The sequence below is a fragment of the Allosphingosinicella vermicomposti genome, assembly GCF_003012815.1.
In the GTDB taxonomy this organism is placed as follows: domain Bacteria; phylum Pseudomonadota; class Alphaproteobacteria; order Sphingomonadales; family Sphingomonadaceae; genus Allosphingosinicella; species Allosphingosinicella vermicomposti.
Map to the genome: position 1 here is coordinate 388,144 of NZ_PXYJ01000003.1, position 106,228 is coordinate 494,371.

Here is a 106,228-nt window from a genome sequence, read left to right on the forward strand (position 1 = left end):
CCTTATCGAGGAGGATGCTTATTGCGACGCCATCACTCAGGTGAAGGCGCACATTGCGGCGGGCAATATCTATCAGGCGAATTTCACGTTCCAGACTGAAGTCGATGTCTCCGGCGATCCCCTCGCCCTTTACGCTGCCATCCGCGAGCGGGCGAAGGCGGGCCATGGCGGTATCGTGCGGACGGAGGACCATTGGCTCCTCTCTTTCTCGCCCGAACTCTTCTTCACGCTGGAGAAGGGCCGGATCACGACCCGCCCGATGAAAGGCACGGCGCCCCGTCATCCCGAGCCTGCGGCCGATGCTGAAGCCGCCCGGCTGCTTGCTGCCGACGAAAAGCAGCGGGCCGAAAATCTGATGATCGTCGACCTTCTCCGCAACGACCTCTCCCGCATCGCGCGGACGGGGAGCGTCACGGTGCCGCATCTCTTCACCGTCGAAACCTATCCGACCGTCCACCAGATGACCTCGACGGTGACTGCGGAAGCGGAGGAGGGGATCGGCGCGGTCGATATTATCGAAGCGATCTTCCCCTGCGGATCGATCACCGGCGCACCGAAAATTCGCGCCATGGAAATTATCGATCAGGTCGAGGCGCGCGCGCGCGGAGTCTATACCGGCTCGATCGGCTGGGTGGAGCCGGGGGGCGATGCCGCCTTCAACGTCGCGATCCGCACCTTGAGCCTCGCGGACGGGAGCGGCATTGCTTCGCTGGGGCTTGGATCGGGGATCGTGACGGACAGCCGCGCAGATGATGAGTGGCGCGAGTGTCTGTCGAAGGGGAGGTTCGTGCAAATATGACCGATTTCGATCTCATTGAGACGATCCTCTTCGATCCGGAAGAAGGCGTCGTCGATACCGAACGGCATTTGAACCGCATGAAGGTGAGCGCCGATGCTCTGGGCTTCAATTTCGACCGCCATGGCGCCCGCAACGAGCTTCAGGCCGCGACCTTTCGCCTGCGTCAGCCGCACCGCCTGCGCCTGATGCTAAGCCGGTCCGGCGCCATGGCGATCGAAGGAGGACCACGCCCCCAAAGCCCAGCCGAGGCACATGTGGCGATCGTACCCTTGCCGGTGGCGAGCGCCGACATTCGCCTTCGCCACAAGACGAGCGACCGCGCCTTTTACGACGATGCCCGGGCGGCAAGCGGGGCGTTCGAAATCCTGTTCGTGGATGCAGACGGCTTCCTCACCGAGGGCAGCTTCACAACCCTGTTCGTTGAGCGCGGCGGCACATTGCTGACACCGCCTTTGTCGCGTGGGCTGTTACCGGGAGTTTTGCGCCAGCGGCTGATCGACGAAGGCCGCGCCTTTGAAGCTGACCTGCGGGTGGAAGACCTTCAGGCAGGCTTCCTGATCGGCAATGCATTGCGGGGACTGATTCCTGCGCGACTGGCTTAATCCCGTCATTGCGAGCGAAGCGAAGCAATCCAGCGGCGCCGAACCTGACCACCAGCATGGATTGCCGCGTCGCGTGCGCTCCTCGCAATGACGACGTCAGGCCGCGACCGGAAAGCGCAGCAGCCGGTCCGATACCGGCACCAAAGCCTCGGCCCGCCCCCCAATCGCCCGAATGATTTCGGGATGGGTGACATCAAGCCCGCCGGTGAGCGATCCGAAAGCGGGCAGGATGATCTTGCTGCCCGTGGCGATGAAGCAGCGGCGGGACACTTTCCGTCCGCGCACATTCAGGCGCAATTTGGGATGGAAGTGGCCGGATAGTTCCGGCCGGGTCTCCCCGGGCTGGGCTTCGTGCCGGAGCAGGAGGCCGTCGACCCCCGCTTCCTCGACGATCGTGCCGCCGCAATGATCGGCAAAGCCCGGATCGTGATTGCCGGTGATCCACGTCCAGCGCGTTCTGGCGGTCAGCGCCGTCAGCATGTTCCGCGCGCGGGGGGGAAGCCGGTCGCAGCCGAATTTGTCGTGAAAACTATCGCCCAGGCACCAAATTTCCGCCGCGCCGGTCGCCTCCTGAAGCACCGTCAGGTCGCTCAATGTCGCGATTGAATCGTACGGGGGAAGCATCTGGCCCAGCCGGGCGAACCAGCTCGCTTTTTCAAGATGCAGGTCCGCGACGAGCAGTGCGCGCCGGTGGGGCCAGTAAAGCGCGCCTTGCGGCAACGCCATCAATTCATGACCCGCGAACGAAAAGGGAACCATTTGGGCCCGCTACCGCTCCGGCGGCGTGGGCGCAAGTGTCATTGCGGCAGGATGATCGCGCTTTGGGCAAGGGGAACAGGTACTTGTGCTTGAAGGTCGTCGGGCATCGTGACCCAGAAGAGCAAAGCGCCCACCGCGAAACCCTGCGCCATCAGCGCGAAAGGATTGCTGAGCTTTTTCTTCAACGCACGCTTCGTCACGACCATCACCCCGCCGCGGGAAAGCGGCGCCTTCTTCAAATGAGGTTGAGGCGGTGCCCCTAACCCCTTGTCACACACATTTCATCTGAAATTGTTGCGCTGCGGCAATTATTCAAGCGCACCTGAACCGAAACTGAGCGATCAGGCGTTGTCGTCGTCCGTTTTTTCCGCGGGCAGGACGCGTTTCAGCAGCTGAATGGCGGTGAGGAGCAGGACGGCAAACCCGCCGCCGATCAGCACCACGCCATATTGGCCGCAACCGCAGGCGATACCGACCGCCGCCGCGATCCAGATATTGGCGGCCGTGGTCATGTTGCGCACGGTGCCGCCCCGCACGAAAATGATCCCCGCAGCGATGAAGCCGATCGCCTGGCTCAGCCCCTGGATCGAGCGGAGCGGATCGGGCGCGATCTCCGCCGATCGCAAATCCTGATAGAGGAGGAGCGAGGACACCATGATCATCGCGGAGCTCAGGGCGACCAGAGCATGGGTGCGGATTCCGGCCTCGTGACCCCGGATTTCGCGGTCGATGCCCAGGATCAGGCCGAGCAGGGACGCAAGGCCAAGCCGCATTAACAGTTCAGGCGGCGAGGATAGATCGAGCGGATCGGCCGACAGCATCGGCAAAGATTACAAAGCCCGGCGGGCGGCGTCCAGCACCGCCCGCCGGGCATGAGATGAGGGGGTCAGGCGGCTTCGCTATCCGCTTCGATCAGCGTCTGTTCGCCGCTTTTAATCTCGATCTTGCGCGGCTTCATCGCCTCCGGGATCTCGCGGACGAGTTCGATGACGAGCAGGCCGTCGGCAAGGTCGGCACGCTCAACGCGGACGAAATCGGCAAGCTCGAAGCGGCGCTCGAACGCGCGCGTCGCGATGCCCATGTGCAGGAAATTGGCTTCCTTGCGGGTTTCGCTCTTGCGGCCGGTGACGGTCAGCAAGTTCTGCCGTGCGGTGACGTCGATCTCGCCAGCCTTGAAGCCGGCGACGGCGAGGGTGATGCGATAGCTGTCGTCGCTCAATTTCTCGATGTCGAAGGGGGGATAATTGTCCACCTGTTCCGCGCGGCCCGCGGTTTCGAGGAAGTCGAACAGCCGGTCGAAACCGACGGTCGAGCGGCGGAAGGGGGTGAGGTCGAATTGGTTACGCATGTCATGTCCTCCATTGAGCAACATTGATCGCGGTTCCGGGAGCGGACACCGCTATTCCGGACGCCCGAAGCGCGCCCGGCGGATGCGATCTAGGGAGGCCATCAAGCCATTCAAGGCCTGCCAACGAGGCGTCAATCCAGCCGCATCGCCTCGGCGGCGAGGCTTTCGGCTTCGATGAGCAGGGCATCGTCGGCGGTGCCGGTGGCGACCCGCTCCCGCCCGATGATGACAAGGACGGGGACCGCCATCGGCGACACGCGCTCCAATGCCACATGCAGCATCGTATCGGCCGCCCTGTCGAGCAATCGCGCGAGACGGCCGACATCGGTCATGCGCTGGCGGGCATCTTCCCAGGCGGCACGAAGGAGCAGATGATCGGGCTCGTAGCGGCGCAATACGTCGTAGATCAGATCGGTCGAGAAGGTGACCTGCTTACCGGATTTTTTCCTGCCGGGATGATGGCGCTCCACGAGGCCCCCGATCACGGCCACTTCGCGGAAGGCGCGCTTCAACAGGTTCGACCCCTGCACCCATTCGACGAATTCATGTTCGAGTATGTCGGATGACAGAAGCGCGGCGGGATCGGTGATCGGCTCGAGGCCGTAGCAGGCCAGCGCATAATCGTTGGAGACGAAGCCCAGCGGCTTCAGCCCCATCGTCTCCATCCGCCGCGTAATCAGCATGCCGAGCGACTGGTGCGCATTCCAGCCTTCAAAGCTGTAGATCACCATATAGTGCCGCCCCTCATGAGGGAACGTCTCGACGAGCAACTGATCGGGCGCCGGAAGGGTGGAGCGGCGCTCCTGCACCCGCAGCCAATACTGAACATCGTCCGGAAAGCGCGGCCATTGATCACGCTCGAACAGGAAATGGCGGACGCGGTCGGCAAGGTTGGTCGTCATCGCCATCCGCGCGCCGACATAGGTCGGGATGCGCGCGGATTTGGATGTGGCGCGCACGAAAAGATCGGTGCCGTCAATCTTCTCCACTTCCAGCACGAGGCCGGAGAAATAAAAGGTATCGCCGGTAGACAGGGTTGATGCGAAATAATCCTCGACAGTGCCAAGCTTCCGCCCGTTGCGAAACTTCACGTCGAGCAAAGGCGCATCGACGATGATCCCGGCATTCATGCGGTGCTGTTGGATGAAGCGCGGATGGGACACGCGCCACAGCCCGTCCGGTCCCTTCGTCAACCGCTTGAACTTATCGTAGGCCCGCAGCGCATAACCGCCGCTCTCGATATAGGCGAGTACCTGTGCAAACAGCTGAGCCGACAGCCCGGCATAGGGCGCGGCGGAGCGAACCTCCGCCAGCATCTCTTCCTCGACGAACGGCGCGGCGCAGGCGAGGCCCATGATATGCTGGGCGAGCACATCGAGCGCGCCGGGGCGGAAGAGCTCGGGATCAAGTTCGCCAGTGTCGATGGCGTCGAGGGCGGCGCGCGCCTCCAGATATTCAAACCGGTTGCCGGGTACGATCAAGGCTTCCGAGGGCTCGTCCATCCGGTGGTTGGACCGCCCGATGCGCTGCGTGAGACGCGACGAGCCCTTGGGCGCGCCCATCTGGATGACGAGATCGACATCGCCCCAATCGACGCCGAGATCGAGGCTGGCGGTACAGACGAGCGCGCGCAGCCTTCCGTCCGCGACGGCATTTTCCACCTTCCGCCGCGCTTCGACGGACAGCGAGCCGTGGTGGATGCCGATCGGCAAATTCCGCTCGTTCACCGTCCAAAGATCCTGAAAGATGAGTTCGGCAAGGCTGCGCGTGTTGCAGAAGATGAGGCTCGTCTTGTGCGCCTCGACCTCCTTCATCACCTGCGCCGTCGCCCAGCGTCCGCTATGGCCGGACCAGGGAATGCGCTCGTCCGCCGGCAGCATGATCTGGATGTCGGCCTTCGCGCCGGGATCGCCGCGCACTACGTCCACCGTCTCGATATCGGCATCGGGGGCAAGCCAGCCCTGATAGGCTTCGGGATCGGCAACGGTCGCGGAGAGGGCAACGCGGCGGAGGCCGGGCGATAATTTCTGCAACCGCGCCATGGCGAGGGAAAGGAGATCGCCGCGCTTGCCCGCCGCAAAAGCGTGGACTTCATCGACAACGATCGTGCTGAGATTGGCGAACAGAATCGCGCTGCCCTCATGGCTCAAGAGCAGCGACAGGGATTCTGGCGTGGTGAGAAGGATGTGGGGAGGCCTCACCCGCTGGCGCGCCTTGCGGTCCGATGGCGTGTCGCCGGTCCGCGCCTCCACGGTGATGGGGAGGCCCATTTCTTCGATCGGCGCCAGCAGATTACGGCGAATGTCGATCGCCAGTGCCTTTAGCGGCGAAACGTAAAGGGTGTGGAGCCCTTCAAACCCGTTTCCCCCGTTCCGTTCGGGCTGAGCTTGTCGAAGCCCTGCCTTCCCCTTTTTCTCAGCGCTGGAAGGTGAGGACAGCCCTTCGACAGGCTCAGGGCGAACGGAGGGGGTGAAGGCCTCTGTCAGTTCGACGAGAGTCGGCAGGAAGCCCGCTAGGGTTTTACCCGCACCAGTGGGCGCGACCAGCAAGGCGTTGCGTCCGGCCCGTGCCGCCGCCAGCATTTCGAGCTGATGCCGGCGGGGCGCCCAGCCTTTTTCCGCGAACCAATCCGCGATGACAGGGGGCAGGGCCGTCCCGGCCTTGCCTGTCACCATGGCGTTTTAAAGCTTCTCATCGTCCAGTTTGGCATCTTCCGCCTTGTATAGATCCCGGGTCGCCTGCTCCGTGCGGTCGACGTCGCGACGGCTTGCCTTGCGGTTGCGCAGCATGGCCCACAATATGACCAGTGCCAACAGGATCGGGCCGATGATCGTGATAAGGCTCCAGCTAAAACCGCCTGAATCCATCTTGCGTCTCCTTGTTTCACGCGGGCGGCGTGGAGCCTTCCGCGTCTTTTGCCATTATAGCTCCCGATGGCCCGCCTCGGTTCCTGGATAGAGCCTTTTCCCGAAGGCATTTACGTGAAGCCCGCCGACGCCTGGGTGGACCCCTCCCAGCCCAAGCGCCAGGCGCTCGTCACGCACGGCCACGCCGATCACGCGCGGGGCGGGCATGGGCAGGTGTGGGCAACGCCCGAAACGCTCGCCATCATGGAATGCCGCTACGGGCCGCAGCGTGGCGTACCGGTCGGCTATGGCGAGGTAATCCGGATGGGCGATGTGGAGGTGAGCTTCGTGCCCGCGGGCCATGTTCTCGGCTCCTCGCAGATCATCCTCGATCATGCAGGGGAGCGCGTCGTCGTTTCCGGCGATTACAAGCGTCGCCCCGATCCCACCTGCGCGCCGTTCGAGCCGGTGCCGTGCGATATCTTCATTACCGAGGCGACGTTCGGCCTCCCCGTCTTCCGCCACCCCGATACGGGCAGCGAGATGGATAGGCTGCTGGAGCGGCTCCACGCCAATCCGGATCGCTGCGTGCTTGTCGGCGCTTATGCGCTCGGCAAGGCGCAACGCGTGATCATGGAGCTAAGGCGGCGCGGACACCATTACCCAATCTATATTCACGGCGCCCTCCAGCGTCTCTGCGATCTCTATCAGGAGTTTGGCGTCGAGCTTGGCGATCTCCGCCCCGCAACTGGCGTGCCGAAAGATGAACTGAAAGGCCGCATCATCCTCTCCCCGCCCGGCGCCCTCAACGACCGCTGGTCGCGGCGCCTGCCCGATCCGATCACCGCCATGGCATCGGGCTGGATGCGTGTCCGCCAGCGCGCGCGGCAGCGAAATGTCGAGCTCCCCCTCATCATCTCCGACCATGCAGACTGGGACGAACTCACCGCAACCCTACGCGAAATCGCGCCGAAGGAAGTGTGGGTCACGCACGGCCGCGAGGAAGCCTTGATGCATTGGTGCGCGATGCACCAGATCAAGGCGCGGGAACTGAATTTGGTGGGATATGAAGATGAGGATGATTAGCCCCCCGCCCGTCATGCAGAACTTGTTTCAGGATCCATCGACGCGCACTGCGGATGTCACCGGCATGGACCCTGAAACAAGTTCAGGGTGACGATTGGGCGTTTAAATCAATGCCCCGCCTGCGGCCCACGCTTCAGCCCTGACAGGGCAAGCTGCTCGTCAATCTGCGCCATCAGACGATCGAGGCCGGCCTGGTCCTTCGCTTCTGCGCGGGCGACCAACACGTCTTGGGTGTTCGACGCGCGGAGGAGCCACCAGCCGTCGGCTGTGTTCACCCGCGCGCCATCGGTCTCATTCACTTCCGCGCCTGAGGCGGCGAGACGGTCGAGGACCTCCTGAACGACCGGGAATTTGCGGCTTTCGTCGACCTGGAAGCGCAGTTCCGGCGTGTTGACCATGGCGGGCATTTCCGAGCGGAGCTGGGTCAGTGACTTGCCGATCCGGCTCACCGCCCGGATCAGGCGGACGGCAGCGTAGAGGGCGTCGTCATAGCCATAATATTCGTGCGCGAAAAAGATGTGGCCGCTCATCTCGCCCGCCAGCGGCGCGCCGGTTTCCTTCATCTTGGATTTGATGAGGCTGTGGCCGGTCTTCCACATCAGGGGATGGCCGCCAAGCTCCGCGACGCGGTCGTAAAGCGCCTGGCTCGCTTTCACATCGGCGATGATCGTACAGCCGGGAATGTCGGCGATCACCGGTTCGGCGAGAATGGAGAGAAGCTGATCGCCCCACACCACCCGGCCCTGCCCGTCGACCGCGCCGATCCGGTCGCCGTCGCCGTCGAAGGCGAGACCGAAATCGAGGCCCTTTTCCGCGACCAGCGCCTTGAGGTCCGCAAGGTTCTTTTCCTCGGTCGGATCGGGATGGTGATTGGGAAAGCGGCTGTCCACATCGGTGTAAAGCAAGTGATGCTCGCCCGGCAGCTTGGCGGTCAGCCGTTCGACCACCGGCCCCGCGGCGCCATTGCCTGCGTCCCAGCCGATGCGGAACGCCTTGCCGTCAAAGCCTTCAAGCAGCCTGTCGACATATTGATCCATGATGTCGTGATCGGCGACATCGCCCGGCGTTTCGGCCGCGTCCCAGTCGGCATCCTCGGCCATCTTGCCCAGGTTTTGAATGTCGGCGCCGAAGAAGGGCTTTCCGAACAGGACCATCTTGAAACCGTTATAATTGGCCGGATTGTGGCTGCCGGTGATCATGATGCCGCCATCCACCTCAAGCACGCTTTCGGCATAATAGAGCATCGGCGTCGGACCGAGGCCGACGCGGACGACGGACACGCCGCCTTCAGTCAAACCCTTCACTAAGGCAGCTTCCAGCACAGGCGAGCTCTCGCGGCCGTCATAGCCGGTCGCGACCCGTGTGCCGCCGCCACGCCGGACGAGCGTGGCGAAGCCGCGCCCGATCGCATAGGCATCAGCCTCTCCCAAAGTCTCCCCAACGATGCCGCGAATGTCATATTCGCGCAGCGAGGTCGGGTGGAAACGATGGCTCATGAAAGATCCCCTGTCGGTAAATAGAAGATGAGGCTCAAGACGCGCGAGGCGTCTGCTTGTTCAATTCGGCGACGAGCGTATCGCGGGCGAGGTTGAGGCGTGCAATCTCCGCCTCGTCCTCCCCGACTTCGGCGAGGCGGGCGGCGTAAGCATTGCGGATATCGGCAAGGCTCGCCTGCTCGCCGACCTGAAGGATCGTCCGTGCGAGCGGCACGGCCATGGCAGCCCCTTCGAGCTGACGGCGGCGATGTGCCGCCCACAGGATCGCGCCGCCCATCAGCAGCGCGCCGATCAGGATCTTGCCCGTGGTCATGAGCCGCAGGCCAAGGAGGAAGAGGACGCCCGCAATCGCATCTTCATAAGTGATGCCCTTGAGGCGCCCGGTCCACCAGGCCCAGCCGCCAATGCCGAGGATCAAGAGGATGAGGACGGGCGGCAAAATCAGCCTGCGGCGCGCGCCGGAGCGGGCGCGTCGTCCGCTTCCGGCAGGCCGAAACCCGCGATCATTTCGCGTAGCTCCTGTCGGGCGGCGATGTGACCGATGCCGACTTCGCCGATCTGGGCGAGATCGAGCAAGGTAATGCCCTTCGGAAACAATTCGCGGTAGATGACGCGCTCGCCAAGACCCGGAATGACGCGGAAGCCGACGCGGCGGGAGAGTTCGTCCAGCGCCTTGCCGACGCGGCGCATATTCTTCGCTTCGATATGCTGCATACGATTGCGGAGCACGACCCAGTCGACGCTGTTCCCGGTGACCTTCGCCCGTTGCGTGCGGCTGTTCCAGACGAGCTCGGCATAGAAAGACGGGCGCTTCACCTTGTAGGTTTCGCCATCGACTTCGCCGATCAGGTCGAGATCGACGAAGCTGTCGTTGATCGGCGTGACGAGCGTGTCCGCTTTCAGCATAGCGGCGCGGGCATAAGGATCGTCGCGGCCCGGCGTGTCGATGACGATCACGTCCGCATCCTGCGCCAGCCGCGCGAGCTCGCCGTCAAGATCGTCGCTCTTTGCCGGATCGAAGGTTTCATGACGCGGCATGGGAAGCGCGATGCCGGTCCGCGCGATCGTCTGTGCGCGATTGTCGAGATAGCGGCCCAGCGTGCGCTGCCGCGTGTCGAGATCGAGCGCCGCCACGCGCCGCCCGGATGCCGCCAGCGCCACGGCGCTGTGCACGGCGGTCGTCGACTTGCCCGTGCCGCCCTTTTCATTGGCGAAAACGATATAATGCGGCGCTGCGCCCATGGTCTTTTACACTCGTCCTCTTGATCTTACCCCCGTGCGCCCGCAAGACGCGCGCCGGGCGTTTCGTCCCGTCTACCGGAGGGCAGGAATCGGTGCAAATCATCCGTGATCTGGACAGTCTTCGCGCCGCGATAGCCGCCCTTCGCGCGGACCGCGGAAAAATCGCCTTTGTGCCGACCATGGGCGCGCTCCACGCGGGGCACATGGCGCTGATCTGCGAGGCGAGCGCGCGGGCTTCGCACGTCGTCGCGTCGGTCTTCGTCAATCCGACGCAGTTCGGACCCAATGAGGATTTCGGCCGCTATCCGCGCAAGGAAGCCGAGGATTCCGCGATGCTGGAGGCCCATGGCGCGAGCCTTCTGTGGTTGCCGCCGGTAGAGGTCATGTACCCTGAAGGTCATGCCACCACGATCAGCGTCAGCGGCATCAGCGAAGGTCTGTGCGGTGCATCGCGCCCCGGCCATTTCGACGGCGTTGCCACCGTCGTCGCCAAGCTCTTCAACCAGGTCGGCCCCGACGTCGCTTTGTTCGGCGAGAAGGATTATCAGCAGCTTGCCGTTATCCGCCGCATGGCCGCCGATCTCGATTTCGCGGTGGAAGTGGCGAGCGTGCCGACCCAGCGCGACGCGGACGGCCTCGCTTTGTCCTCCCGCAACGCATATTTGTCGCCCGAAGAACGGATCGCCGCCCGCGCGTTGCCCCGTGCGCTCGGCGATGCGGCCCAAGCCATCCAGGCGGGCGGCGATATTGGCGCGGCTTTACAAGCGGCGCAGGCAGCGCTCGATGCGGCAGGCTTCGCATCCATCGATTATGTCGAACTGCGGGATGCCGACACCTTGGCACCCGTCACCAGCCTTTCCCGCCCTGCCCGCATTCTGGCCGCTGCGCGGATCGGTACTACCCGCCTTATCGACAATCTGCCGGTCCTCCCTGCCGCCTGACTGCCGTTAACCATTTCTTTGCACGATTTGGGCGAACCTCCTCTCAACAAGAAGAGAGACGGGGTGAGACATGGGCAACAGGATGGGAACGGGTGCGACAATGATCGAAGCATGGCTGAAGGCCGCCGCGACCGGGGATTCGGAAGCGTTGTTCGACCTCGGCCTCGCTTATGCAAATGGTGGCGAAGGGCTGATGCCCGACGCGATCGAAGCGCATAAATGGTTCAACCTCGCGGCGTTGAATGGCGTCGAGGATGCGCAGCATTGCCGGGCGGACATTGCCGGCACCATGACCGCACGAGAAATTGCCGAAGCCCAGCGCCAGGCGCGCAGCTGGCTCGTCGACAAGGCGGTGCTTCCTTCAATGATGGCTTGATCCACATTCCGTAAGTTTCGATCTTAGAGGGCGCAAACTGACGGTCATTGGGCTGGTATAACGGGGCATGGCGCCCTAAGTGGCCAGCCATAACCATTTTGGAGACATGACATGGCCGATGCGCAGACACTGACCCTTTCACTCGACAGCGGCGGCGATGTCGTTATCCGTCTTCGCGCCGATCTCGCGCCGGGCCATGTCGAGCGGATCACGAGCCTTGCCAAGGACGGTTTTTACGATGGCGTTGTTTTCCACCGCGTCATTCCTGGCTTCATGGCGCAGGGCGGCGATCCGACCGGCACCGGCACGGGCGGCTCCGATCTCCCCGATCTCAAGGCCGAATTCAGCAAGGAACCGCATGTTCGCGGAACCTGCTCGATGGCGCGCACGCCCAATCCGAACAGCGCCAACAGCCAGTTCTTCATCTGCTTCGACGATGCGCGCTTCCTCGACGGCCAATATACCGTGTGGGGCGAGGTGATCGAGGGCATGGACTATGTCGATGCGCTTCCGAAGGGCGAGCCGCCCGCAAAGCCCGGCAAGATCGTCAAGGCCACGGTCAGCGAATAAACAACTTTGACAGGGGCTTCCGCAAAACCGGAGCCCCTGCAACCCTCGTCATTGCGAGCACAGCGAAGCAATCCACCAGCGCCGGACTTGGCCTCCAAATGGATTGCTTCGTCGCTTACGTCTCTCGCAATGACGACGATATAGTTCGTATCATCCTAGGCTTTTCGACGCCTGCTCGAACACGTCTTTCGACAGGCCTTGCTCCGCCAAGATACGCATCAGCTCGCGCTTCATCTTGTCCGCGCGGCTTGCATCGAAGCGACGCCAGCGGCCGAGCGGCGGGACGAGCCGCGCCGCAGTCTGCGGGTTCAGTCGGTCCACCGCGATGATCATGTCCGCCAGGAAGCGGTAGCCGCTGCCATCGGGCGCATGAAGCGCGCGCTGATTGGCGGCAAAGCTTCCAACCAAGGCTCGAAGGCGGTTCGGGTTGGCGAGCGTGAAATCGGGGTGGCGGGCTAAGGCCTGCACGACTTCACCCGTATCGGACCGCGTCGACAGCGCCTGCACGCCGAACCATTTATCGATAACCAGCGCATTGCCCTGATAGCGTTTGTAGAAGGCGGCGAGCGCGTCGTCCCGCTCGGCCGCATCGCTGTTTACGAGCACGCCGAGCGCACCTTGGCGGTCGGTCATATTATCCGCCTCGCCAAATTGCCGCATAGCGAGCGCCGGAACATCCGCCCCTCCACTTGCCATCAAATAGCCGAGCGCGATCGTGCGCAGCCGTCGCGCGCCCTTGGCTGCCGGGGAATATTCGAAGCGATTGGCGGCATTCCTTGCATAAGCCGCGCGCCACAAGCTTTCGAGCTCGGTGCCAAGGTCGGCGCGCAGGGCTTCGCGTGCGCGGTGGATCGCGTCCGGATCCACCGTCTCCATCTGATCGCCGATAAAGGCTTCGCTCGGCAGAAGTGCCGCCTCGCCGACGAACGCGGGATCGAGCGCGGTGCCCGATAGAGTTTGCCGTACGGCCTCGATCACCGGGCCATGATCCGCTGCGCCAGACCGGATAGCAGCGATGATCGTGTCCAGCATCAGTTGCTGCATCGCTTCATAGCGGGCGAAGGGATTGTCGTCATTGGCCGACAGGAAAGCGAGGTCTTCGCTCGACCGGGCCGCCTCGACGATAACCGGGGCTGAAAAATCGCGGTTGATCGACAATATGGGCCGCTCGCCAATGCCGTCGAAAACGATTTCCTGCGCCTGTTCCTCCAGCACGATCAGGCGGTCGGCATATTTCTCGCCCGTCATTTCTCCGAACAAGGCGATTTTGAGCGGGACCGGCACCGGTTGCTTGTCCGGTTGATCGGGCGTCGGCGGAACGGCTTGTTCTAAAAGCAGATGGGCGCGGCACGATGCCTCGTCATGACGCAGGTCCGCCATGACTCGCGGTGTTCCGGCCTGCGCATACCAGAGACGAAAGCGCGACAGGTCGGCGCCGTTCGCATCCTCCATCGCCTTGACGAAATCCTCGCACGTCGCGGCCTCGCCATCGTGACGCTGGAAATAGAGGTCCGTGCCGGCGCGAAAACCGTCTGCACCTAATATGGTCCGCATCATGCGGATGATTTCGGCGCCCTTGTCGTAGATGGTCGCCGTGTAGAAATTCGATATTTCGATATAGGATTCCGGGCGGATCGGGTGGGCGAGGGGCCCCGCATCCTCCGGAAACTGGATGGCGCGAAGAGCGCGAACATCCTCGATCCGCTTGACCGCCGCACTGCCCTGATCGGCGGAAAATTGCTGGTCGCGGAACACGGTGAAGCCTTCCTTGAGGCTCAGCTGAAACCAATCGCGGCAGGTGACGCGGTTGCCCGACCAATTGTGGAAATATTCGTGCGCGACGACGCCGGCGATCGCATCGTAATCCGCGTCCGTCGCGGTATCGGGATCGGCAAGGATGTAACGCGAATTGAAGATGTTGAGACCCTTATTCTCCATCGCGCCGAAGTTGAAATCGCTGACCGCGACGATGTTGAACACAGCAAGGTCATATTCGCGGCCATAAACCTTTTCGTCCCAGGCCATGGAGGCTTTCAGCGCGGCCATGGCGTGATCGGTCTTGGGCAGATCCTCCGTGCGGACCCAGATGCCGAGATCGACCGTGCGGCCGCTTTGCGTGATGAACGTATCCCGATTGGCTTCAAGGTCGCCCGCTACGAGCGCGAAAAGATAGCAGGGCTTGGGGAAGGGGTCGTTCCACTCCGCCCAATGGCGCCCATGCTCCAGGTCGCCCGAGCCAACCGGATCGCCATTGGCGAGGAGGACCGGGTAAAGTGCCTTGTCCGCGATCATCCGCACCGCATAGCGGCTGAGCACGTCGGGCCTGTCGGGGAAGAAAGTGATGCGGCGAAATCCTTCTGCCTCGCACTGCGTGCAGAGGATGCCACCCGAGGCATAAAGGCCCATGAGCTGGGTATTCGCAGCGGGCGCGATCTCGACAATGGTTTCCACCGTGTCGCCGCTGTTCACGCCTTCGACAGTAAGGATGTTTTCCGAATAGATGTGATCGGCGGGGGCGCCGTTCACCATGACCTCAATCAACGACAGCCCTTCACCGTTGAGGCGCAGCGGCGCCTGTTCCGCGCCATTGCGCTCGACCGAAAGGCGAGCGCGAACGATCGTCCGCTCCGCGCCAAGATCGAATTCGAGGGCGATCGACGGGATCAGCCATTCAGGCGGGCGGTAATCCTCGCGGCGGATCGCGGCGGGCTGGGCGGTGGCTGTGCGGGCATCGAGCATGGGTTGAAAATAGGCTTTATCGCCCACCACCGCTAGTCCTGAGCTTGTCGAAGGACGATCGAATTGAGCACTGCATACGCCCTTGGGCAGGCTCAGGACTAGCGGTGTGTCAGGCTGAAGCTCTTCGCTCTCTCAGCGCGATGAAGAGACCTACGAGCGCCAGCAACCCGCCCCCAAAGGCCAAGGGCGACCAGACATAGCCTTCAAATATCGTCGACAGGCCCATGGCGATGATCGGCACGATCAGGCTGTTATAGGCGGCTTTGGCTGGACCCACCGCCCGGATGATCCCAAAATAAAGCGGAAAGGCGAGGGCGGAGGCGAACAGCCCCAGGTACAGGAGACCGGCAAGGTAGGAGGCGCGATATTCGATCACCGGCGGCCCTTGGGTTATCAAGGCAAGGGCGCCGTCCGCCAGCATTCCATAAAACATGCCCCACGCGATCATGCTTGCCATGGGCCGCATGCGCAGCCGTTCGGACGCCTGCAGAACATTGGAAACAGACGCGGAAAGAACGCCGCAGACGGTGAGTCCGATGCCGAGCCAGATTTCGAACGGGTCAGCGGGGCTCGTCCGCATTTCCTGTACGAACAGGAGCGCGATGCCAGCCACCGCAATCGCCGACCCGATCAGGAAGCCGCGCGTGATACGGTGCTTCAGGAACAGCCAGCCGAGCGTTGTGTTCGGCACCATCAGCAAAGCGAAGACCACCGCGACGAGGCCCGAAGTCACATGATGTTCGGCGGCATAAACAAAATTGAAGTTGAGACAGAATTGCGGAATGCCGAACAGCAAGGCGAGCTTGTGCCCGCCGGCCCCGATGCGAAGCGAAGCCCCACTCAATTTGGCGTAAGCGAACATCGCGGCGGCCGCGATAAGGAAGCGGTAGGTCACCGACCAGATGGCGGGCACGGTCCCGAGCTGGTCGCGGATGACGAGCCAGGTCGATCCCCAGATGAAAGTCAGGACGATGAAGGGGATAAGGACTTTGGGGTCGCGGAAGCTTCCCGCGCCCGGTGTCACAACGCCTCGATCGCGGCAGCCAGCGCCTCGATATCCTCTGGCCGCTGGTCCCAACTCACGACCAGACGGATTTCGCCCGGTGCCCAATTGTAGAAATCGAAACCCTTGGCGCGAAGTCCGGCGGCCTCTTCCTGACTAACCTTGAGGAACAATTCATTTGCCTCAACCGGATGGACTAGCCGGCCTTCCGCCGCCTTGGCAAGCCGCGTCGCGCCCGCATTGGAGGCGCGGGCGTTGCGGAGCCACACATCGTCCTTCAGCATGGCGAGAATTTGCGCCGCCATGTAACGGCCTTTGGACAGAAGGTGGCCCGCGCGCTTGCGGCGATAAAGGGTCGCGCGCGCTTCGGCCTCATGGCCGAAAAAGATCAAAGCTTCCGCAGACATGCCGCCATTTTTGACGAAGCCGAAAGAAAGGACATCGACGCCGCCCTTCCACGTGATCTCGGCAGGCGTGCAGCCCAGCGTCGCCACGGCATTGGCGAAGCGCGCGCCGTCCATGTGGAAGCCGAGTTTCCGATCCTTGGCGATGGCGCCCAGCGCCGCAACCTCGTCCGGCGTATAGGCAAGGCCATATTCGGTGGCATTGGTGATCGATAGCGCCTTGGGCTGAATCCAGTGGACGCCATCGGGCACCCGCTCCAGCATCGCTGCGACCGTATCGGCGGATAATTTTGCGCCTTCGCCTTCGCCAAGGATCAGCTTCGCACCATTGGTGAAGAATTCCGGAGCGCCGCATTCGTCATTCTGGATATGCGCGTCGCGGTGACACAGAATGCCGCCATAGGGTGGACAGAGTGCCGCGAGCGCCAGCGAATTGGCTGCGGTGCCGGTTGAAACCCACAAGGCCTTGGCGTGGGTTTCAAACAGATCGGAAAAGGCCGCGTCGAGTTTCTGGCTCAGCGCGTCGCCGTCATAAGCGGTGTCGTGATGATTGGCGGCGTGAAGCGCGTCCATCACCTCGGGGCAGGCGGCGGCGGCATTGTCTGAGAAAAAGCGCATCGCTGCGAGATAGCCGTAACGGGAACGGCGTCAACTTCGATATGCGGGAAGATGTCCGATGGTGCTGCCGGTGAGGATTGAACTCACGACCTCAGCCTTACCAAGGATGCGCTCTACCACTGAGCTACGGCAGCATCGCCATCGGCGAGGCGGCGCTATGCGGGGGGCGCCCCGATATGTCAAGGCGGCTTGCGGTGAAGGGCGGCATCAGTCTAGCGAGCAGCCGATGAGCAAGGACGATTCCGAAAAGGCCCGGCGCCTGGCCGAAGCGTTGCGGCAGAATTTGCGGCGACGCAAGGCGCAGGCGCGCGGCGTGTCAGATCCAGCCGAGCGCGTTGGAGATGGCAAGGATGATAGCGATAGCGGCGGCGATCGTTAATCCATGCCTTTTGATCATGTCGCCTCGCATTGCTGCCGGAGCCAGTCGAGCACATCGCCCTCAAGGCGGGGTCCGACAATCTCCATCACCTTTGCGTGATAGGCATTCACCCAATCCCGTTCCCAATCCGTTAACAGTTCCACGTCGATGAGCGATGGATCGAGCGGTGCGAAGGTCAGGGTTTCAAAGCCCAGCACCGGCTTTTCCGCGCCCGGCACATCCTTGCGAATCACCAGCACCAGATTTTCGATGCGGATCCCATATTCGCCGGTCTTGTAATAACCAGGCTCGTTCGAGAGCATCATGCCGGCGCGCAGCGGCTCGTCCGATCCCGATTGGCTGCTGCCCGCCTGCGTGATCCGCTGCGGACCCTCGTGGACGGCGAGGTAGGATCCGACGCCGTGGCCGGTGCCGTGGGCGTAATCGAGCCCAGCCTGCCACAGATATTGCCGGGCAAAAGTGTCGAGCTGCACGCCGCGCGTGCCTTCCGGAAAAAGCGCGGCGGCAAGGGCGATATGCCCCTTCAGCACGCGGGTATAGCGGTCGCGCATCTCGTCTGTCGGCGTACCGATGGCGATGGTGCGGGTGACATCGGTGGTGCCGTCCGGATACTGGCCGCCGGAATCGACGAGGTAGAGCGAGTTGAGCTCGATCTTGCGGTTCGTGGCGGCGTCCGCCTTGTAATGGACGATGGCGCCGTTCGGCCCTGCACCCGAAATGGTGTCGAAGCTCAGATCGCGCAGGTCGCCGCCCGCGCGGCGGAACGCCTCGAGCTTGTCGGACGCGGTGAGTTCGTCCAACTCGCCCTTGGGCCCTTCGATCGACAGCCAGTGGAGGAAGCGAACGAGCGCGGCGCCGTCGCGGGCCTGTGCGGCCTTGTGGCCGGAAATCTCCGCCTCATTCTTGATCGCCTTGGGCAATACGGCCGGATCGCGTTCACGGATCACCTTGGCGCCCGCGCCTTCCAGCGCTTCGAAAATGGCGGCGACGGCGCGCTCGGGGTCGGCGACAACGGTCTTGCCGCCGAGCGAGCCGAGATAGCTTTCGAAATCGCCACGTTCGTGAAGGCGCACGCCGTTGCCGAGATGCTGGCGCACATCGTCACCCACTTTTTCACCCGCGACGAAAAGGTCGGCAGTGCCGTCGTCATGGACGAGCGCGAAGGACAGGGCGACCGGCGTGTGGCTGACGTCTTCGCCGCGCACGTTGAAAGTCCAGGCGATCGAATCGAGGGCGGATAGCACGGCGGCATCGGCGCCCTGATCCTTCAGCCAATCCGCCATGTCCTGCCGTTTCGCGGCCGATGATTTACCGGCAAGGTCATTGGAGTGGACGATAAGGCGGGCCTTGGACGGTTTGGGCTGGTCGGCCCACACCGCGTCGATCGGATTGCGCGGCACGGCGACCAGTTCGGCGCCCTTGTCGGCGAGCGCCGCCCGCGCTTTTTCCACCCAGTCGCTGGTGTGGAGCCAAGGATCGTACCCGATGCGCCCGCCGTCCTTGGCATGAACTTTCAGCCAATCCGCGATGCTGGTTTCCGGTACGGACTGGTAGCTCCAATGCTTCCCGTCCACCTGATCGCGCACCTGCAATGTGTAGCGACCGTCCGTGAAGATCGCCGCTTCTTCCGGCAGCACCACCGCCGCGCCCGCCGAGCCCTTGAAGCCAGTCAGCCAGGCAAGACGCTGGGCGTAGCTTCCGACATATTCGCTCATATGTTCGTCGGTCAGCGGCACGACGAAACCGTCGAGGCGATCAGCCTGGAGCTGTGCGCGGAGGGCTTTCAGGCGATCTTCATAACTGGACATGGCGCGATTCCCGATCAAAACTGCGCCGCACAAATAGGCCGGACGGGGGAATTTCGCCACTGGCCATGGATCAGGGGAAATTTCATGCGTTTGGCACTTGCCCTCCTTCTCACCACCGCCTCGCCGGCCATTGCTCAGGACCAGACGAATTTGACCACCAGCACCAATATCGCAGCGCCCAAGGCCGAAAAGCGCCCCTACAGCTACGAACGCCACGGCTTTACGGTCGAGGACCCTTATTTCTGGCTGAAGGACCAGGGCTATCCGAAGGTCGATGACGCGGATGTGCTGAATTATCTGAAGGCCGAAAACGCTTATTTCGAAGCGCATATGAAGCCGCATACGGCGCTGGTCGACACCTTGTTTGAGGAGATGAAGGGCCGGGTGAAGGAGGATGATTCCTCCGTGCCGCAAAAGGATGGCGACTGGCTTTATTGGTGGGCTTATCGGCCCGGCGCGCAATATCGGACCTGGTATCGGAGGCCCGTCGCGGGCGGCGCGGAGCAGGTCGTGCTCGACGAAGCGGCGGAAGCGGCGGGCAAGGAATATTACCGCCTCGGCGCGCTGCAGGTGAGCCCGGACGGCAAGCTCGGCGCGATCCTGGTCGACGACGATGGCTCCGAACGCTTTAAGCTCCGTATCCGCGATCTTTCGACCGGCAAGGATGTTGAAACCGTCACAGACGTCGGCATTGGCAGCCCGGTGTGGACCGCCGACAGCAAGGGGGTCGTCTTCACCGAAGTGAACGACAATTGGCGCAGCTATCGCGCGCGCCTTCACTGGCTCGGAAAGCCTGCGGCGGAGGCGAAGACGCTGTACGAGGAGACAGAGAATAAGGGCTTTTCCGTCGGCATTTCGAAGTCGCAGGACGAGGGCCTTATCTTCATCTCCACCGGCGACAATACGACGAGCGAAGTGCGCTTCGTGCCCGCAAGCGCGCCGGAAGCGCCGTTGACGCTCATCGCGCCGCGCAAGGAGAACCGCCAATATTCCGTCGACGCCGCGCACGGAAAGCTGTGGATCCTGACCAACGACGATCACGTGAATTTCCGCGTGGCCGAAGCGTCGACGATGAAGCCGGCGGAGTGGAAAACTGTGATACCGGGTTCCGACCGCGTCTATATTCGCAGCCTCACTTCATTCCGCGATCACATTGTGCTGACGGAGCGGGTGGATGGGCTCGATCAGGTGCGCCTGCGCCAATATGACGGTAAGGAACATCGCATCCCCTTCCCGGAAGCGAGCTATACGGCCTCGCTGTCGGGCAATCCGGAATATGCGCCGGCCGCCTATCGCCTGAGCTATTCGTCCATGGTGACGCCCGCGACCGTCTTCGATTTCCACCCCAAGACCGGGAAGCTCGAGACGCTGAAGGTCCAGGAAGTGCCGTCGGGCTACGATCCCAGCCAATATGCGACGGAACGCGTGATCGTGACGGCGCGGGATGGTGCGAAGGTGCCGGTGTCGATCGTCTACAAGAAGGGCTTCGAGAAGAATGGCGAGGGGAAGGTCTTCCTCTATTCCTATGGCGCCTATGGCATCGCCATTCCGCCGAGCTTCTCGTCGAACCGGCTGAGCCTGCTCGACCGCGGCTATGCTTATGCCATCGCCCATATCCGCGGCGGCGACGACCTTGGTTATCAATGGTTCCTCGACGGCAAGCTCACCAAGCGGACCAACACGTTCAACGATTTCGTGGATGTGGCGAAGGGCCTCGTCGACCAGAAATTCACCAAGGCGGGCAATATCGCCATCCAGGGCGGATCGGCCGGCGGCGAGCTGATGGGCGTCGTCGCCAATACCGATCCCGAGCTTTGGGGCGCGGTGGTGGCCGACGTGCCGTTCGTCGACGTGCTGAATACGATGCAGGATGAAAGCCTGCCGCTGACGCCGGGCGAATGGCCGGAATGGGGCAACCCGATCACCGACAAAGCGGCGTTCGAATATATCCGTTCCTATTCGCCGTACGATCAGGTGAAGGCGCAAAATTATCCGCCGATGCTGATCACCGGCGGCCTCAACGATCCGCGCGTGACCTATTGGGAACCGGCCAAGTGGACGGCGAAGCTCCGCGAGATGAAGACCGACGACAACACCCTGCTCATGAAGATCAACATGGGCGCGGGCCATGGCGGCAAATCGGGCCGCTGGGACCGGCTGAAGGAAGTGGCCGAAGCCTATGCCTTCGTGCTCACCCAAGTGGACAAGGCCGAGTGACGCCATTTGAAAAGCGGATCACGGCGGCGGATGCCGATATTGACGAGCTTGGGCACGTCAACAACGCCGCCTGGGTCCGCTGGATACAGGATATGGCGACGGCGCATTGGAACGCCGTCGCCGATCCTGCCCATGTCGATGCCTATGTCTGGGTCGTGACCCGGCACGAAATCGACTATCTGCGCAGCGTCGGCCCGGGCGAGACGGTGACGGGCCGAACCTGGGTCGGCGAAGCGCCCAAGGGTGCGCGCTTCGACCGGCATGTCGAATTCGTCGGCGATGATGGAAAGTCCCGGGTGCGGGCCAAGACGACCTGGGCGATCATCGACAAAGCGAGCGGTCGGCCGATCCGCGTGCCGCCGGAAGTGGCGGCGCCTTTCCTGAGATGACGTGATGTAAGATGACGTTATTGATGCTTTCGCACGTTCAACCTGTCAGTTTTGTCAGTTTCCGTGCCTGTTACGGTGAATGCGGCAAACGGGAAAAATTACGACGAGAAAGAGCGTGGGCCATCCCTAACAGAGTCCACGCACTGTAGGAAAATACTCTTCGTCATTGCGAGGAGCGCAGCGACGAAGCAATCCACTCTGCGGCCAGGGCCTGTGCCGCTGGATTGCTTCGCTGCGCTCGCAATGACGAGACTTCAGTGGAAGATCTTGAGGCCCGCTATGCAGGCGACGAGGCCGAAGATGAGGAGGATGCGGATCGGGGTCGCGGGTTCGGCGAAGAAGAAGATGCCGACGAGGACGGTGCCGAGAGCACCGATGCCGCCCCAGACCGCATAGGCCGTTCCCATCGGGATCGAGCGGGACGCGACTTCCAATAGCCCCATACTGAGCGTTACGGACGCAAGGAAGCCGATCGTCCAGGGAATGTTCCGGAACCCGTCGACGAAGCGCAGACAGGTGGTGAAGCCCACTTCGAAAAACCCGCCAAGGATCAGCCACGCCCACGCCATTACAGTCCCGCCTCCATTTCGCCCATCGATACCGGTTTCTGACGAGCCGCGATGAGGCAAGCGGCGACGATCATCGCGGCACCCGCCAGCGTCATCGGCATCACGCTCTCGCCAAAGACAAGGTAGCCGAAAAGCGCCGCCCAGATAAAACCGGTATATTCGACCGGCGCCAGAAATTGCGCCTCTGTCCGCGCATAGGCCCAGGCGAGGAGAAGGAGCGAGGCAAAGGCCAAAACCGCCGCGCCGCCGATGGCTGGCAGGTCTTCCAAAGGTGGCGGTACAGCCAGGAAGGGTGAGGCGAGAAGAAAGCAGCCGGACATGATGGCGCTCATGAAGAAAGCGATTTCGATGGGCCCGGCCGCAAGCGCCTGCTGGCGCATCAGGATTATGTTATAGGCATAAGCTACCGCCGCGATCAGGATCGCGACCGCGCCGAGCATCGCGTCCCTGCCCATCTCCGCCTCGGCTTGGCCCGCGAGGATTACGAGCACACCGCCAAAGCCGAAGAATGAGGCGAATACCGCCTGCCGCGTCACCCTTTCGCCAAGGATGATGGCGGCGAGGAAGAGGGCGATGAGGGGGGCGATGAAGGACAAAGCGATGGCCTGCGCCATCGGCACTCGGGCGAGGCCCCAGAAGAAGAAGCCTGCGGTAATCGTGCCCACCACGCCGCGCTTCAGATGGATGCGCATGACCGACCGGGCCGGCCAAGTCATTCGCCGCCCGAAAAAAACGATCGCGCCGATTACCGCGCCCGCCAAGGTGCGCCACAGCAGAGCGTTATAGGTGCCGATGGATAGGGACAGGCCCTTCATAATCGCGTCCATCGCCGAAAAGCAGGCAATGCCGAGCGTCGCGACCCCGAAGGCGGCCGCCGTCCTGTTCTCGCTCATTCCGCGGCTTCGAGCCCGGCCTTCGCTGCCTCGATTTCGACGGCCTTCGCTTCGACCAACTTGACGATATGGTCGACCATCGCCGCATCCTCGACATGGTGGTCGGTGACGCCGGACAGATAGACCATATGCTTGCCGTTGCCGCCGCCGGTGATGCCGATGTCGGTTTCCCGCGCTTCGCCCGGGCCGTTGACGACGCAGCCGAGGACGGACAGGGACATGGGCGTGCGGATATGGGCAAGCCGCTCCTCGAGCTTCTCAACCGTGCGGATGACGTCGAAGCCCTGCCGCGCGCAGGAGGGGCAGGACACGACGCGGACTCCGCGGTTGCGGATGCCGAGGCTTTTGAGGATTTCAAAGCCCACGCGCACTTCCTCTTCCGGCTCGGCGGAGAGGGAGACGCGGATCGTGTCGCCGATCCCGAACCAGAGAAGCGAGCCGATGCCGATGGCGGACTTGACCGTCCCGCCGACGAAGCCGCCCGCTTCGGTGATGCCGAGGTGGAGGGGGCAGTCGACGGTTTCGGCAAGCTGTTGATAGGCGGCGACCGCGAGGAAGACGTCGGACGCCTTAACCGCGACCTTATATTCGCGGAAATCCTGATCCTCGAGCAGGCGGATATGGTCGAGCGCGCTTTCCACCAAAGCCTCGGGGCAGGGCTCGCCATATTTTTCTAGCAAATCCTTTTCGAGACTTCCGGCATTGACGCCAATGCGGATCGCGCAGCCATTGGCCTTGGCGGCGCGCACGACTTCGGCGACGCGCTGTTCGGACCCGATATTGCCGGGATTGATGCGAAGGCACGCGGCGCCCGCATCGGCGGCTTCAAGCGCGCGCTTATAATGGAAGTGGATGTCCGCGACGATCGGCACATTGGCGGCGCGCACAATTTGGCGAAGGGCTCCGGTCGATTCCTCGTCCGGACAGGAGACGCGGATGATGTCCGCGCCCGCTTCCTCGCAGCGGCGGATCTGGTCGATCGTCGCCTTCGCATCGGCGGTGAGCGTGTTGGTCATCGTCTGCACGGTGACGGGCGCGTCGCCCCCAACCGGAACGTTGCCGACCATGATCTGCCGCGATGGACGCCGCGCGATGTCGCGCCAGGGACGAATGGACATGGGCTCCATATAGAGGGTGGAGATTATAAGGGAAAGGCGCTCAGGCCCCGTTCTTGGACGGGCGGCCTCTTTTCCGCTGCTCGGGCGGGGCGACCTTGATGCCGCGCCGGGCGAGGGCATCGCGCAAAAGCACCTCAATCTCGGCATTCACGCTCCGGAAATCGGCCGCCGCTGCGCGTTCGAGCGCGTCCCAAAGGGACGGCTCGATGCGCAGCGGAAAGGCCTTTTTGGGAGGAGCGGGCATGACGCTTACTGATAGAGCGTGCCGGCGTTGACGACGGGCTGGGTGTCGCGTTCGGAGCAGAGCACGACCATGAGGTTGGACACCATCGCGGCCTTCCGCTCGTCGTCCAGATGCACGACATTCTTCGCCGACAATTGCTCAAGCGCCGTTTCAACCATGCTGACCGCCCCCTGCACCAGCTTTGCCCGCGCCGCGATCACGGCTTCGGCCTGCTGGCGCCGGAGCATCGCCTGGGCGATTTCCTGCGCATAGGCAAGGTGGGTGAGGCGGCATTCGTCGATGGTGATGCCGGCGACGGTGACGCGATCCTGAAGCTCGCCGCGCAATTCCTCGCTCACGACATCGGCATTGCCGCGCAGTGTCGTTTCAAGATGTTCAATGTCGTCATAGGGATAGCGCGCGCCGATCGCGCGGACGGCGCTTTCGATCTGGACGACGACGAACTTCTGATAGTCGTCGACGTCATACAGGGCCTGGGCGGTATCGGTGACGCGCCACACGACGTTGGATGCGATTTCGATCGGATTGCCGCGCAGGTCGTTCACCTTCAGCCGTTCCGAGGTGACGTTTTGGACGCGCGTCGAAATCTTGGTGCGCGTGAGCCAGGGCCAGAGCCAGCGGAGGCCCGTCGTCCGGTCCGTGCCCTTATAGTCACCGAACAGCAGGATCGCCGCCGCCTGATTGGGTTGCAGGAAATAGAAGCCGCACAGCACGAACAGGACGACGAAAGGCCCCACGATCACCGATCCGATCGGCCCTATGCCGGTATAATCATTGGCCAGCGCAACGATGCCTGTCGTCATCACCACCAGCCCGGCGAGCAGGACCAGCAGCATGATGTAGCCGCTATAGGTGCGGGCCGTCCGTTCGCTCGACAGGCGAAGGGTGCGGATATCGGACATGTCTTTTTCGGGGATGTTTGCCATCTCATTCCTCCTTAATAATGATATCATATTTATATCTTTGGATGTCTGCAAGAGGATTTGGGAGGAACCGCTGGCATGAGCGCCGCTTTCTGTTAATTCCTCTCGCACGGGAGGAGCCTGCCCCATGCGAAATCTGTTGATGATCGGAGCCTTGCTGATGTCCACCGCCGCCCAAGCCGCCGACTGGAAGCTCGTCATTCATGGCGGCGCCGGGACGATCGAGCGCGACAGGATCACGCCGGAGCAGGACAGGAATATCCGCGCCGCGCTCGACCGGTCGCTGGCGGCGGGTTCGGACATATTGGCGAAGGGCGGATCGGCGCTTGATGCGGTCGAGGCCGCTGTCCGCGTGCTGGAGGACGATCCCAATTTCAATGCGGGCCACGGCGCGGTCTACACTTATGAGGGCGGGCACGAACTCGATTCCTCGATCATGGACGGGCGTACGCGCGCAGCGGGCGCGGTGGCGGCGGTGACGACGGTCAAGAACCCGATCAGCCTTGCTCGCGCGGTGATGGAGGACGGCACCCATGTCATGCTCGGCGGCAAGGGCGCGGAGGAGTTTTCGCACGAGAAAGGGCTGGAGCAGGTCTCGAACGACTATTTCAACACGCCGGAACGCAAGCGCCAGCTCGATGAGCTGAAGGCTCGGAAGGTCGGCTATTATGATGTGGACCTGAAATACGGCACGGTCGGCGCGGTGGCGCTGGACAGCGCTGGCCATGTCGCGGCGGCGACCTCGACCGGCGGCCTTACGGGCAAACGCTGGGGCCGGATCGGCGATTCCCCGATCATCGGTTCTGGCACCTATGCCGACGACCGCGCCTGCGCGGTGTCCGCGACGGGGGCGGGCGAATATTTCATCCGGGAGGGCGTCGCGCATGAGATTTGCGCGCGGATGCGGTTCAAGGGCGAGAGCGCCAAGGTCGCGGCAGACGCGGTGATGGCCGAGGTGAAGTCGCTTGGCGGCACGGGCGGCGTGATCGTCGTGACGCCGAAGGGCGAGATGGATTATTCCTTCAACACACCGGGAATGTATCGCGGCAAGGCCAGCGCGGCCGGACGGTCGGTGGCGATCTTCGGAGACGAATAAGCTTAGCCCCTCCCCTCGATGGGGAGGGGTTGGGGAGGGGTGATGGTTGGCGTAGAGCGCGGACGTCCCCAGCATCACCCCCACCCAACCCTCCCCCATCGAGGGTGAGGGCTTTAGGGCTAAGGTAAAGGCCCCCCGTCATTGTCCTTTCATCATCCGCCGCTTAAGCGCGCTTCATGTTCCGCAAAATCCTGATTCTCGCCGCCCTTCTCCTCGCTCCGGCGCCCGCCATGGCCTGGTGGGAATATGGACATGAAACTGTTGCGCGCATCGCGTTCTTGAACGTGCGGCCCGAGACGCGGGCGAAGATCACGCAGCTCTTGAAGAAGCAGGGTCTGCTCGAAACGCCGACCTGCCCGGCGCGGACGATCGAGGAAGCGAGCGTGTGGCCGGATTGCGTGAAGCCGCTCGGCGAACGGTTCAGTTATGCCTCCTCCTGGCATTATCAGAATGTCGATGTCTGTAAGCCGTTCGACCAGAAATCGGCGTGCAAGGATGGCAATTGCGTGTCCGCGCAGATCGAGCGCAACGCCAAGCTGCTGGCCGATAAGACCGTGCCGGAGCGGGAGCGGGTGATGGCGCTGGCTTTCCTCGTCCACTTCGTCGGCGACCTTCACATGCCGCTTCATTCCGGCGACCGGGGCGACCTTGGCGGCAATCGGGTCAAGGCGGCTTATGGCCTGATCGAAGGGCGCACCAATTTGCACTCGGTGTGGGACGGCTATCTGCCCGAGCGGGCGGTGACGACGCCGCCCGCCGGTGCGGAAGGGCTGCTGTCCGGGACGACCGCCGAAACGCGCGCCGCCATGGCTGCCGGATCGGTCGAGGATTGGGCGCGGGAGAATTGGGCCGTCGCGCGCGAGCAGGCTTATGGCGTGAAAGGCGAGTCTTGCGATCCGGTATCAGAAGACCGAGTACGGATAGAGGAACCGGATGTTGCGCGCCTCACTCCGGTACTGCGCGATCAGGTGCTGAAAGGCGGCCTGCGCCTAGCCCGAATGCTGGGCGAGGCGCTGGCGTAAAGCCTTTCCGTTCGCCCTGAGTAGCCGCTGAGCTTGTCGAAGCGGCGTATCGAAGGGTCCCGTGGGAAGCGCTTCGATACGAGTCTTCGGCTTCGCTCAGCCTCTACTCAGCACGAACGGCTTTAGGCTTACTGCGGGATGACCGTCACGGCGCGGCGGTTCTGGGCCCAGGCGCTTTCGTCCGAGCCGACCGCGGCCGGGCGTTCCTTGCCCCAGCTGATCGTCGTCATGCGCGAAGCCGGGACGCCGCGAGACACGAGGTAGTTCTTCGCGGCATTGGCACGGCGGTCGCCAAGGCCGAGATTATATTCGCGCGTGCCGCGTTCGTCGGCATGGCCTTCGATCGTCACGGTGACGTTCGGATTGGCGAGGAGCCAAGCGGCCTGGCTGTCGAGAATGGCCTGATCTTCGGCATCGACCGTGTAGCTGTCGAGTTCGAAAAGAACGCGGTCCGACGTGACCTTCTGAAGGAAGTCGGCGCGCGATCCCGGAATGATCGCATTGCCCACATCGCCCCCGCCATTATTGGCGTTGGGATCGACCACCGTGCCGCCCGGTGGCGGGGGCAGATCCTTTGGCTTCTGGGCGCAGGCGCCGGTCAGCGCGATGGCGGCGACAACGGCGATCTTGAGGCCAATCTGCTTCATCATTTTCTCCTTCAACATTACGGGAGCAACGGCCCCCAGGCCGGATCCGATCCGTCGAGCGGCGTCGGGATCTGGCGTTCGTGGCTTCCGGTCAGATCGACCTGCCACACGGTGGATTTTCCGCTGCGGCCCTGGCTCGAGCGGAAAAACTGAATGATGCGGCCGTTGGGCGACCAGGTCGGCGCCTCGTCCTGCCAGCTGTTGGTAAGCAGGCGCTCGCCGCCGCCGGACGGGCTCATCACGCCGATGCGGAAATTGCCCGCCATCTTGGTGAACGCGATGAGGTCGCCGCGCGGGCTCCATTCCGGCGTCGCATAGCGGCCGCCGCCAAAGCTGATGCGGCGCTGGTCGGAGCCATCGGCGTTCATCACATAGAGCTGTTGGCCGCCCGAGCGATCGCTTTCGAAGACGATCTTTGTGCCGTCCGGCGAATAGCTGCCGCCCGTGTCGATGCCCGGCGTGTTGGTGAGCCGCACCGGCTGACCGCCATTGGCCGACACGCGATAGATGTCGGTATTGCCGTTCACCGACATGGAATAGAGGATCCACTTGCCGTCGGGCGAGAAGCGCGGCGCGAAAGTCTGGTTCGTGCTTTCCGTCACCACGCGCTGACGACCGCTGCCAATGTCATAGACATAGATGCGCGGACGCTTGTCGACGTAGCTCAAGTAAACGATCTGCTTGTAATCCGGCGAGAAGCGCGGGGTGAGAACGGTCGACTGGCCGTTGGTGAGGAAGCGGTGATTGGCGCCGTCGCTATCCATGATGGCGAGGCGCTTCACGCGATTATCCTTGGGCCCACTTTCGGCGATATAAGCGATGCGGCTGTCGAAGAACGGGCTTTCGCCGGACAGGCGCGAATAGACGGCGTCGGCGCATTTATGCGCGGCGCGGCGCCAGTCACGCGGCTCCACCACATAACCCTGCCGCGTCAGCTCCTTCTTGGCATAGACGTCGTAGAGGTAGCAGCCGACGGTGAGTGTGCCATTGGCATTGGCTTGGACGAAGCCCTGCACCAGCGCCTGCGAGCCCGTGCCGCCCCAATAGCCGAAATCGGGCGCGGTCACCTGCGGATAGCTGATCGCCGGAAGGCCGGCGGGCCCGCGCGGCGTGAAGATGCCGCTGTTACGCAAATCGCTCGCGACGATCTCCGCCACCTGCCGCCCGAGCGCGCCGGTCTCGCCCGCCTGCGTCGAAACCGAGGCCGGGGTCGGCATGTAGGGGACGGCGATCGGCATGGGGGCGGAAATGCCGCCCTCGACATCGACGACGAGTTCTTCGGACTCAGCGGGCGCCTGCGCTTGGGGCTGCTGGACGGGCGCCGGAACCTGCGCGCCTGCGGCCGCCGCGCCGATCAGGGCCAAAGCGGTGAGAGGAAGCATGGGGGCCGAGATTTTCATAATCATCCTCAAATCAAGAAGGCTTGTACCGCAGGGTGAAATTGCTCCAGCCCCTGGGGACATCGTAAAGTTCGTCCGGAAGGCCACGCAAGGGCGAGCAGCCAACGAAGGCCGCGATGGCGAGTTCTTCCACCCGTTTCTCATAACGCCGGTTCTGGTCGTCCACGCCGCTCGTTCCCGTGCTCACGGGGCGGGCCGCGAGCGAGCCATCCCGATTGAGGCGCAGCTTGATCGTGACCGTAATCCGTTCGGCGCCCGGCCCCGGCGTTCCCTGCCGGTCGGCGCAGGGCTGAACCTGCCTTTTAATAAGCGATCCAATGCTCGACGCCGCTTGCGCGCTCATTACCGCGCCGGTCGCCTTGTTGGATTTGGACTTGGTATCGTCGCCAAGGCCTTTGAGGAAATCGCTGCCGAGGCGCGAGCCCTTCGTCTTCTCCGCCTTGCCCTTGCCGCTATTGGCCTTGGCATTGCTGGTCGCGGCCTTGGGCAGGGCCTTGGGCGGCGCGGGTTTCGTCGCCGTCTTGGACGGGGCGGGTTCTGACTTCGCTTTGGGAAGGGCTTTAGGCTGTACCGTGGGCGTCGGCTCTGGCGGCGCCTCGATCGCCTTGGGCGCCGCTTCCTCGGGCGATCCGGTTTCCGGCGCGATGCTCGCCATCGGCGCTTCGGTCGCAGGATCGGGCGCGGCGGATTGAAGGCCGACCTCATCGACGAAGGAAACGTCCATCGGCGGATTCATCGTCGGCAGCACAACGGCATTGGCAAGGCCGAGGGTCAGCACGGCGAGCAGGGCGCCATGCCCTACCACCGCAATACCAAGCCCGGTTGCCTCCGCGCGATCCATCAGGGGGTTTCGCTCCCCTGCGTGCTGACCAGGGCAACCTTGCGCAGGCCGACCTGGTTGAGTTCGCCCATCACCTGCATGACGCGGCCGTAATCGAGGCTGCTGTCGGCGCGCAGGAAGATGCGCGGGCCACCTTCTTCGGTCGCCGACTGAGCGATGGTGCCGAGGCGGGTGGCGAGCTGGCTGGGGTCAACCTGCTCATCGCCAATGAAGACGCCGCCGGTGGAATCGAGCGTGATCTGAACCGGCTCCTGCTCCTGATCCAATGCGCCCGCCTTGCTTTCGGGAAGGTCGACCGGAACGCCGGTGACGAGCAAAGGCGCCGTCACCATGAAGATGATGAGCAGAACCAGCATGACGTCGACGAGCGGCGTCACGTTGATCTCCGCCATCGCGGTGCGACGGCCCCGACGGCCGGGCCCTGCGATCGGTCCCATGGCCATTAGACCCCCCCTCCGCCACAAATCCGTTCGGGCTGAGCCTGTCGAAGCCCTGCACTTTCTTCCGCTTCGGTGCCCAGAAAGAGCAGCCCTTCGACAGGCTCAGGGCGAACGGTGAGGGTGGAGGGCATGATCACCTTTCCGTCTCCAGCTCACGGGACAAGGTGCCGTGAAAACCGTCGGCGAAACGCAGCAACCGCGCCTCGATCCGGTTGATGCCATGTGTCATGCGATTATAGGCGATGACGGCGGGGATGGCCGCGAACAGGCCGATTGCGGTGGCGAACAAAGCCTCCGCAATGCCCGGTGCCACGACCGCGAGGCTCGTGTTATTCGCGCCCGCAATGTCGGTGAAGCTGCGCATGATCCCCCACACCGTGCCGAACAGGCCGACGAAGGGCGCGACCGATCCGATCGTCGCGAGAATGTTGAGGCGGTCGGCGAGCCGGTCCACTTCCTCGCCCGCCGCGCTGTGCATCGCGCTCATCAGCCGGGCACGCGTGCCGTCCTTGTCGACGCGCGGGCCCTTAGTTGAGCGACGCCATTCGGTGATGCCGGCGGAAAAGACCTTGGCGGCGGGCAAATCCTCAGCCCCCCGCTTTTCGTGAAAGCGGTCGATATCTTCGACGCCCCAGAAATCCTTCTCGAACCGCTCATTGTCGCGATTGATCCGGCGCAGCTTCATCGTGTGGCCGATGATGATCGCCCAGGTCCAGATGCTGGCCAAAGTGAGGCCGATCATCACGGTCTTCACGACGAGGTCCGCCTGCATGAACAACGCAACCGGCGACATATGCGCCGCCATATCAACCGCCACTATTCTTCCCCTCTCAACCGTTCGAATGTTTCAACCCATGCGCGCGGCTGGCGTTTCGGACGGCCCTCCGGACTTAGGAACGCAGCCGTCACATTCGCTTCCGCCAGCAATTCATCGCCGCGCATGACCCTTTGATGAATGACGCAGCTTGCCGCGCGTACCTCCCGCACCTCGCTCAGGATACGCAAATTGTCGTCGAGTTTGGCGGGGCTCCGATATTTGATATGAGCTTCAGCCACCGCATAGACGCCCTCGCCACTATCGAGCGCCGCGCGTTGATCGATGCCGACGCAGCGTAGCATGTCGGATCGCGCACGCTCCATGAAGCGCAGATAATTGGCGTAATAGACGATGCCTGCGGTGTCCGTATCCTCGAAATAGACGCGCAAGGCAAAGTGGTGGGTCTTGCCCACGAAGGCGCCCTGATAGGGCGTCGCCAGATCTTTCTCGTTCATGCCCACCTCCGGCAAACCTCTTACCCATGGGGGGATGCGCTCAAAGACGCTAGCGGTGAACCGTTGCTCTTAAGAGTCGAATAGACCGGATTGACCGCTGCTCGGCGGCGGTGTGATACCGAGATGCGTCCATGCCCGGCCATTGAGGCAGCGCCCCCGCGCGGTGCGCGCGACAAGGCCGAGCTGGATCAGATAGGGTTCGATCACTTCCTCGATCGTGTCGCGCGGTTCGGACAGGCCCGCCGCCAGCGTTTCGACGCCGACCGGGCCGCCTTTGTAAATGTCGGCGATCATGTGCAGGTAGCGCCGATCCATCGCATCGAGGCCAAGCGCGTCCACCTCCATCCGGTTGAGCGACGCGTCGGCAACCTTCGCATCGACGGTCGCAGCGCCGGCCGCCTGTGCGAAATCGCGGACGCGGCGGAGCAGGCGTCCGGCGATGCGCGGCGTGCCGCGCGAACGGCGGGCGACTTCGGTGGCGCCATCTCCCGCAATAGCGAGGCCGAGCAGGCCGGCGGCGCGGCGCACGACCTTTTCCAATTCCTCGACCGTGTAGAAATTGAGCCGCACCGGAATACCGAAGCGGTCGCGAAGCGGCGTGGTGAGCAGCCCCTGCCGCGTCGTCGCGCCCACCAGGGTAAATTTGGGAAGATCGATCCTCACAGAGCGGGCGGACGGCCCCTCGCCGATCATCAGATCGAGCGCGCGATCCTCCATCGCTGGATAAAGCACCTCCTCGACCGCCGGATTGAGCCGGTGAATCTCGTCAATGAAGAGAACGTCGCCATCTTCCAGATTGGTGAGGAGGGCCGCGAGATCGCCGGATTTGGCGATGACCGGCCCGGACGTCGCCCGGAAGCCCACGCCCATCTCCCGCGCGATGATCTGCGCGAGCGTCGTCTTGCCGAGACCCGGCGGACCGAAGAAGAGCACATGGTCGAGCGCATCGCCGCGTGCGCGGGCGGCATCGATGAACACGCGAAGGTTCTCCCGCGCCGCCTGCTGCCCGACAAAATCGTCGAGCGTCTTTGGACGCAGCGCCGCATCCACGTCCTCGGGACGACGCTCGCCGGTGATGATGCGGTCGGGTTCAGTCATGCTCACGCTTCTCGACTTCGCTCGAAGCGAACGGTGGAGAGAGGGAGCTTAGCCTTTCGTGTCGAGCGAAGTCGAGACACGTTCATCGCGCAGATTTCTTGAGAGCCACGCGGACCAGCGCGTCGAAGCTCGCATCGGCCCCAAGCTCCACCTCCGCCTGCGCCACTGCCACCGAGGCATCGGCAGGACGGAAGCCCAGGTTAAGCAAAGCGGAAACGGCATCGGCGGAATGATTTCCGGCGGGCACAATCGACACCGGGCTTCCCCCAGACCCGAGGACCACGCCGCCGGCTTTGTCCTTCAGTTCGTTGACGATGCGTTGGGCAAGCTTGGGCCCCACACCTTGTGCCCGCGCGACCATCGCCTTGTCGCCGCTCGCGATGGCGCGGTGGAGTTCATCGCCAGTGAGCGCCGACAATATGCCGAGCGCGACGCGAGAGCCGACACCCTGCACCGAGGTGAGCAATCGAAACCAGTCCCGTTCCTCGCTCGTCGCGAAGCCGATCAGGCGGATATCGTCCTGCGACACCTGCATTTCGGTGTGGACCGTCACATCGTTGCCGATCGCGCCGAGAGCGGAGATCGTTCGGGAGGAGGCGAGGACGAGATAGCCGACGCCGTTCACGTCGATCACCGCATGATCGGCGGAGAAACTATCCAGCAGGCCACGCAATTTGGCGATCATGCGGCATGTCCCTTAAGCGCCCGGTTGCTGGCGAGGAGGTGCGCGTGGGTGATCGCGACCGCAAGCGCGTCCGCCGCATCCGCGCCAGCGATTTTCGCGCCGGGAAGGAGCATCGATACCATGGCGTGAACCTGTTGCTTGGCAGCGGCGCCCGTGCCGACCACCGCTTTCTTGACCAGCCGCGCGGCATATTCGCCCACCGCGATGCCGTTCTGGGCCGCGCACAGCAAAACGACGCCCCGCGCCTGCCCGAGCTTTAGCGTCGATTGCGGGTTTTCGTTGACGAACACTTCCTCGACCGCGGCGGCGGCGGGGCGATATTGGGCGAGCACGTCACCAAGCTCCCCTGCGAGCTTCACCAGCCGCTCCGGCAGGGCGCGCGATGCATCGGTGCGGATCTGGCCGTTCGCGATATGGCTGAGGCGATTGCCCTCGGCCGCAATCACGCCCCAGCCGGTGCAGCCAAGGCCCGGATCGAGACCGATCAGGATCAGCCCAGTATCTCCATCACCGCGTCGGAGACTTCGTAATTGCCCCAGACGGTCTGGACGTCGTCGTCGTCGTCGAGGGCGTCGATGAGTTTCAGCAGGGTTCCGGCTTCCGCTTCGCCCACCTCGACCGGCGTTTGCGGGCGCCAGGCGAGCTTGGTGCTTTCAGCTTCGCCCAGGGGCTGTTCGAGCGCCTTGGCGACTTCGTGGAGGTTTTCCTGCGCGGTCCAGATTTCGTGGCCTTCCTCGGTCGAGGACACGTCTTCCGCGCCCGCTTCGATCGCGGCTTCGAACACGGCGTCGGCATCGCCCGCCGAGGCTGGGTAGGAGATGAGGCCGAGGCGGTCGAAGCCGTGGCTCACCGAACCGCTAGCGCCCAGATTGCCGCCATTTTTCGAGAAAATGGTGCGGACATTGGTGGCGGTGCGGTTGCGATTGTCGGTCAGCGCTTCAACGATCAGGGACACGCCGCCCGGGCCGAATCCTTCGTAGCGGATTTCCTCATAATTATCGCCATCGCCGGTTGAGGATTTATCGATCGCGCGCTGGATATTGTCCTTCGGCATCGACTGGGCCTTGGCCGCCTGAATCGCGGCGCGCAGGCGCGGGTTCATGTCCGGATCGGGCGTCCCCATCTTCGCCGCGACGGTGATTTCGCGGCTGAGCTTGGAAAACATGGCCGAGCGCTTCTTATCCTGAGCGCCCTTCCGGTGCATGATATTTTTGAATTTACTATGGCCTGCCATTGGCGTCCCTTGTGTCTCAGCCGAGCTTCACGGCGGTGCCGGAAACCGTCACCATCAGCATCGAGCCCTGATTACCCAGCACTTCATAATCGATATCGACGCCCACCACCGCATCCGCGCCGAGCCGTTTGGCCTCGGCCTCAAGTTCGGCAAACGCCTCCTGCCGAGCATCGCGAAGGGTGCTTTCATAGGCGCCCGCGCGGCCGCCCACGATGTCGCGGATGCCGGCGAACAGATCCTTGAAGATGTTCGCGCCGACGATAACTTCGCCGGTGACGACGCCAAGATAGGCGGTCGCCGGACGGCCTTCGACGGACGTGGTGGTCGTGATGATCATCGTTCGTTTTTCCCTCTTAGTCGAGGCCGAGCGCCTGCCGGTAGGTTTCGAGCAAGGCGTCGGCTTCCTGACGGACGTGGTTTTCCATCTTGCGGAGCCGCACTATGGCACGCATCGTCTTGGTGTCATAGCCGAAACAACCCCTGCTCGAAACGTGACATGACTGCACCCCGACCTCTTCAGCGAAGGTTATCCATAGGAGGGACCCGCCGCCCGTGGAGCGCGCCACCCACGCTGGCGTAGCGGGCGGCGGGAGGTACCTGTGGGTAACCTTCCTGCTCGGTTTCGACGGTTTTCCTCGATAAGCTGCGCAGCTATCCCATCTCGAATTTCAAGGCAAACAGAAAGCCCCTGATGGAAAGGGGCTTCCAGCCAACCGGACCGGACCCCGCCCTATCACTTGCGCAATTATTAACCTTCATCTCATACAGTGGTAGAATGAGCGAGTGGCACGAGAGTGGGTGCGATGAACTGGGCGAACTCGGCGCTGGTCCATATCATGTCGTTCAGCGCGTCCCCCTTGCGAAGGGTTTAGGCATCTGCCCGGTCCTATTTGTTGAAGATGCGCGGGGAATGGTGGCGATCCACCGAGGCGCTCTCAAGTGGGCCCGCTCTCGATTCTTGGAACGCAATCAGAAAGGGGTAGTCGACGATCTCCGAATATTGGGCCGACTGCACGACTTTCGGCGGATCGCATGGCGTGATGACCCGCTGCCCACTGACGATCGGTCCACCTTTATCGGAAGCTATCTGGACGCCCGGTATCATGGAACTACGAGCAACCCAGCGTGGCGCGCCCTTGCCTGGCAGCCCGTCAGCTACACCAGCGTTCGAGCCGAATTCCGCAGCATCGCCCGGTATCTTGAGTTTCTGTATAAGACCGACGCGTGGGCCGACGAGGGCTTCCTAACCCGCGATATCGCTGAGCTATTCTATAACCAGATCAAAGTTGCTTCCTCTGCTACGAACAGTGGCTTCTTCAGTCACTTAGCGGCGAGCCGCGCCCGCTGGAACGCACTTTACGGCACCGGTTATGCAATGCCGGACCTCGGCGTCCGAGATGAAGCGGGCACGGGCTCCACGCTTTCTCTCGACCGAACTATCGAGCTGACGGAAGCTGAGTTGATCATCGAGAAAGAGCCGAATCCGGTTTACCGAGCGATCTGGACCCTGGGCGCTTTCGGTGGCCCTCGAATTTCCGAAATGCTCCACATGTGGCAGTGCGATGTGCTTCCAGCCTCGACGTTCGAGCACCTAACGGGCGCTAATCGAGGCCAGCTTTTTGTCGTGATCGCCCATCCCTCAGAGTCGACGTATACAGGGGATTTCTCCCGAAAAGGTCCGACGCGCCTTCGCTATCTACATGACAAGTATGGCCTTAGGCCGCGCAACCACCAACATGGCTATAGGAAAGTTGGGTGGAAGAATCCGCTGATGATGGACCGCAAAATGCTGTTTTCCGAAGTTTTCTGGTCCGACTATCGACAGGCCCATGCGTTTGCGGAATGTTATGCTGAGCTTCGACACTTCCATTCAAAGCACAACACAAGCCGCTATCATCCTTACTTATTCGTGAATCTCAACAGAGGGTCCGGATTTGGTGAGCCCATCGCTTATACAAAAGCGCGAGAAGCCTTCGTCCGGGCGTGTACGCGAGTAGGGCTGGAACCTTCAATTTCAGGACGTCGAATCCATGGCCTCCGTCATGCTTACAAGCGACAGCTTGATGATCTGGAACTGCCGAAGCAATTCATTCAGATTGCGCTGCGCCATCGATCAGAAGCGAGCCAAGAAGACTATGGCAAAACGGCGAGAGCGGTTCATGAGCTTCTAAGTAAAAAGACATCTTGGGAGGCCAAATTGTGATTGTAGTACCTGCAATCGACGGCAAGCTGGAAGCATATAACAATGATCCCGACGTCCATCTGAACATCGGTGCGACAGCGGCCATCACGGCCCTCCCAACCATGCATCAATTGCGGCAACACTGGTCTGCGTTCCTCGACGAGTTGCGGGAGGGGCTTCTTTCACTATGGTCGATGCCCCACAGCGAAGTTGTAAAACGCTATGGGCTCCTAGGCTATAACAAGGGCAGCAATGTCCTGCGAGGCGACAATGCGTGGGGCCTCATGCCTAAAGCGCAGACGGAGAGCAAAGGCCTTACTCGAATTCGTCAAGGCGCAACGCTTCGGGCGATCGTGGACGCTGGCCTGTTAAGTGAGCGCGAGTGCGGCACCTCGAAATTCAGAGGCCCCGAGGGATCTGCCAATTACCTCAATAACCTCCCTTTCAAAGACCAGCAGGGCTTCTTCGCCGCGCTTTTATATCCAGGATGTAATTTCGACGAGGTCATCCGCCTCAATCAGAGCGCGCAGTTCGGCCAGGCAGAAATCGAAGAACTGTTACTTGAGCACACATCGGCAGAAGCCGCCCTACAAGAAATCGCAGAGAGCGCGGCCGCCAACGCAGAAGTTGGGTTGGGCGCCGGCCGCCAAGCAGAAGGCCGCCGGTACGCGGCTATGTGGTTCGCAGCTTATCTTGCTCGTGAAGGTGTTTGGCTTCTGCCTTTAGATTACTGCAGTTGCGTGGTCGACGCCTTCCCTGTGTGGATGAGGCCGATACAGATGAGGATTTCATTTCCGAAATCCATGTGGGCGTTCTGCGATGGGCTGTTGCTTGACTATTTAGCCAACGAGAAAGGGAAGTCGAATGGGGCCTTGGTCGTAGGCATCGCGACCGAGCTTGCTTGGTCTTCGGATATCTGGAGAGCCGGCGGCCTACGCGCTGGCCCTCTCATCGGGTACAAGCGCCTTTGTCTAACTAAGGACCTGAAGTCCGGCGAACACCGATCGTGGGCGGTAAACCGAATATGGGATGCTCAACGGGAGCATTTCAACGTTGCGCCGAACGTCCACCTAGATAGCCATGCGTTCGTACTAGGAAAACGGCTTGTCAAAAAAGGCAGACCTTTCGACTGGGTTCGCCACCCAAACACCAAGAATCTCGCGACCTACACGAGGATTTACGGAGATACTGTAGACCGCTTCCCCGAATGGATGCTGGATTGGGCCAAGCAACTTGAAGAGCTTCTTCCGCTCTTTCAAGTGGAAGGAGTAGAGTCAAAGGTCGCTTCACTCGATATTTGGCTTCTCTATCTGGCTGGGATCAACAATCCACCTAAATCTCTCAAGGAGGTGGCACGGCATCACATTAACTCTGGCGGGGCCCCTAACCTATTCTGTTTTCGTAAGTTCCTGATTGAAAATTACACCACGGGAAGTCGCAGCAGCGCTGGTTCTGCGATCAGTACATTGCAACAGGCCTGGGCCCTGGCGTCCCTGAAGGAGGGTTACCAGACAGAACTCACTAACCCCATAGCCTTAACGGATACGCCGTTCGAAACGAGGGTGCGCAATGCACGCACCTCTAGATCCGCTATGAATACGCAAGTGGCCGAGATTATTGCCGCTGAAAACATCCGGGATGGCATGGCATTCGCCAAAAGCCTGGGCACCAAACATAAACATTGCTGGCGCGATATCCGGAACCCCGAAACCGGCATGATGGAGAGCGTCTTTTTCCCGGGTGCCCCCACTGCCATCCACCTTATTCTTCATACGGGCATGAGAGGGCTTCAGGCGCGATGGTTGGACAGTGGCGAAGGTGATGAAGAAGTTATCGATTTCGAACGTAAGTCGTACGTCCCTAATCCGAACACCATTGCCACAAAAGGTCGGCAACAAGGCTTCTTCCGCCTCTGTGACCTAATGGGAGCGACGCGCTCCAAGGAAATCGGAATGTGGGTCAACTCAGGGAAGAGCGGCCCCCATGAGGTACCTTGGGTCCACGAGGACGTCATAGAACCGGTGAGGGAGCTGATCGCTTTCCAATCAAAATGGAATCCCCTCAGTGCGCCGGTCAAAATCGAACGCGATCCTGGCTTCGAGTCGGCCTACCGAAAAGCGAAGGGGGACTCGTATCCACTACTTAGAGATCCCATCAACCAACTTGGTCATCCGATAACAATCGAGCGTATCCGCTCGTACTGGAGGTCACTGCTCGAACGCTGCCAGCCGCTCGTAGATCGCGCGCTCGGCTACCATTATCCCCTGCTAGACGCCGAGGGAAAGCCGCGCTTCGACATCCACAGCCTGCGCGTACTCGTGGTAACAACCCTGCTAGACAATGGTGTCCCGGTATCTGTCGTGCAGATGCTTGTAGGGCATAAGTCCCCCATAATGACGTGGTATTATCATGATGTAACCAACCACAAGGTTCATAGCGCTCTTCAATCCTTGATGGAGCGCAGAAAGGCGGGACTTAAAGAAGACGAGCTGATCTCGGACGATGAACATGTTCTGCTGGTCGCCGAGAGTGTCACATTGCGATCGGAAGAAGACTTCGCGGGTGCTGAGCTGCTCCAGCAACATCGCGAAAGCCGCAATGCGGTAGACGTGTTCTCCCATGGTATTTGCCCGGGAGGCAGCTGTGAAACGGGTGGCAAGAGCTACCTAACAGGCAGATACAAGCCGGTATGGCGACCCAGAGCGTGTTCAGGGTGTCGGTACCGCATTACAGGCCCGACGTTCCTCAACGGCTTGGTTCAAAGAGCAAACACGCTCATGTGGGAAATTAAGAGTTCGATGCAAAAGGAGGCCGAACTCAATCGACAAATTGAAGAGGAGGAGGACGCCGGCAAGCCCGTTCGACACCTTCGCGGCGCCGTAGAGAGCGAGCTATTGCTGCGAGATCAACTGTTCGAAGAATGGTGCCTTGAACTTCGCACAATCAAGTTAGCCGAGGCAAAACTGCGAGCGGGCGCGCAGTCTCATGTCAAAGACAATCTCCCGACGATCGCTGACGATATTGATATGGCTGCTGTCAGCACCGGGTTCCGAGAAGTGCATCAATTTGAGTTGGCTCAGCGCATCGTACAGGATGCTGACGTTGTCCAAGGACAAGTTGATCTTCCGTCCGAGGCAACCCTATACCGCGACAATGCTCTGTACCGCATTGCGCACGCAAACAATGCGTCACACTATTTCTACTCCCTTGATCCCCACTTAGCGAGAAAAGCGCTCAACAGATTTGGCGAACTCCTTATCTCACACTCGACCTCGCCCGATAAGCTTCAGGCGATATTGGACGGCTCGCTGCTTTTGAAAGAAATCCCGGAACTCGAGCGAGTCTTGGAAACGGTACTGGATAACAACGCCGGATCACCCCAAATCGAAAGCCGTGCAGCATGAAGGCTACTATGGGCCGCACTCGCATCGACTACCTGAACTTTCTGCGTGACCACGAGAAAGCTGCAACAGATGCCAGGCTCACCGCGGTTCTCCAGCAATCTGTGGACGAGGCGAACGCGTTCGAGCGAAACCTTTCGCCGCTCGCCTCTTTGGCCCGCTTGGTCGAGGCCTGCGATGCGATCGAGAGCGGCGAGGCAGCAGCGCTTGCGCGTCGGCTCCGATCCCACGAGGAAAAGCTGCGCCCGGGTCGCCATCGCGTCACGTCACCTGCGATCGATGCCTACATTCGGCTTCGGGAATTACAGGATCAGCGGAAGGGCGTTCTGGAGACAGAGTGGACGGGCCCTAGAGAAGAAACCATCCGCCGGACTCCGTACTTGAACAGATACTTCCGGGCCCGACAAGAAGCCCGCGACTCCAAGCCGAAGCCGAGTTCAACATCGAAGAGCCGCCGCATCGAAGAGATTATCGGCGGCATCCCCACGCCGGAAGGCAAGCAGGATATGCGCTTCTTCATCGATGAAGGTTTGGTGGCCCAGAAGAAGCTTCGCATCTTGCAGAAGGCAATCGAATTGCACCTCCCCGGATTGGACATCGATGAACTGCTGTCCAATCCTGTTCCCCGTGTGGAGTCGAAAGACAAAAGAGAGTGCAACGGGGATGACAGACAAGATTTGGTGAGGCTACGGAATAAGCTTCAGGACAGCGACGCTCTCCGCCACTTCGGCCTCACGAATGACGGCTCAAGAGTTAAGACGCTGCACACAGGCGCGCACTTCATTGACAAGTCCGAATATGCCGCATTGATGCGGATCCTCAACTCAATATAAGTTCTTTGATTTCGTTACTGAGCATCGCGTTTCGGCCTTCTTGCAAAGCCCATCTTATTAGCAACAATGTGGATCACGCGAGACAACCACTACGTCCTGCAGCATTTTGGCGCCATCCCCACGGCCCGACCAAGCGGACCTCCATCCAGTACTCTCGCAAGTTCTACGGGTCAGCTAATGTCGCCTTGTCCCCACAAATCTAATCTGGACATTTACGCCGAATTAACGTCGTTTGGTCGACGAGGCGGTGCAATCTAACACCACCGTCGGGCAAGCTGATCGATAGGGGGGGCGACTGGAGATGAGGGGCGTGGTGTCAAAGTCAACGCTGCTCGCCCATGCCCGTTCGGCTGCCAAACACCTGGCCGAACCTGACCAGACCGCGCAGGCGCGGGTCGACGCGTGCCTCGATCTGCTTTCTGACGTCGGCGCCGACGAACGCCTCAATGGATTCCGACGGGCCCTACACGCGTTGCCAATGGACGAAAGGCACTACTGGGTCGGAACGCTCTACACCCTGATGCTGCCTAACAAGGTGCGGCGCTCCCAGGCGACATACTTTACGCCGCCCGCCGTGGCCGACGCGGTCGTCGATATGGCGATAGGGGCCGGTTTCGACCTCGACAAGGACGACGTATTGGACCCCGCCGCCGGCGGCGCCGCATTCCTGTCTACGCTTGCCGGGCGCATGTCGATCGCAGAACTGCCCCCGCGCGAGGTTGCGCACCGCCTCAACGGGATCGAGATCGATGAGGGCCTCGCGGCGCTTTCCCGCCGTCTAATCGCCGAGCGGCTCGGCGTGCCTCTGCCGCGCGAGGTGATCGTGACGGGGGACGCCCTGCGCTATCCGATCCCCGAGTCATACGGACTGGTCATCGCGAATCCCCCATACGGCCGGATGTCGCTCGACGACGTCCACGGCCACGCCTGGAAGCGCGTCGCGCACAGCGGACACGTCAACAAATACGCGCTGTTCACCGAGCTGTGCTTCCGCCACGCCAAGCCAGGCGGCGTCGTCGCGCTCGTCATCCCATCGAGCTTTCGGGCGGGTCCGCTCTACGACCGCATGCGCGCATTCATCCGCTCGCAGGGCGTGGTCCTGAACATCGCCTCGATCGCCGGCCGCGACGGCGTGTTCGTCGACGTGGCGCAGGACATCAGCGTCTTGGTCGCGCGCAAAGGCAAGCCGCACCCCCGCGGAGCGATGGTGTCGTTCCCGATCGTGGGAAACACGGCGATGACCAAGGAGGCGGTCGAACAGTCGTTGCCGCAGGAAGCCGGCGACGCCTGGCCGCTGCCCGCAGCGGACCCGCGCGACATCGGCGGTGCGACGCTCGCCGACTATGGGGTCGCGGCGCGCGCCGGCTATTTCGTCTGGAACCGAGAGAAGGACCGGCTGGTCGACAAGCTGGAGCGTCGTCAGCGCGGCTATCCGCTCATCTGGGCCAAGAACGTGCGCCTGAACGAGGACTGCAGGCCGGCCGGCAAGAAGAACAGGAAGACCGACTTCGTCACCTTCGACTACGACAGCACCGCAATCATTAAGACCGCCGCGGCCGTCATGCAGCGGACGACCAACGACAAGCAGCCACGTCGCCTTGTGGCCGCGATGGTCGATCCGGCGGTCGTCGAGAAATGGGGCGGGTTTGTGACCGAGAACCACACGATCGTCCTCACTGCGGACGATCCGGATAAATTGCGGATCGCGATCGCCCTCCTCAACACCGCCGCCGTCGATCAGCGCTACCGGCGGGTGTCCGGCACCGCTGCCGTTTCTGTCACCCTCCTGCGCCAGCTCGACCTACCGACGCCGGCCGCATTCGCCTCGGCGCTCGCCGACACGGATGGCGACGCCGAAGCCGCGGCTCTGGCCGCCTACCGTCAACCCGAGCTGGCTGACGCCTGATGGCCGGCAGCCGACCCTACCACCGCCCGCCGGGCGCGACCCAGCAGGACCGGGACCAGGCGCGGAAGGCGATGCTCGACCGACGCCAGGCGCTCACCGCCAAGCTGGCCGAAGCGGCGGCGAGGCGGGCGGCCAACGCCGTTGCGCCGCCCCCGTGCGAGCCGGAGCTGCCGTCGCGGGACGTCGAAGGCTATATGGCTGCCATCGCGTCCCAACCGCTCCATCGGCTCGGTGAAGCTGAGGTGGCAGAGCTAACGCCGACCTATGCGACGCTGGTCCGGTCGGCCGCCGAGATCGCCGGTCGGGGTGACGTCAGAGTCGTGATGCCATGGCCACCTTCGAAGGTGTCGCCATCGGCGATCGTCTCGCTGCTCGCGATCGGCGCGATCGGCAGTGCGGCCCGTGCCAGCGTGCGGGTGCAGGGCATCGACATCGTCAGCAGGGAACGTGCCGACGAGGTGCGAGCGATGGTGTTCCCATACGCGCGAAGCTCTCATGCCCAGGCGAGGCAGGTACAGGTCGATCGACACGACTTGGGCCGGACCAACTTTGAGCACGTCGCCCGGTATCTCGGCAGCGGCGGTGATGCGGCGAAGGACCTGCACCAAGTCCTGGCGCGTGTCCGCAGACTGAGCGGCCGCGCGTCCGACGGACGCGACTACGCCGAGTTCGAGCACCCCATCCTCGACGAGATCATCCCCCACGGTCCGGCGCGCGGCGACCGCCCCGCCAACAGCTCCGTCTTGTGGCGCACGCGCACCAAGACCGACATCGGCCGGCAGACGCGATCGGGCGAGGCCGACGATCCCGCTAAGGCCGCATACTACATGTTCACAGTCCGGCGTGACGACCGGCTCGGCGTCGAGCTGCGCGCAATTGAGCGCCCGCTCGACCTGCTCATCCTCGACCTATCTCGAAACGGGCGTGACCGTCTCGGTTGGGACTGGGTGCGCCGAGCCGGGGAGATGGCCACGTGCATGCGCGAAATCCACCCCTCTGCTGGTATCCTCGCCGTCGTCGACGACCCCTGGTCGTATCGCGCGGTCCGCTTCGACGTGCTCGGAACTAAGCAGCCCGGTAAGAAGGGCAAGGTCATCCCCGCGCCGGGCAGCGTCATCTACTGCCCGACCACCGGTATTCTCCAGGACGTGGGCCAGCGCACGCCGCCGTTCGAGGGCGCCTCCTCCATCGCGGTCGATGGGTTCTACGGCGACGTCGACAGCAACATCGAGCACCTGCGCGAACTCGCCAACCGCCTAGCCGATATGGGGGATCCCGCCGGCGCCGCGACCGCTCGCAACCTGATGGGGACCGTCCGCCGGTCGGCGAGCCTACCCGGCTCGATCGCCGAACTAAGCCGCTTCATCGAGCGCGAGACGTCGGCCGCCATCGCCGACGACCGCCTCGCAACATACCGCGCGACCGCCGACATCAGCACTTTGACCGACCCCACCAGCCTCGCGAGCCAGGCCGATGCCGAGAAGGGAGTGGCGGCTGAAACCAGGGCCGTGATGCGAACGCTCGAGCAGGCGACGCCGATGGCAACGCTGATCGAGGATGCCATGCAGCCCGCGCTGCGGTCGAGCTCCCGCTCCGTCTTCGTGTTCCGATCCGACATGATCGCCGAGTTCGCCGTGGACAGGCTGGGACCGTCGCACCCCAAGCTCGCCGAGCGGATCGAAAGCGGCGTAATACGCTTTGGCGGCGCACGCGCGCTCGACATCGTCGCCGACGCGCCCCCTTCCGCTCGCAACCAGTTCAAGCGCGCCATCTTCGTCGCGCCCACGACGTCGACGATACTGGCCACGCTGGCGGAACCCTGGCTACCCGAGCAGGTGGTGTTCCTAGCCGATGCAGATACGCTGGCGTTCGCCGCCCGCGACGCCTCCCGCCTCGCCGACGAGATCGGCGTCGACGCGCTTGCGGCGCGGCTGCGGACGTTCGCCCAGAAGGCAAACAGCCGCGTAGCGGGGATCGGCCGCCACACGGTGCAGCTGGATGCCGAGGCGCCGTCCGAGGACGTCGAGTTCCCGACCGGTTCGGTGGTCGACCTCACCGGCGGTGGCCGGGGCGAACGCCGGCTCGTCGAAATAAAGCTCGGCAACGGGCAACGCGTTATCGCCCGATCGTCAACCGGCATGGTTCTGCGGGATGACGGCGCGGCGACGACCACCTTCGTAGAGCGACCCGCGTCACAGATCAAACGTGGCGATGAGGTCTGCGTGATCGGCGCTGGGTTCATCGAACGTGCCCGGTCGCTCGTGAACATCCGCGCAACCGCGGCCGAGGAGATCCGCGAATATCACAGTCAGGTGGCGAAGCGGTTCGCCGCGATACCCGAGGAATCCACTAGTGGACGGCTCCGAGTTTTGGTGGCGCGGATGGGCCAGCCGGCCGTACCTATCGAGCGCGCCAGATACTGGATCGATCTGCGGGACGAGATCGACAAGCCGCTCCACGAGGTCGTACCGCATGCCCCGCAGGACCGGGACACCTTCATGCGGTTCACTGAGGCGCTCGGGATCGGACAGAAGCTGGCCGAGAGCTTTTGGCTTTGGGCCGTAGTCGCCCAGCGTTCCCACCGGATGCGCGCGGGGAACGTCTTCCACGACGCCTTCCGTGGCATCCTCACTGATCCCCATGCGGCGCTCGCTAGCAACCGCGACCGCAGCGCCGACATCAGGGCGCTTCGCGCAATGGCCGAGGAACACGTCGCGACCGTAGCCGACACACGGAGTATCGAGGCATTATGAAGGGTCTGTCGCACGCGAAGCTTTCTGGGATCGACGTCGAGCTCAAGGAAGCGGTCTGTGATGCGCTGGTGAACGCGCTCGTCGAACGCGTGAGCGGCACCGACGAGCGAGGGCGGACGATCTACGGCGGTTCGCCCCGACGCGGAATATTCGCCGGCCAGCTGCTCCCGCGCTTCGACGTCAGCGGCGCCCTCGACGAGACCACCGACATCCGCATCGCGGCGATCGGGATGGACTTCGTGGTGGGTGCGAACGGCTCCGCCACCATCCACGCGACGCCCCGGTTCTCCGCATACGTGCGAGTCATCCCGCAGTGGTGCGACCTGACTGGCGGCGGTGGCCAGCTCGATTTCGACTTCAAGCTGCAGAAGGGGATCCAGCAGCAGATCGACGCTGCGATCCGCGCCGACCGGGCGACCGCCCTAAAGGCCGCCAACCTCGATCGGCCCGACTGGAAGGCGATGGACGAGACGCGCCGGTCGAAGGTCCGTGCGGAGCGCGCCAAAATCCTCGCCGACGTGCGCGTCAAGGCCTACGCTGCATTCGGGATCAAGCTGCTTTCGGGCGTGCCCGACGAACCTGCCCTGACGGCAGAGCCCCCGGCGGGGAACGGGGACGACACCGGGGACTCCACGGAACAGCCGGCGCCGATCTCACGCCTCATCCGCGAAGGCCGGGACCTGCCGCTGACGCTCGTGGATCCCGCGCCGATACCGGGCAAGTGGCGGCGGCTCGACCTCTCCCTCCCGACCTTTGAGTTCGATAGCGCAATGGGGTCGCCGGCCCTCGCCGCCGCGCTCGTAACCTACAATTCCAGCCTCGCCGCGGCGGTGGCGGCCCAGCTCGAGGCTTGGGCTGCCGGCGAAGGTGCCGCCGAGGCATGGCGAGACGTCAACGTCTCACCCGGCGACACGCTGGACGAGGCCCGGTGGAATGCGGCCGTCGCGGCGCTAGCCGCCAGGCCCATCGACCGTACGCGCGTCGTCCCCGATCTCTCCCGCATCGCCCTCAAGGTCGAGCGCCAAGTCGACTTCCTAGACCCCACGCGGCTGTCGCTGCGGGTCGTCCTCGATAACCAGTCACTCGAGCCCACGCCGCAGGACGCGCGCGGTCGCTGCAACACCGTCTTCGGCGCCGGGCTGACACTCGCCCTTCCCACTGCAGCGCACCGGCCGCTCCGGCTCGATAGGGTCGAGCCCTCCTACCGATTCCGCGACCACCTCGACTATCCGGCGATCGGGCTCAACTGCGGGGTCGAAGCGATCGAAGCCGGGGACCAACTCACCCTGGGCACCACCGCCGCCCCTCGCTTTGCGCAGCCGCGCATCGTTGCCCGAAATATCGACCTCCCCTTTCAGTTTGCGATCCTCAAGGATCGGTCTTTCGACGCGAAACGACTGCTCGAGCTGCCGCGCGCATACAGCGAATGGATTGATGGCCAGGAGAAGCGGCTGCGCGACACCGTCGCGGCGGGCCTGACACCCGACGATGCGGCGGCCGAGAAGGCACGTCTGGGGAAGGACATCGCCGCCCAGCGCGCCGAGGCGCGTTACATCGAGCGCGGCGTCGAGATCCTGATCGCGTCGAAGAAGGCCAGCGACCAGTTGGCCGGCAACCCGCCGGACGACCGGGACGACCTCGCGCGACGCGCCGCGCCCTGGATGGCATGGACGCTCACCAACGAGACCTTCGCGCTGCGCGATGCGCACGACACGAGCCGAGGCTGGCGCCTATTCCAGATGGCGTTCGTGCTCGCCCACATCCCAGTGTTTGCATCCCGCATGGCCGAGTGGCGCGAATTCCACGACGCCATGCTCGACGAGGACGGCGTGAGCCTGCTCTACTTCCCGACCGGCGGGGGCAAGTCGGAGGCGTTCTACGGCACGCTGCTGTTCGCCATGTTCCTGGACCGCCTGCGCGGCAAGGACCGCGGGGTCACCGCCATGATCCGCTATCCCCTGCGGCTCCTGACCCTCCAACAGGCGCAGCGCCTGCTCAAGCTGGTCGTGCGCGCCGAAATGGTGCGCCGTCGCCAGAACGTCGGCGGGTGGCCGTTCGAGATGGGCTTCTGGGTGGGAAGCCAGAACACACCAAACCACTACGGCGCGTTCCGCGCGGAGATCCCGCTCGCAAGCGATGCCGACTTCCCCGACGATAGCGCGCTAGACGGTGAGACGGGCGATGAGGACCAGCGCGCCCGCGGACGTCGATACGCGGAGGCGCGCGAGGCCTTCGACAAAATCCCGGAGTGCCCGGTGTGCGGCGAGCCGACGGGTCTGCGTCGCGACGAGAAAGAAGGCCCGACCGGGCGGCGCGCGACCATCGTGTGCTTCAATGACAAGTGCGCGTGGAATCGCGAGCACGGCCGACGTCAGTCCCTCCCGTTCCTGCTGACCGACGACGCCATCTACGCCCGCGCACCGGCGATAGTGCTCGGCACCGTCGACAAGCTGGCCATGCTAGGCCAGCACACCGGCACGGTTGCCAAGGTGCTCGGCATGTTTGGTCTTGCCCGCCGCGTTGACAGATGGGGAAATCTCTCCACGCCGCGGAGCGACGAGGACTTACGCCGCGACCCGGCCGACGACAACAGCTCGAACGTCCACCCCGCATACGCGGGCGGGAAGCGGGTCTTCCACGATCCGTTCCCGTCGCTGATCATCCAAGACGAGGCACACCTTCTGGAGGAGAGCCTTGGGACGTTCAGCGGCCTGTTCGACACGCTACTCGACACGGCGTTCGAGGAGATCGCCGACATGGGCGGTGACGGACTGGCCATCGCCCGGCGGTGGACCGGCGACGGCTGGGGCGCCCCCCGGATGCCGAAGGTCATCGCGGCGACCGCCACGATCTCGGCACCCGAACGCCAGCTCGAGACGCTTTACCAACGGCACCCGCTGCGCTTCCCCTATCCGGGTCCGGACCTGTACCACTCGTTCTTCGCCGAGCCAGCACCGCCGCCGGCCGCGAACCCCGAGCGGGTCGAGCTGGCGAAGCGGCTACCGTTCGCGCAGGCGCCCGAGCAGACCGCGCCGTGGATGCGCCTCTACGTGTCGCTGATGACGAACGACGCAACGCACACGGTCACGACAGTCGGGCTGCTGGCGGCGTTCCACGGCATCGTCACGGCGCTGTGGGACGGCATGCTCGCCGAAGACCGCCGCGCCGCGACGATCGCGTTGATCCGGGCGGCGGTGTCGCCCGGCCGTGCGGGGGACTGGCACCGAGCGGCGATCGACCGTGCCGTCGCGGACGGCCGCCAGGACGAGGTCATGGCGCTGGTGGACCTGCACCGGATCGCGCTCGCATATGTGACCAACAAGAAGGGCGGCGATCAGATCATTGACGCCCTCAGCGCCGCGGTCGAGCAACAGCACCGTCGCCTCGGCCGCGAGAACTCGCCTTTCGCCAGCCGCCTGATCTCGGGCGGCATCGACATGAAGGACATTCAACGCGTGATGGAGGAGGCCGAGGCCTCGTTCGACGGCAAGGACTATCCCGACGTCAGTGCGACCGTCCGGAACATCGTGGCGACCTCCGCGATCAGCCACGGCGTCGACGTCGACCGCTTCAACAGCATGTTCTTCGCGGGCCTACCGTCCGACATCGCCGAATACATCCAGGCGTCCAGCCGCGTCGGCCGCACCCACGTGGGGTTTGTGATGCTGCTGCCGACGCCACAGAACCGGCGCGACCGATACGTCGTCGAGACGCACGATATCTTTCACCGCTTCCTGGAGCGGATGATCGCGCCTCCCGCCGTCGAGCGCTGGGCGGAGAACGCGATTAAGCGCGCGATGGCGTCGTATGTGCAGGCGTGGACGATGCTGCGCGAGGCCCGCGAGTTCATCAGGCAGGAGGACGCTAAGAAGCCGGACGTCCTCCAGATGGACCAGATCAGCCGCCTCGCGTCGCTCGCGCGCCTCAACCACGTCGCCCTGTGCGAGGCGATCGGCAACTTCATGTTGAGGGCCAGCGGCTACACCGGGAAGGGCGCGTCAAAGCTCGGCGCGCCGCACTACGACGACTTCTACCGCGCCCTCGTCGAGAAGCAGGTCGACGTATTCGTGCGCAGCATCGCGAGCCGAGGCACCACCTCGAGCCTGCGGGAATATTGGGACGACTTCCCGGCGTTCCAGAAGCCGATGACGTCGCTGCGCGACGTCGATGAGGCCGGCTACATCGTCGCTGCCGCTCGCGATCCCCTCGCGCGCAGCCGATCGACCGATATCGACCGGGGACAGTTGGCCGAGGTCATGCGCGCCATCAGGACTCAGCGGGGCACCGCCTCGGAATTGGATGCCGACGGAGGGAGCGATGGCTGAGGTGAAGGGCGGCACCAAGGACTGGCGCAGCGGCGGCGGTGGGCGTAGGCCGTCCGCGTTCGGCGGCGGGCGCAACGAGCCCGATCGCCTCGAACCGCCCACGATGTCGCGTTCGCGCGTGCAGCTGGCCAGCTCGTATGCGCCCGGCGTGCTCATGACGTGGGAAGGCGGGAAGGGAATCTGCCGGACGGTCCCGCTCGCAAACGACATTACCAAAGAACTCAGGCCTACGACGATCGAGCTGATCTATGAGAACTTGCGCGACTTCGTGACCAACTGGCGCGAACGCGCGATGAAGGCGGTCCCCGACGCCCTGCCCGAACTGGTGCTCGATGCCCCGTTCCTCAACTCCCGCACCGGCGAGGCGAACGTCGAACGGTCCGACTTCCAGATGACCGGACCGGACCGCGTGGGATACGTCCCGTATCCGCTGCTCTACCGGTGCGGCGTCTGTGGATCGGTCCGCGAATACGAGAGCGTCGCCGACCAATATAGGCAGCCGCTCCCGAAGAAGTGCCACGGTCACGACGCGCGCTGGACCCAGGTCGACGTCGTATACGCGCACTGGTCGGGCGACATCCAGCCGCTCAGCCCGTTCAACTTCAACTATGACGCGCAGAGCGGCGAGGTGCGCCAGATCAGAATGTGCACCTGCGGGTCGAACCACTTCAAGCTGTTGAACTCCGCGCCGGTCTTCTCGGAATGGAAGTACGTCTGCGAGGACTGCGGCAATTCGCGCACGCTAAAAAAGGCCGATCCCGACGTGCTCGCCCGTCTGCAGGCCGAGCAGCTCGCCGGGGGCCGGACCTTCCAGTTCGTCGAGGTCGACATGCTGCCGGTATCATACCGGGCAAACTCCACCTTCTACCCCCAGCGCACCAGCTTCATCGAGTTCCAGGACAGTTCGGTCGTCGACCTGATGACGCCGCAGCGGACCGGCGGGCTTACCGCGAAACTCGCGCAGATCCATAACATTCCGTTCGATGAACCAACCGACGACGAGATCAGGGAAAGACTCGAGGTGTCTCCGGCCCATGCGGGGGAATGGGACGATTACCTCGGCTTCATGGCCATGGCTCAACGCGCGGACGAGAGCGGGCGGCTCGATCGCGCCCGCAACTACCGGGACCAGGCGACCGAATTGCGCGAGGGCTGGTTCGCGACCGGCATCGTCGACCGAGGTCGCCTCGGCAGCCCAGGCGTGCTGCGCGCGATCGCGCTGCGCGAGGAATGGACCCGTCGCTACGACCCGATCCGGCTGACCGTCCAGCACGACGCCTTCACCCGCGAGCACATTGACGAGGCCATGGCGCGGCACGCCGCCGTCGATGTGATGGACCCCGACATCACGCTGACCGACGTCGTGAACGATCCCGAGAGGAGGGCGCGCTACCAGGCGTCAACCGGCAACCTGCTCGCCCACCTGGGCGTCGAGCGCCTTGTCGTTGTGCGGGGGCTGCCGATCTGCGAGTTCAGCTTCGGCTATTCCCGCGTCTCCTCGACCCCGGTCTACAAGCGAGAATACCAGGGTCAGAGCATCGACATGCCGGTGCGCCTGAAGGCCTTTGACCAACTTCCCATCCAGGGGACGAAGCGGCCGATCTACGTCACGCAGCAGCGGAACGAGGCGCTCTACTTCAAGCTCGACGAGGCGCGCGTCATCCGCTGGCTGAAGGCCAACGGGGTCAGCAACGTGCCCGACGAGGCGCTGGGGCGCGCGTTCCTCGAGCGCTATGAGGACTTTGGCCCTTTTCTCGAGATTTTCAAGGACCGCGAGGGGACGGGCGGCTACCCGAGGACCATCCCGGCGTACGTCTATCTCCTCCTCCACACGCTGTCGCACCAGATGATGCATTCGCTCGCGGACACGTCGGGCGTCGATCGCGACGCGATCGGCGAGCACATCTTCCCGGCTGACCTCGCCTTCGTGATCTATCGCAAGGGGATGACGCCGGACCTCGGCAACATATCCGCGATGTGGCGCAATCATTCCGACGAGTTCCTCCGCCGGGCGATCGACCCGCGGACGCTGCGGTGCGGCTCGGGCAGCCTGTGCGACGCGCGCGGTGGAGCTTGCCCTGCCTGCGTCATGGTGTCGGAGGTGAGTTGCATCGCGTCAAACCTTCTCCTGTCGCGCGCCGTGCTCAGGGGCGGGCGGGGACCAGAATGGGAACCCAGGTCGGCCCCCGACCTCGTCGGCTTCCTCGATCCCGCAGTCGCCGGGTGACACGCGAGGTCCTGATCTCGCCGAAGGCGACGGCCAGGCTGGTGGTCACGATGCCTCCCGAGCCAAGCAGGCTCGCGACCGCATTGGCTAAAGACATCGCGAGTGACTACGTCACCCTCACGCCCACAACCGATGCGTTCCGTCACATCGCCTCGCTGGCCCGCGAGCGGCTCACGATCATGGTCCCATACATCGACTCGGTCGGCTCAGACTGGGCGGCGGAGATGTTCGAAGGCACGATCGCGGCCGAACGCACGCTTGTGATCAGGGACGCGGCGCAGCTCGGCAGGTGCGGCAGCCCGGGACGGCGTCTGGAGCGCGCTGCGACGCGGATCATCGCCTATGGCGGGGCCGACATCAGCCAGGAGACCTTCCACGCCAAGATCGTACTGGCTGACGGTGTCGCCGCATACGTCGGGTCGGCAAACCTGCTGAGGCGCTCGAAGATGGCGAACCTCGAGTGCGGGATGCTTGTCGAGGGGCCAGCGGTGCAGGCCGTGAAGGTATTGCTGGACGCCGTCATCTCGGCGGCCTGAGTCTCGACTGCCGCTAAATCCGGTGATCACCACCTTCTGAGCGAACGGCTGGCTTCAATTGGTTAGCAACCGACACAACGACCGATGTGGGAGCGCAAATTTGGTCATCCCTTGCGGCGGGCTCAATCGTCCGAGCACGGCGTGATGAGCGGCAGGTTGTGGCCGGCAGCAGACGGTCTGTTGCTGGCCGGCGCCCGAGGAAAGCGGACGATCCCCCCTTGGTTTCGATCGACTTACGTCGCCTCGATTATGCATCAGCCGAACTCACGATCATCAATAGATCATCATGACGACCTGCTGCTAACTGTTATTCCGGCGCCGCGCAGACGGGCCCCTACCAGTGCAGTCTGTCTTCCCATGTGTAAAGGCACCTTGACGCCCCATGTTTTAGCCATGTAAAGGTACCTTCACATTGATGGAGGATCACTTGGCACAAGGTTTCGCAATCAAGCGCTATAATCGCGCTGTCGTTCTTCTCAGCATCGCCTACGTGGTTCTGTTGATCTCGGCTCTGGTCGTCATAAAGCGAGCGGGCCTCACCGGTCCTCTGGCGTATGCATTGGCCATTCTCCCGGCACTCCCGATCATCGGTATGTTCGCGGCGATCGGACTCTACCTCGTCCGGGAGAGCGATGAGTATCTGCGATTGCTCAGGGTCCGGCAGGCGCTCGTCGCGAGCGGCTTTGCGCTCAGCATCGCCACCGCTTGGGGCTTCCTCGAAGCCTTCGACCTTGCCCCGCATATCGAGGCATACTGGATCGCAGTGATCTGGTTCGCAGGTCTCGGCGTCGGCTCATGCGTCAACGTGGCCTTGGCCGCGAGGCAGCAGTGAAGAACCGGCTCAAGTCACTGCGAGCCGAACGCGGCTGGAGCCAGGTCGATCTTGCCGAGCGGCTAGAAGTCTCCCGCCAGAGCGTGATCGCGATTGAGACCGGCCGTTACGATCCATCCCTCCCTCTCGCCTTCAAGATCGCAGAGCTGTTCGACCTCGCGATCGAAGAGGTCTTCACCAGTCCTTCAAAGGAAAGCTGATCCCATGTCCCTATCGTCCGCCAGCCGGATGCTGCTCGCCAGCGCCGCCATTCTCATCGCCGCCGCTCCGTTTTCCACCCTTTCCGCGCAGCCCACAACCGAAGCGGGAACCGCTTTCCGTCAGATGGATCACATCTCGGTCGAAATGCTCGGGAGTGAAGGGCCGCCGGTCATCTTCATCCCCGGCCTCTCCAGCCCACGCGATGCCTGGCACGGCGTCGCACCGGACCTCGCCCGGACCCACCGCGTCTATCTCGTCCAAGTGAATGGGTTCGGGGGCGATGATCCCCGTTCCAATCTGCGCTCCGGCATCCTCGGCGGCATCGTGGATGATATGCGTCGGCTCATTCAAGACCAGCGTCTCGACAGCCCCGCGATCGTTGGCCATTCGATGGGCGGGCTAGTCGGCTTGATGAGCCGAGTTGCGCCTGCACCAGGTACATCGGCATTGCCGAACTCTCCGTAGAGGCTAATGCCTGCAACGGGTCGTAACCGGACACAAACCCTGGAGCGCGACGATCGTCCGCTTTCCTCACGCGCCGCCCAGAAACAGTTCGTCTGCTCTCGGCCAGAACATTCCGCTCGGCTGGGGCACTTTGCGGTCGTTCGTGAGCTAGGTCGTGATGCGTGGAAATGACGTAGTGCCGGACATGGCCGACCTATATGCGGTCACGACCCATTGCGGACATTAGGGCTGCCGCCGTAACACGGGTCCATGGAGCGGTATGGCGCACGAGAAAGGCTTTATGCGGCTGCTCTGTCCGGCCTCGCAGGTTATGTCGATGCAGTCGGTTTCGTGCAGTCGAAGGGCTTCTTTGTATCCTTCATGAGCGGAAACTCGACGCGTCTAGGCGTCGGGATCTTCGGATCGACGGCGGATGCACTAGCTGCCGCAGGTCTACTCGTCGCTTTTGTCATAGGAGTGACCGGCGGCTCGCTACTAGGAAGATCGAGCGGAGGGAATCGGGCGCCAGCTGTTCTTATCGCCGTAGCAACCCTGTTGTCCGCGGCCGCTGGCATCGCAAGATTCAACTACTTGCCTGCCTGCTTCGCGCTTACTGCAGTTGCGATGGGCGCAATGAACGCGACCTTAGAGCATCAAGGGCGGGTTCGTGTTGGCCTGACGTACATGACCGGCAGCGTCGTTAAGGTCGGGCAGGCACTCGCAGACCGGTTGACCGGAGGCGGCGGCGCCTGGTTCCCGCCGCTGCTCCTATGGAGCGGCTTCGTCGGTGGGGCTGTAGCGGGCGCGATTGCCACCTCAAGGCTTGGCCTGGATGCCTTCTGGATTGGCAGCGCCGCTGCGTTAACGCTCGCAGTAGTCGGGCGGACTATTTCAGTGTCGCTTGCCGAGCAGAACTAGCTTCCCCCACTCCGGCGTCGGCAGAGGCGAAAAACGAGCGCTGAGCGACGCCACGGAGCCACATCATCGAAGTGGCCGGCTATGGTCCTGGTATGCCGACCACCAGCTTGAGGCTTGGCGATTTTCTCGCCATCTATTGAGATGAGCTGGTGTCTTTAAGTCTCGCTAACGTCTCGTCCACTGCGCGGCTGGCGGCGGTCACCGCTCCAGCCAGATACCCCGGATCGGATGCGCTGGTTTCGCTCCCGGCCAGCACCAGCCGGTCGCGCCACAAACCCTGGTGCGTCGCCGCAGCGGGTGAAGCCAGACTAAGAAATAACGCCACGCACTTTCGTTGATGCAAGTCAGACGCGCGACCTTTTAGCACTATGCGGAAAATCCCTTCATGCCATAAGCCACTTTGCTGGTTTGCTGCTGGCAATGGGGGATCAAGAATGTGGGCTGAATTCAAGGAAAAGACCTACGAGACGTACTTTCTCGCCGAGGTCGCCCGCCTGACAAATATCCTCTATTCGCCGGATCAGACCGACGAAGGAGAGCTCGGTTTTGATGGGTCGTTCTTATTGTTGCTACCTTCTTGGCGGATGGTGTTCCCTTATGTGCGCTTTCGGCGTTGGCGGCACCTGACTGGCATTTCGGCCTCAGAAATTGATGATTTCGGCGCGGAACTGAACAATCATCTCCCACCGTTTCGGCTCAACCTGTTCGCCCAATATAAGCGGCCCGAATGGATGCATCGGAGCAATGCGACTGAATGGGCGAGTTGGACTGCGCCTTACTTCCGCTATACTATCGAAGCGAAGCAGCAGGGGTTGCTCGAAAAGATCGCTAAAGCCGCCAATGGCCGCGCAGCTGTCGTCTATGCGGCGGCGGCATTTCGCCGCAACAGCGAGCTGTTCCGTCACGCCGAGGCCGGCACCGTCGTGCGTAACAGCAACATTTCGAGCGTGGAAATGCTGAACGGACATGACCGTTTCACCTATACTGGGCCGGGCTCCTACGGCATCGCCCACTCCGAGCCTGAAAACATTGAAAGCCCGTCGCTCGGCAACATTCTTGCTAGCATGGAGGGTAATGAGGCTCTGCCATTTACCAAGCATATAAACCTCACCGCCGAGTTCATCGAGAGCGCGATGGGCGATGATCGTGAGGCGCGCGACGTTTGGGAGGCATCGCGGCGCGCCATCCTCGGCGGCGATTTCACCGAAGTCTATCCGAGCGGACGCGACAACTGGATCGAAGCGATCATCTCGATTGCGGCTTTCACGCAGGCGTTCAACGTGCGGGTTTCGGCTGTCGGGTAGAAGCTTCGCGTTGCACTGACGTGGTGAGACGAGGGCCTTGTTTGTAGGCGCATGTGAGAGCAGCTTTAGGGTGCGGTTATGACGGACGAAGTGACTGAAACAGAGGACGATCCCGACGAGTACTACGTCATCCCTGGGGAGGCGATCCAATACTTGCCCGCCGAATGGCGCGAGCAGCTCCAGGCGATGGCTGACGATGGTCGCGCCATTCTCAAATCGGTTGATAGTGAGCTGTCGCAGCTCTCCCGGCTGTCCTTCGCGTCCATCAACCTCGTAACGTTGAAGCACGTCATCAAACTCGCGGAGAAGACCGGCTCTGAATGGTCGCTGCCTAAGGGACCGGCACCAGAGGAATTGAAGCGTCTCAGCTAGTTGGGAAGCCAGCCAGCTACCCCAGATCAGGTTACCCCTCCGCATCGCTCAGATGCGCGGAGAATGGTGCCTCGACAAATTAGGAGCAGCTGTCTGGCCCAACGCACTTTCTAGCTCTTGCATCTTGCGGGCACCTGCTCAGGATCGTTCCAGATCAGACAAGGGAATCGCTATGGCTACGAAGTCCCAATCCTATGGAAAGGCTTCTCTGCGCTGGCAGCCGGCGACGGACGGAGGATTTGAAGGGGCCGTGATCATCGCCGGTAAGCGCGGTGAGATACTCCACGATGAGAATGAACACCGACTCCTCGCCAGACTGCGCAATGAAGCTGGCAAGCTTGAGCCCAATTACATCGGCATAGAGGGAGCTATCGGCCGTTTCCTCGAATTCATGCCTGGCGGCTTGAGAGGCGAACGCAGCGTCTCGGAAGAGCGCGATTACAAACTCGCCGCCAGCCGGGAGCTCAACTCCGTGTTGCCGCTCGAGCAGGCGCTCGAAGCCACAGAAAAAGATGCGGCTGCGGTGCGCAGGGCGCGTGTGTGGCTTAACATTCTGTCCCCCTACGAAACGATGCACATGAAGACCGTCCTTGAGAAGCCCGAGGGCCCGGCATTCCTGCGCGGCGCTGCGAGGTTTGCGTCGGGAGAATACTCCGCTGGCGCTCAAGCTATGGAGGCGTCGTTGAGAAAGTATGGCAATCAGAGCTGGCCGAAGGCAACCTACCTTGGATATCTATGGCGGCCGGCACAGAACATGTTCTGCAAGCCAACCGTCACGCAGGATTTTGCGCAGCGGATTGGCCATGAATTCCAGCACGTATATAAACCCAACATCGACGGGCAAGTCTACCACTCGCTGATGGATCTCGCCGACCGAACGCTGGAAGCGACCCGCCACCTAGGTGCCGAAGACTATATTGACGTTCAGAGCTTTATCTACGTGGTCGGTGGTTACACCGAGAAGGATCGCCCCGATCCGTGACGGTAGCCTATCTTAAAAGATCCGATCGCGACATCCACAGGTTGCATCTGCCAGCCGGCGCCCCCTCCTTGACGACCACAGCGACGGTAGGATCTGGCCGTACGCGGAATGTCCGGTTTGGCAGCCGCATCGGAAGAACGGACCATCGTCCCCATTCGCGGCCTTAGGCCCGCTTCCGCCTATTGCTGACATCCGATTGATGTAGCTTAGCTCTATGATCGGATGGGTCTACCAAGATGACTTGCCACAGGGAAAGCATGGCACTGCCATACGTCGTCCAATTACAGAGTCGCCGAGGAGTCAGAAGGTGAGTGTAGCATTTCGCCGTGACAGTGATGAGGAGCATAAGGAGCCTCGGTTCGAAATCCCGATCCCTGTGGGTCCCAATCTCGTTACGCCTCGCGGCCTGAAGCAGATCGAAGCGCGGGTACTCGAACTTGAAGCGCAGGTCGCCGCCGAAGAACAGGATGAAGCGAAGCTGGAGGAGGCGAAACGCGATATGCGTTATTGGCGAACCCGCCTTGCCACCGCGCAACTCGCACCCCAGGCATCCCAGGACGAAATAGGTTTTGGTTCAAGGGTTCGCTTCCGCCACAACGATCATGTCCGCGAAATCGCGATCGTGGGCGATGATGAAGCTGACCCGTCGACAGGACGCATTGCTTTCTCCGCGCCGTTGGCGCGCGCGATGATGGGGGCGGGCGTCGGAGAGCATGTTGATTTCGCCGGCAAGGCCGAGGCGATCGAAATCCTTGAGATCGCCAGATACGATTGAGGCACAGGCTTTAACCAACCGCGCCGCAACTCGCCGACGAGTGGCAAAAATTCCCTTTGGAAGCGAGGGCGTGCGGAGTTAGTCGGCGGCGTGACCGCGGCGGGAGAGCCAGGCATTCATCTGGGCGATCTCTTGCTGCTGAGCCTTGACGACATCCTCGGCGAGCGCGCGGACTTCCGGGTCACGCCCATGCGCGAGCGCAACGCGCGCCATTGCGACGGCACCCTCATGGTGCGGGATCATCCCGCGCATGAAATCGACATCGGCATCGCCAGTCTGCGGCACGTTCATCGCTGCCATCATCTGGTGATGCGCTGCTTGGTAGGCGGCCGTCGAGGGACTAACCTCTCCTGACGGAGAGGCTTCGACGCTATGCGTAGGTGGGTTCACGGCGTGGATCCCTCCCGTTGCGAGGCCAAGGGCGGCCAGTGTCATCCACACGGCCATGGCGATCATCATGAGGTTCTCAGTGAGCGAGATGAAACCGAGCGGTACGTTGCTCGCACCGCCGACACACGCGCATTTCAGGTCGCGCTTGTCGATGTAGACAGCCTTGAAGACGGAAACAGCGCCGACCGTTCCGATGAAGAGGGCGACCGGGACCGACAGCCAGGTGAGCGCGCCGGCCACCATCAGCACGCCGGTCACCCCCTCCGCGAACGGGTAGATGTAGCTGTACGGCACCCACCTTTTCGCGAGCAGATCGTAGTTCAGGAACATCGTTGCGAAGCTCTCGACATTCTGCAGCTTCAGCAGCGCCAGCACGATCATCGAGAAGCCGATGAACCACTCAGCTGCCAACAAGGTGAAGACGGTGCCGGTGACGGCGTAGCTCGCCGCAAGCGCTGTCAACGCGGTCATCGAGAACAAAGCGATGACGGGCCGGTAGCTCGTCGCGTTTGGATCCGCGACACGCTTGCCGAGGAAGCGGCGCAGATCGTCGTGACCGCCGATGCGCTGACCGTCGATAAAGACCTGAGGCGTGGTCGCCACATCATGCTGCGCCTTGAAGGCGTCGGTTTCTTCCCGCGTGGTGAGGTGATGATCCTCGACCTCATACCCAGCCCGCTTCAACAAGTGCATGGCTTTCAAACCATAGGGGCAAGTGTGGTTCGGCATCACCATGCGGTAGATGACCGCTTTCTTGGCGCCTGCCGGATGGGTGTTCATGTCCGACATTTCACGTCTCCTTGTGATCTCGTCGGACCTCATATAGGTTCCGTACCATGGTACAGAGTCAAGGCCCTGAATCACTGACAATCGGGCAACTTGCCGCTGGCGGGAACGTGGGCGTCGAAACGATCCGCTTCTACCAGCGCAAAGGCCTTCTCGATACGCCAACGCGTGAAAGCGGGATTAGGCGCTACGGTTCCGAGGACCTCCGCCGGTTGCGGTTCATCAGGCAGGCGCAGGCCGCTGGTTTCACGCTGGAGGAAATCCGGGAGCTTCTGGAGCTGGATGCAGGCGAAGATCGAAGCCGCGCGCGCGAGCTTGCGCGACGCCGCATTCAAGCCCTGGATGCGAAGATTGCGGAGTTCAACCGAGCCCGCGATGCGCTCCAGAGGCTGGCAACAGAATGTGGAGCGGGAGGTAAGGGCCCCTGTCCCATTCTCGCGTCGTTCGACGTGTGAGCCGCCGCCCGGTCAGGCCGAATACAGCCGGACCATTGATCGCGTCCAAGTCAGCTTAAACGCGCGAGTGTGGCCTTCCGTACCAATTCAGACAGGCTCTTAGCCTGCATCTTCATCATGACATTGGCGCGATAGACCTCGACCGTGCGGGCACTGATTCCGAGATCGTAGGCGATGACCTTGTTCGCGGCGCCGGCGACGAGGCCGTCCATCACTTCCCGCTCACGCGGAGAAAGCTGCGATATGCGCTCGGCAATCTGATCCCGCTCCGCCTGGGCGGCCTGTTTGCCGGCCTGCTGTGCGAGCGCGGCGCGAATAGCGGAGAGCATTGCGGTGTCGTCGAACGGCTTTTCGATGAAATCGGCGACGCCAGCCTTCATTGCCTGGATGGCGAGCGGAACATCGGCGTGGCCGGTCATGACGATCACCGGCACGCTTGCGCCGCGCTTCTTCAACTCGCCGACCAGTTCCACCCCATTCATGCCCGGCATGCGGACGTCGGTGACGACGCAGGCGTCGCCAAGCGGCGGACTGGCGTCGAGAAAGCCATCGGCCGACGCGAAGGACCGCACGTTCAGCCCCGCACAATCGATCAGAAACTCCAGCGAATGACGCACGCCTTCATCGTCGTCGATGACGTAGACGATTGGTTCAGCCACCATCGAACACCTCCTCCGTTCCCACGCGCTGCAAGGTAAAACCGAACAACGCACCGCCCTGCTCGTTTTGCGCCGCCCAGATGCGCCCGCCATGCGCTTCCACGATGGTGCGAGAGATGGACAGGCCGACCCCCATACCTGTCGGCTTGGTCGTGATGAAGGGCTGGAACAGGTGATCGGCGATCTCAGGGCTGATCCCAGGACCAGTATCTAAAACCGTGACCACCGCCATGTCGTCGGCCGGCGTCACGCGGATGTCGAGGATGCGGTGGGAGGCGGAAGAAGCCGACATCGAGTCGACGGCGTTACGGACGAGATTGACGACCACCTGCTGGATCTGCACCCGATCGACAAGGACGAGATCGACGTCCGGATCGAAGGCATATTGGACGCGGATGCCATGTTCCTTGGCGCCGACCAGGGCGAGCGCGCTCGCTTCCTCGATGAGCTTCGGCAGGCTTTCGACGCTCCGTTCCGTCTCGCCGCGCGCAACGAAATCGCGCAGGCGGCGGATGATATCCCCGGCCCGTAACGCCTCGTCGCCCGCGCGCGATACGGCTTCGGCCACGCGGTCGTGCGGCACTTCGTCGCGGGCGAGCAGCATGCGGCTGCCCTTCAGGTAGTTGGCAATCGCCGACAGGGGCTGATTGAGTTCGTGCGCGAGGGCCGAGGCCATTTCGCCGAGCGCCGTCAGTCGGGAAACGTGGAGGAGTTCGGTCTGCAACTCCTGCAGCCTGGTCTCGGTCTGCTGGCGTTCGGTGAGGTCGCGGACGAAGCCAGTAAAATATGGCGCCCCCTCCATCCGCATCTCGCCGACCGACAATTCCATCGGAAAAGTCGATCCATCGCGCCGCTCGCCAACGACGACGCGGCCGGTACCAATGATGCGCCGTTCGCCGGTGCGGTAATAGCGCTCGAGATAGCCATCATGCGCTTCCCGGTAAGGTGAGGGCATCAGCATATTGACGTTGCGGCCGTTCACCTCTTCGGCTGTCCAGCCGAACAAGCGTTCGGCGGCGGGGCTGAAGTCCTGAATACATCCCGCCTGGTCGATGAGGACCATGGCGTCGGGCACCGTGTCGAGGATCGAGCGGAGATGCGCTTCACGCCGGGCCAGATCCGCATTGACTCGCTCGGCTTCCTCCCGCGCATTTTGGAACCATTCCCCGCCAAGCGCGACGGCAATGCCGATGAGGATGAAGGCGACTGCGGCGATCAGGCTGCCGGGTGCTATTGGACCGACCATCCGATCGCACCACAGGCCGACGGCGGCGCCGGCGAGGCTGGCGAAGAGGCCCGCGCGGAGACCCGAGAAGGCGCCTGCGACCACGACGGCCGGCACGAAGAAGATGAAGGTCGCACGCTGCCCCAGATAATCGGCGAAGAGCAGCCGAATGGCGACGCCCGCGCCGATCGCAATGACGACGAGCAGCAAGGCCATCGGCAACGAGAGCTTGGGAAGTGAGATGCGCCGGGCGCGGGAGCGATTCGTCGAGGTCACTGCGGCGGCCATAGCGGAGAGGATTGGGCCGTTGTCACCTCCGGTATTTCCCTTAAGGGGCTCACGGTAGGGAGAAGATCCAAATTATGCGGCTCCCCTGCTTTCCCTAAAAACCCGGTCAACGGCGGCGCTCAAGTGATCGCCCAGATACCGGAGAAGTTCCATGACTGCACCATTGATCGATCTTGGCGTCCACCACCAGCCCAAGGGTCTGTCGGACCGCGTGGCCTACGGTTTCACGAAAGCGCTGCGCTGGTCGGCCGATACTTTCTTCGCCGAACGTTATGGCCACCGCGCGGTGGTACTCGAAACGGTGGCGGCGGTGCCGGGCATGGTCGGCGCCACGATCAACCACCTCGCCTGCCTACGTCGCATGTGCGACGACAAGGGCTGGATCAAGACGCTGATGGACGAAGCCGAAAATGAGCGCATGCACCTCATGACGTTCATCGAAATTTCGAAGCCCACATTCTTCGAGCGCGCCGTGATCATCGGCGTACAATGGGTATTCTATCTCTTCTTCTTCGCGCTCTATCTGATCAGCTCGAAGACGGCGCACCGGGTGGTCGGCTATTTCGAGGAAGAAGCGGTGATCAGCTATACCCACTACCTTGCCGAGATCGACGAGGGCCGCTCGGAAAATGTGGCTGCGCCCGAAATCGCCAAGCGCTACTGGGGCCTTGCCGACACTGCGACGCTTCGCGACGTCGTGCTGGTGGTCCGGGCGGACGAAGCCCATCACCGCGACGTAAACCACGGCTATGCCAACGAGCTTGCGGGACTCCCCGTCGGCACCGTGGCACCCTGCCCCCCGCATGCGGCTCTCGAGCCGACTTGGAAGCAGGCCGCCTGACGAAGGCCGAACCGGCGGCAAGTGGCCGCCGGTTCCTTTTTTCCGGAGAAGAAGAATGTACGCCGCCCGCCCCGTCCTCCTATACGATGGCGATCCCGCACTGCTCGCCTCCCTCCAATTCTCGCTCGAGTTGGAGGGCTTTCGAGTCGCGGACGGATCAGCGAGGGGAAGCGATCCGCGCGAAGCGGCATGTATGGTGATCGACCAGCGCTTCGGCTCGAACGGTGGACTGTCTTTCCTCGCCGACCTCCGCACCGCGGGTTGCGAAGGACGGGCCATTCTCCTGGCGACGAATCCAACCCGCCGCGTCCGGCAGGCGGCCAGCGACGCAGGCGCCCTGCTGATCGAAAAGCCGCTTCTCGGCGAGGCGCTCACCCGCGCGTTGCGTAGCATCGTCAACGACAATGAGGCCGCCTGACATGAATGCCCCTGCCCTTTCCGAACAACAGATCGAAGCCGTGGTGTCCGCTTTTTACACCCGCGTCCGCCAAGACGGTTTGCTCGGCCCTGTGTTCAACGATGCCATCGACGATTGGCCCGAACATCTCGTGAAGCTTCAGGCTTTCTGGTCCTCCGTCATGCTCGGCACGGGCCGTTACAAGGGCCGCCCCATGCCCGCGCACGTCCGTCACGCGGATCGGATCACGCCGGAAAGCTTTGAACGCTGGCTGACCCTCTGGCGCGAGACGACAACGGACCTCTTGCCGCCGCTTGCCGCTGCGGCGCTACAGGACAAGGCCGCCCGTATTGCCGAGAGTCTGTCGCTCGGCATCCAATTCTATCGCGATCGGTCTCCGGTTTCCGCAGAGCTATAGCCGTCCTTCGCGTCGCGGCCGGAGGATTGCTCACATTCCCGGTAAGTGTGACCGCCAATATCTCCTTCTCCAGGGACACCTACGCAGCGCCGCCCGTTTGAGCAGTATCCGGCTGCCGATAGCGGGCAGCCGCAGGAGTGTCTCAGGATGGTCGCAGGCCCCGAACCCGATATGCCCGAACGGCGCTTGAGGCGAGATGAGAAGCTTCCCAGCCCGAAAGACTCGGCACGCGCGGAACGCCAGAATGAATTGTTGGACGAAGGGCTTCGCGAGACGTTTCCGGCGAGCGACCCGGTCAGCGTGGTCCGCCTGAAATGATTTCTGTGATCGACCTCATCCGGCCATGACCGCATTTGAGGAGCTGGTCGCGTCGGTACGAGCTTGCCGGCTATGCGAGGGCATCCTGCCGGGGGAGCCGCGGCCGGTGATCCAGATATCGCCGTCTGCCAGGCAACTCATCGCAAGCCAGGCGCCCGGCACCAAGGTCCATGCCTCCGGAATCCGTGGTTCGAAGCCGATTTGCTTCTCGAACTACGCAAGCGCGTGCAGGACATTCTGGGAAGAGAAGGATGAGCGGATTCGCAACTGACCATCCGATCTATACGATCGGCCATTCCACCCGATCCATCGAGGAATTCGTCGATATTCTGCGCGGCGGAAATGTTCGATGCGTGGTCGATGTCCGGACAATCCCGAGATCGCGAACCAATCCGCAATATAATCTCGATACCTTGCCCGAAACGCTGTCGCGCTGGCAGGTCCGGCACACGATTATCGAGGCGCTCGGAGGGCGGCGTGGCCGCCAGAAGCAGGTCGCGCCGGACATTAACGGCTTTTGGGACAATCAGAGCTTCCACAATTATGCCGATTACGCCCTGTCCGGAGAGTTTCGAGCGGGCCTCAAGGAACTCAAAGAATTGGCGGAGCAGATGCCGTGCGCCATCATGTGCTCCGAAGCCGTCTGGTGGCGCTGCCATCGGCGCCTCATTTCCGATTACCTGCTGGCTGAGGGATGGACGGTTCTCCACCTCATGGGCCGCGGCCGGATCGAGCCGGCGAAGCTCAACCCGGCCGCCAAGGTTGCCGGGGAGTTGATTACCTACCCGGCGGCGTAGGAGCGGCGCGATGTGCCACCTCGCAAACTGAGCGCCGGTTGACACTCGGGTTCGTGCGGCCCACCTTGGCATCATGCATCGCATACCATCCTTCCGGCGTTTTCGCGCGCATTCGGGCCAGCTTCTCGCAGGCAATTAGCCCCAGGCCATAGTAGCGAAAGCGCGTCGGGTCTGGGGTCGGCTCACTCACAGGATGATGTTCACGATCAGCGAAGCCCGCTGGTCTTTTTCAGAGCGTCATCACGCCCAACGCACAGCATGGTGATGGTAATGCAAAAAGCTTTCGCGCGTCCCGGCGCCACAAAACCGGCAATCCAGATTTCCGAAACAGATTACGAGCTGATCGCCAATCATGCGATCAGGCTGGAGACCCGCTTTCCCGAACAGGCGAAGATGCTGTTCTCGGAGATCGACAGGGCCAAGGTCTATCCGGCGGAAAAACTCCCGCCCGATGTGGTGACGCTGGGATCGGTCGTCTCCTATTCCGACGATAGCAGCGGCGCCGTCCGGCAAGTCCGGCTGGTGGTGCCCGGGGAAGCCGATATCGAGAAAGGCCAAGTCTCGATCGTAACGCCGGTGGGCGTCGGGTTGATCGGCCTGAAAGCTGGCCAGTCGATCGATTGGCCCTGCCCCGATGGCAGGCCGCGCATCCTCACAATCCTGGATGTCACCAGGCCAGCCTAGCCCTCGCCTGAATGAGCGGATGGGACATCCTGTCCGCATAGGCGTTGCGTCATCAAAAGCAGGAAGAGAGCGCCCGTGTTTTTCTCCCGATTTACTGTCCTTGGCATCAGTTTGGTTACAGCGATTGTTTCCGGCTATTACCTTCCGGCCGTCTGGGCCATTCCGCTGTTCCTGACCGGCGCGGGCCTCACTCTTGTTGGCATTTACGACTCGGCCCAGCCGCTCCACTCGGTGCGCCGCAACTATCCGATCATCGGGCGGCTTCGCTGGCTTTTCGAGGAGATTCGCCCGGAAATCCGGCAATATCTGATCGAGGGAGATCGGGAAGAAACGCCCTTTTCCCGAAGCCAGCGATCATTGGTCTACGCACGCGCCAAGAACGAGAGCAGCGACCGCGCTTTCGGGACGCTCGTCGACGTTTACGAGAATGGCTATGAGTTCATCGCCCATTCGACACGGCCCGCTCCTCCTGCCGATCCTGCCACGTTCCGTGTCCCGATCGGCGGGGACGATTGCACCCAGCCTTATTCCGCATCGATCTTCAACATCTCCGCCATGAGCTTCGGTTCGTTGAGCGCGAAGGCCATCCTCGCTTTGAACAAAGGCGCGAAGATGGGCGGTTTCGCCCACGATACCGGAGAAGGCAGCATCAGCCCCTATCACCGCGAGCATGGCGGCGACCTGATCTGGGAGATTGGCAGCGGCTATTTCGGGTGCCGCACCGCGGACGGCAACTTCGATCCCATCCGCTTCGCCGAACAGGCGGCCGATCCACAGGTGAAGATGATCGAGCTCAAGCTCAGCCAGGGGGCAAAGCCCGGCCATGGCGGCATCTTGCCAGCCGAAAAGGTGAGCGCCGAAATTTCCGCCACGAGAGGGGTGCCGATGGGCGAGGATTGCCTCTCCCCTGCCCGCCACCGCGCCTTTTCAACCCCGCTGGAGATGATGCATTTCATCGCGCAGTTGCGCCGCCTCTCGAAGGGCAAGCCGGTCGGCTTCAAATTGTGCATAGGCCAGCCGTGGGAATTCATGGGCATGGTGAAGGCGATGCGGGAAACCGGCATCTACCCGGACTTCATCGTCGTGGACGGTGCCGAGGGCGGCACAGGCGCCTCCCCACTGGAATTTTCCGATCATCTCGGCATGCCGATGCGGGAAAGCCTGCTCTTCGTGCACAACACGCTGGTCGGCACCGGCATCCGCGGCAAGATCAAGGTCGGCGCCGCTGGGAAGATCATCAGCGGCTTCGACATCGCGGCCGTCATGGCGCTCGGCGCCGATTGGACGAATGCCGGACGCGGTTTCATGTTCGCGCTTGGCTGCATCCAATCGCTCACCTGCCACACAAATCGGTGCCCGGTCGGCGTCGCGACGCAGGATCCGATGCGCCAGCGCGCGCTGGTCGTGCCGGAAAAGGCCGAACGCGTTCACAACTTCCACCGCAACACCCTGGCGGCGCTGTCGGATATGATCGCGGCAGCGGGGCTTGAGCATCCAAGCCGGATCGGTCCGCATCATCTGGTCAGGCGAGTCAGCCTCACGGAAATCCGCATGTTCTCCCAGCTTCACATCTTCCTGGAAGAAGGCGAACTGCTGACCGACGCGCATAACCGGGACTTTTACAGCGCCGCATGGCGCGCGGCGCAGTCCGGGAGTTTCGAACTTGCTGCATGACCGTCACCCTATCCTCAGGACCGGCCCCAAGCCTCTTCAAGAAGCTTCTCGAGACCCGCGGCAACGCTATTCAGCGGCTGATCGGGCGAGCGGACCTCCAGCCCTGTAGCTTTGGTGATCAGTTTTTTAAGGAGGTTCACCATCGAAGCGCCTCCCGTCACGACGATGCCGTCCTCGAAGATGTCCTGGCTCAGTTCGGGTGGCGTTTCCGCAAGGGCAGCCGTGATCGTGCTGACGATCTCCTTCAAATGCCGCTCGAAAACAACCAGAAGTTCGGAACAGGGCAGTTCGAGCGTCTCGGGGAGGCCCGTGGCGAGATTCTGACCCCGGACGGTCACCCTCCCTGCCTCTCCGCCTTCCTCCAGCAGCCTTATCGCTTCGCGCTTGAGGCCTTCCGCGGCGTGCGGCCCAATGTGAAAGCGGTGACGCAAATGCAGGTGATCGGCGATCCCCTCTTCCAGCGTGTCTCCACCGATCCGCACCGACTTTGAAAGGCAGATGCTGGCAAGGGAGATGACCGCCACCTCCGTCGTGCCTGCTCCGCAATCGACCAGCATCCGCCCGCGCGGCTGCGTGATATCGAGCCCCACGCCGATGGCCGCTAGCAGCGGCTCTGGCAGAAGCTCTACTTTCCGGATGCCCGCATCGTGAGCGACCGTCTTCAACGCACTTCGCTCGGCCTGCGTCGCGTCGGCGGGCACTCCGATGAGCGCGCTGAGGCGCGAACCAGGCCAACCGCGGTTCGCGCGCACCGCATAGCGAAGCATTTCCCTGCCCGCCTCGATATCGCTGAGAACGCCGCCCCGAAGCGGCCGCGCGATCCGCAGATTGTCCGTCAAACGGCCGGCCATCTGACTGGCGGCGGTCCCGGCAGCCACCAACGGACGCTTCCGCCCGCCCGCAGCGAAGCAGCATATTGTCGGCTCTTCGAACACGACGCCGGCACCCCGCTTGATCACGATGGTGTTGGCTGTACCAAGATCGATAGCGATGTCCGCTTTGAAGGAGTTGGCGGCGTTGAGATAGGCACTCATCATGCCGGCCTAACAGATAGTTTCAGACATGGCACTCCTATGGTTCAGCCGAACGGGAGTACCGATGCCCCTGGCTTCCGAATAGCTTGTTCCTGTGGCTTTGATGCCCATATTGGAAGGACCATGATCACCTTCGTTCCACATCCCGAACTGCATCCAGGCAGCAGCACCGAGCGACTGTAAGCCCTGGGTCCGAAGGCGGCAGCGCCGCCGATCCGGGGCTGTGGGAATCTCTTCCCCGATCTTTCCATCGTCATTGAGAATGAGGCCGGCCGCGGAAGATCGCTTCCGGCAGTGTCTTTCAATGATGTCAGTCGTTAGGAGATGCATCATGTTTTGCGACAGGTTCGTTGTTGAAAGCAGTAGAAGAGTGGTTGGGGTCGCCGTGAAGGTTCCCGGCGGGTTCAAATTCTTCTCGTCAGACCCGGGGTTCGACGCCCTGGAAGCCAAAACCTTTCCTCGCGCCCGCACCCTTATCAGCCGCGTCGCCGATTTCGGCCGCAGGCGCCGGGAGAAGAAAGCGGAGGCCGCGCTGCCAACACTGAACTAAGCAGCGCGCTCTCTTGCCTTGGCCATCTGGGGCTTGTGTCAGGGACCATCATCCGGCACCGGATAGCCGATGAATATCTTGGGCTTGTCCATCAGGATGTGGGTGGTCACGCGGTCGACGCCCAAATCCCCCACGAGCCTGTCCCGAAGCTCTGTCCATTCCGGCATGTCCTTCACGACGATCTTGAGCAGATAGTCGATGTCCCCGCTAACATGCGATGCCTCTACGACTTGCGGCAAGCCGTCCAGTGCGGCTTCGAAGCCCGCTTTCTCGTCCCGTTGGTGCCCCGCCAGCGTCACTTCCACCAAGAGAATGAGTCCGATGTCCAGCCGATAGGGGTCGAGCCGTGCGTGATAGCCTTGGATCACCCCGATCTGCTCTAGGTGACGCACGCGTGCGAGGCAGGCGCTCGGCGACAGGGCGACGCGATCGGCTAGGGCTTGGTTCGTGACTCGACCGTCGGTCTGGAGAGCCTTCAGTATCCGGCGATCGATCCGGTCCAGACGATATTCTGCTGTCATCTCTACATCACCTCCGCAGGATCTGCGGTTTTCGTCAAGGTCTTCGGAGCCACCTGCGGCTCCGATGCGGGTAGAAGGATAGACAGTCGCTCCCGCATCGGGCGGGCTGCAAGAATATCGATGGAGACCTGTCATGGCCTTGAGAGAACGTTTTGAAGTCATCCTTTTCGCAACGATCCTGATCGCGGGCATCCCCGCCGTAGCCATGCTCAGCAATGCCGTCATGGGTTGAGGACCGATCTAGATTTCTGCAAGAGCCTGCTCGTCATTCTCGTCGATCAGCGGGACATCCTCCCTGCCCTCAGTCCGGTCGCGGTAAAGCGCGGCGCGGGCGAGGAGCATAAGAGTGACGGGCGTTGTGATCGTCACAAAGGCGAGGATCAGCAGCTCGTGTACCAGCGGCCGGGATTGCAGGACCGAGAAGCAGGTCATCGATCCCAGCACGATGAATGCGGTGCCGAGCGTCGTCCCCAGGGTCGGGGAATGAACGCGTTCGTAGAAGCTCCCCAGGCGGAGCAGGCCGAACGAGCCGATCAGGGTGATGGCCGCGCCTGTCACGATCAGGAACGCAACGATGAAGGCCGCCCAGGCGGGCAGGTCGGGCGCCTGGATCATTCGATCACCTCCCCACGCATGAGGAATTTGGAAAGCGCGACGGTGCCCGCGAAGCCGAGCAGGGCAATGGCGAGCGAGGCTTCGAAATAAAGGGTGCGGCCGGTTTGTACCCCGAAGGTCAGGAGCATCAGCATCGCATTCACATAGAATGTGTCGAGGCCCAGCACCCGATCCTGCGCGCGCGGGCCGAAGAGGAGCCGGTAGGCCGCGCAGCCCATCGCCCCGCCCAGCATCACCTGCGCGGCCGTGATGGACCAGGCGAGAAAGAGCGTCGGCGTCACTCGAAAATCTCCATGAGCAGGGCTTCGTAGCGCCGCTTGATGAGCGCGATCCATTCCTGTTCGTCGATGAGATCGAGCACATGCACCAACAGCGAATTGCTCTTACGGTCGAACTGGACCCACATCGTGCCCGGCGTCGCCGTTATGATGCAGGCGAGCACCGCCACGCCATATTGATTGCGCAAGTCAATCGGCATCCGGACGAAACCCGACACCCGATCCTTTTGAGCCGGAAAGAGCACGATCCTGGCGACCGCGATGTTCGAACGAACGATGTCGACGATAACCGATGCCAGGAGGCGCGGGATCGGCCGCACCGACCGCAGTTGCACCTTTTCCGGCTTGAGCGCCGTCATGGCCCCCGACGCGAGAAGAGCGACGGCTCCGCCAAGCACGATCTGACCGGGAGAAACCGATTGGTTGAGGAGCAGCCACATCAGCAGCAGGCTGAAGGCAAGCAGCGGATGGGGAATGAATCGCTTCACGGCGTCGTCCCTTCCTCCGGATCCGAGAGGATCGCGGGGGGCTGTCTGGCGGTGACGTCGAGCGCGTCGGCGGTTTGCTCCATGTAACGCATGATCGGCCCCGCGAAGATCATGAGCCCCAAGCAGAGTGCAAGGAGCATCCCGACCGGCACGGCTTCGACAAGACGCAAATCCCGGCTCGGCCGGTCCGGCGTCCAGATGAGATCGACGCCCGCACGGCTGGTCGCAATGATGGTCGCGAGCCCCGACAGCAGGATGAGCGCGGCGAGCGTCCAGGTCCATGGGCTTATGCCTGTATCGAGCAGGCCGTTGATGATGGCGAACTTGGCGATGAAGCCCGACAAGGGTGGCAATCCTGCCAGCAGCAGGGCGCAGAACATGAAACCGCCGCCCAGGATCGCGAGCGTCGCCGGGATGACCACGCCAACCTCGTTTTCCTGATCCTCCTCCCGAACGCCGACATACTCATCGTCGAACACCGCGTCGGCCGGAGGGGACGTATCCATGTCCGTCTCCGCCCGCCCCACAAGCTCGATCAGGAGGTAGAAAGCGCTCACCCCCAAGGTCGAGCTGACGAGATAGAATAAAGCGCCGCTCAGCACCGCTTCTCCCGCACCGATCGACGCGAGCAAGGTGCCCGACGAAATGATGAGCGAATAGCCAGCAAGGCGGGACAGCGATTTCGACGACAGGACGCCGATCGTTCCGAACGCGATCGTCGCGAGCCCGCCGATCTGCAGCCATTCGTCAACGACATGGGTCGCCGACCCGCTCGGGTCCTGGGGCAGCAGCAGCAAGACCCTGAGCATCGCATAGATGCCGACCTTGCTGAGAATGGCGAACAGCGCGGCGACCGGCGGGACGGCGGCGGAATAGGTGCCCGGCAGCCAGAAGCCCAGCGGCCACATGCCCGCCTTGATGAAGAAAGCGACGCCCAGGATTCCGATGCCGGCTTGCAGAAGCATCAGGTCTTCGGCCGCAACCGCCGGTATCCGCGCGGCGAGATCCGCGACGTTGAGCGTGCCTGTGACGCCGTAGGTCAGGCTGGCGCCGATCAGGAACAGCAAGGATGTGGCGATGTTGATCGACACATAGTGCAGGCCTGCGGTCACTCGCTTCCGTCCCGCGCCGTGCAGCAGCAGTCCGTAGGATGCCGCCAGCAACACTTCGAAGAAGACGAAGAGATTGAACAGGTCGCCGGTCAGGAACGCGCCGTTCAAACCCATCAGCTGGAGCAGGAACAAGGCGTGAAAGCGTGGCCCTGCCCTATCCCAGCGCGCCGTCGCATAGAGAAGCGACGTGAAGCCAAGAATGTTGGTGAGGAGCAACATGGCGGCCGACAGTCGATCGAGCACCAGCGTGATGCCGAAGGGCGCCGGCCAATCACCCAGCAGATAGATGAGCGGATCGTGAGAGGCAGCGGCGGTGCGCAGGAGCAGGACAGAGATCGTGATCAACGCCATGACCGTTGCCAGGGAAATGACGCGCTTCAACACGCGTCGGCGTTCGGACATCAGCAGCATCGCCGCGCTTGCCGCCAGGGGTAGCAGCACGGGCATGACGATCAGATGATCGGCCACCCCCGCCATCAGCCCTCATCCCCATCGACATGGTCGGTCCCCGTCAGGCCGCGTGCGGCGAGGAGGACGACGAGGAGCAGGGCAGTCATGGCAAAGGAAATGACGATCGCCGTCAGCACCAGTGCCTGGGGAAGCGGATCGGCATATTGCGCGGGATCGGCCGCCCCGCCGCGCTCGACAATCGCGGGCGCATCGACCCGCAGCCGCCCCATCGCATAGATGAAGAGATTGACGGCATAGGATAGCAGCGACAGGCCGATGATCACCTGGAACGTGCGGGGCCGCAGGATCAACCATACGCCCGATCCGGTGAGAATGCCGATGCCGAGGGCAAGGACGAGCTCCATCAGCCTTCTCCCTGTTCCAACGCCTGCTGGCGAAGGATGGAAGCAGACGGCCTGCGGATCGACTGATGCGCGATAGCAATCAGGATGAGGGCGGTAGCGCCGACAACGATGAGAAATACGCCGAGATCGAACAGCAGGGCGCTGGCTGCCGGCACCTTCCCCACGATAGGCAGATCGAGATAGCCGAAATAGGATGTGAGGAACGGATGCCCGAACAGCCAGGCCCCCATTCCCGTCAGCAGCGCGAGAAGCAGGCCAAAGCCGATCCATCGCGCCGGCTGCACCCGCAACCGGGCTTCAACCCGTCTCGTACCGGACGCCATGTAGAGGACGATAAGCGCGATCGACAGGGTGATGCCCGCCGCGAACCCGCCGCCCGGCATGTCGTGACCGCGTATCCACAAATAGATGGCGAACACCATTATTACGGGAAACAGCCATTCCATGATCACCCGCGGGATGAGAAGATAGTCTTTGAGCGTGTCGCCGACCTGCCTTCCTTCACGCGCCTCGTCGATCGCATTTTGCACACGTTGCTGGGCCGGAGCGCCAACACTTTCCTGGGCTGGCCGAAAACGCCTCAGCAACGCGAAGACGGTGAGAGCCACGATGGCGAGGACGGTCACTTCGCCGAGCGTGTCGAAAGCCCGGAAATCGACGAGGATGACGTTGACGACGTTGGTTCCGCCCCCTTCTGGATAAGCGCGTTCGACGAAGAAACGCGATACACTGCCGGGCAATGGTCGCGTCATGACCGCATAAGCGATGAGCGTCATGCCAAGGCCTGCCGCAACCGCGATTGTAAGATCAATGGCGCGCCGCAGGGTGACCGAAGCTGCCCGCCCGCCCGGCCAGACCTCCTCCGCCCTTATGGGAAGCCAGCGCAGGCCGAGCAGCAGAAGCACCGTCGTAACCGTCTCTACCAGAAGCTGGGTGAGCGCGAGATCGGGCGCTGAAAGCCACAGGAAGGTGATGCAGCAGACAAGCCCTGCGCCTCCCGTCAGGATAAGGGCGGCCAGGCGATGATATTTGGCCAGCCACGCCGCACCGATCGCGCAGGCGCCGCCAATCATCCAGACGACGGCAAAACCTGGATCGACGACGGTTCCTTGATGATCGCCGAGCCCGTAGCCGAGCCTGGTAAAGGGCAGCAGCCCAGCAAGGAGCGCCACGACGACGAGCAGACGAAGCTGCGGTTGCAGCCTGCGCGTGCCGAGGAGCCGTTCAAGCGCACGTGCCGTGTCGACAATGGCGGCAAGCGAAGCCTCGAAAATCTTTCGCCCCTTCAGTCTGCGGATCAGCGGCGCGCCGTCCTGCCGGTTCAGGGTCTTTCGGAACAAGAGGTAAGCGCCGGTGCCCAACCCAAGTGCCGCGATGCTCATGAACAAAGGCGGGTTGAAGCCATGCCACACGGCCAGGCTATAGGCCGGTGTGGCGTCGCCAAGCACCGAATGGACCGCCGTCGCCAGATAGGGGCCGATGGTCATTGCCGGAAGGATGCCGACGAGCAGGCAGGCGACAACCAGAATTTCGATTGGAACGCGCATCCAATGGGGCGCCTCCCCAGGAATGCGCGGCAGCCCTTGCGGCGCGGGTCCGAAGAAGGTCTGGTGGATAAAGCGCAGCGAATAGAGCACCGCAAAGGCGCTCGCCAGGGTTGCGAGGGCCGGCAGGGCCTGATCGATGATCGTACCGCTATGCTCCGCAAGCGATGCGGAGAGGAACATTTCCTTCGACAGGAAGCCGTTGAGCAACGGAACGCCCGCCATCGCCGCCGCCGCGACCATCGCCAGCGTCGCGGTGATCGGCATGAACCGGTAAAGACCGCTTAGGCTCCTTAAGTCGCGCGTGCCGGTTTCGTGATCGATGATCCCCGCGGCCATGAACAAGGACGCCTTGAAGGTGGCGTGGTTCACCGCATGGAAGATCGCGGCCACTGCGGCGAGCGGGCTTCCGAGGCCCAGCAGCAGGGTGATGAGGCCGAGGTGGCTGATCGTCGAATAAGCGAGAAGTCCCTTGAGATCCTGTTGGAAGATCGCCGCCCAAGCCCCGATCAGCAGGGTAAGGAGCCCCGTCGTCGAGACGATGAAATACCATGCGTCCGTGCCCGCAAGCACCGGCCACAGGCGGATGAGGACGAAGACCCCCGCCTTCACCATCGTCGCCGAGTGAAGATAGGCCGAAACGGGCGTCGGCGCCGCCATGGCGTGGGGCAGCCAGAAGTGAAAAGGAAATTGCGCGCTTTTTGTGAACGCACCGAGCAGGATCAGGATCAGGGCCGGCAGATATAGGTCGCTCGACTGGATGAGATCGCCCGAGGCAAGCACCCGGTCGAGATCATAACTCCCCACGATCTTGCCGATGAGCAGCACGCCGAGCAGTAGGCAGAGCCCCCCGGCAGCGGTCGCGATGAGGGCCATGCGCGCGGCGTCCCGCGCCGACTGATTATGATGCCAATAGCCGATCAGCAGGAAGGAAAAGAGGCTGGTCAGCTCCCAGAAAAAGGCCAACTGAATGAGGTTGCCCGACAGGACAAGGCCGAGCATCGATCCCATGAACGCCATCAGATAGGCGAAGAAGCGCGGAACCGGATCTTCCGGCGACATGTAGTAGCGGGCGTAAAGCGTGACGAGCGCGCCAATGCCGAGCACCAGGATCGAGAAGATCCACGACAGGCCGTCGAGGCGAAGGAGGAAGTTGAGCCCGAGGGACGGCAACCATTCGATCTCGTTCCTCAGGACCGCGCGCCCTTCCACTGCAGGATAGAGATAGGCCGCTATGCCCAAAGCGATGAGCGTTGCCGCCCAGGTCAGCGCCCACGCCGGCGTACGCGCCGCCGGCTTGAGAAAGGCAGCGGTCAAGCTCCCCAGAAACGGGAGGATGAGCATCGCGAGCAAAAGACCTTCAGGCGACGTCATTCTGCCGATTCATTCCTTTCCTCCGGCTCGTTCGAGGCTCCGTCCGCTGCCACGTGGCAGCGATCGCGGATGGGGTCCACCCCTTTGATAGGTCATTATTGCTGGATCGGCACAGCGAAGCGTCACGGCGATGCAAGGCCAGGATTAGGCGCCCGTCTATCCGTTTGGAACAATGAGCACATCGCGGTCGGTGCAGGCGAGGATGTCCTGGGCGACGCTGCCATGCACAAACCGGCTCAGCCCCTTGTCCCGGCCCGTGCCGACGACGATCAGCCCTGCATCCTCGTCGCTGGCGCAATCGAGGATGCTGCGCGCCACGGTGCCATTCACGGGGGCAAGCACCTGCCGGGAGAAGGTGAAGTCACTGTCTTCAAGGAACAGGCTGAAGTCCCCGTAAGCTCTCTGACCCTCGCTCGCCACGTAGTGATCAATGGCTTCCCGCTCGCTCATTGCCCGCTTCATCATGCCCTGGGCCGGTGCATCGAAAGCGTGCATGGCGACGACGTTGGTGAGGTTCAGCATTTTCAGGCAACGGGCGCGCTTCGCGACAGCGTCCTGGGCTTCATCCAAATCGAACGCCACCAGCGTTCTTTCATACGCCACCGACGGCACGCCTGCCGCGATAAGCACTGGCCGCAAGCTGCGCGCGATCGTCCGTTCCGCCGTCGTGCCGAAAAAGGCATCCCGGAGCCGCCGCCGATGCGGCCCGAGGACGACGATCCCGGCCTCGACCCTCTCGGCGGCTTGAAGAATCCCTGAAAACACGTCTTCCACAATCACTTCGACGCGCGCGGAGATGCCATCGATCTCCTTCATGGTATCGGCCGCTCCGTCCAATATGGACTGGGCTTCGGCTACCCTCGCATCGATCGCATATTGAGGCTGATCGACGTCGACCACGTGGATCAGCACCACTTCTGCATGCATATCCTTGGCGATGATGGTGGCGCGGCGCAGCGCACGATCAGATCGCGTGGAGAAATCGGTCGCGACTAAAATCGGCCCGGTCATTCGATCTCCTTTCACGTCGCACCTGCACCCGATCGGCCCTGATGCCCGGTGGGCGTGATCCTCCAGATGCAATTGGACAGGTCATCCGCGACGATCAGCGCGCCCCGGGGATCGACGGTGACGCCGACCGGGCGTCCGCGCGCCTTGCCGTCTTTCCAGAACCCGGCGACGAAATCGATTGGGTCGCCGGCGGGCCGACCGTTGCGGAACGGCACGAATACGACCTTGTAGCCGACCGGCGGCTTGCGGTTCCAGCTGCCATGCTCCCCGACGAACACGCCATCGGCGAACCTCGCTCCCATCGCGGGCGTGGAAAAGGAAAGGCCCAGCGCGGCGACATGCGAGCCTAAAGCGTAATCGGGCCGGAGCGCGGCGGCGACTTTATCCGGCCGTTGCGGACGAACCCTCACGTCTACTTGTCCGCCCCAATAGCTATAGGGCCATCCATAAAATCCGCCTTCACGCACCGCCGTGATGTAATCGGGGACAAGGTTTGGACCGATCTCGTCCCGTTCGTTCACCGCGGCCCAGATCTGCCCAGTGCCGGGCTGGGTCGCCAGGGCGGTCGGATTGCGAAGGCCTGTGGCAAAAGGCTTGTGGTGTCCGGTCTCGGCCTCCACCTCCCAGATCATCGCGCGGTCCTGTTCGGCGAGCAAACCGCGCTCGGTGATGTTGCTGTTCGATCCGATGCCGACATAGAGGAACCGCCCGTCCGCACTGGCGGTCAGCGACTTCGTCCAATGATGGTTGATGAGCGAGGGCAGATCCGTCACCTTGACCGGAGCCCCGCTGGCGCGAACCTGGCCGGGGCGGTAGTCGAACCGCACCAGGGCATCCTGATTAGCGACGTAGAGCTGGCTCCCGACCAGCGCCAGACCGTAGGGTGCGTTGAGGCCGTCGGCAAAAACGGTGCGGCCTTCATAGATGCCGTCGCCGTCCGCATCGCGCAGCAGCGTCAGACGGTTTCCGCCCTTCACCGGACTGGTCCCCTTGGCCTTGATCAGACCTGCAATGATGTCTTTGGGCGTGAGCTTCGGCGCAGCGCCGCCCCGCCCTTCAGCGACCAGGATGTCACCGTTCGGAAGGACCAGGGTCTGGCGGGGAATAGCAAGATCCGTTGATATCGCCCGGATCGTATAGCCTTGCGGCACAGACGGCATCTGTCCGCCCCAACCCGCGGGCTCGGATATCTCCATGGTGGGAAGCACGCCGCGATGCGGCTTCGCGAGATCAGGATTGGGGCCATATTGCTGGCCGGCGGGTTCATCGCCGCATCCGGCGAGAAAGGCCGGGCACATCAAAGCCGCAACAAGAAGCTTCCGCATCACCTTCCTCCCGTCGCGCGGTAGCTGGAGAAGCCTGTCCAGATCGCCGCAAGGGCAAGCATTACGACGATACCTGACAAGATGGCCCCGCCCGGCATGCCAGACCAAGCATCTTCGGCATGAACCAGGGCATCGACGAACCCCAGCACCCACATCGCCGCGACAAGAAGGAAATAAATCACCCACCTTCGTTTGCGCCGAACATCGGCGCGCAACAGATCGATCACGGCCCAAGCGACGCAGACCCCTCCGAAAACCAATGCCCCGGCAATCAACCAGGAAGCGAAGTTCTTCCACTGGATCTGATAGGTGGAGGCGTAAGCGAGATCGCTGATGAGCGCCGCCAGAAACAAGGCGAAGGCAGACGCAAGCAGAACGGCATGGAGCGGATCGAGAGGTTTCGAATATGGCCGATCGATGGCACCAACCGCCATGGCTTCCTCCTTTGAGCCGGCCGCCACCACCAAATTTTCCGCTACCAGGGCTTCTCGCTACGCTCAGAAAATCAGCGGCCTTCACGCGCCTTAGTCCTATCGAGGAAATGCGAGCCTCACCCATAAGTTCCAGATGCTCAGACGGAACCGCTCCAACGGACCCGACCACTTCGTCGTCGACTACTAGTCAGGTGATCCTGCCATTTATCAAGGGCGATCATGATCGGATTAAGCGTCAGACGAGCTGAAGCTCCGCGGCGCATGGGATTCCCCGTGCATCAGCCGACCGTCCGCTATCGAGCAGGGCATTGAACGCGCTCTAAGACCGGTATGGGCGCTAAGCGGCACCTGCAGGGGAGCGCGGGGCTGAAACCGATGGGCCTGAAGAGATCACACACCGCCGCCGTATGCAGCTCTGCCAAGCAACGAAATTACGCGCTCGGCCCCGCTGTCGTCGACAGCGACATCTTTCGGCCGTCGGTTGTCCAGCATCGGGTGGGGACGACCGAGGAAAAGGTCTGCTTTCTCGGCGTCACCTTTGTAAATCTCGATAGCCCACTGGCGAGTTCGTTCCATCGGCTCCATCCGGGGAGTATAGCGCCTGGCTCACGCGGGCGCCAGACAAGGCGCCGGTCAGCCTCTGCTTAGCGCAAGCCGTCGCCGAATGGCACGAACGGCGCAAAATGATGCGCTTTGGCATCCACACGTTAACAGCGGAGAGTGCGCACTAACCATGCCGAAGGTCTGGCACGATCATTCGAAGGGCTTTAAAGTGCGACAGCGGTATCAATTATGAGGGCTCTCGATGGCAGTCGAGGGCCCTTTCGATCAGGAAGGGGGAAAGTGGAGCTCCCATAAAGAGTGCGTTCTGCCGCGACAGGCTGCTCGGCAGACAGGCTGGAGGCGTGCGTTTCCCTGGGGCATCGCTCTCGATTAGACGTACACGCCGAACTCAATTTGGTCGAGGTAAGTACTTACGAGCTCTCGACCTTCGTCCGTGCCGATGAGATCGATAGGACGCTGCCGGTTCAGCCCAATGGCAGGCTGTTGAAACCAGACCGTCGCATCTTCAACTGACCCGAACACCTCGGCCGCTTTCTGTCGAAGGCTCGTTTCTTGATCCGCAGTCTGCATGCGACTTCGATACGCTCAACTGAACGTTAGGGGAAGGCAGGAATCAATTGAGTCACCCGTGCTGCAGATTGATGATGCGCCGAATTCCGTTTCGGTGCGTCGGGCCTCAGCCACTTCCGTCGCTGCGCACTGCTCCGGACGGGCGGCTGCAACGTCACCCGAGCTCATTTGCACTCTTGCCTGGATCGTTATTCAACAGAGCAGCGTGCTGAAGCAGGTCGTGGGCAACTGAAAAGAGATCCACGAGGGGAACATCTTTAACTTGCAACATTGGTAGATCGCCGTCGTTGCCGAGACCATCCGTCTCGAAGGCCCTAAGAGCCCACTTTGCTCGACCAGTCCGTTCAGCAACCACCACAACATTCCCGAACGTGAACCGCGTGCGAGGTGGTCTCTTCGCCATACCGGTTTTTCTCCTACTCACGCGCCGCAGCGGAACAAGCATAGGGCTTCACTACATCCGCCTGCCTGCACACTCCAGTCGTAGCGCTATCTGACAACCCAAGCCGTGCTGTTTTACTTGCGAGGATCGACGGCTTTTGCGAAAGCTCCGTGATCGCCACTGAAAGCGTGGCGCCGAGGCCTGCGAACCTCTGACGCCGTTGGCTGGCTGCATTCTTATGCGGCCGGGTGGTCGTCGCGTATGTCCAGGGTTCGCCTAAAGGCGGCGGCTCTGGCTCAACGGCACAGACTTCGCAGCACCCGGCCTCCAACAGACTGCAGGGCCCTTCGATGCGCTACTCTCTTCAAGGATCAATCGGGATTGAAGCTCTTCGGGAGGGATTTGAGCGTATTCTTTCGCACCTAGTTGCGGCCGAGGTCGATCGGGTCAGCGGGTTCAACGTATACCTGACCGCTTGGCACCAAGGTTCTCGCGTTGCCTTCATCGACTCTGATGGCGAGCCAACAGATGAAGTGAAGATTGGTACCGTTGTTCGCCGAACAGTACCAAAGATGCTCGCTACCGAGAATGCAAAACATCTTGCGGTCGACACCACACTCCAGAAGTTTGCAGCAAACCTGTTCTGGTTTTGGGATCGATGGAAGCTCGACGTGCGGGAATTGACGTCGCTGCTCCACAGTGACCCTGTGAGATTAGAAAGGATCATCTCGGGATGGGAGGTCAAGCTTCTAAAGCGGGAGCGGGACCGCTTAAGTTCCCTGCTCCTCCTGGATGTGGCTATACGAGAACGTTTCCCCGATCGTCACCCCTCGGAGCTGATCCGGGAGCCGGGTTTCTTTGAAGGATCGTCCGGAGAAACGCTTCTCGATCACCTTGCCGCTGGAGGAGCCCACGCGATTTACAAGTTCTATCGTCGATTAGCCGACACCTGAGCAAGCGGTCGCGCGTCTAGCCAGCTCTGACAAGGGCAGCCGGTGTTTAAAGCATCCCAAGCGCGGACATATAGGTTTCGAGAATAGCCTCCTCTTCCTGAAATTCCTCCTTCTTCTTCTTCCTAATCTGGAGGATTTTTCGGATCGCCTTAGTGTCATATCCGCGCGATTTTGCCTCAAGCAGCACGTCCTTGATGTCGTCGGCAATGGCCTTCTTTTCTTCCTCGAGGCGCTCTGCCCTCTCGATCAGAAGGCGCAGTTCATCCGCAGCAACGTTTGGGCCGCCGGTCACGCCTGCATCCGCCATATTTCAGCTCCTTTGATTGTTTGCGTCACGCAATAAGATCACGTGTGACGCGAGTAAGTGATTGTTTAAAATGTCAGATCACGGCGAATGGGGGAGTTCCATAGCCGCGCGCCTTGGCTTCGAGATAGACGTCCTTCACGTCGTCCGCGATCGCCTTTTTCTCTTCTTCCAGCCGCTCGATACGTTCGATCAGCAGGCGCAGCTCGTCGGCCGCGACATTTCCTTCCGCCATATTTCAGATGCCCCGATTCTTAGAGAGTGTGCGGCAGGCTCTAGAATCTTGGGAAGCGCCGCTCAAGCCGCTCCTTCGCACATGCGGGTTGAACTGAAGGCCAGAGTGGCTATTCCGCATCTTCGAAGCCCAACGGAGATATCATGCTGAGCCAATTCGTGCCGCGTAGCCGCAAGGTCCGCATCCTCGCCACCCTCGGCCCATCGAGCGACACGCATGAGCGGATCAAGGAACTGGCCGAAGCGGGCGCCGACGCCTTCCGCCTCAACATGAGCCACGGCACGCACGAGGATCACGCCCAGCGCATCCAGATCATCCGCAGCCTTGAAAAAGAACTCGGGCGCCCGACCACGATCCTCGCCGATTTGCAGGGGCCGAAACTCCGTGTCGGCAAGTTCGCCAATGGCAAGGAAGAGCTGACCAAGGGCCAGACCTTCGCTTTCGACCGCGACGAAATGCCGGGCGATGCGACCCGCGTGACGCTCCCTCATCGCGAGATTTTCGAGGCGATCGAAGTCGGCACGCGTTTGCTGGTGGACGACGGCAAGCTCGTCTTCCGCGTCACGTCCGCGCATCCCGAGCGGATCGAGACCCTGGTCGAGGTGCCGGGCACCATCTCCAACAATAAGGGCCTCAATGTTCCCGACGTGGTGCTGCCGCTCGCGGCGCTCACGGAAAAGGATCGTAAGGATCTCGCCTTCGCCCTTGAACATGATGTCGACTGGATCGCATTGAGCTTCGTGCAGCGCCCGGAGGATGTGGCCGAGGCGCGGCGGTTGATTTCCGGCCGCGCGGCGTTGCTGGCCAAGATCGAAAAGCCCGCCGCGATCGAACGGCTGGACGGCATTTTGGAGCTTGCCGACGCGGTGATGGTGGCGCGCGGCGACCTTGGCGTTGAAATGCCCGCGCATGAAGTGCCGCCGCTCCAGAAAAAGATCGTCGAAAGCGCACGTCGTTTGGGCCGCCCGGTCGTCGTTGCCACGCAGATGCTGGAATCGATGATCACCACGCCGTCCCCGACGCGCGCCGAAGTGTCCGACGTCGCTACCGCCGTTTATGACGGCGCGGACGCGATCATGCTGTCGGCCGAAAGCGCCAGCGGCGCCTGGCCCGTCGAAGCGGTGGCAATGATGAACAGCATCGCCACGAGCGTGGAGGCCGATCCCGGCTATGCCGCGCGCGTTCACTTCACCGAAACGCTTCCCGATCCCACCACCGCCGACGCCATTGCGGGCGCCGCGCGTAACATGATCGATACGGTAACCGCAGCCGGCATCGTCTGCTTCACTTCGTCAGGCTCTACCGCCCGCCGCGTCGCGCGCGAGCGGCCGTCCGTCCCCATCCTGGTGCTGACGCCCTCTCTCCAGACCGCGCGGCGGTCCGGCCTGCTCTGGGGCGCCCATGCCGTCCACACGAAGGATGTGGAAAGCTTCGAGGAAATGGTCGGCAAGTCGAAGCGCATGGCGCTCCGTCACCGCGTAGCGGAAGGCGGTGACCGCATCATCCTGATGGCGGGCGTGCCGTTCGGGACGCCGGGGTCGACGAACATCCTTCACGTCGTCCGGCTGGTCGGCGACGAGCTGGAGCGGCATCAGGCGCGGGTCTAAAGCCCCCTCTCCCCTGACGGGAGAGAGGGTTATTCCATCAGCTTCGGGATAAGGTCCGGTAATTCCCGCGCAAGAAATCCGACCCGGCCGACATCGCGGGTGAGGGTCCGCCCTGCTTCACCGTGGAGATAAACGCTCCATAAAGCGGTCGTAAGGGCGTCGGCGCCGCGCGCGGCAATTCCGCCCGCAATGCCCGCCAGCACGTCGCCCGATCCCGATGTCGCGAGACCGACGCCGCCGCCCAGGTAACGGAAGGATTCTCCTTCCGGCGTCACGACATGACTCCACTGGCCCTTGATGACCGTCACCGCGCCATAACAAGCGGCGGCCTGGCGCGCGGCGGCAAGCGGGTCGGCCGCGACCTCGTCCACCGCGCAGTCGAGGAGCCGGGCCATTTCACCATTATGCGGCAGCAGGATGGCGCCGCCACGCCGCTCCCGCAATTTTGCCGCGAGCGGCGGCAGCACATGCAAAGCGCCTGCGTCGAGGATCAATGGATAGGATGTGCCCGCGTCGAGGACCGCTTCCAACAATGTCGCAAGCGCATCCCCCGTCTCCATGCCCGGGCCGACGGCCAAGGCGTCGAGGCGGCGGCATTGATCGACCAGCGCCGGGATCGAGGCAGGCGCGATGCAGCCCGCTTCATCCTCCCCGAACGCGATGACCCGCGCTTCCGGCATGGTGAGGGAGAGGCCGGTGGCGACGCTTTGCGCGGTCGCGATCTGCAACTTGCCCGCGCCCGCCCGTAGCGCCGCCGTCCCGGCAAGCAGGGCGGCGCCCGCCACTTCGCGGCTTCCGGCGATGAAGAGAATGCGTCCGCGCTCTTCCTTGTCGCCATCCTCGGGGTGATGCGGCAGGGGGCGGGCGCGAAGCAACTCGATGTCGAGCGTCCGCGGCTCGCTCATCGCGTGCCGACCATGGCGTCGGGTTCGGCGGTGATCGGCGCCTGCTCCTCGATCAGCGGCGCGGCGAAATTGTAGCGGACAAGGCTTGGCACGCACATCTTCGCATCGTCGGGCAGGAAATCATATTCGCAGACGCCGCAATTGAGGACGTCGCCTTCCTTGTCGATGCCGAGGATCTGTGACTCGTCCATCCCTTCGAGGATGTAGCGCAGGCAGAGCACCACAACCTGGTGGCAGACGACGAGAACGCGGCGGTCGGCATAATGGAGGCTGATCGTGTCCATGGCGCTGCGCAGGCGCAGGATCACATCCGCCCAACTCTCGCCCCCGGGCGGACGGTGATAGAATTTGCCGAGCAGCATGCGGTGCTGGGCAAGCTCGGGATATTTCTGGCGAATGCCCATGGTGGTGAGCTGATCGAAAATGCCGAATTCGCGCTCGCGCAGCCGCTCGTCGATGATCGGAGCGGCCTTTTCGTCTGCCGTGCCGCCAAGCCTACATACCGCGTCGGCCGTCTGCCGGGCGCGGATATAAGGGGAGGCGAGGACGATCTCCGGACGTTCCTGCTCGGGCAAAGACGCGAACCAATGGCCGAGAGCCTCGGCCTGCTGCTCGCCAAGCGCGCTCAAGGGCACGTCGACATCGCGCATGTCGATGTCGATCGAAGCCAGGCCCGCCGCATGAGCCGCGTCGCGCGCCACATTGCCTGCGCTCTGCCCGTGCCGGACGATCCACAATTTTTCAGGCCATCTTTGCCGCATGAGGCGTTGAAAGCCTCAAATCAAAGAAAGTTCAGAGCAGCCCCTCGGCTTCCAGCCGGGCATGGAGGTCGTAGGCGTCCGTGAAGAGATGCGCCTTCATGCCCACGGCCTCAGCGCCTTCGACGTTGATGATGCGGTCATCGATGAACAGGGCTTCGTCCGGCCTCAGGCCGAAGCGGTCGAGCGCGAGATAGTAGATGGCCGGATCCGGCTTCATCAGCTTTTCCTCGCCGGAGACGACGATGTCCTTGAATCGGCTGAAGAATGCCTCTTCGCGCGCACGGAACGGTCCCCAAAAATCGGCGGAGAAGTTGGTGATGCCGAAAAGCGGAATGCCGTTCGCGTCGAGATCGGCGACGATGGCGTGGACGCCCGGCACCGGATCCTGGATCGTTTCGCCGAAGCGATCACCCCAGGCAGAGATATATTCGGCATAAGCCGGAAATGTTTCGGAAAGTTCAGCGGCGGCTTCATGAAAGCCCCGGCCACCGTCCAGCGAATCGTGCCAGTTCCAGAGGTCGATATCTTCAATGAAGCGCAGACGCGCCTCATCGTCTGCGATCTGGCGGACGAGAAAGCTTTCCGGATCCCAGCCGTAAAGGACGTTGCCGACGTCGAAGACGACGGCTTTGGGTCTGACCACTTCCGTCATGCTGAACCCTTCGACTGCGCTCAGGACAGGCTTGTTTCAGCATCCATGGTCGTGGAAGCCCTTGAGCAAGACGAAGAAATGCCGGGTTTTACCCCGGCATGGACCCTGAAACGAGTTCAGGGTGACGCTTTCGAGCGTCAGCCCTGGCGTGCCTTGAAGCGGCGATTCGTCTTGTTGATGACGTAGGTGCGGCCCCGGCGGCGGATCACGCGGCAGTCACGGTGGCGCGACTTGAGGGACTTCAATGAGTTGCGGATCTTCATGGCCTTAAGCCTGTCTTTCGATTCTGGAATATGGAAGATTTGAAGGCGCCGCTTACGGAGCGGCGTCCTTCAAGTCAAGCGGTCTGCCGTTTCCTCAAGGCCCATTCCCAGGACAAGGCATCGGCGACGATCTCGTCAAGCCTGTCCCGCTGCGGGCGCCACGGCAGGGTTTCGAGGATTTTGCTATTGTCCGCAACCAAAGTGTCGGGATCGCCCGCGCGGCGCCCCTCGATCCGCCGCTCGATCGGCGTGCCCGCCACGCGGTCGGCGGCGTCGAGCACTTCCAGCACCGAAAATCCGCGTCCATAGCCGCAATTGAGCACGAAGCTTTCGGACGGCTCCGCGATCAGCTTTTCAAGCGCCGCGACGTGGGCGGCGGCAAGGTCGCTGACATGGATATAGTCGCGCACGCCCGTCCCGTCCGGTGTGTCATAATCGGTGCCGTAGACGCCGACATAGTCGCGCTTGCCGACCACGGTTTCAGCCGCGACCTTGATGATGTGCGTGCCGATCTTGCTCGATTGGCCCGATCGCCCCTGCGGATCGGCGCCCGCCACGTTGAAATAGCGAAGGGCGCCATAGTTCATCGGGTAGGCCTTCGCCGTGTCGGCGAGCATCCGCTCCGTCATCATCTTCGACCAGCCATACGGGTTGATCGGTTGCAACCGGCTGTCCTCGGTGATCGGCACCGTTTCGGGCGCGCCATAGACGGCAGCGGTCGAGGAGAAGATGAAATGCGGCACCCCGGCCGTCACCGCGCTTTCAATGAGCGCGCGGCTCTTCACCGTATTATTTTCATAGTAATCGAGCGGCTTTTCGACCGATTCGTTGACGAGGATCGATCCCGCGAAATGCATGATCGCTTTGATGCCGTGGCGTGCATACAGCTGACCGAGCAGCGCCTGGTCGGCAATATCGCCTTCAACGAAGGTCGCGCCGTCGGGCACCGCCCAGCGGAAACCGGTGGAAAGGTTGTCGACCACGACCACCGGCCAGCCAGCGTCGAGAAGCGCCAGCACCGCGTGGCTGCCGATATAGCCTGCCCCGCCGGTGACCAGGACCGGGGGCTTTGAACCCAGCATGTTTTAACCTCGTTCAAGATAGGATGCAGCAAAAACGCCCTAAGGTCGTTTCTGTCCCAACATGACCGTCAATACATGCGAGGCTGTAACATGAAAGCTGTTTTCCCGCGTACCGCAGCGGCCGCGATGGCCCTTGCCCTTGGCGCCTGCACGACCAGCGGCGGCGGACCGGCGCCATCCCAGGTCACGCGCTTTCATCTTGGCCAGCAGCAAATCGCACGCGGGCCGATTTCGGTCGAGGCGTTCGATCCCGCCGACCAGAACAGCCTGGAATTTCGCAGCTATGCCGCCGCGGTCGAACGGCAATTGGCACGCCTCGGCTGGACGGTCGTGCCGACGGTGGGTCAATCCGAGCAGGTGGCGATGATCGATCTCGAACAAGGAAGCCGCCAGGAACTCGCACGGCGGTCACCGCTCAGCATCGGTCTCGGCGGATCGACGGGTGGCTGGGGTAGTGGCGTTGGCGTGGGCGTCGGCGTCGATGTGCCGGTGGGGCGCAGCGGACCGCGCGAGATCGTCGGCACTCAACTGGAAGTCCGCATCAAGCGCCGCTCGAACGGCGAAGTCTTTTGGGAAGGCCGCGCCAATACCGAAGCGCGTGCCGATCAACCGGAGGCCCAGCGCACCGTGGCGGCCGAAAAGCTTGCCGACGCCCTGTTTCGGGACTTCCCCGGGGAGTCCGGCCGCACTATCAGCGTGCCATGACTCTCTCTATTTCCAGCGCCTTTGACGGCGGCAATATTCGCCTGATTGCTATCAACGGCAATCGCGCCGACCTTGAAATCGTCAAGGATCATCAGTCCGATTTCTACCAATGGTTCTATTTCCGCGTCACCGGCGCGAAGGGCCAGCCGGTAGAACTGCGCATCACCAATTGCGGCGGTTCGGCCTATCCCCTGGGCTGGGACGGCTACCGCGCGCGTATTTCCTATGACCGTGAGGAGTGGGTGCAGGCGGATACGGCCTATGCGGACGGCGTCCTCACCATCCACGTCACGCCGGAAGCAGGTAGCCTGTGGGTTGCCTATTTCGCGCCCTATACGATGGAGCGGCACCACGATCTGATCGCGGAGGCCGCCGCGCATCCCGATGTCGAGCATCGCTCGCTTGGCCAGACGCTGGATGGGCAGGAGCTCGATTATCTGAAGATCGCCGGCGGCCCTCTGCAGGTGTGGCTTTACGCCCGCCAACATCCGGGCGAGACGATGGCGGAATATTGGATGGAAGGCGCGCTCGAGAAATTGCTCGACGATTCCGATCCGGTATCGCGGCGCCTGCGCGAGAAGGCGAGCTTCCACATCGTGCCGAACATGAATCCGGACGGGTCGCGGCGCGGGCATCTGCGCACCAATGCGGCGGGCGTGAACCTCAATCGCGAATGGCATGAACCGAGCGCCGAGCGCAGCCCGGAAGTCCTCTATGTCCGCAATGAAATGGACCGGACGGGCGTCGATTTCGCGATGGACGTGCATGGCGACGAAGCCATTGCCGCAAACTTCCTCGCCGGGTTCGAGGGAATTCCGTCCTGGAAGAAGGAGCAGCAGGCGCTGTTCGACCTGTTCGGGCAGAAGCTCGTTGCGATTTCCCCCGATTTCCAGACCGACAAGGGCTATGAAATCGCGGCGCCGGGCAAGGCCAATCCCTCAATGTCCACCAACCAGGTTGCCGAGCGCTTTGGAGCGGTCGCGATGACCCTTGAAATGCCGTTCAAGGACAATGACGATTTGCCCGATCCTGACTATGGCTGGTCGCCGGATCGGTGCCGCGCGCTTGCGAAGAGCTGCCTTGATGCGCTCCACGCGATCATGCCGGATTTGGAAAACCGGAAGAAATAATGATCCGCTAGTCCTGAGCCTGTCGAAGGACGGTTCCAGCTGGTTCCGGGCTTCGACAGGCTCAGCCCTAGCGGTCAATGGGGAGATAGCAGGGTGCCGAAACTCGTACTCATCCGCCATGGCCAATCGGCCTGGAACTTGGAGAACCGCTTCACCGGCTGGTGGGACGTGGACCTTACCGACCAAGGTGTCGCGGAGGCCAAGGCGGCTGGCGAGCTGATGGGCGCCAAGGGCCTGGATTTCGACCTTTGCTTCACCAGCCTCCAGACCCGCGCGATCAAGACGCTACACCTGGCGCTCGAAAAAATGGGCCGCCTGTGGCTCCCGGTCGAGAAGCATTGGCGCCTGAACGAGCGTCACTATGGCGGGCTCACCGGCCTCGATAAGGCGGAGACGGCCGCCAAGCATGGCGCGGAGCAAGTCCACATCTGGCGCCGTTCCTTCGACATTCCGCCGCCCGCGATGGAGAGCGGCGGCGGCTTCGATCTCACCAACGATCGCCGCTACGAGGGCATCGCGATCCCGAACACCGAAAGCCTCAAGGACACAATCGCCCGCGTCCTCCCTTATTGGGAAGAACGGATCGCGCCCGCGCTAAAGGCAGGTGAGCGGGTGCTGATCTCCGCCCATGGCAATTCGTTGCGCGCTTTGGTCAAGCACCTCTCCGGCATTTCGGACGCGGAAATCACCGGCCTCGAAATCCCGACCGGCCAGCCGATCGTCTACGAACTTGATGACGCGCTCAATGCCACGGACCGCTATTATCTGAAGGATCGTTGATCCCGAACCCGTTAGTCCTGAGCCTGTCGAAGCCCGTTCCAGCTGGAACCGTCCTTCGACAGGCTCAGGACTAGCGGTTGTGTAGTAAAGGCGAGGCAATTGCACCATGCAATCAGTCCCGCTAGACGTTCCGCTTCGCAGACAAGAAAGGCGGGAATGGCAGAGGAATCGCCGCTCATCGGCATCATCATGGGCAGCCAGTCCGACTGGGAAACCATGCGCCACGCGGCCGAGACGCTGGATGCGCTCGGCATCGCGCATGAAACCCGCATCGTCTCCGCCCACCGCACGCCCGACCGTCTTTACGATTATGCCAAGGGCGCTGCGGGTCGCGGCCTTCGCGCCATCATCGCGGGCGCGGGCGGCGCGGCGCATCTGCCGGGCATGGCCGCATCGATGACGCGTGTGCCGGTACTCGGCGTGCCGGTGGAATCGAAGGCGCTGTCGGGCATGGATAGCCTCCTATCCATCGTTCAGATGCCCGCGGGCATTCCCGTCGGCACGCTTGCCATCGGCAAGGCGGGCGCGGTCAACGCCGCGCTCTTCGCCGCCGCGATCCTGGCCGGGACGGACGAGGCGCTGGCGGGACGGCTCGACGTCTGGCGGCAGGCGCAAACAGACAAGGTTGCACAGCGCCCCCAATGACGCTCCCGCCCGGCTCCACCATTGGCATTATCGGCGGCGGCCAGCTCGGCCGGATGCTGGCCATGGCGGCGGCGCAACTGGGCTATAAGGCGCATATCTACGCGCCGGACCTCGACTCCCCCGCAGCCGAGGTGTCGGCGCTCTTCACCCGCGGCGCCTATGAAGATGAAGGCGCGCTCGCCCGCTTCGCAGCCAGTGTCGATGTCGTCACCTATGAATTCGAGAATATTCCGGTGGCACCGCTGGATGCGGTCGTCGCAAAGGCGCCCCTCCATCCGCCGCGTGGCGCGCTCGAAATCGCGCAGGACCGGCTGGCGGAGAAGGAATTCGTGACGTCGCTTGATGGCCGTCCGGCGCCCTATGCAGCGGTCGATAATCTTGCCGATCTACAGGCGGCGCTGGGGCGGATCGGCGCGCCCGCCATCCTCAAGACCCGTCGCATGGGCTATGACGGCAAAGGCCAGGCAAGGCTACGCACGGCCGATGACGCGGCGGACGCGTTCGACGCGCTGGGAGGCGCACCCGCGGTCCTTGAAGGCTTTATCACGTTCGACGCGGAATTCTCGATCCTGCTTTGCCGCGCGCAGTCCGGCGAGATCGCCTTTTGGGACGCGCCGCACAATACGCATATTGGCGGCATCCTCGACCGCTCCGAAGCGCCTGCCAGCGCGGACCTCGCGCCCGGAATAGCGGAGGCTTCAGCTTTCGCCGCCAGGCTTGCCGAAGCACTCGATTATGTCGGCGTGCTCGCCCTTGAATTCTTTGCGTCCGCCGACGGTCCAGTGTTCAACGAAATGGCGCCGCGCGTGCACAATAGCGGCCATTGGACGATCGAAGGCGCGGTCACCTCCCAGTTCGAAAACCATATCCGCGCCATTTGCGGCCTGCCGCTCGGTGCGACGACACTGGCTGCATCGCGTGTCGAGATGCGGAACCTGATCGGCCGGGATGCCGATAAGTGGCTCGACATTCTCGCCGATCCCACGGCCCATCTGCATCTGTACGGTAAGGGCGAGGGCCGCGCCGGCCGCAAGATGGGCCACGTCACCCGCCTTATTCGCTGATATGAAGAAAGGCGGAGCCGAGGCCCCGCCTTTCTTTCGCTTCTTGTTCGTCATCCCGGCGAGCCGGGATCTCGTATCGAAAAGCTTCGTGTCCCTTCTTCACGAGACTCCGGCTTTCGCCGGAGTGACGATGGACAGGATTATTGCTGCTTCGGCGCGGGCACCACTTCGACCGGGATACCGAGCGATGTAAGCTGCGGCTGAACCTTGGCGGCATCGCCGACGATGACCCAGACGAGCTTCGCGGGATCAATCGTCTTTCGCGCGGCCTGATCGAGCGATTGCTGAGTCATGCCCTTATAGCGATCGGCCAGCGTCTCGTAATAATTGTCGGGACGATCGAACAAGGCGTTCGAGCGGAGTGCTGCGATCACCGCGCCCGACGTTTCGAAATTGCCGGCGAGTTCACGGGTGTTGCCGTTGACGACCTGCTGCAATTCGGCGGGGGTGACGCCCTTCGATCCGTTGAAATTCTTCACCTGATCGATGATCGCGGCAACCGACGGGCCGGTCTTGTCGGCCTGCACCGGCGCCATGATCATGAACGGCACCTGGTTTTCCACCAGCTGCACCATGGAGCGCGAACCGTAGGACCAGCCCTTGGTTTCGCGCAGATCCATGTTGATCCGCGACAGGAAGTTCCCGCCGAGGATCTCGTTGGCGGAGTCGAGGACCAATGTGTCGTCCGTTCCCTTCACCGGGAGCACTTCGCCCGCGATGATGAGGGACTGCGGCGATTGCGGCCGATCTATCAGCACGATCCGCTGCTTGGGCGCAGGAAGCGCACTGGCGAAGTTCTTCGTGCCCTTGGCTTCCGAAGGCGCGGCCCAATTGCCGAACTGCGCATCAAGCAGCGGCAGGAGGGTTGCGAGCGGAAGATCGCTGACCGCGAAGATTTCCGCATTGTCCGGCCGGATCCAGGCGCGGTGGAAGGCGAAGAGCTCGTCGCGGGTGACGGCCTTCACCGCCGCCGGATCGCCCGTGCCCGTGAACGGCTTCCCGTAGGGATGGCCCGTTCCATAGAGCAGCGACGGCAGCGCACGAAGGGCGAGGCCCTGCGGCTGCGTCATTTCGGACGCGATTCCGGCCAACTGCTGAGCGCGGATACGCTCCACTTCAGCCGGATCAAAGGCCGGGTTCTTGATGATGTCGCCCATCAACGCGAGCGACGGCTGGAGGTTGGTGCTGAGCGCGGTCATCAGGACGCTGGTGCGGTCCAGCGACGCGCCCGGGCTGATCGAGGCGCCGAGCCGCTCCTGGTCTTCGGCGATCTGGATCGAGTTGCGGCTGGTCGTGCCTTCCTCGAGCAGGTTCAGCATCAGGCTTTGCGTGCCGAGCTTCGCAGCGGGATCGGCGGCGATGCCCGCGTTGAATTCGACTGCGACCCGCGTCACGGGGACGCTGGTGCGTTGAGCGTAAGTCACCTTGATCCCGTTGGCCAGCGTCGCCCGCTGAACGTCGGGGAAATCAAGGTTCGGGATGCTCCCGACCTGCGGCAGCGGACGCTCCTGCACGAAGGGTAGAGGGGCCATCGGCTGCTCGCCCGGCTGCGGCTCGCGATAGTAACGCGGACGCTGGCTGGCGGCACCCTTGGACGCTGCGGCTTCTTCATAAGCGTCGCGTTCGCCCGGGGCGACGGTGAGGGCGTAGACGGGGCGGGTCAGCCACTTCTTAAGCGCGGCCTTGACGCTTTCCGGCGTCACTACGGCATAAGCGGCAAGCTGCTTCTTATAGAAATCCGCATCATTGGCGTAGAGCGCGCCTTCAGCGAGGGCCGTTGCCTTGCCGCCAAAGCCGCCAACCTGTTCCAGGCCCTGAATGCGGCTCGATAGATCGCGCATCACAACGCGGCGGACCTCATCCTCTGTCGGGCCGTTGGCGATAAGATCGGCGATGATCGCATCGACGCGCTGGGCGACGACAGTGGGATCGACGCCCGGCTTCACGTCCGCCTGCACTTCGAACATGCTGAGACGCTGAAACGGGAGCAGGCTCGCGGAAACGCGGACCGCCGTCTGATCCTTGCGAACCAGTTCATTGTCGAGACGCGAGCTGGCAAGCCCGCCAAGCACTGCGGCGCCGACGTCGAGCGGCACATATTCAGGATCGGTAAGGCCCGGCACAGTCCAGTCGCGATAGAGACGGGTGAAAGCCACGCGGTCCTTCATCGTTTCGGACTTGGTCGCGGAGAGCGTAGGGACCGGCGCCGCCGCCGGAGTGTTGACCGGTCCACGCGGGATGTCGCCGAAATATTTCTCGACCAGCGGGCGCGCTTCGGCAGCCGATACGTCGCCGGCGAGGACAAGCACGGCATTGTTGGGACCGTATTTGTCGCGGAACCACTGCTTCACGTCATCGAGGCTCGCCGAATCGAGGTCGGCCATCGAACCGATGGTCGAATGACGATAAGGATGGCCTTCCGGCATCAGAGCTTCGAGCTGGGCATATTCGACAAGGCCGAACGGCTGATTGTCGCCCTGCCGCTTTTCATTCTGCACCACGCCCTTCTGGTTGGTGAGCTTCTCCTGCGTCACCGCGCCGAGCAGATGGCCCATGCGGTCGCTTTCCAAGAAAAGGGCGCGTTCCAGCGCCGGGGTTGGCACCGTCTGGAAATAATTGGTGCGATCGAACCAGGTCGTGCCGTTGAAATCGGTCGCGCCGATCTCGCGCAGCGGCTCGAAATAATCCCCCGGCGCATTTTCGGAGCCGTTGAACATCAGATGTTCGAACAGGTGCGCAAAGCCGGTCTTGCCCTGGGGTTCATCCTTCGACCCGACATTGTACCAGACCGACACGGCGACGATCGGCGCCTTGCGGTCTTCATGCACGACGACGCGCAGGCCATTGTCGAGCGTGAATTCCTCATGGGGAATGTTCACGGCCTGAACGAGCTGGCGCAGTCCGGCATCGGCGGTCGATGGGTTGGAGGAAAGAGCCGGCGCATCTGCGGTGGTTGCGGTCGTGCAAGCCCCCGTCATCAATGCAGCGGCCAGGGTCAAGGCGGCAAAAGTCCTGCGCATGAATGGCGTTCCCTTATGGTTTTACGGGCGGGAAGATAGCCGCAATCAATTGACACGCAACCATTTATCCTGAGCCTGTATCTCACCGGGTCAATGGCCCTTGTGTTGCGTGATGGCAACACCACATCATTCTGGATTGATAGTGAGGGGCTAGTCATGAACCTTGAGAAATTCACCGAACGAACCCGTGGCTTCCTTCAGGCGGCGCAGACGGTCGCGGTGCGGATGAACCACCAGCGGATTGCGCCCGAACATATATTGAAGGCGCTATTAGAGGATGATCAGGGGATGGCGTCCGGCCTCATCGCCCGCGCCGGAGGCAGCGCCCGGGTCGCCCTCGGCAAGGTGGACGAGGCTCTGTCCCGCGTTCCTGTGGTATCGGGCGGCGGAGCGAGCAATCCGCCGGGTCTTGATGGGGAAAGCATTCGCGTGCTCGATCAGGCCGAGCAAATCGCGCAGCAGGCGGGCGACTCTTATGTCACCGTTGAGCGCCTGCTTCTCGCTCTGGCGCTTGCCTCTACCACGGTGGCGGGCAAGGCGCTTGCCGAAGCGGGCGTGAAGGCGGAGGGCGTCAACACCGCGATCAACGAACTTCGCGGCGGCCGCACCGCCGACACGGCATCCGCCGAAGACCGCTATGATGCGCTGAAGAAATTCGCGCGCGACCTCACCGATGCGGCACGCGCTGGCAAGCTCGATCCGGTCATTGGACGCGACGAGGAAATCCGCCGCACAACCCAGATCCTCGCGCGCCGTACCAAGAACAATCCTGTGCTGATCGGCGAGCCGGGCGTCGGCAAGACCGCGATTGCCGAAGGGCTCGCGCTCCGCATCGCCCATGGCGACGTGCCCGATAGCCTGAAGGACCGCCGCCTGCTCGCGCTCGACATGGGTGCGCTGATCGCGGGCGCCAAATATCGCGGCGAGTTTGAGGAACGGTTGAAGGGCGTACTCGACGAGGTGCGCCAAGCCGAGGGCGACGTCATCCTCTTCATCGACGAGATGCACACGTTGATCGGCGCCGGGAAGAGCGAAGGCGCGATGGATGCGGGCAATCTCCTGAAGCCTGCTTTGGCGCGCGGCGAACTCCACTGTATCGGCGCGACGACGCTCGACGAATATCAGAAATATGTTGAGAAGGACGCGGCCCTCCAGCGCCGCTTCCAGCCCGTCTTCGTGGGCGAGCCGACGGTCGAGGACACGATCTCGATCCTGCGCGGCCTCAAGGAGAAATATGAGCTGCACCATGGCGTGCGGATCACCGACGGCGCCATCGTGTCGGCCGCGACGCTCTCCAATCGTTACATCACCGACCGTTTCCTCCCCGACAAGGCGATCGACCTGATGGACGAGGCCGCCTCGCGCTTGCGCATGGAGGTGGAATCGAAGCCCGAGGAGATCGAAAATCTCGATCGGCGGATCATCCAGCTGAAGATCGAGCGGGAGGCGCTGAAGAAGGAAACCGATCAGGCTTCGCGGGATCGGCTGAAGGCGCTCGAGGAAGAACTCGCCAGTCTCGAGCAGCAGTCGGGTGCGCTCACGACGCGCTGGCAGGCCGAGAAAGATAAGATACAGGCCGGAGCGAAATTGAAGGAGCGCCTCGACGCCGCGCGGCTTGAGCTCGAACAGGCTCAGCGCGGCGGCGATCTCGCCCGTGCGGGCGAGCTGAGCTACGGCACCATTCCCCAGCTCGAAAAGCAGCTGCAGGACGCGCAATCGGGGAACGAAAGCGCGATGCTTCGCGAGGAAGTGACGTCCGAGGATATCGCGTCCGTGGTGTCGCGCTGGACAGGCATTCCGGTCGACAAGATGCTGGAAGGCGAGCGCGAAAAGCTGCTCCAGATGGAGGAATGGCTTGGGCGTCGCGTCATCGGTCAAAAGGACGCGGTGGAAGCGGTGAGCCGCGCCGTCCGCCGTTCCCGCGCGGGACTTCAGGATCCGAACCGGCCGTTGGGTTCCTTCCTGTTCCTCGGGCCGACCGGCGTCGGCAAGACGGAACTCACCAAGGCGCTCGCCGAATTCCTGTTCGACGATCCCGCGGCGATGGTCCGCATCGACATGTCCGAATATATGGAAAAGCACGCTGTTGCCCGCCTGATCGGCGCACCGCCGGGCTATGTCGGCTATGAAGAAGGCGGCATTCTCACGGAAGCCGTGCGGCGGCGACCCTATCAGGTGATCCTCTTCGACGAAGTGGAGAAGGCCCACGCCGACGTGTTCAATGTCCTCCTTCAGGTGCTGGACGACGGCCGCCTGACCGATGGCCAGGGCCGTGTCGTCGACTTCGCCAACACGCTGATCATCCTAACCTCGAATCTCGGCAGCCAGTATCTGGCCAATTTGGAGGATGGGCAGGACGTGGAAAGCGTCGAGCCGCAAGTGATGGACGTCGTGCGCGCCCACTTCCGCCCCGAATTCCTGAACCGCCTCGACGAAATCATCCTGTTCCACCGCCTGGGCCAAGGCCATATGGGCCCCATCGTCGACATCCAGGTCGCGCGGGTCCAGAAGCTGCTGGCCGATCGCAAGATCAAGCTGGAGCTGACGGACGGTGCACGGGCATGGCTCGGGCGCGTCGGATATGATCCGGTTTACGGCGCGCGGCCATTGAAGAGAGCGGTGCAAAAATATCTGCAAGATCCGCTGGCCGAGGCGATTTTGAAAGGAGAGGTCGCGGATGGCGCGACGGTGTCGGCCAAGGAAGGCGACGGTCGAATTACATTACAGGTATAGGAAAAGCGGCAGGGGCGAGGCCCCTGCCGCTCCTGCCGCTTAGAAACGCAGCTTCGCACCAGCATAGAACCGGCGGCCGAATACGTCATAGACGTTCGCAGCCGTGTCCGTACCGGTCACGTTAAAGCCCGAACCCGAAAGGATGTTCGGAGCATCGTTATCGAGCAAGTTGTCAACGCCGAAGTAGAACTCATAATTATCGACCGGCGTCCAACCCGCCTGCATATCGAGATAGAATTCAGACGGGATGACGATCGTATCCGGCTCGAAATCGGGGGCCAAAGCCTGATCGTCCTCATAGGACGAACCGATATAGGTGCCGGTGAAGTTCACCCTCCAGCTGTCCTCGCGATAACCAAGGGACGCCGTAAAGCGATCCTTGGCACCGCCAATTTCACCAACGTAGGGATCGGGAGCGGCGCCCGGAATCGGGATCACGTCGCCACCAAAGAGGTGAGTGTAGGCAATCCGAGCGTTAAAGCGGCCCGACGTAATGTCTTCAAGCCGGAACTGGTAGGAGAGAACTGCGTCGATCCCTTCGATGTCGAGCTTACCGCCGTTGAAGAGCGGAGCGTCGATATACTGAAGCGAACCGGCGCTATTCGAACCGCTCAGTACCTGGCGACGCTCGATGAGGTCGCAGAACTGATCGTCGCCTTGCTGATAGCATTGGTTCAAGATGAACTGCCGCGGAGGCGCAACAATGGCATCTTCAACGGCAATGTTGAAGTAATCGACCGAGAGAACCAAGTTGCGGAGCGCGCCAATCGATGTGGGGTTGATTACCACACCAACGGTATAGGAATCTGACGTTTCTTCGTTCAGATCCGGATTGCCGCTGTTGAAGCCGCTAACCCCTTGGCGGTCACTCTGCGTAAGAGTGAAAACACCATTTTCAGCGATATTAGCAGCTACCCCTGCATCGGCACGGCAACGGTCGCCTGTCGCGCCACCGCCTGTTGCACCAATTCCTTCGCAAGGATCTTCGAGACCCGACGGGAAGGTCTGCGAGGGTCCGGTGTAGAGCTCGCCGATGTTCGGAGCGCGAACGGCCCGTGCATAGCTTGCGCGGAAACGGACGTCCTCAATTGGAGCCCAATCAGCACCGAAAGAATAGCTATAGACGGTTCCGACGCTCGAATAATCGGAGACGCGGCCGGAAGCACGAACACCGAGCTTGTGGAAAAATGGCGTGTCCGAAAGGATCGGAACAGCGATTTCGGCGTAAATTTCCTTCACGTCGAATTCGCCCGCAGTGTCGGGCGCGGCGTTACCGGCGTTGAGGCCGGCGTTGGTGAGCGCGTCCCAATCAGCCGAGCTCGTTTCCTTGCGATATTCCGCGCCAACGGCCACGTCTACGGAGCCGGCAGGGAGATCGACGAGGCTACCAGAGAGGTTTGCCGAAACGACCTGCTGGGTGATCTTTGTCAGGAATTGAGAATCCGCATTGATCCAGGCGAGAGCGTCCGGCGTGATCGATCCAATCCCGAAGATGTCGATCGGAACACATCCCTGATCCCGGGCTTGGGCATCGGCGCAGACGACATCTGTCGTGGAACCGTTGTTGTTAAGATCGTCGACGTCCGGGATCGCTTCGAGCGCGTTGCGGAAGTTGACGACATTCACCTGACCAGTCGACTGCTGCGATTCGTTGGTTGCGCCGTAGACATAGTTCACGTCCCAATGGAAGCGGTCGTCCATGAAGCTGCCGTCAAGGCCTACGACGAAGCGGAACAGGTCGCGAGTCGTCGAGCCGCTTCGCGAGCCGACTTCGCCAAGGCGACGCGCAAACCCGATGTCACGAAGACCATCGCCATCCGTGTCGATCGCCGCCGCAGCGATGGCGGTGGGTACGATAGGATTGAGTACCGCAACACCATTGACCAGCGTCTCGATGGGCGCGCGGCCCGTGGCCGGGTAGATGTTCGCAACGTCAAGCGCAAACGGTTCGATTTGGCGCGCCGACTTCGTTTTCGAGTAGGTCGCTTCCGTCACAAGCCGGACGCTGTCATTGAGATCGTAGTGACCCCGTGCTGCAATGAGGTAGCGCTCGACCGGAACCGCGATGGTGCGATAGAACTGACGATTGAAACCGTCCTTGGACGTATAGTTGCGAACGGCGCCGGTCGTAGGATCGACCATCAGATCGTCACCTGTCGCCGCGGTACCACGCACGTCAAAGCGGCCAGCCAGGTTAAAGCTGGAATAGAAAGGCTCATAGGGAACGCCGTAATCGTCCGGATCGCCCGTCACGTTGATGAAGGTGTCCAAGTCGTCCAAAACGGTGTTCGACCGCTGACGCGACAGCAATTGTCCTTCATTCGAGTAGCCGATGTGAAGCATGACATTGCCACGATCGTCGGCCAGATTTCCGCCAGCGGTCAGGCTTGCCTGATAACGGGGTGCATCGCCGCGAGCGGTAATGCCATATTGACCCTCAGCCTCGACCCCTTCGAAATCCTCACGATAGATAAAGTTCACGACGCCCGCGACGGCGTCCGACCCGTAGAGCGACGAAGCGCCACCCGAAAGGATGTCGACGCGCTCAATGAATTGCGCGGGAATGACATTGAGATCGACGGTTGAGGTGCCCGGAATGCCGGCCACAATGCGGCGACCGTTCGCCAGAACCAGGGTACGGTTCGCGCCAAGGTTACGAAGATTGATCGTGGCCGCGCCGGTCCCGGATGTGAGGAATGCCGAGTTCGTACGGGTGAGGCCCGGCGTGCCGAAAGCGGGGTTTTCAACGAGGAGTTCCTGGATGTTGGTCACACCAGCCTCGGTGATCTGCTCGGAACTGATCGCCTGGACAGGAGCCACTGAGGCAACGTTGGGAGAAAGAATTCGCGAGCCGGTAACAATGATCTCCGACTGCGCAGGTTCCTCGCCCTGCTCCGCGTCAGCCGCACTTTCCACAAGCGCGGGCTCTTCGACGGACGGCTGAACTTCTGCTTCTTGGGCAAAGGCCAAGCTGGCCGGGCCAAACAGCCCATAAGCCATTGTACTAGCGAGTAAACAAACCTTAATTCGAGAATTATTCATACATCCCCCTCTTGGGCATCTCACGAACGTGAGTGGGGCAAGTATGAAGAAGAAAATCCTCAATTCAATCGACTTGAGGACATTTTATCAACAATGTTGCGAAATGAACACAGAGTCGCTGAAGCTATACCTGGACAGTATAAAATAGCTTTTAGACATAACATTTTAAAGCCCGGCCAGTGCGCTGCTAATGTACGGCGAGGGGCCAAGAATGTGATTTACAACCGGCGCATCGCAGTTGCGATCAATATGGGCAACTTACGCGCGGTCGTTCAGCCCCACGGATGAATGATCATTGTCAGCCCCTTGCTCTCGAGGAATTAGGTCTTTCACCGACGCTCGTTCAGTTTCAGAATTGGTCGACGACGGGAAGATAAAGTGAGAACTCTCCGACGACGCAAGGACTAGCTCGACCGCCTCGGCTTTGATCTGGTCTAGGGGGCGAGGCGCTCACGGCACAGTGCACAAGTCCCTGGAGGATCCCCTAACGGACACGATCTTGCCGGGAGAAATCCCTACTGATCAACGGTGTACATAAAAGGGAGGGAAAATCAGCTCCTTCTGATCACCAGTCCGTCTTGCGTTGCGAGTGGTCTCGCAGGCGTTCCTCAGCCGCAATGATATGGGCTGCACAGAGCAAGCCCGGCATCTTTAAACCAGCCATGGCCAAAGGCCCAAAGTATTTGCCTAAATCGAGGGCGTCCGTCTTCGAGGACTCACAGTGGCGGGCTTCAGGCAAAAAAAAGGGGGCGGCAAAGGCCGCCCCCAAGTCGTGTCATTGATGTGCGAGTTAGAAATCAAACCTCGCGCCCATCCGGAAGTAACGACCGACATAGAGACGATCAGCCCAGGCGGGGTTGAAGTGATAGATGCCATAGGCAGCGTTCCAATCGACCGGTGGCTTCCGATCGAAGATGTTCAGAACGTCAGCGTAAAGCGTCACGCGTTCATTTGGCTTGAACTCGCCATGCCCGTCGACCCAGAAGATTGACTTGCTACGGCACTGCACGGGTTCACCATTGTCCCACGCCAGAAGCTGACCGTTGTCGGCGCTCGCCTGGCAATCGCCGTACACGCCGCCGGCGTCTGTGGCCACCATCGAGTAGCTGCTGGTGTAGTTGGCGGTCAGCGTCAAGTTGGCCGTTTCGCCAAACTCAAACGTGTTCTGCCAGTTCGCGCGGAATTTCGGAGCGCCCGAGCAGGACGTCCAATTGCACGGACCCAGCGTACCATCGTAGCGCCACACGGTGTCGTCGTCGTTCATCTGCTGCAACCGCAGGAGGTATGAAGCACTGAGCACGCTGCGCAGGCTTACATCTCCCGTAAGCGGCACCCGAACATCCGCCGTGGCGTCGATGCCCCGGCCGAGGAACGCGTTGGCGTTCTGGAACGGTGCCTCGATGAAGCCAAGCAGCGGCAGCGCGTTGGGGTTCTGCGGATCCGGGTTTCCTGGAGTGACCGTAACCCCTGGAACATTCACCACACCGTTGTTGGTGTAATATTGTTCGATGATGTCGCCAGTCACAGACGGTGGAACGATCAAATTCTTGATCTTGGTCTGCCAAAAATCGACCGTCAGCGTCATGTTCCGGTTCGGCTGAAAGACGGCGCCAATAGTGTAACCGGTCGACTTTTCCGGTTTCAGCTCCGGGTTGCCCAACGACGTCAGGCCTGGCGAGTAGCCACCCGCATAGTAAGACGGGTTGGAAGCATGCGCTGCGCAGAAGGCCGCATAGACCGGTTCACTACAGACGATATTGGCGTTCTGGTAGCCCGTCGCCGGCAGCTGGAACGACTCGTTGAGGTTCGGGGCTCGGAAGCCACGCGACCAGGAACCGCGGATTTTCAGCGCGTCAATCGGGCTGAATTCCATGTCGAACGATGGCGAGAACGCCTTCTGACCCGTCGAGTAATGGTCATAGGAGCCCAATGCCCTGACACGCAGCATATCAAGAATGGGCGCGGTAACTTCGTAGTTCAGCGACCAGATATCGCGGCTGCCCTGCACCCCAACGGCGTTGATGCCGTAATAGCGCGCATAAGGATTGGTATCGTTCGGCGCGTTGGAGCTGGGGTTGTCCAGCGATTCCCGGCGGAATTGGCCACCGACCGCTGCGGTCAGGTCGCCACCCGGAAGAGCCACGAGATCCTTGCCGATCGCGGCCTGAACCTGCCAGAGCTTGGAAACCTTCGTGCTCCGTTGTTCCGGGAAGACCTGGTCCATCGCCGCCTGGGTGTTGGCGTCCTGGTCTACGAAATTGTACGTTCCGGTGGCGATAGCATCCAACAAACCCTGAAGGAAGATGTAGCCGCGGTTCGTTACGTCCAGATCAACGCGCGATGCGGTTGCACCAACGTTATAGCTGAAGCCGTCGCCGAACTCGCCGTTCGCACCAATTGCAACCCGGTAGCTCCTCGCATCGGTGAAGGTCTGGCGCGGGTCGCGCGGCGACAGCGAGAGCTGAGCCAAATTGCCTTGGGCGGCAAAGGGATTGTTCGGATTGAGGGTCGCACCAGCAACCGGCGTACCGTCCGGGTTGGTACATCCGCTTGCAATCGCCGGACCCGATATGTTGCCAGTCGCCGGGTTGGTGCCGACCACCATCGTGCCCTGCGGGCAGACATAAACCGGGAGGAAGAACCCGCTGACAGTGACTCTACGTCCGCCAGCCGCAGTCGAGCCGGTGAAACTTCCCGGATCGCTTTCGTTGAAGGTCTTCGTATTATAATAGTTAAAGCTGAAGAAGGCCTCTGAATCCCCGAACCGCTTGGTCGCGCGGAACGCCGCACCCTTCCGCTCAATCTCCGAATTGTACATCTGGAATTGAGCCAGAGCGTCCTGCTGACAGACGATGTTGTCAGCCGGCGTAGTGCCTGGGATGGCCTGATCACCGTTCAGTGTGACGGCAGTCGTGCCATTGTTACAGCCGCCGGTATACTGCCACGGGCCCAGAGGAGCCGTCGCGCCCGTCGGAAGAACGGTCGCCGGATTATAAGGACGCACCGCGAAAGCCGGCGTTCGCTGGAAGCCCAAGTAGCTGCCATCACCCTGGATACCGTTGAGAATCCCATTGAACAGGCAACCCTGTTCTGCGGTGCCGCAGATGCTGCTGACATTAGCGGTATTGAACGGGAAACCACGATCACGCGCATAGAGCGCGTCGTTCTTCTGATATTCCGCGCCGATGTAGACGTTGTAGCCATCCGAGGACAGGTCGCCGAAGCCATACGCAAGGCTGCCCCTTCTCTCTCCAGCGTCTCCCCGTTGCGAGATGCCGGCCGAGAAATTGCCATGCAGGCCCTGAATGTCGCGCTTGGTGATAACGTTGACCACGCCTGCGATCGCGTCCGAGCCATAGGTCGCCGAAGCGCCGCCGAGCAGGGTGTCGACGCTGCCGATAGACCAGGCCGGAATGGTGTTGATGTCGGTGATGTTACGCTGCGTATCGTCCGCCAATGGATAGACGGCCGAGCGCAAGCCGTCGAACAGCACGAGCGTGTAGGCGTCGTTGAAGCCGCGGAGCGAGGGAGCGCTGGCGCCGGTCGTGAAACCCTGGGCCGACCAGCTCGGGGGCACGGTGCCGGCGTTGTTTGCCGACATCGTCTGAAGATAATCGGTGACGGTCGTGATGCCGCGCTTATCGAGGTCATCTGCCGTGACCGACACAATCGGAATAGCGGTCGCGCCGGCAGGATTGCGGAGCAGCGAGCCCGTAACGACGATTTCTTCGCCCGCGCTTTCCTCAGCAGTCGTCGCAGTAGTCTCCGCAGACGTTTCTTCCTGAACCTGATCCGTCGTATCCTGAGCGTAAGCAGGTGCTGCAATTCCGCTACCAATGGCGGCAAGCACGGTCAAAGCCGCGCCACTCCGGAGCAAGCCCCGGTTGAATTTCGATGTAAAGGTCACGTCGTGATCCCCGATCTTTGCGGTCTGAAGGATCACCCCCCTTCAATACCAAGAAAGCGACCGCTCTTACGGCTCGCGCGCTGGTTCGATCAAAATTAGCGTGTCAGCGCAAGGTGCGAAGGCAAATGACCCAGCTTTCGGCTCGGCGTGTAACCGGAATGTCACATCCATCGAAGAGGTTCGTTGACGATTTCAATAACCTGCGGCGCTCCAAAAAAAAGCGGCTCCAAACTGGAGCCGCTTCAAGTTCATTTGAGATCTGTTCTTTTTAGAAGTTCGCTTTGATCCCTGCGCGGAACTGGCGTCCGAAGATGCCCGTACCGCCCTGGACCGGATTATAGCGAACTGCGCCATAAGTCACCGGATCGACCGGCGGCAGATCGTTGAGCGCGTTGAGGACGTTCACGTAGAATGTGAAGTTGTCGGTCACATCGACGCTGCCGACGAGGTCGAGCGTGATGTAATCGTCAACGCGGCACGGCACGAAGCCGGGGTTAAGCCCGCAATCACCTTGCTCGGTACCCTGATCTTCCGCTGACAGGTCGTAACCGCCGAAGAAGTTAGCCGTGGCGGTCAGCGAGTAGCGGTCGTAACCGACCGTGTTCTGCCAGCTGCCATGCCATTTCGGCGTGCCCGAGCCTGCCGTGAGGTTGAAGTTGCCGAGCGTTCCTTCGTAACGCTCTTCCGAACCATCCGGGAACGTCGTGCTGAGCTCGAGGATACGGCTTGCTTCGGCCGAGCTGGTGAAGCTGATGTCACCGAATTCGAGACGGAGCAATGCCGCAAAGTCGAGACCGCGGACGCGAACGGTGTTGGCATTCACCAATTGCGCTTCGATGAAGCCGGCGACCGGAAGCGCGTTCGGACGCGTCACGTCGGGCGCGCCCGGAATGACATTATACCCTTCCGGAATGTCACACGTTCCGCTGTTCACCTGAGCAAGCGTACAGGAATAGTAAGCCTGAAGCGCCGGAGCATTGGACGGGGCTGTGATCGCACCGGTCTTCTTGATGTCGAAATAATCGACAGTGAAGGTGAAGTTGCGGATCGGATTGAGGATCGCGCCAAGCGTGATGCTGCGTGACTTTTCCGGCTCCAGATCCGGCGACGCGAGCGTCGTCTGACCATAGCTGTTGTTCCGGACATAAGCCGGGCAAGAGCTGTAGGTGGCAACGGTACAACCATATTGTGCCAGGAACGCGTCGGTGAAGTTACCGGAGGCGGTAGCGACGAAGCCGGTCGTCGGAAGCGCATTGGCTTCGCCGAAGGACGGGATACGGAAGCCCTTCGACCAGGTTGCGCGAAGCGCAATCTGCGGGATGGGCGTGAACTTCGCGCCGATCTTCGGCGAGAAAGCGTCCTGACCGCTCGAATAGCTGTCGTACCGGCCCGATGCGTTCAGCTCCAGGATGTCGAGGATCGGAGCGTTCACTTCAGCGAATGCCGAATAAACGGTACGATTGCCGCTGGTTCCGAATGCGTTCAGCGTGAAGAAACGCTGCGTCGGGCCATTATAGTCCGGATTGCCGCTCGGTGCGTCCACGGCTTCGTAACGGATCTGGCCGCCGAAACCGAACTGAAGCGGACCGCCCGGCAGCTCGAACAGCGACCGGCCGACACTTGCCTGAACGGCGTAGAGGTCCGACGACGCTTCGTTGATATTGTCCGGGGAGACGAAATCAATCTGCTGCTGAGTGTTCGCACTCGGATCGACGAAGTTGAACGTACCTTGGGCAATCGCCGTGAGCAGGTTGGCGATATAGACATAGCCGGTCTGCGTGCGACGCAGATCGTTA

The 106,228-nt window shown here is 62.3% G+C and carries 100 protein-coding genes, 1 tRNA gene and 3 pseudogenes (1 of these 104 cut by a window edge); 45 read left to right on the plus strand and 59 right to left on the minus strand.

Features of this window, described 5'->3' with window-relative positions; translation table 11 throughout:
* Both pabB and C7I56_RS10690 read left to right on the plus strand, forming a co-directional pair.
* Positions 1 to 799 carry the 3' portion of an aminodeoxychorismate synthase component I gene (pabB, locus tag C7I56_RS10685; RefSeq protein ID WP_106640577.1) on the plus strand. It extends 347 nt beyond the left edge of the window, so 799 of the gene's 1,146 nt are visible here — the last part of the coding sequence; its start codon lies off the left edge, out of view; its stop codon occupies positions 797 to 799.
* Positions 796 to 1,401 carry an aminotransferase class IV gene (locus tag C7I56_RS10690; protein WP_106640578.1) on the plus strand — a complete coding sequence of 202 codons (606 nt, stop codon included), beginning with the start codon at positions 796 to 798 and terminating at the stop codon, positions 1,399 to 1,401. Before pabB ends, C7I56_RS10690 begins: the two co-directional genes overlap by 4 nt.
* Positions 1,402 to 1,497: 96 nt before the next feature.
* On the opposite strand, the gene pdeM is transcribed toward C7I56_RS10690, so the two are convergent.
* The 6 genes from pdeM to C7I56_RS10715 all read right to left on the minus strand — a co-directional run bounded on the left by pdeM (position 1,498) and on the right by C7I56_RS10715 (position 6,375).
* A complete protein-coding gene (gene pdeM, locus C7I56_RS10695; protein WP_106640579.1) occupies positions 1,498 to 2,160 on the minus strand; it encodes a ligase-associated DNA damage response endonuclease PdeM in 663 nt (220 codons plus the stop codon).
* A gap of 38 nt (positions 2,161 to 2,198) precedes the next feature.
* Entirely contained in the window at positions 2,199 to 2,360 is a 162-nt protein-coding gene (locus tag C7I56_RS12395; RefSeq protein ID WP_158703101.1) for a hypothetical protein, read from the minus strand.
* Positions 2,361 to 2,501: 141 nt separating this feature from the next.
* Positions 2,502 to 2,981, minus strand: coding sequence for an MgtC/SapB family protein (locus tag C7I56_RS10700; protein WP_106640580.1), 480 nt, complete (start codon positions 2,979 to 2,981; stop codon positions 2,502 to 2,504).
* A gap of 65 nt (positions 2,982 to 3,046) precedes the next feature.
* Entirely contained in the window at positions 3,047 to 3,508 is a 462-nt protein-coding gene (locus C7I56_RS10705) for an Hsp20 family protein (protein WP_106640717.1), read from the minus strand.
* 131 nt (positions 3,509 to 3,639) lie between these two features.
* Positions 3,640 to 6,183, minus strand: coding sequence for a ligase-associated DNA damage response DEXH box helicase (locus tag C7I56_RS10710; protein WP_106640581.1), 2,544 nt, complete (start codon positions 6,181 to 6,183; stop codon positions 3,640 to 3,642).
* 6 nt (positions 6,184 to 6,189) lie between these two features.
* Entirely contained in the window at positions 6,190 to 6,375 is a 186-nt protein-coding gene (locus tag C7I56_RS10715) for a hypothetical protein (RefSeq protein ID WP_106640582.1), read from the minus strand.
* A 66-nt stretch (positions 6,376 to 6,441) separates the two neighbouring features.
* Between C7I56_RS10715 and C7I56_RS10720 the strand changes: the two genes are divergently transcribed.
* Positions 6,442 to 7,440 carry a ligase-associated DNA damage response exonuclease gene (locus C7I56_RS10720; protein WP_106640583.1) on the plus strand — a complete coding sequence of 333 codons (999 nt, stop codon included), beginning with the start codon at positions 6,442 to 6,444 and terminating at the stop codon, positions 7,438 to 7,440.
* A gap of 107 nt (positions 7,441 to 7,547) precedes the next feature.
* On the opposite strand, the gene pgmG is transcribed toward C7I56_RS10720, so the two are convergent.
* The 3 genes from pgmG to C7I56_RS10735 are packed head-to-tail and all read right to left on the minus strand — an operon-like array spanning position 7,548 to position 10,178.
* On the minus strand, positions 7,548 to 8,936 hold the full coding sequence (gene pgmG / locus C7I56_RS10725; RefSeq protein ID WP_106640584.1) for a phosphoglucomutase/phosphomannomutase PgmG: 1,389 nt from the start codon (positions 8,934 to 8,936) through the stop codon (positions 7,548 to 7,550).
* A 34-nt stretch (positions 8,937 to 8,970) separates the two neighbouring features.
* A complete protein-coding gene (locus tag C7I56_RS10730; protein ID WP_106640585.1) occupies positions 8,971 to 9,375 on the minus strand; it encodes a hypothetical protein in 405 nt (134 codons plus the stop codon).
* A 2-nt stretch (positions 9,376 to 9,377) separates the two neighbouring features.
* Positions 9,378 to 10,178, minus strand: coding sequence for a division plane positioning ATPase MipZ (locus C7I56_RS10735; protein ID WP_106640586.1), 801 nt, complete (start codon positions 10,176 to 10,178; stop codon positions 9,378 to 9,380).
* Between the two features lie 92 nt (positions 10,179 to 10,270).
* Here C7I56_RS10735 and panC point away from each other — a divergent pair, with 92 nt between their 5' ends.
* The 3 genes from panC (at position 10,271) to C7I56_RS10750 (ending at position 12,065) form a co-directional block, all read left to right on the plus strand.
* Entirely contained in the window at positions 10,271 to 11,119 is an 849-nt protein-coding gene (panC, locus tag C7I56_RS10740; RefSeq protein ID WP_106640587.1) for a pantoate--beta-alanine ligase, read from the plus strand.
* 70 nt (positions 11,120 to 11,189) lie between these two features.
* Entirely contained in the window at positions 11,190 to 11,495 is a 306-nt protein-coding gene (locus tag C7I56_RS10745) for an SEL1-like repeat protein (RefSeq protein WP_106640588.1), read from the plus strand.
* Between the two features lie 111 nt (positions 11,496 to 11,606).
* The gene (locus C7I56_RS10750) at positions 11,607 to 12,065 is read left to right on the plus strand and encodes a peptidylprolyl isomerase (RefSeq protein ID WP_106640589.1); all 459 of its coding nucleotides are present in this window, start codon (positions 11,607 to 11,609) and stop codon (positions 12,063 to 12,065) included.
* A gap of 150 nt (positions 12,066 to 12,215) precedes the next feature.
* Here the strand turns inward: C7I56_RS10750 and pepN are convergent, their stop codons facing one another.
* The 4 genes from pepN to C7I56_RS10770 form a co-directional block, all read right to left on the minus strand.
* Positions 12,216 to 14,804 (minus strand): aminopeptidase N, encoded by a 2,589-nt coding sequence (gene pepN, locus C7I56_RS10755; protein WP_106640718.1) that lies wholly within the window; start codon positions 14,802 to 14,804, stop codon positions 12,216 to 12,218.
* 109 nt (positions 14,805 to 14,913) lie between these two features.
* Positions 14,914 to 15,828, minus strand: coding sequence for a DMT family transporter (locus C7I56_RS10760; RefSeq protein WP_106640590.1), 915 nt, complete (start codon positions 15,826 to 15,828; stop codon positions 14,914 to 14,916).
* A complete protein-coding gene (locus tag C7I56_RS10765; protein ID WP_106640591.1) occupies positions 15,825 to 16,829 on the minus strand; it encodes a threonine aldolase family protein in 1,005 nt (334 codons plus the stop codon). Before C7I56_RS10765 ends, C7I56_RS10760 begins: the two co-directional genes overlap by 4 nt.
* A gap of 59 nt (positions 16,830 to 16,888) precedes the next feature.
* A tRNA-Thr gene (locus tag C7I56_RS10770) sits at positions 16,889 to 16,963 on the minus strand.
* A gap of 92 nt (positions 16,964 to 17,055) precedes the next feature.
* Here C7I56_RS10770 and C7I56_RS12480 point away from each other — a divergent pair.
* A complete protein-coding gene (locus C7I56_RS12480; protein WP_199792382.1) occupies positions 17,056 to 17,208 on the plus strand; it encodes a hypothetical protein in 153 nt (50 codons plus the stop codon).
* Between the two features lie 14 nt (positions 17,209 to 17,222).
* Here the strand turns inward: C7I56_RS12480 and C7I56_RS10775 are convergent, their stop codons facing one another.
* On the minus strand, positions 17,223 to 19,016 hold the full coding sequence (locus C7I56_RS10775; protein ID WP_106640592.1) for an aminopeptidase P family protein: 1,794 nt from the start codon (positions 19,014 to 19,016) through the stop codon (positions 17,223 to 17,225).
* Positions 19,017 to 19,100: 84 nt separating this feature from the next.
* On the opposite strand from C7I56_RS10775, the gene C7I56_RS10780 reads away from it, so the two are divergent.
* Complete coding sequence (locus C7I56_RS10780; RefSeq protein ID WP_199792383.1) at positions 19,101 to 21,233, plus strand: S9 family peptidase; 2,133 nt, start codon at positions 19,101 to 19,103, stop codon at positions 21,231 to 21,233.
* Entirely contained in the window at positions 21,230 to 21,622 is a 393-nt protein-coding gene (locus C7I56_RS10785) for an acyl-CoA thioesterase (RefSeq protein WP_106640593.1), read from the plus strand. Before C7I56_RS10780 ends, C7I56_RS10785 begins: the two co-directional genes overlap by 4 nt.
* Before the next feature lie 254 nt (positions 21,623 to 21,876).
* Here C7I56_RS10785 and C7I56_RS10790 read toward each other — a convergent pair whose 3' ends face one another.
* From C7I56_RS10790 to C7I56_RS10810, 5 genes are read right to left on the minus strand one after another with little or no spacing between them, the layout of a single operon-like run.
* Entirely contained in the window at positions 21,877 to 22,191 is a 315-nt protein-coding gene (locus C7I56_RS10790) for a DMT family transporter (protein ID WP_106640594.1), read from the minus strand.
* Positions 22,191 to 23,084, minus strand: a complete 894-nt coding sequence (locus C7I56_RS10795) for a DMT family transporter (protein ID WP_106640595.1) — start codon at positions 23,082 to 23,084, stop codon at positions 22,191 to 22,193. The genes C7I56_RS10790 and C7I56_RS10795 overlap by 1 nt, the downstream gene beginning before the upstream one ends.
* Positions 23,081 to 24,202 carry a flavodoxin-dependent (E)-4-hydroxy-3-methylbut-2-enyl-diphosphate synthase gene (gene ispG / locus C7I56_RS10800; protein ID WP_106640720.1) on the minus strand — a complete coding sequence of 374 codons (1,122 nt, stop codon included), beginning with the start codon at positions 24,200 to 24,202 and terminating at the stop codon, positions 23,081 to 23,083. Before ispG ends, C7I56_RS10795 begins: the two co-directional genes overlap by 4 nt.
* 40 nt (positions 24,203 to 24,242) lie before the next feature.
* The gene (locus C7I56_RS10805; protein ID WP_106640596.1) at positions 24,243 to 24,446 is read right to left on the minus strand and encodes a type II toxin-antitoxin system antitoxin; all 204 of its coding nucleotides are present in this window, start codon (positions 24,444 to 24,446) and stop codon (positions 24,243 to 24,245) included.
* Positions 24,447 to 24,451: 5 nt separating this feature from the next.
* The gene (locus C7I56_RS10810; RefSeq protein ID WP_425352391.1) at positions 24,452 to 25,372 is read right to left on the minus strand and encodes an SPFH domain-containing protein; all 921 of its coding nucleotides are present in this window, start codon (positions 25,370 to 25,372) and stop codon (positions 24,452 to 24,454) included.
* A gap of 124 nt (positions 25,373 to 25,496) precedes the next feature.
* On the opposite strand from C7I56_RS10810, the gene C7I56_RS10815 reads away from it, so the two are divergent.
* Positions 25,497 to 26,465: an isoaspartyl peptidase/L-asparaginase family protein gene (locus C7I56_RS10815; protein ID WP_106640597.1), complete on the plus strand. Its 969-nt coding sequence runs from the start codon at positions 25,497 to 25,499 to the stop codon at positions 26,463 to 26,465.
* Between the two features lie 176 nt (positions 26,466 to 26,641).
* Positions 26,642 to 27,487 (plus strand): S1/P1 nuclease, encoded by an 846-nt coding sequence (locus C7I56_RS10820; RefSeq protein ID WP_106640598.1) that lies wholly within the window; start codon positions 26,642 to 26,644, stop codon positions 27,485 to 27,487.
* 128 nt (positions 27,488 to 27,615) lie between these two features.
* Here C7I56_RS10820 and pal read toward each other — a convergent pair whose 3' ends face one another.
* The 12 genes and pseudogenes from pal to C7I56_RS12825 all read right to left on the minus strand — a co-directional run.
* Positions 27,616 to 28,137: a peptidoglycan-associated lipoprotein Pal gene (pal, locus tag C7I56_RS10825; protein ID WP_425352392.1), complete on the minus strand. Its 522-nt coding sequence runs from the start codon at positions 28,135 to 28,137 to the stop codon at positions 27,616 to 27,618.
* A 14-nt stretch (positions 28,138 to 28,151) separates the two neighbouring features.
* Positions 28,152 to 29,534 carry a Tol-Pal system beta propeller repeat protein TolB gene (tolB, locus tag C7I56_RS10830; protein ID WP_199792384.1) on the minus strand — a complete coding sequence of 461 codons (1,383 nt, stop codon included), beginning with the start codon at positions 29,532 to 29,534 and terminating at the stop codon, positions 28,152 to 28,154.
* Positions 29,535 to 29,547: 13 nt separating this feature from the next.
* A complete protein-coding gene (locus C7I56_RS10835; protein WP_106640599.1) occupies positions 29,548 to 30,375 on the minus strand; it encodes a cell envelope integrity TolA family protein in 828 nt (275 codons plus the stop codon).
* Positions 30,375 to 30,818, minus strand: a complete 444-nt coding sequence (tolR, locus tag C7I56_RS10840) for a protein TolR (RefSeq protein ID WP_106640600.1) — start codon at positions 30,816 to 30,818, stop codon at positions 30,375 to 30,377. The genes C7I56_RS10835 and tolR overlap by 1 nt, the downstream gene beginning before the upstream one ends.
* A 130-nt stretch (positions 30,819 to 30,948) precedes the next feature.
* A complete protein-coding gene (gene tolQ, locus C7I56_RS10845; protein ID WP_106640724.1) occupies positions 30,949 to 31,620 on the minus strand; it encodes a protein TolQ in 672 nt (223 codons plus the stop codon).
* A gap of 11 nt (positions 31,621 to 31,631) precedes the next feature.
* The gene (ybgC, locus tag C7I56_RS10850) at positions 31,632 to 32,087 is read right to left on the minus strand and encodes a tol-pal system-associated acyl-CoA thioesterase (RefSeq protein WP_106640601.1); all 456 of its coding nucleotides are present in this window, start codon (positions 32,085 to 32,087) and stop codon (positions 31,632 to 31,634) included.
* A 69-nt stretch (positions 32,088 to 32,156) separates the two neighbouring features.
* On the minus strand, positions 32,157 to 33,185 hold the full coding sequence (gene ruvB / locus C7I56_RS10855) for a Holliday junction branch migration DNA helicase RuvB (protein WP_106640602.1): 1,029 nt from the start codon (positions 33,183 to 33,185) through the stop codon (positions 32,157 to 32,159).
* Positions 33,186 to 33,267: 82 nt separating this feature from the next.
* Positions 33,268 to 33,870, minus strand: coding sequence for a Holliday junction branch migration protein RuvA (ruvA, locus tag C7I56_RS10860; RefSeq protein ID WP_106640603.1), 603 nt, complete (start codon positions 33,868 to 33,870; stop codon positions 33,268 to 33,270).
* Positions 33,867 to 34,364, minus strand: coding sequence for a crossover junction endodeoxyribonuclease RuvC (ruvC, locus tag C7I56_RS10865; protein ID WP_106640604.1), 498 nt, complete (start codon positions 34,362 to 34,364; stop codon positions 33,867 to 33,869). The genes ruvA and ruvC overlap by 4 nt, the downstream gene beginning before the upstream one ends.
* A complete protein-coding gene (locus C7I56_RS10870) occupies positions 34,361 to 35,104 on the minus strand; it encodes a YebC/PmpR family DNA-binding transcriptional regulator (protein ID WP_106640605.1) in 744 nt (247 codons plus the stop codon). Before C7I56_RS10870 ends, ruvC begins: the two co-directional genes overlap by 4 nt.
* 16 nt (positions 35,105 to 35,120) lie before the next feature.
* A complete protein-coding gene (locus C7I56_RS10875; RefSeq protein ID WP_106640606.1) occupies positions 35,121 to 35,441 on the minus strand; it encodes a heavy metal-binding domain-containing protein in 321 nt (106 codons plus the stop codon).
* Between the two features lie 16 nt (positions 35,442 to 35,457).
* Positions 35,458 to 35,574: pseudogene (locus C7I56_RS12825) on the minus strand (GapR family DNA-binding domain-containing protein); the annotation flags it as partial.
* A 305-nt stretch (positions 35,575 to 35,879) separates the two neighbouring features.
* Between C7I56_RS12825 and C7I56_RS10885 the strand changes: the two are divergent.
* The 16 genes from C7I56_RS10885 (at position 35,880) to C7I56_RS10965 (ending at position 59,095) form a co-directional block, all read left to right on the plus strand.
* On the plus strand, positions 35,880 to 37,307 hold the full coding sequence (locus C7I56_RS10885; protein ID WP_158703102.1) for a site-specific integrase: 1,428 nt from the start codon (positions 35,880 to 35,882) through the stop codon (positions 37,305 to 37,307).
* Positions 37,304 to 40,690 (plus strand): VPA1269 family protein, encoded by a 3,387-nt coding sequence (locus C7I56_RS10890; protein ID WP_106640609.1) that lies wholly within the window; start codon positions 37,304 to 37,306, stop codon positions 40,688 to 40,690. The genes C7I56_RS10885 and C7I56_RS10890 overlap by 4 nt, the downstream gene beginning before the upstream one ends.
* Positions 40,687 to 41,520 (plus strand): hypothetical protein, encoded by an 834-nt coding sequence (locus C7I56_RS10895; protein WP_106640610.1) that lies wholly within the window; start codon positions 40,687 to 40,689, stop codon positions 41,518 to 41,520. Before C7I56_RS10890 ends, C7I56_RS10895 begins: the two co-directional genes overlap by 4 nt.
* A gap of 301 nt (positions 41,521 to 41,821) precedes the next feature.
* Complete coding sequence (locus C7I56_RS10900) at positions 41,822 to 43,426, plus strand: HsdM family class I SAM-dependent methyltransferase (protein WP_106640611.1); 1,605 nt, start codon at positions 41,822 to 41,824, stop codon at positions 43,424 to 43,426.
* Positions 43,426 to 46,179 (plus strand): hypothetical protein, encoded by a 2,754-nt coding sequence (locus C7I56_RS10905; protein WP_106640612.1) that lies wholly within the window; start codon positions 43,426 to 43,428, stop codon positions 46,177 to 46,179. The genes C7I56_RS10900 and C7I56_RS10905 overlap by 1 nt, the downstream gene beginning before the upstream one ends.
* A complete protein-coding gene (locus C7I56_RS10910) occupies positions 46,176 to 50,504 on the plus strand; it encodes a DEAD/DEAH box helicase family protein (protein WP_106640613.1) in 4,329 nt (1,442 codons plus the stop codon). Before C7I56_RS10905 ends, C7I56_RS10910 begins: the two co-directional genes overlap by 4 nt.
* Complete coding sequence (locus tag C7I56_RS10915; protein WP_199792385.1) at positions 50,497 to 52,731, plus strand: hypothetical protein; 2,235 nt, start codon at positions 50,497 to 50,499, stop codon at positions 52,729 to 52,731. The genes C7I56_RS10910 and C7I56_RS10915 overlap by 8 nt, the downstream gene beginning before the upstream one ends.
* Complete coding sequence (locus C7I56_RS10920; protein WP_106640615.1) at positions 52,728 to 53,267, plus strand: phospholipase D-like domain-containing protein; 540 nt, start codon at positions 52,728 to 52,730, stop codon at positions 53,265 to 53,267. The genes C7I56_RS10915 and C7I56_RS10920 overlap by 4 nt, the downstream gene beginning before the upstream one ends.
* Before the next feature lie 427 nt (positions 53,268 to 53,694).
* A complete protein-coding gene (locus C7I56_RS10925; protein ID WP_245409685.1) occupies positions 53,695 to 54,099 on the plus strand; it encodes a hypothetical protein in 405 nt (134 codons plus the stop codon).
* Positions 54,096 to 54,299 carry a helix-turn-helix transcriptional regulator gene (locus C7I56_RS10930; protein ID WP_106640617.1) on the plus strand — a complete coding sequence of 68 codons (204 nt, stop codon included), beginning with the start codon at positions 54,096 to 54,098 and terminating at the stop codon, positions 54,297 to 54,299. The genes C7I56_RS10925 and C7I56_RS10930 overlap by 4 nt, the downstream gene beginning before the upstream one ends.
* 4 nt (positions 54,300 to 54,303) lie before the next feature.
* Entirely contained in the window at positions 54,304 to 54,765 is a 462-nt protein-coding gene (locus C7I56_RS10935) for an alpha/beta fold hydrolase (RefSeq protein ID WP_245409686.1), read from the plus strand.
* A gap of 249 nt (positions 54,766 to 55,014) precedes the next feature.
* Positions 55,015 to 55,662 (plus strand): YoaK family protein, encoded by a 648-nt coding sequence (locus C7I56_RS10940; RefSeq protein WP_106640618.1) that lies wholly within the window; start codon positions 55,015 to 55,017, stop codon positions 55,660 to 55,662.
* A gap of 434 nt (positions 55,663 to 56,096) precedes the next feature.
* The gene (locus C7I56_RS10950) at positions 56,097 to 56,966 is read left to right on the plus strand and encodes a hypothetical protein (RefSeq protein WP_106640619.1); all 870 of its coding nucleotides are present in this window, start codon (positions 56,097 to 56,099) and stop codon (positions 56,964 to 56,966) included.
* A gap of 78 nt (positions 56,967 to 57,044) precedes the next feature.
* Positions 57,045 to 57,338 carry a hypothetical protein gene (locus C7I56_RS10955; RefSeq protein ID WP_106640620.1) on the plus strand — a complete coding sequence of 98 codons (294 nt, stop codon included), beginning with the start codon at positions 57,045 to 57,047 and terminating at the stop codon, positions 57,336 to 57,338.
* Between the two features lie 172 nt (positions 57,339 to 57,510).
* The gene (locus tag C7I56_RS10960; protein WP_106640621.1) at positions 57,511 to 58,320 is read left to right on the plus strand and encodes a hypothetical protein; all 810 of its coding nucleotides are present in this window, start codon (positions 57,511 to 57,513) and stop codon (positions 58,318 to 58,320) included.
* 307 nt (positions 58,321 to 58,627) lie between these two features.
* Positions 58,628 to 59,095 carry a GreA/GreB family elongation factor gene (locus C7I56_RS10965; protein WP_106640622.1) on the plus strand — a complete coding sequence of 156 codons (468 nt, stop codon included), beginning with the start codon at positions 58,628 to 58,630 and terminating at the stop codon, positions 59,093 to 59,095.
* A gap of 78 nt (positions 59,096 to 59,173) precedes the next feature.
* On the opposite strand, the gene copM is transcribed toward C7I56_RS10965, so the two are convergent.
* Both copM and C7I56_RS12490 read right to left on the minus strand, forming a co-directional pair.
* Positions 59,174 to 59,542, minus strand: a complete 369-nt coding sequence (copM, locus tag C7I56_RS12770; RefSeq protein WP_425352394.1) for a CopM family metallochaperone — start codon at positions 59,540 to 59,542, stop codon at positions 59,174 to 59,176.
* A pseudogene (locus C7I56_RS12490) lies at positions 59,519 to 60,265 on the minus strand (MauE/DoxX family redox-associated membrane protein); the annotation flags it as partial. The pseudogene C7I56_RS12490 and the gene copM, both read right to left, overlap by 24 nt.
* A gap of 56 nt (positions 60,266 to 60,321) precedes the next feature.
* On the opposite strand from C7I56_RS12490, the gene C7I56_RS10975 reads away from it, so the two are divergent.
* Positions 60,322 to 60,726, plus strand: a complete 405-nt coding sequence (locus C7I56_RS10975; protein WP_106640624.1) for a MerR family transcriptional regulator — start codon at positions 60,322 to 60,324, stop codon at positions 60,724 to 60,726.
* A 50-nt stretch (positions 60,727 to 60,776) separates the two neighbouring features.
* Here C7I56_RS10975 and fixJ read toward each other — a convergent pair whose 3' ends face one another.
* Positions 60,777 to 61,388, minus strand: a complete 612-nt coding sequence (gene fixJ / locus C7I56_RS10980; protein WP_106640625.1) for a response regulator FixJ — start codon at positions 61,386 to 61,388, stop codon at positions 60,777 to 60,779.
* Complete coding sequence (locus C7I56_RS10985; protein ID WP_425352393.1) at positions 61,378 to 62,886, minus strand: PAS domain S-box protein; 1,509 nt, start codon at positions 62,884 to 62,886, stop codon at positions 61,378 to 61,380. Before C7I56_RS10985 ends, fixJ begins: the two co-directional genes overlap by 11 nt.
* 163 nt (positions 62,887 to 63,049) lie before the next feature.
* Here C7I56_RS10985 and C7I56_RS10990 point away from each other — a divergent pair, with 163 nt between their 5' ends.
* The 8 genes from C7I56_RS10990 (at position 63,050) to C7I56_RS11020 (ending at position 68,027) form a co-directional block, all read left to right on the plus strand.
* Positions 63,050 to 63,739: an alternative oxidase gene (locus tag C7I56_RS10990; RefSeq protein ID WP_106640627.1), complete on the plus strand. Its 690-nt coding sequence runs from the start codon at positions 63,050 to 63,052 to the stop codon at positions 63,737 to 63,739.
* A gap of 55 nt (positions 63,740 to 63,794) precedes the next feature.
* A complete protein-coding gene (locus C7I56_RS10995) occupies positions 63,795 to 64,157 on the plus strand; it encodes a DNA-binding transcriptional response regulator (RefSeq protein WP_106640628.1) in 363 nt (120 codons plus the stop codon).
* Between the two features lies 1 nt (position 64,158).
* Positions 64,159 to 64,554, plus strand: coding sequence for a group III truncated hemoglobin (locus tag C7I56_RS11000; RefSeq protein ID WP_106640629.1), 396 nt, complete (start codon positions 64,159 to 64,161; stop codon positions 64,552 to 64,554).
* 147 nt (positions 64,555 to 64,701) lie between these two features.
* On the plus strand, positions 64,702 to 64,872 hold the full coding sequence (locus C7I56_RS12400) for a hypothetical protein (protein WP_158703103.1): 171 nt from the start codon (positions 64,702 to 64,704) through the stop codon (positions 64,870 to 64,872).
* 25 nt (positions 64,873 to 64,897) lie between these two features.
* Positions 64,898 to 65,143, plus strand: a complete 246-nt coding sequence (locus C7I56_RS11005) for a hypothetical protein (protein WP_106640630.1) — start codon at positions 64,898 to 64,900, stop codon at positions 65,141 to 65,143.
* Positions 65,124 to 65,669 (plus strand): DUF488 domain-containing protein, encoded by a 546-nt coding sequence (locus C7I56_RS11010; RefSeq protein ID WP_106640631.1) that lies wholly within the window; start codon positions 65,124 to 65,126, stop codon positions 65,667 to 65,669. Before C7I56_RS11005 ends, C7I56_RS11010 begins: the two co-directional genes overlap by 20 nt.
* A 270-nt stretch (positions 65,670 to 65,939) precedes the next feature.
* Positions 65,940 to 66,353 (plus strand): nucleoside diphosphate kinase regulator, encoded by a 414-nt coding sequence (gene rnk, locus C7I56_RS11015; protein WP_106640726.1) that lies wholly within the window; start codon positions 65,940 to 65,942, stop codon positions 66,351 to 66,353.
* 75 nt (positions 66,354 to 66,428) lie between these two features.
* Positions 66,429 to 68,027 (plus strand): FMN-binding glutamate synthase family protein, encoded by a 1,599-nt coding sequence (locus C7I56_RS11020; protein WP_106640632.1) that lies wholly within the window; start codon positions 66,429 to 66,431, stop codon positions 68,025 to 68,027.
* Positions 68,028 to 68,041: 14 nt separating this feature from the next.
* Here the strand turns inward: C7I56_RS11020 and mreB are convergent, their stop codons facing one another.
* Positions 68,042 to 69,064, minus strand: coding sequence for a rod shape-determining protein (mreB, locus tag C7I56_RS11025; RefSeq protein ID WP_106640633.1), 1,023 nt, complete (start codon positions 69,062 to 69,064; stop codon positions 68,042 to 68,044).
* 328 nt (positions 69,065 to 69,392) lie between these two features.
* Between mreB and C7I56_RS11035 the strand changes: the two genes are divergently transcribed.
* Positions 69,393 to 69,611: a hypothetical protein gene (locus tag C7I56_RS11035; RefSeq protein WP_158703104.1), complete on the plus strand. Its 219-nt coding sequence runs from the start codon at positions 69,393 to 69,395 to the stop codon at positions 69,609 to 69,611.
* 38 nt (positions 69,612 to 69,649) lie between these two features.
* On the opposite strand, the gene C7I56_RS11040 is transcribed toward C7I56_RS11035, so the two are convergent.
* The 12 genes from C7I56_RS11040 to C7I56_RS11095 all read right to left on the minus strand — a co-directional run bounded on the left by C7I56_RS11040 (position 69,650) and on the right by C7I56_RS11095 (position 80,262).
* Positions 69,650 to 70,132, minus strand: a complete 483-nt coding sequence (locus C7I56_RS11040; RefSeq protein WP_106640636.1) for an Lrp/AsnC family transcriptional regulator — start codon at positions 70,130 to 70,132, stop codon at positions 69,650 to 69,652.
* Between the two features lie 240 nt (positions 70,133 to 70,372).
* The gene (mnhG, locus tag C7I56_RS11045; protein WP_199792386.1) at positions 70,373 to 70,747 is read right to left on the minus strand and encodes a monovalent cation/H(+) antiporter subunit G; all 375 of its coding nucleotides are present in this window, start codon (positions 70,745 to 70,747) and stop codon (positions 70,373 to 70,375) included.
* Positions 70,744 to 71,028 (minus strand): K+/H+ antiporter subunit F, encoded by a 285-nt coding sequence (locus tag C7I56_RS11050; RefSeq protein ID WP_245409688.1) that lies wholly within the window; start codon positions 71,026 to 71,028, stop codon positions 70,744 to 70,746. Before C7I56_RS11050 ends, mnhG begins: the two co-directional genes overlap by 4 nt.
* Positions 71,025 to 71,513 carry a Na+/H+ antiporter subunit E gene (locus C7I56_RS11055; protein WP_106640638.1) on the minus strand — a complete coding sequence of 163 codons (489 nt, stop codon included), beginning with the start codon at positions 71,511 to 71,513 and terminating at the stop codon, positions 71,025 to 71,027. The genes C7I56_RS11050 and C7I56_RS11055 overlap by 4 nt, the downstream gene beginning before the upstream one ends.
* Positions 71,510 to 73,102, minus strand: a complete 1,593-nt coding sequence (locus C7I56_RS11060; RefSeq protein ID WP_106640639.1) for a monovalent cation/H+ antiporter subunit D — start codon at positions 73,100 to 73,102, stop codon at positions 71,510 to 71,512. The genes C7I56_RS11055 and C7I56_RS11060 overlap by 4 nt, the downstream gene beginning before the upstream one ends.
* Positions 73,102 to 73,440 (minus strand): Na+/H+ antiporter subunit C, encoded by a 339-nt coding sequence (locus C7I56_RS11065; RefSeq protein WP_106640640.1) that lies wholly within the window; start codon positions 73,438 to 73,440, stop codon positions 73,102 to 73,104. Before C7I56_RS11065 ends, C7I56_RS11060 begins: the two co-directional genes overlap by 1 nt.
* Positions 73,440 to 76,358, minus strand: a complete 2,919-nt coding sequence (locus C7I56_RS11070) for a monovalent cation/H+ antiporter subunit A (RefSeq protein ID WP_106640641.1) — start codon at positions 76,356 to 76,358, stop codon at positions 73,440 to 73,442. Before C7I56_RS11070 ends, C7I56_RS11065 begins: the two co-directional genes overlap by 1 nt.
* A gap of 156 nt (positions 76,359 to 76,514) precedes the next feature.
* Entirely contained in the window at positions 76,515 to 77,369 is an 855-nt protein-coding gene (locus C7I56_RS11075; protein WP_106640642.1) for a universal stress protein, read from the minus strand.
* A gap of 11 nt (positions 77,370 to 77,380) precedes the next feature.
* A complete protein-coding gene (locus C7I56_RS11080) occupies positions 77,381 to 78,694 on the minus strand; it encodes a PQQ-dependent sugar dehydrogenase (protein WP_106640643.1) in 1,314 nt (437 codons plus the stop codon).
* Positions 78,694 to 79,158 carry a DUF2231 domain-containing protein gene (locus tag C7I56_RS12495; RefSeq protein ID WP_245409689.1) on the minus strand — a complete coding sequence of 155 codons (465 nt, stop codon included), beginning with the start codon at positions 79,156 to 79,158 and terminating at the stop codon, positions 78,694 to 78,696. The genes C7I56_RS11080 and C7I56_RS12495 overlap by 1 nt, the downstream gene beginning before the upstream one ends.
* Positions 79,159 to 79,518: 360 nt before the next feature.
* Positions 79,519 to 79,713, minus strand: coding sequence for an antitoxin Xre/MbcA/ParS toxin-binding domain-containing protein (locus C7I56_RS11090; protein ID WP_106640644.1), 195 nt, complete (start codon positions 79,711 to 79,713; stop codon positions 79,519 to 79,521).
* Between the two features lie 348 nt (positions 79,714 to 80,061).
* On the minus strand, positions 80,062 to 80,262 hold the full coding sequence (locus C7I56_RS11095) for an MbcA/ParS/Xre antitoxin family protein (RefSeq protein WP_106640645.1): 201 nt from the start codon (positions 80,260 to 80,262) through the stop codon (positions 80,062 to 80,064).
* A 732-nt stretch (positions 80,263 to 80,994) separates the two neighbouring features.
* Between C7I56_RS11095 and C7I56_RS11105 the strand changes: the two genes are divergently transcribed.
* The gene (locus C7I56_RS11105; protein ID WP_106640647.1) at positions 80,995 to 81,597 is read left to right on the plus strand and encodes a hypothetical protein; all 603 of its coding nucleotides are present in this window, start codon (positions 80,995 to 80,997) and stop codon (positions 81,595 to 81,597) included.
* Positions 81,598 to 81,643: 46 nt separating this feature from the next.
* Here the strand turns inward: C7I56_RS11105 and C7I56_RS11110 are convergent, their stop codons facing one another.
* Together C7I56_RS11110 and C7I56_RS11115 are read right to left on the minus strand one after the other, a co-directional pair.
* A complete protein-coding gene (locus C7I56_RS11110) occupies positions 81,644 to 81,904 on the minus strand; it encodes a DUF2312 domain-containing protein (protein ID WP_106640648.1) in 261 nt (86 codons plus the stop codon).
* Positions 81,905 to 82,004: 100 nt separating this feature from the next.
* Positions 82,005 to 82,136 (minus strand): annotated as a pseudogene (locus C7I56_RS11115) (GapR family DNA-binding domain-containing protein); the annotation flags it as partial.
* Positions 82,137 to 82,279: 143 nt separating this feature from the next.
* On the opposite strand from C7I56_RS11115, the gene pyk reads away from it, so the two are divergent.
* The gene (pyk, locus tag C7I56_RS11120) at positions 82,280 to 83,743 is read left to right on the plus strand and encodes a pyruvate kinase (protein ID WP_106640650.1); all 1,464 of its coding nucleotides are present in this window, start codon (positions 82,280 to 82,282) and stop codon (positions 83,741 to 83,743) included.
* A gap of 29 nt (positions 83,744 to 83,772) precedes the next feature.
* Here the strand turns inward: pyk and C7I56_RS11125 are convergent, their stop codons facing one another.
* The 5 genes from C7I56_RS11125 to galE form a co-directional block, all read right to left on the minus strand.
* Positions 83,773 to 84,648 carry an NAD(P)H-hydrate dehydratase gene (locus C7I56_RS11125; RefSeq protein ID WP_106640651.1) on the minus strand — a complete coding sequence of 292 codons (876 nt, stop codon included), beginning with the start codon at positions 84,646 to 84,648 and terminating at the stop codon, positions 83,773 to 83,775.
* Positions 84,645 to 85,409 carry a histidine phosphatase family protein gene (locus tag C7I56_RS11130; protein ID WP_106640652.1) on the minus strand — a complete coding sequence of 255 codons (765 nt, stop codon included), beginning with the start codon at positions 85,407 to 85,409 and terminating at the stop codon, positions 84,645 to 84,647. Before C7I56_RS11130 ends, C7I56_RS11125 begins: the two co-directional genes overlap by 4 nt.
* Positions 85,410 to 85,440: 31 nt before the next feature.
* Positions 85,441 to 86,061, minus strand: coding sequence for an HAD family hydrolase (locus C7I56_RS11135; protein ID WP_106640653.1), 621 nt, complete (start codon positions 86,059 to 86,061; stop codon positions 85,441 to 85,443).
* Between the two features lie 137 nt (positions 86,062 to 86,198).
* On the minus strand, positions 86,199 to 86,324 hold the full coding sequence (gene ykgO / locus C7I56_RS11140) for a type B 50S ribosomal protein L36 (protein ID WP_006833921.1): 126 nt from the start codon (positions 86,322 to 86,324) through the stop codon (positions 86,199 to 86,201).
* A 74-nt stretch (positions 86,325 to 86,398) separates the two neighbouring features.
* Positions 86,399 to 87,406, minus strand: a complete 1,008-nt coding sequence (gene galE / locus C7I56_RS11145; protein WP_106640654.1) for a UDP-glucose 4-epimerase GalE — start codon at positions 87,404 to 87,406, stop codon at positions 86,399 to 86,401.
* 90 nt (positions 87,407 to 87,496) lie between these two features.
* On the opposite strand from galE, the gene C7I56_RS11150 reads away from it, so the two are divergent.
* The 5 genes from C7I56_RS11150 (at position 87,497) to C7I56_RS11170 (ending at position 91,730) form a co-directional block, all read left to right on the plus strand.
* On the plus strand, positions 87,497 to 88,111 hold the full coding sequence (locus tag C7I56_RS11150) for a DUF4136 domain-containing protein (RefSeq protein ID WP_158703106.1): 615 nt from the start codon (positions 87,497 to 87,499) through the stop codon (positions 88,109 to 88,111).
* Positions 88,108 to 89,241 carry a M14 family metallopeptidase gene (locus tag C7I56_RS11155; RefSeq protein ID WP_106640656.1) on the plus strand — a complete coding sequence of 378 codons (1,134 nt, stop codon included), beginning with the start codon at positions 88,108 to 88,110 and terminating at the stop codon, positions 89,239 to 89,241. Before C7I56_RS11150 ends, C7I56_RS11155 begins: the two co-directional genes overlap by 4 nt.
* A 93-nt stretch (positions 89,242 to 89,334) precedes the next feature.
* Positions 89,335 to 90,021: a 2,3-diphosphoglycerate-dependent phosphoglycerate mutase gene (gene gpmA, locus C7I56_RS11160; RefSeq protein ID WP_106640657.1), complete on the plus strand. Its 687-nt coding sequence runs from the start codon at positions 89,335 to 89,337 to the stop codon at positions 90,019 to 90,021.
* A 156-nt stretch (positions 90,022 to 90,177) separates the two neighbouring features.
* A complete protein-coding gene (gene purE, locus C7I56_RS11165) occupies positions 90,178 to 90,666 on the plus strand; it encodes a 5-(carboxyamino)imidazole ribonucleotide mutase (protein ID WP_106640658.1) in 489 nt (162 codons plus the stop codon).
* Complete coding sequence (locus tag C7I56_RS11170) at positions 90,663 to 91,730, plus strand: 5-(carboxyamino)imidazole ribonucleotide synthase (protein WP_106640659.1); 1,068 nt, start codon at positions 90,663 to 90,665, stop codon at positions 91,728 to 91,730. The genes purE and C7I56_RS11170 overlap by 4 nt, the downstream gene beginning before the upstream one ends.
* A gap of 140 nt (positions 91,731 to 91,870) precedes the next feature.
* On the opposite strand, the gene C7I56_RS11175 is transcribed toward C7I56_RS11170, so the two are convergent.
* Positions 91,871 to 94,750, minus strand: a complete 2,880-nt coding sequence (locus tag C7I56_RS11175) for a M16 family metallopeptidase (RefSeq protein ID WP_106640660.1) — start codon at positions 94,748 to 94,750, stop codon at positions 91,871 to 91,873.
* A gap of 156 nt (positions 94,751 to 94,906) precedes the next feature.
* On the opposite strand from C7I56_RS11175, the gene clpB reads away from it, so the two are divergent.
* Positions 94,907 to 97,483 (plus strand): ATP-dependent chaperone ClpB, encoded by a 2,577-nt coding sequence (gene clpB, locus C7I56_RS11180; RefSeq protein ID WP_106640661.1) that lies wholly within the window; start codon positions 94,907 to 94,909, stop codon positions 97,481 to 97,483.
* A gap of 39 nt (positions 97,484 to 97,522) precedes the next feature.
* Here the strand turns inward: clpB and C7I56_RS11185 are convergent, their stop codons facing one another.
* From C7I56_RS11185 to C7I56_RS11200, 3 genes are all read right to left on the minus strand, one after another.
* Positions 97,523 to 100,483, minus strand: a complete 2,961-nt coding sequence (locus C7I56_RS11185; RefSeq protein ID WP_106640662.1) for a TonB-dependent receptor domain-containing protein — start codon at positions 100,481 to 100,483, stop codon at positions 97,523 to 97,525.
* A gap of 832 nt (positions 100,484 to 101,315) precedes the next feature.
* Entirely contained in the window at positions 101,316 to 104,468 is a 3,153-nt protein-coding gene (locus C7I56_RS11195) for a TonB-dependent receptor domain-containing protein (RefSeq protein ID WP_245409690.1), read from the minus strand.
* Positions 104,469 to 104,700: 232 nt separating this feature from the next.
* On the minus strand, positions 104,701 to 106,228 hold a 1,528-nt coding region (locus tag C7I56_RS11200), incomplete at its 5' end, for a TonB-dependent receptor domain-containing protein (protein ID WP_158703107.1).

Bases quoted from the DNA above. Each gene is read 5' to 3' on its own strand.
- C7I56_RS10690 (WP_106640578.1), top strand. From the start codon at position 796: ATGACCGATTTCGATCTCATTGAGACGATCCTCTTCGATCCGGAAGAA.
- pdeM (WP_106640579.1), bottom strand. From the start codon at position 2,160: ATGGTTCCCTTTTCGTTCGCGGGTCATGAATTGATGGCGTTGCCGCAA.
- C7I56_RS10700 (WP_106640580.1), bottom strand. From the start codon at position 2,981: ATGCTGTCGGCCGATCCGCTCGATCTATCCTCGCCGCCTGAACTGTTA.
- C7I56_RS10705 (WP_106640717.1), bottom strand. From the start codon at position 3,508: ATGCGTAACCAATTCGACCTCACCCCCTTCCGCCGCTCGACCGTCGGT.
- C7I56_RS10710 (WP_106640581.1), bottom strand. From the start codon at position 6,183: ATGGTGACAGGCAAGGCCGGGACGGCCCTGCCCCCTGTCATCGCGGAT.
- C7I56_RS10715 (WP_106640582.1), bottom strand. From the start codon at position 6,375: ATGGATTCAGGCGGTTTTAGCTGGAGCCTTATCACGATCATCGGCCCG.
- C7I56_RS10720 (WP_106640583.1), top strand. From the start codon at position 6,442: ATGGCCCGCCTCGGTTCCTGGATAGAGCCTTTTCCCGAAGGCATTTAC.
- pgmG (WP_106640584.1), bottom strand. From the start codon at position 8,936: ATGAGCCATCGTTTCCACCCGACCTCGCTGCGCGAATATGACATTCGC.
- C7I56_RS10735 (WP_106640586.1), bottom strand. From the start codon at position 10,178: ATGGGCGCAGCGCCGCATTATATCGTTTTCGCCAATGAAAAGGGCGGC.
- C7I56_RS10745 (WP_106640588.1), top strand. From the start codon at position 11,190: ATGGGCAACAGGATGGGAACGGGTGCGACAATGATCGAAGCATGGCTG.
- C7I56_RS10750 (WP_106640589.1), top strand. From the start codon at position 11,607: ATGGCCGATGCGCAGACACTGACCCTTTCACTCGACAGCGGCGGCGAT.
- pepN (WP_106640718.1), bottom strand. From the start codon at position 14,804: ATGCTCGATGCCCGCACAGCCACCGCCCAGCCCGCCGCGATCCGCCGC.
- C7I56_RS10765 (WP_106640591.1), bottom strand. From the start codon at position 16,829: ATGCGCTTTTTCTCAGACAATGCCGCCGCCGCCTGCCCCGAGGTGATG.
- C7I56_RS12480 (WP_199792382.1), top strand. From the start codon at position 17,056: ATGAGCAAGGACGATTCCGAAAAGGCCCGGCGCCTGGCCGAAGCGTTG.
- C7I56_RS10775 (WP_106640592.1), bottom strand. From the start codon at position 19,016: ATGTCCAGTTATGAAGATCGCCTGAAAGCCCTCCGCGCACAGCTCCAG.
- C7I56_RS10780 (WP_199792383.1), top strand. From the start codon at position 19,101: ATGCGTTTGGCACTTGCCCTCCTTCTCACCACCGCCTCGCCGGCCATT.
- C7I56_RS10790 (WP_106640594.1), bottom strand. From the start codon at position 22,191: ATGGCGTGGGCGTGGCTGATCCTTGGCGGGTTTTTCGAAGTGGGCTTC.
- C7I56_RS10795 (WP_106640595.1), bottom strand. From the start codon at position 23,084: ATGAGCGAGAACAGGACGGCGGCCGCCTTCGGGGTCGCGACGCTCGGC.
- ispG (WP_106640720.1), bottom strand. From the start codon at position 24,202: ATGTCCATTCGTCCCTGGCGCGACATCGCGCGGCGTCCATCGCGGCAG.
- C7I56_RS10805 (WP_106640596.1), bottom strand. From the start codon at position 24,446: ATGCCCGCTCCTCCCAAAAAGGCCTTTCCGCTGCGCATCGAGCCGTCC.
- C7I56_RS10810 (WP_425352391.1), bottom strand. From the start codon at position 25,372: ATGGCAAACATCCCCGAAAAAGACATGTCCGATATCCGCACCCTTCGC.
- C7I56_RS10815 (WP_106640597.1), top strand. From the start codon at position 25,497: ATGCGAAATCTGTTGATGATCGGAGCCTTGCTGATGTCCACCGCCGCC.
- C7I56_RS10820 (WP_106640598.1), top strand. From the start codon at position 26,642: ATGTTCCGCAAAATCCTGATTCTCGCCGCCCTTCTCCTCGCTCCGGCG.
- pal (WP_425352392.1), bottom strand. From the start codon at position 28,137: ATGATGAAGCAGATTGGCCTCAAGATCGCCGTTGTCGCCGCCATCGCG.
- tolB (WP_199792384.1), bottom strand. From the start codon at position 29,534: ATGAAAATCTCGGCCCCCATGCTTCCTCTCACCGCTTTGGCCCTGATC.
- C7I56_RS10835 (WP_106640599.1), bottom strand. From the start codon at position 30,375: ATGGATCGCGCGGAGGCAACCGGGCTTGGTATTGCGGTGGTAGGGCAT.
- tolR (WP_106640600.1), bottom strand. From the start codon at position 30,818: ATGGCCATGGGACCGATCGCAGGGCCCGGCCGTCGGGGCCGTCGCACC.
- tolQ (WP_106640724.1), bottom strand. From the start codon at position 31,620: ATGGCGGCGCATATGTCGCCGGTTGCGTTGTTCATGCAGGCGGACCTC.
- ybgC (WP_106640601.1), bottom strand. From the start codon at position 32,087: ATGAACGAGAAAGATCTGGCGACGCCCTATCAGGGCGCCTTCGTGGGC.
- ruvB (WP_106640602.1), bottom strand. From the start codon at position 33,185: ATGACTGAACCCGACCGCATCATCACCGGCGAGCGTCGTCCCGAGGAC.
- ruvA (WP_106640603.1), bottom strand. From the start codon at position 33,870: ATGATCGCCAAATTGCGTGGCCTGCTGGATAGTTTCTCCGCCGATCAT.
- C7I56_RS10870 (WP_106640605.1), bottom strand. From the start codon at position 35,104: ATGGCAGGCCATAGTAAATTCAAAAATATCATGCACCGGAAGGGCGCT.
- C7I56_RS10875 (WP_106640606.1), bottom strand. From the start codon at position 35,441: ATGATCATCACGACCACCACGTCCGTCGAAGGCCGTCCGGCGACCGCC.
- C7I56_RS10885 (WP_158703102.1), top strand. From the start codon at position 35,880: ATGAGCGAGTGGCACGAGAGTGGGTGCGATGAACTGGGCGAACTCGGC.
- C7I56_RS10895 (WP_106640610.1), top strand. From the start codon at position 40,687: ATGAAGGCTACTATGGGCCGCACTCGCATCGACTACCTGAACTTTCTG.
- C7I56_RS10900 (WP_106640611.1), top strand. From the start codon at position 41,822: ATGAGGGGCGTGGTGTCAAAGTCAACGCTGCTCGCCCATGCCCGTTCG.
- C7I56_RS10905 (WP_106640612.1), top strand. From the start codon at position 43,426: ATGGCCGGCAGCCGACCCTACCACCGCCCGCCGGGCGCGACCCAGCAG.
- C7I56_RS10910 (WP_106640613.1), top strand. From the start codon at position 46,176: ATGAAGGGTCTGTCGCACGCGAAGCTTTCTGGGATCGACGTCGAGCTC.
- C7I56_RS10915 (WP_199792385.1), top strand. From the start codon at position 50,497: ATGGCTGAGGTGAAGGGCGGCACCAAGGACTGGCGCAGCGGCGGCGGT.
- C7I56_RS10935 (WP_245409686.1), top strand. From the start codon at position 54,304: ATGTCCCTATCGTCCGCCAGCCGGATGCTGCTCGCCAGCGCCGCCATT.
- C7I56_RS10940 (WP_106640618.1), top strand. From the start codon at position 55,015: ATGGAGCGGTATGGCGCACGAGAAAGGCTTTATGCGGCTGCTCTGTCC.
- C7I56_RS10950 (WP_106640619.1), top strand. From the start codon at position 56,097: ATGTGGGCTGAATTCAAGGAAAAGACCTACGAGACGTACTTTCTCGCC.
- C7I56_RS10955 (WP_106640620.1), top strand. From the start codon at position 57,045: ATGACGGACGAAGTGACTGAAACAGAGGACGATCCCGACGAGTACTAC.
- C7I56_RS10960 (WP_106640621.1), top strand. From the start codon at position 57,511: ATGGCTACGAAGTCCCAATCCTATGGAAAGGCTTCTCTGCGCTGGCAG.
- copM (WP_425352394.1), bottom strand. From the start codon at position 59,542: ATGGCCGTGTGGATGACACTGGCCGCCCTTGGCCTCGCAACGGGAGGG.
- C7I56_RS10975 (WP_106640624.1), top strand. From the start codon at position 60,322: ATGGTACAGAGTCAAGGCCCTGAATCACTGACAATCGGGCAACTTGCC.
- fixJ (WP_106640625.1), bottom strand. From the start codon at position 61,388: ATGGTGGCTGAACCAATCGTCTACGTCATCGACGACGATGAAGGCGTG.
- C7I56_RS10990 (WP_106640627.1), top strand. From the start codon at position 63,050: ATGACTGCACCATTGATCGATCTTGGCGTCCACCACCAGCCCAAGGGT.
- C7I56_RS10995 (WP_106640628.1), top strand. From the start codon at position 63,795: ATGTACGCCGCCCGCCCCGTCCTCCTATACGATGGCGATCCCGCACTG.
- C7I56_RS11000 (WP_106640629.1), top strand. From the start codon at position 64,159: ATGAATGCCCCTGCCCTTTCCGAACAACAGATCGAAGCCGTGGTGTCC.
- C7I56_RS12400 (WP_158703103.1), top strand. From the start codon at position 64,702: ATGGTCGCAGGCCCCGAACCCGATATGCCCGAACGGCGCTTGAGGCGA.
- C7I56_RS11005 (WP_106640630.1), top strand. From the start codon at position 64,898: ATGACCGCATTTGAGGAGCTGGTCGCGTCGGTACGAGCTTGCCGGCTA.
- C7I56_RS11010 (WP_106640631.1), top strand. From the start codon at position 65,124: ATGAGCGGATTCGCAACTGACCATCCGATCTATACGATCGGCCATTCC.
- rnk (WP_106640726.1), top strand. From the start codon at position 65,940: ATGCAAAAAGCTTTCGCGCGTCCCGGCGCCACAAAACCGGCAATCCAG.
- mreB (WP_106640633.1), bottom strand. From the start codon at position 69,064: ATGATGAGTGCCTATCTCAACGCCGCCAACTCCTTCAAAGCGGACATC.
- C7I56_RS11035 (WP_158703104.1), top strand. From the start codon at position 69,393: ATGTTTTGCGACAGGTTCGTTGTTGAAAGCAGTAGAAGAGTGGTTGGG.
- C7I56_RS11040 (WP_106640636.1), bottom strand. From the start codon at position 70,132: ATGACAGCAGAATATCGTCTGGACCGGATCGATCGCCGGATACTGAAG.
- mnhG (WP_199792386.1), bottom strand. From the start codon at position 70,747: ATGATCCAGGCGCCCGACCTGCCCGCCTGGGCGGCCTTCATCGTTGCG.
- C7I56_RS11060 (WP_106640639.1), bottom strand. From the start codon at position 73,102: ATGGCGGGGGTGGCCGATCATCTGATCGTCATGCCCGTGCTGCTACCC.
- C7I56_RS11065 (WP_106640640.1), bottom strand. From the start codon at position 73,440: ATGGAGCTCGTCCTTGCCCTCGGCATCGGCATTCTCACCGGATCGGGC.
- C7I56_RS11070 (WP_106640641.1), bottom strand. From the start codon at position 76,358: ATGACGTCGCCTGAAGGTCTTTTGCTCGCGATGCTCATCCTCCCGTTT.
- C7I56_RS11075 (WP_106640642.1), bottom strand. From the start codon at position 77,369: ATGACCGGGCCGATTTTAGTCGCGACCGATTTCTCCACGCGATCTGAT.
- C7I56_RS11080 (WP_106640643.1), bottom strand. From the start codon at position 78,694: ATGCGGAAGCTTCTTGTTGCGGCTTTGATGTGCCCGGCCTTTCTCGCC.
- C7I56_RS11090 (WP_106640644.1), bottom strand. From the start codon at position 79,713: ATGGAGCCGATGGAACGAACTCGCCAGTGGGCTATCGAGATTTACAAA.
- C7I56_RS11095 (WP_106640645.1), bottom strand. From the start codon at position 80,262: ATGCAGACTGCGGATCAAGAAACGAGCCTTCGACAGAAAGCGGCCGAG.
- C7I56_RS11105 (WP_106640647.1), top strand. From the start codon at position 80,995: ATGCGCTACTCTCTTCAAGGATCAATCGGGATTGAAGCTCTTCGGGAG.
- C7I56_RS11110 (WP_106640648.1), bottom strand. From the start codon at position 81,904: ATGGCGGATGCAGGCGTGACCGGCGGCCCAAACGTTGCTGCGGATGAA.
- pyk (WP_106640650.1), top strand. From the start codon at position 82,280: ATGCTGAGCCAATTCGTGCCGCGTAGCCGCAAGGTCCGCATCCTCGCC.
- C7I56_RS11125 (WP_106640651.1), bottom strand. From the start codon at position 84,648: ATGAGCGAGCCGCGGACGCTCGACATCGAGTTGCTTCGCGCCCGCCCC.
- C7I56_RS11130 (WP_106640652.1), bottom strand. From the start codon at position 85,409: ATGCGGCAAAGATGGCCTGAAAAATTGTGGATCGTCCGGCACGGGCAG.
- C7I56_RS11135 (WP_106640653.1), bottom strand. From the start codon at position 86,061: ATGACGGAAGTGGTCAGACCCAAAGCCGTCGTCTTCGACGTCGGCAAC.
- ykgO (WP_006833921.1), bottom strand. From the start codon at position 86,324: ATGAAGATCCGCAACTCATTGAAGTCCCTCAAGTCGCGCCACCGTGAC.
- galE (WP_106640654.1), bottom strand. From the start codon at position 87,406: ATGCTGGGTTCAAAGCCCCCGGTCCTGGTCACCGGCGGGGCAGGCTAT.
- C7I56_RS11150 (WP_158703106.1), top strand. From the start codon at position 87,497: ATGAAAGCTGTTTTCCCGCGTACCGCAGCGGCCGCGATGGCCCTTGCC.
- C7I56_RS11155 (WP_106640656.1), top strand. From the start codon at position 88,108: ATGACTCTCTCTATTTCCAGCGCCTTTGACGGCGGCAATATTCGCCTG.
- purE (WP_106640658.1), top strand. From the start codon at position 90,178: ATGGCAGAGGAATCGCCGCTCATCGGCATCATCATGGGCAGCCAGTCC.
- C7I56_RS11170 (WP_106640659.1), top strand. From the start codon at position 90,663: ATGACGCTCCCGCCCGGCTCCACCATTGGCATTATCGGCGGCGGCCAG.
- C7I56_RS11175 (WP_106640660.1), bottom strand. From the start codon at position 94,750: ATGCGCAGGACTTTTGCCGCCTTGACCCTGGCCGCTGCATTGATGACG.
- clpB (WP_106640661.1), top strand. From the start codon at position 94,907: ATGAACCTTGAGAAATTCACCGAACGAACCCGTGGCTTCCTTCAGGCG.
- C7I56_RS11185 (WP_106640662.1), bottom strand. From the start codon at position 100,483: ATGGCTTATGGGCTGTTTGGCCCGGCCAGCTTGGCCTTTGCCCAAGAA.